Origin of the sequence: Acinetobacter sp. SM34 (assembly GCF_022012365.1) — a bacterium.
GTDB lineage: Bacteria > Pseudomonadota > Gammaproteobacteria > Pseudomonadales > Moraxellaceae > Acinetobacter.
The window spans coordinates 57,672-141,320 of sequence record NZ_JAKLTP010000009.1 but is presented as its reverse complement, the minus strand read 5'-3'; the positions used below and the strand labels follow the sequence as shown (position 1 = coordinate 141,320).

Here is an 83,649-nt window from a genome sequence, read left to right as displayed (position 1 = left end):
AAATGAGTTGAATTGTGTGTTTATTTTATAAACCACAAAATTTATAAATGATTGTTTTATATATTTAAATTATTTTAAGAAAAATGTTTATTATTTTCTTTCGAAATATTCAAAATTATCAAATTATTGATATTTATATATTTTTAATATTTAAAAACGTAAAAAGCAGAGTCTAAGCTCTGCTTTTTACATTAAGTCTAACCAACCGAATTAGAACTTCATACTCACCCGGGCCCAGTAGTTACGTCCCATATTGTTAAACTGTTCATTACTGTCAAAACCAAAGCCAGCACTGCCAGCTTTATTTAGATGCTCGGTATAGGTTTTATCAAAAACATTATCAATACCGACTGATACATCCACCCCATCACGCAAATGATAGGTGCCATTTAGGGACAAAGTTGTAAAACCTGCACTTTCTTTAAAGTCCTTACCTACGATATTACCTTGATTTTGACTAATGCGACTTTGATCATCCACCACTCTCCATAATGCACCGAGTGTATATTTATCCTGAATATAACGAAGATTTACTCGCCCTTCTAAAGGTGCAATTTGCGGTAAAGGTTTATCATCGGTGGTATTTTTACCCCAGGCATACATCGCACTGACATCAGCTTGCAGATGATCGGTAAATTGATAACCCATACCCGCTTCTGCACCTGCAATGGTAGCATCCACATTGCGTGAATCTGCCGCATTGACCATCATGCTTGGCATCTTGGCTGGATCATAAGTCATCAGGATAAAATCATTAATTAATCCTGCATAAGCTGATACCCATGAATTCAATGCACCATGCTGATGTTGATAGCCTAAATCTAGTTGTAAGGTCTTTTCTGTATCTAAACGTTTAAAGGTATGCATAGTACCTTCATAATCTGTTTTAAAAAGCTCCCAATAATCTGGCATACGCTCAACATAACCAAGTCCAAGATAACTTTTGACATTATGATCTGGATGCTGGCTTTCTATACGCAGAAAAGCGCTTGGTACGGTTTCGGTACGCTTCACCCCTTTTGCCAGTTTTTCCACACTCACATCATCAACTCGTACACCACCCAGCAATTTATGTTGCTCATTCAACCGATAACTTAATTCACCGAATGCACCATAGGAATTAAATTTCATATCGGTTGTCACTGGCATCTTCATCATGGCAGAGCTCATCCCGCCAGCATGATGGTTTTGCTGTGAATCCACACCCGATACAAGTTGAAACTTATCCCATTCACTGGTCATCGCAAAACGTGTATTAAGCGTACGGCGCGTCACATTCATGGATTTATCAGCCGCAGGAACGTCGCGTAAGCTATAATTATCCATGACATGATCGTTAAAGTTGTAATTGATTTGCCCTTCAACTTTTTTAATCACATCACTGATATTCTTTTTCTCAAATCGCAAGCCTAGACTTTCCCGGGCAAATTTAGAGCCATCCATATCACGGCCAGCATACACCGCTTCACCATCAGCTTTACCACCCGTCAGTTCTAGCCAGGTATTTTCATCCGGTGTCCAGCCAATCGCCAGATCAGTATTCCAGCGCTCCCATGCCGATGGAACGCTGTCCCCATTGCCATCTTGATAATCATCTGCCTCAGAGCGATTGGCATTCAGACGGATATATTTGGTTTCATCACCAATTGCAGTTTCCACATTCTGATCCAGCCGACCATAAGAACCGAGCAGCACACTTGCCTGACCACGATAATTTTTTTCAGCTGTTAATTCAGTTTCCGGGCCACGCTCAAAGATTACCGTCGCAGCCGAACCGGTATTGGCATATTGAACCGTTTGTGGTCCTTTAATGACCGAAATACGGTCATAGCTTTCTGGTGAAATATACGAAGTCGGTGAATCCATACGACTTGGACATGCCCCGAGGTTTTCTGTGCCATCAGTTAAAATTTTAATCCGCGAACCAAACATGCCACGGAAAGTAACATCCCCATTGGTACCTGCCCCGCTATTGACCGCACTAAAACCGACAATACTTTGTAAATAGTCAGCACCATCACTGGCTGGAATCGGCTGGATAGGTTGTTTTGGATCGGCATGCACAATCAAACCATTGGCATCATTACCCTGATGAGCTGTGGCCACAATGGGCGCTAAAGTTTGCACGATTGCTGTTTGCTGCTCAGCAAAGGCTGAAGCTGAATAACATGCAACACAAATCGCAGCCGTAAGCGGCTGTAAATAAAATTTAGGCTGAGCCATTTTTATCTCACTGAATTCATAAATTAAACACGGCCTAAGTCAATCAAGACCCAAGCAAAATCAATGTGGATTTATGCAAATAGTGGCGGGGCTCGCCCTTGGGGGATTAAAAAGAGTCGTTGTAAGACAAACCAGACATGACCAAAGGTCTTTTGGAAGGCCAGTAAACGCACTTGAATACGGTCTAAAACTTCCTTGACTTCAAGCTCAGGCGGCAACACCAGATTGCCATAGACTGTACAGTACTGACATTGATGATGGGCATCATGATGCTCATGTTCTGCATGCTGTGAGTGTTGATGATCTTGATGAAGCTGATGAGAATGTCCGGAAACAGAAAATGGGTAAGAAATTGGTTTTTGTAATAATGCACGGGTAATAGTTTCACAGACCGGAGCAATCTGATATTGCTTCGGTAATAAAGGCTGCAAAAACACAGCAATCTGTAAAAATACTGCTAGAAACGAGAATAGCAGCCCACCCCGCAGAACCATAGGCAAACCCTAGAATTTGTCGCAGGCAAGTATAACAAAGCCCAATTTGAATTGGGCTTTTTTTTGAACTCTTTAATCCAGAAGTCGTAAGGATTAGCGTTTCACTGCAACTTTTTCTTTTTGACGCTGACGCACCACTTTTTCTACTTTTTCACGTGCACGTTGACGTTTTAAAGGCGATAAATAATCGACAAATAATTTGCCATTTAAGTGATCCATTTCATGTTGAATGCAAACAGCGAGAAGTTCATCCACTTCCAGCTCAAATGATTGACCCTCAAGGTTAATTGCCTCGATTTTTACACGTGACGGACGCTCAACTTTATCGTATATTTGAGGCACTGACAGGCAGCCTTCTTCATAAGGCTGAGTTTCTTCAGTTAATGGCGTGACTTTGGGGTTAATAAAGACCATGGGTTGATCTTTGTTTTCAGATAAATCCATGACAATCAGCTGAATATGACGATCCACCTGTGTGGCAGCCAAACCAATACCTGGGGCTTCATACATGGTTTCAAACATATCGGCTGCGAGCTGACGAATTTCATCAGTGACTTCTTCGACTGGTTTAGCAATGGTACGAAGACGGGGATCCGGGAAACTTAAAATAGGTAATAAGGCCATACGGTGTCCTCACTTATGCCATTGATCAAAAAACAAAATGAAGGAATGCTTCATCAAAAAAATGTGTGTAATATCGTTATTATAACGCAACTACATACATAATTTTAGGAATTATGATAATGAAAAAGGTTTTGAAGGGCATGCCAACTTTTAGTGCCTTGGGGTTTAAAAAACAATTATTGGCACTTGCCGTATGTGTAAGTGTTGGGGCCGGAATGGTGAGCATTGCTGAAGCAGCACCTGCCCGTAACGTCAATCCACCCGCATTAAAAGCCGGAGCCCCGCAAGTTTATGTGGTGAAAAAAGGCGATACTTTATGGGATATTTCCAAAAGATTTTTGAAGAATCCAGTACGTTGGCCTGAAATCTGGGCCAGCAATAAACATGTGAAAAATCCACACTGGATTTTCCCGGGCGACCGCCTGCTCATGTGTACCTATAATGGCAAACCGATCATCGGTAAAGATGAAGGTGATGGCTGTGAAGGCATTATCCGTCGTTATACTGGTGGCACCAAGTTACAACCTCAGGTTCGGGTGGAATCACTCAACAATGCCATTCCTGTGATTCCACTGGAATACATCAAGCAATGGCTAGAACGCAGCACTATTGTGGCACCTGAGTCAGTTACAGGTACACCTTACATTGTAGGAACTGCTGACCAACGCGTTCTGGCGGCTCAAGGTCAAACCGTTTATGCACGTGGCAATGGCCTGGAAGTGGGTCAACGCTATGCCGTTTACCGTGAAGGTGAACCGTATATGTTTACCGATGCAAAAGGCAAAAAATATAATGCCGGTCTTGAATTGACTCAGGTTGCATCTGGAGTTGCAGTACGTGGTGAAAATGACATTACTACCCTTGAACTGACAGATACTTATAATTCTGAAGTTCGTCGTGGTGACCGTGTACTGCCTGAATATGATCCAATGCTGCCAACTGTGTTCTACCCGACCAATGCTGAAGATGTGGTTGCCGGTGGTCAAGTTGTTCGCGTGATGGGCTCAATTGGTACAGCTGCAAAACACAGTGTTGTTACCATTGACCGTGGTAGCTTGCAGGGTGTTCAAACCGGACAGGTATTGTCGGTGAACCAGAAAGGTGAAGTCGTTACTGATCCAAAAACCAAAGAACGCGTTCAGCTCCCTGGACAACGCATTGGTAATGTCATGGTATTCAAAAGCTTTGATAACTTAAGCTATGCTTATGTACTTGATAGCGAATTACCGATTAAAGTCGGTGCTGGCATTCAGCCGCCACTGATGGATGAATAATACCTAAATCTAAAAAATGAGGCTGAAATTCAGCCTCATTTTATTTTCAAATAATAAAAAGAAGACACAATTAAAGGTCTCGTTATGCTCAGTTCATTAAGCTCTTTGCAGCTGGATTACATTCGTCTATGGTTTCTGGTACAACACTCGATAACCAGCTTTTATAAAATCCAGGAATACTATACCCATCTGGCCGAAGCAACACAGCCTGATCAAATTGAAACGTGGCAAAAGCTTGGCATTCACAAAAACCATATTCAACGCCTGCGAGATTTTCATCTTTCTGAATCACAGCTGCAATTCCAGCATTGTGTTGCCCTGATTCAAAAAGATAGCGATTTCATTCTCACATTCGACCATCCTGACTACCCCACCCAGCTGCTGCCTTATTGCAACAAACCGCCGATCCTATTTGGTCAGGGAGATGCCCAAGCCCTGCTGCAACCACAAATTGCCATCGTCGGCAGTCGTAAACCCAGTAACCACGGACGCCAGGTCGCCTATGACTTTGCTTATTATCTTAGTGAACAAGGCTTTTATATTAATAGTGGCTTGGCGCAAGGCATTGATGAAGCCGCCCATCAGGGGGCTTTGCAGCACAATCACACCATTGCGGTGATGGGAACTGGACTAGACCAGACCTATCCCAGTCAACATCAGCAATTACGCCAACAGATCCTTGACCATTCAGGCACCATCATTAGCGAATTTTTACCCGGAACCGCGCCTTTGCAGCAACACTTTCCACGGCGCAACCGTATTGTCAGTGCTTTAAGCCTCGGCGTCATTGTTGCAGAAGCGGCACTGAAAAGTGGTTCTTTAATCACGGCGAAATGGGCAGCCGAACAGGGTAAATCTATCTTTGCCATTCCCGGTCATATTTATAGTGAGCACCATCAAGGCTGCCATCAGCTGATTCGTGAAGGTGCCATTTTAGTGGATCATCCTGAACAGGTGATTGAAGATCTGGCTCTACCGACTCAATGGCAAACTCAACAGCATAGCGAACAAACCAGTAAAATCGCACCTTTAAATATTCAACCCGTACTGCCAGCGCATTTAAGTATTTTGTATAACCAGTTGGACTGGATGGGACAACATCTGGATGAGCTGGTCATTCAGCAGCATTTAGACGTTGCCACACTGACCAGCCAACTGATGGAACTGGAGCTCCTTGGCTTGTGTACCCAACAGGCAGGCTTGTATCTACGTTGTCGTCCAGGCAAATAAGGTTCACAATAGCCCTTTAACAAATGTGAAGGGAAAAAAATCTGATGATTACCACCTCTGTTGCCGAAGCTGCTCAATGTTTAAAACAAGGACATGTTTTAGCATATCCCACAGAGGCAGTTTGGGGCTTAGGCTGTGATCCTTTTAATGAACAAGCGTTCCTGGAGATTTTACGTTTAAAGCAACGTCCAATTGAAAAAGGGGTTATTTTACTGGCAGCGCAAATTGCGCAGGTAGAACATCTGTTAGAACCACTGACTGCAGAAATGCGTCAAAAAGTGATTGATTCCTGGAGTCATCGCTCTCCGACTGAACGCGCAACCACCTGGTTGTTACCGGCAGGCGATCATATTCCTGCATGGATTAAAGGCAACCATCCCAAAGTGGCGGTACGAGTCACCACACACCCCTTATGCGTTGCACTATGCAATGCCTTTAACGGTTTTATTGTCTCAACCAGTGCCAATCCTGCCGGGGAAAATCCCGCCCGCTCTTTGCAAGAAGCCAGCCAATATTTTTCCAGTCAGGTCAATTATTTGAATGGTGATTTGGGTCTAAGCAAAGAACCCAGCCGTATTATTGATGCTGAAACAGGTGAAGTGATCCGCGCTTAATGCGGGTCATTGCTATGTAATAAATAAGGGACTGAGCTAATTTTCAGGCAAAAAAAAGCTCAACCATATAGGGACGGTTGAGCATAAAAAGGATGTGCATAAATCACATCCAGAGGGTATGTAAATCTGGTTGTGAAGGTTTAAAGATTGTTAAGAATAACTTAAACATTCACGATATAAATATTATGTAATAATTAATTTCTTTATACAAATATATTATTTATCTTAAAAGACAGCTAAAAACTATCAAATATTTATCATTTTTTATTAATAATTTAAATTATCTCACTATTTTTTAATTATCTTTTAGCTAAACATCCATTTTAAATACTTTTTTTAAAACTACGACTCAGACTTTATTTTCATAAAAATTAGTGATAAAACCAGTTTATTTGTCTGTTTTTTAATCGGTTGTTTTTGCGTTTAGGCATTTAATTTTGCTGTTGTTACCACTCGATCTTTCTTTTGAGCCAATAAAATACCCAATAAAATGATCATACCACCGATGCTGTGATACATGGTCCATGCTTCACCTAACCACAGATTGGCAATAATGGCGGTACAGACTGGCATTAAATTCATAAAAATACTGGTGCGATTCGGCCCGATCATCTGGACTGCCAGCATCCACAACAGTGGTGCAATCAAAGATGGGAAAATACCGGCATACAGCACACTGCCCAGATTCTGTGGATTAATGCCATCCAAGCCCAGCCATAACACAAAAGGCAAATGGTAAAGCAGGGCAAAAATAATCTGCACATAGAGGCTAATCAGCAAGGGAATCTGGAGCTGCCATTTTTTCAGGAAAACCCCATAAAACGCGTAAAAAAATACCGCCAGTACCATCATGACATCACCCAGATGTCCACCTGATTTCAGCAAATGACTAAAATTTCCCTGCGCCATGACATAGAGCAAACCTGCAAAAGACAGAATGCTACCTATAACAGCAAAGCGGTTTGGAATGTCCTTCAGCATAAACATGGACACAAAGATGGTAAACACCGGAATGAAGGCATTGATAATGCCCATGTTGGTGGCGGTGGTATAATGCGCTGCGCTATAACCCAGACCTTGATACAGTACCATTCCAAAAGCACCAAGAACGGCAAGCTGTTTCCAGTGCGCCAAAACCAGCTGCCGTTCACGCCAGACCTTGCTCAGCATAAACGGGGTTAAGACCACAAAAGCCACCAGCCAGCGATAGAAACTGATACTGACAGGTGAAATATAGTCCGCTACATAGCGGGTTACGGTAATGTTCATCGACCAAATTAAGACTGCCAGCAAGGGCAAAGCGATCGCCCACCCTACTGTCTTGTGTTGCTGTGTCATACCCTTTCCCGCGCCTGAATATCCCGTTTTCATTTTTACTGAAGTCTGAAATAATTAGAATATCGAATTTCAGACATCAGTATTGAGCTACAGACACTGACTGACCGGATTGTGGCTATTTAAATAACTTTCCAAGTCTTTCAATGATCACTCTACAAATAAAAAAATGAACACAAGGATATTCATATGCTGAAGCATATTGAGCACTATATAGAAGTGAATGACTTCTTTTATCAAAAAGATGAAATTGTGGCACCACACAGTTCTTTATGGGGTGATTTTAATTTTAGCCTGAACGGTATTTTGGAATATGAAATAGAAGGACAAAGATATCTGTCGCCTCCCAACTATGGTCTGTGGCTTCCTCCACAAACCGCACATGCCTCGATCGCACTGGATGAACAAATTACACATTATGTCTGTATTCGTGTGCATCCTTGTCTATGTGAGTATTTTGCTGCTTGCACCAAAACTTTAAGCATTCGCCCCTTTCTTCGGCATCTGGTACATGAAATCCTGGAACAAAAACATCAAGACATAAGCACGCTGCATTATCGTAATTTATTACAGGTGTTATTCGATCAACTAAAAACTGCACCTGCCTATGAACATTATTTACCGCAAAGCCATCATGTTTTGCTACAGCCACTATTACAGCAATTGGCCAATCCAGAACTATTTCAGAAAAGCTTGCAACAACTCATCAGAGACTCATCCATCAGCGAACGACATTTACTGCGTTTAAGCCAGCAGGAATTACAATTGAGTTTATCTGAATGGCGCAATCGGGCTAAAATTTTGTATGCGATCACACAGATTCGCCAAGGCAAAACAGTGAAAAAACTGGCCTATGAATTGGGGTATCAGCACAGTTCCAGTTTTATTGAATTCTTTAAGCGTTATACCGAACAAACCCCTGCACAACTGCGCGATATCTAATCCTTTATGTTATTAAATAAATAACTCTTTTTGCAATTTGCAGCAGCTTAACAACAAAAACGCCCTAGTCACCAGTCAACGTCCTATGCCATTTTGATCACAGCACTGTGTTGAATCGAGTCTAAACTATATTTTTAACGTTTTTAATGTTTGTTTTAATATTTAGATCTGATGTTTTCATTGGATCTATAAGGATGCGATATGAAAAAATCATTACTGGCTTCACTGTGTGTGGCTGCTCTGGCATTAACGGCCTGTGATAAAAAAACAAATGAGGCACCCGCATCATCAGCAACCACCTCAACCTCAACCACCACTCAACCGGTCACAGCTAGCCTCAGCTCGAATAATTCAGCTGATATTAAAAGTGATTTAGATCAAATCCAGATGCTCTCCAACAAGAACTCCCAAGAGGCTACGGATCTGCAAAATAAAGCTAATCAGGCAGTGCAAAAAGGTGACAAAGCTACTTTAACCAGTACTGTGGCACAGATGAAAACCTATATTAATAAATTTAATCAAGAACTTGATGCCTTAAAACTGAAAAGTAGCGAAGTGAATGTTGTTCGTGACAAAATCAGAGAATCCAATAACTTAGGCATAGTGCTGGCAGAAACCAGTCTTGAAAGCTCACCGAATAAGCAAAAAGTGACGGAATTACAGAACCGTGCCGCTCAATTGCAGAAAGAATTGATGACTGAAATGCAGGCACTGCAAAACCAGGTCAAAACTGCCCCAGCAAAAACAACCCCATAAGCTCTGCCGAATACCCAAAAACAGGTCGATTGACCTGTTTTTTAATTCAGCTATGAATGAATATTGATATCTTCATATCAATAAAGACTTGTCGGTATGCAGAATAAGCTTTAAAACAAAGCAGTAATTCACATTCAAATATTTAAGGACTTTCTCATGAGCCAATCTGTTTATGACATTCCCGTCAAAACCATTGCCGGACAAGACACCACGTTAAATCAATATGCAGGCAAAGTATTGCTCTTGGTGAATGTGGCATCTAAATGTGGTTTAACCCCGCAATATGAAGGCCTACAAAAGCTGTATAAAGAAAAGAAAGACCAAGGACTAGAGATTTTAGGCTTTCCTGCCAATAATTTCTTGGCCCAGGAACCGGGCTCAGATGCAGAAATCCAGGAGTTCTGCTCTTTAAATTATCAGGTCGATTTTCCGCTATTTTCTAAAATCTCAGTGGCGGGTGAAGATAAACACCCGCTTTACCAGACCTTGACTCAAGCCATTCCTGAACGTATTGGTGAAGGTCCCTGGTGGGAAGACTTGGTCGATTATGGCTTAACACCTAATCCTAAACCTGAAGTGCTGTGGAACTTTGAAAAATTCCTGATTAATAAAAAAGGTGAAGTGATTGCCCGCTTTGCGCCAGACATCAAGGCAGATGATCCGCGTATTGTTGAGGCGATTAATGCTGAACTCGGCAAGTAATTTGTAACAGTAATGTAAGCATCTACACAGCCTGTAGGTGCTTATATTTTTCATTTAAAAACAAAAGTTTAACTAATTAAAATAAAAAATTCTGCTCTTCATTTTTCTTTCATGATTTTAATCATTCAACAACAATCCATCCCATATTTATCAACAACTTAGAACTATGATCAACTCATAAACAAACCGCCATCATTAAAAGGTGAAGTATGAATACTCGAGTAAAAGCAATCGTTTTATCCTTATCTACTGCTTTGGTTGCTGCACCAGCAATGGATTAAAGTGAATGGCGACTATGTGTTAACCAACGTAATGAACCATAACATCATTAAAATCATTCGCGGTTAATGCTCAACAATCTCGGTGAAAAAAGAGTGCTTCGGCACTCTTTATGAATAGCTGAAAATAAATTTGTTATCGCTTTGCAACAATCAGTTTTTTCTACACATTTCAGCCTTATATTCATCTTTACTGAAATAAAGATCTGAATTGGTTATGAAAAAATTCATCCAAAATGTGGTTTCTCCTTTTGTGATGTTTAGTGCGGGCCTTATATTGATTGGTTGTGAGCAAGCCAATACTCCTGACTCAACAGAAACCCACACTTCACAATCAAGCGAAGTATCTGAACAGGACGCTCAGGAATTAAGCACCGAATCAACCGCAACGCCAAAAGCCGAACTGAAAAGTGGCAACATGTTTTATATCGTTCGTGATGTGGCCGATATGCAGTTGAAAGCGGGTGATTATGTCGAGCAGCTCAAACAAACCCAGACTGATTTACAAACAGCCATTGAGGATAAAGATCAGACACAGCTTCAAGACAGTGCCGATACCTTGAAACAGCAACTGACTGGATTTAATCAGGCACTGAGTAGCCTAAACTTAAAAAGTCAGGAAATTGAGTCCATTCGCCAAGATTTGCTGCAGGCCAACCAACAAGTACTCGCAACTCCCTTGCTCAATGGAGAAATCAACTTGGCTCAGGTCGATTTCAAGAAAATTGAAAAACAGATGGGTAATATCCAGCTGGAAATGGTCAAGCTTGCCAGCATGATGATTCCTGACAGTCAGGATAAAGATGCTCAAAAAAGCTAGTCTCTACCTAAAGATAGACGCATCAGAGACAGACCAATTCAGTTGTGCTGAAGTGGTCTGATTCTGTTGGCAGATTAAAGTTTCATATCAATCACAATACGACCGTCAATTTTGCCATGCTCCATCCGCTCAAAAATATCATTGATGTTTTCGAGGGGTTCGACATGAATATGGGCTTTGACTTTGCCACGAGCAGCAATATCCAGTGCTTCTTTCAAATCTAAACGTGTTCCGACGATAGAACCACGTACGGTAATACCTTCCAGCACCATATTAAAAATAGACAAGTCGAATGTTCCGGGTGGCAAACCGTTCAAGACCATGGTTCCGCCACGTCGGATGATGGCAACGGCTTGTTCAAATGCTTTCGGAGAGACGGCGGTGACTAAAACACCATGACAGCCCTCACCACCAGTGGCTTTCAATACTTGTTCTTTCACATCGACTTTAAGCGCATTTAATCCAACATCTGCACCCAAGCTTTTTGCCAAATCAAGTTTAGTGTCATCTACATCAATCGCCACCACATTAAAGCCCATAGTTTTGGCATATTGAACGGCTACATGCCCTAGGCCACCAATACCGGAAATGGCCATCCAATCACCGGTTTTGGCTTCAGTCATTTTCAAGCCTTTATATACCGTTACACCCGCGCATAGAATCGGGGCGATTTCCAGCAGATCGACACCTTCAGGAATCACCCCGACATAATCGCCATCTGCCAGACAATATTCGGCAAAACTTCCATTGACTGAATAACCTGAATTTTGTTGTTTCTTGCACAGGGTTTCCCAACCTGCATAACAATGATCACAATGCCCACAAGCTGAATACAGCCATGGAACACCGACAATATCACCAACCTTTAAGTGCTCAATGCCCTCACCTACTTCGATGACTTCACCTACACCTTCATGTCCAGGAATAAAAGGCAAAGTCGGTTTCACTGGCCAATCCCCATGCATGGCATGCAGATCGGTATGACAAACACCTGTGGCAATAATCTTCACCAGCACTTTGCCGGGACTAATTTTAGGAATTTCAACATCTTGTATTTGCAGCGGCTGACCAAATGCAGTCACCACTGCTGCTTTCATTGTTGTTGCCATATTTACTCTCTCCATATGACACATATTGAGATCGCTTTTTTAATAAGCTGGTTCTACTATAAAGAAGAATAAATAACTCCATAGTTGCTAATTTGTAGCAAATTCACTCATGTTGATGCATCTTACAGTTCAGCTATAGACCATTTTTCAACCCAGCTTCAAAGTCATCAAATAAGTTGCTTATTCATCTATTGCTCATAAAAACAAAAACTTGATTTAAGGATATCGCGCATGAACGACTTGTCCATACTCTCGATTGTTCCAGTTGAATTCCGTCTTGATCTGAAAGATCCGTTTATCGTTACTGCCCATCATATTGATCATTTTCCAGCAGCGAATGCCGAGATGAGGCCACAAACTGCGGCAAAAAATAAAGAGTTCAATATGTACTATGGCGATGTCGTGCCCGGTTTTTCGGAACATCCACATACCGGTTTTGAAACCATTACTCTGGTCGAGAAAAAGGCTATGTCGATCATTTCGACTCGCTGGGAAATGCTGGCCGTTATGCGGCCGGTGATGTGCAATGGCATTGAACACTGTGAAATGTTTCCTTTATTGGATGAACATCAAGAGAATCCTTTTGAGCTGTTTCAAATCTGGTTTAATTCCTCCCCCTGAACAAAAACAGCAAGATGCCCACTATAAAATGATGTGGCGTGAACATATCCCCCATGTGATTGAAAGCGATCTGGCAGGTCATAAATCAGATATTCGGGTCATTTCAGGAAGTTTTAAATCAACCAATGCGATTCCATGCCCGCCACATTCCTGGGCTACGGCCAATGAAAATAAGGTGAATATTTATTTGATGAGTTTAGAGCCACACGCAGAACTCACTATTCCTGCAAGCTCTGCGACAGCGACCCGGTTCGCCTATTTTTATCAGGGCAACAAACTATGGATTGAAGCTCAGGCAATTCAATTTAAACATCTGGTTGAGCTCAAACCGGATCAGGTAATTCAGTTAAAAGCAGGTAGACTGGAAGCACGGATTTTATGGCTGGAAGGTGAACCGATTGCTAAACCCGTTGCTATGCGTGGACCTTTTGTCCTCAACACGCCACAAGAACTGAATGATGCCTTCAAGCGCTATCGGGAAACCCATTTTGGCGACTGGCCTTGGGATAGTGCTGCCCCAGTGTTTAAACGGACACAGCCTCACTTTGCCAGTTATGAAAGCGGCAAGCGAGAAGAATATCCCGAAACGGACGATTTATGATTTAATAAAACCTGACTTCAAGATGTAGCGCGTATCATGCAACTGATTATTTTTACAGGGATTCAGGCTTCAGGTAAATCCAGCTTTTACCTGCTGAATCTGCACCATAGTCATTTGCGCATTAATCTGGATATGCTGAAAACCCGGCATCGGGAAAATATGATTTTTGAAGCAGGTCTTGCCTCTAAAACCAAGATGGTGATTGATAACACCAACCCGACTCAAGATGATCGTGCCCGATATATTCAGCGTGCCAAAGATGCTGGCTTTGAAGTGATTTGCTATTATTTTGAGACAGACTTGCACAGCACCTTAGAGCGGAATAGTTTGCGCGCAGGTAAAGCCAATATTCCTGAGGTGGGTGTACGTGCCACCCATAAAAAGCTTGAAGTACCCAATTTGAATGAAGGTTTTGACGAAATTTTTAAGATAAGAATTATCGGCAATGGTGAGTTTTCTATTCTCCCTCTTTCTGAATAAATCGCTTACTCTACTTTTTGACTATTCTGCCACGCTTTAAATGCTGCCTGCATGGCCTGACGCTCATAAGGTTTGGCCAGACGGCTTTCCATTGTAGAAAAATCACCTTTATAGGCCAAAGCAATCATCGACTTAACCAATTCTTGAATGCTCTCGCGACCGCGGTGTTCATAACCCTGTATTTCCTCTTGTGTTAAGACCAAGTCCCAACACGACACCACTGAACTCATATCGACCGCAATGCTGAGGTAATAATGAATATCGTCTTGGTAAAGTTCCCAAAAATGTGGTTCATGGGCAATGAGGTTCATAGGGTCTAAGCCAGCGAATGATTTGTTTTAGATTAAGAAAATGTGCGGATAAAATATATGCAACTTTAGATATTGTTGACTACCCATTTTCAAACATCCAAAAGTATTGAGAAGAAAAAGCCTTGTTTAAGCAAAACTTTCATTAAATTTTTAAGCTAAACATTCTAATTAATAGTGAGTTTTCCATTTTCATAAATATTTAATATTTTTATAGAAAAACATTAACCAGTTCTCATTTTTACGATAGGATGTACAAATAACAAATAAAGAGAACACATTTATATAATGAAAAAAATTGTTCTAGTGGTGGTCTGTTTAGCAACCCTGACATATGGCGCATTCCATTTCATCATGCCTGAAAAAGCTATCCCACGCTTAAATCAATTTTTTTCTCAACCCATAAAAGAGGTTCAACTGATTCAAGACTGGCTCAAATACCGCCAACAGCAGCAATTGTTATTGGTTGATGTTATTCAACCGGTTAGCCCCAAACAAACAAACCTCTATGTTGAATACATCAAACAACGAATTGAATTTAATCAACAAAATATTCAACGTATTAAGCTTAGTCACTATCGAAGCAAGGCATTTAAAGAAATTCAGCAACTTGAAATTCATGCTTTACAGCAATGGAATAGTGTCCATCAAAGCAATATTGTGGATGCTTTTGAACAGCAACAACGCTTTCTAGAGCTTCCTATTACAGAGTTGGAACAACTTGATACTGAAGCACGTTATGTGCTTCAACAAAAAGAAATTAACGTATTGCAACGACTTCAACAGTTGATCCAGCAAGACAGCGATTATGTTGCAGATATTGACCACAGCCTGCTTGGTGACTGGCTTGATTACCATTTGATGCAACATGAGCTGCATCCGATCATTGCCGAATGGCAAAATCCTTCCTCCACTGCCCCAGGTGATCGTTTAGAAGCGTTGCAAGATTTACAATTCTATAGACGTTTTCAGCCAGATACGGATGAATATAAATACATCATGGCGCTTTCAACTCAGCTTTGGCATGTCGAATATCCCGCTTCATCCAATCTGGTCACGGCAAACCCTCAACCTATTTCATATGCTGACCAATCTGGAGAAGAAATTATCGTTCCGGAAGACCCGCCAAAAGCTGAAAAATTAAAGCAACAGATTAAGATTCAAGATGACAAGGTGAGTGATCTGTTATTGGGTCAACTCAGACAGGCTTTCTTCAAAGATGATAAAAACTAGATTTTTGGTTTAGAAAATTAGGTTAAAAAGTTTTGATGAAATTTTTAATCAGGACATTATGAGTAATGGGTCAGCTCCAAATCCCAGCAGGATACCACTGAATTCATGTCGACCGCGATACTTAAGTAATAATGAGTGTCGTCTTGATAGAGTTCCCAGAAGTGGATTTCAAAATCGATTAGGTTCATAAGAATTTATTAGGCAGATGTTTTAGTACACCCTTTATTTGATAGGATGAAATTCCATTAAATAATTCATCCACAACCAAAGACTTACCATCCACAATAAAAAAGATAATATGCTTAAGGTAATTGTAAACTTTCTTTGAAGAAAAAAAACACTACAGATACCCAATGATAGGACTAAAGTTAACACACTCAAAAAAGTGAATAGCATTGTCTCATTCCATTGATTTTATGATTTTTCTGCAGGAAATGATCGCCACAAAGCAGCATAAGGCAACACTATATTCGCTAAAAAGTATAACCCAAGATGCGTTTTCATTAAGCTCATAACACTTAACATAGCTAGATTACCAACAAAATATAAAATACAGTAAAACCAATATGGTAGTGTTCTCACAGAAAATTTTTCTAAACCAATGTTATGTGAATATAGAGTAAAACCATAACCTATGAAGAAGTAAATAATATAGGTAAATAAGGGCAAATCATCCATATAAATATAATTTAGCATTTTGAATTTTTTACTAATTATTTGTTTTGAATATACATTATTTTATATATAAAAAAACCACCCTTTCGGGTGGTTTTTCAATCTCGAACCGTGTCTTATTGAGCGCGGTTTTTGATTTTGCGGATAGTTTCCAGCTGTGCAGCAGTTTCTGCAAGAGCAGCAAGCGCAGCAGCAGAGTCCAAGTCGCTCTTTTGATTCGCAAGCAATTGTTCAGCATTTTTACGTGCTTCAATAATTGCAGCTTCATCTAAGTTTTCTGCACGGACTGCAGTATCTGCAAGAACCGTAACAACATGCGGTTGAACTTCTAGAACACCACCAGATACATAGATTAATTCTTCTGTACCGTTTTCAAGCAGAACGCGGATTGCGCCCGGCTTGAGCAAAGTTACTAGCGGAGCATGGCCAGGCATAATACCCAACTCACCGCCAGCACCTTTAGCAATTAGCATAGTTACAGTGCCCGAGTACAAAGACTCTTTAACACTTACAACGTCACATTGCATAGTTGACATGAGAATCTCCTAAATTAGGTAACTAATTAAAGTTTCTCAGCTTTAGCAATAACTTCGTCAATACCACCAACCATGTAGAACGCTTGTTCTGGAATGTGGTCGTATTCACCAGCTAGAAGACCTTTAAAGCCACGAATTGTTTCTTTAAGCGGTACAAGTTTACCAGGAGCACCAGTAAACACTTCAGCTACGTGGAACGGTTGAGAGAAGAAACGTTGGATCTTACGTGCACGGTATACAGTAAGTTTGTCTTCTTCAGCTAACTCGTCCATACCAAGAATCGCGATGATGTCTTTCAATTCTTTATAACGTTGAAGAACGTTTTGAACTGAACGAGCAATCTCGTAATGCTCAGTACCCACTACTAATGGATCTAACTGACGTGAAGTAGAGTCAAGTGGATCGATCGCTGGGTAAATACCAGAAGATGCGATGTCACGGCTCAATACTACAGTTGCGTCCAAGTGAGCGAATGTAGTTGCAGGCGATGGATCTGTTAAGTCATCGGCAGGTACATATACCGCTTGGATAGATGTAATCGAACCAGACTTAGTAGAAGTAATACGTTCTTGAAGAACACCCATCTCTTCTGCAAGAGTCGGTTGGTAACCTACTGCAGATGGCATACGACCTAGAAGTGCAGATACTTCGGTACCAGCCAATGTGTAACGGTAAATGTTGTCTACGAACAACAATACGTCACGGCCTTTACCGTTTTCATCTTTTTCGTCACGGAAGTATTCAGCCATGGTCAAACCAGTTAACGCTACGCGTAAACGGTTACCCGGTGGCTCATTCATCTGACCGTAGACCATTGCTACTTTGTCAAGAACGTTAGAATCTTTCATCTCGTGATAGAAGTCGTTACCTTCACGAGTACGTTCACCAACACCAGCAAACACAGATAAACCTGAGTGAGCTTTAGCGATGTTGTTGATCAATTCCATCATGTTTACAGTTTTACCAACACCGGCACCACCGAACAGACCAACTTTACCACCTTTAGCAAACGGGCAAAGTAAGTCAATTACTTTAATACCAGTTTCTAAAAGGTCAGTAGAAGCTGCTTGTTCAGCATAAGAAGGTGCTTGACGGTGAATTGGCAAACGCGCTTCAGTCGCAACTGGACCAGCTTCGTCGATAGGGCGACCAAGAACGTCCATGATACGACCTAAACATGCTGTACCTACAGGTACAGAGATAGGCGCGCCAGTGTTAGTTACGTTAAGACCACGTTTAAGGCCTTCAGTAGAACCCATTGCGATGGTACGAACTACACCATCACCAAGTTGTTGCTGAACTTCTAAAGTAGTTTCAGTACCGTCAACTTGGAGAGCGTCATAGATCTTAGGAACGCTATTACGTTCAAACTCGACGTCGATAACCGCGCCGATGATCTGAATGATACGACCGCTACTCATTGCTGTCTCCTCAATTCAAACTAATAATGTTAAACGGCAGCGGCACCACCAACGATCTCAGAAATTTCCTGAGTAATCGCGGCTTGACGCAGCTTGTTATAAATAAGTTGTAGGCTCTTGATGAGGTCACCTGCGTTGTCAGTTGCAGCTTTCATTGCAACCATACGGGCAGACTGCTCACACGCGATGTTTTCAATCACGCCTTGATAAACCATAGACTCGATGTAACGAACCAATAAGCCATTTAACAGCTCTTCAGCTTCTGGCTCATAGATGTAGTCCCAACCGTATTGACGGTTTAGACCATCGTTTTCTTCAGCAGCTGCTAAAGGAACAAGTTGTTCGATCTTTTGATTTTGAGTCATGGCGTTAACAAAGCCATTTGACACTAGATAAATACGATCTAACTCGCCTTTATCATAAGCATCCAACATCACTTGCACAGAACCAGTTAACTGTTCAAGACTCGGCGCATCACCTACGTTTGTAGTCGCACCCAGCACTTTACCGCCGTAGTTTTTAAAAAACGAAACCGCTTTTTGACCAATCAAAGCAAATTGAACTTCAATTGACTGCTCTTGTTGCTGTTGAACGTGTTTTACCACTTTCTTGAACAGGTTAATGTTCAAACCACCAGCAAGGCCACGATCTGAAGACACAATGATATAGCCAACGCGCTTAACAGGACGTTCAACCATATAACGGTGTTTGTATTCAGGGTTCGCTTGTACCAAATGAGCAATTACACGGTGCATATTTTCGGCATACGGACGGCCTTGAGCCATGCGCTCTTGCGCACGACGCATCTTAGAAGCTGCTACCATTTGCATCGCGCGAGTAATCTTTTGCGTGCTCTTGATACTAGCTACTTTGGCGCGAATTTCTTTTAAATTTGCCATACGCTTAACCTAGTATTCGAAAGCTCTTTCGAGCTTCCGAAGGTTGATTCCGTGAACCAAACCAACACTAAATTCAACAAAGTTGAAACTTAGTAAGTTTGAGTCGCTTTAAAGCTTTCAATACCTGCTTTGAATGTTGCTTCGATATCTTTATCCCAAGCACCAGTCTCGTCAATTTTTTGCATTAACGCAGCTTGTTCTGAACGGAAGTAAGAAACTAACGCAGCATCAAATGCAACGATTTTCTTCACTTCTACGTCAGCCATGTAGCCTTCGTTAGATGCGTAAATTGAAACAGCTTGGTCAGCGATTGAATATGGAGCATATTGTTTTTGCTTCATTAATTCAGTTACGCGTTGACCGTGTTCAAGTTGCTTACGAGTTGCTTCATCAAGGTCAGAAGCAAACTGAGCGAACGCTGCAAGTTCACGATATTGAGCCAAAGCGGTACGGATACCACCAGACAATTTTTTGATGATCTTAGTTTGCGCAGAACCACCAACACGAGATACAGAGATACCCGCGTTCACAGCAGGACGAATACCCGCGTTGAACAATGATGTTTCAAGGAAGATCTGACCATCAGTAATCGAAATTACGTTGGTTGGTACGAATGCAGATACGTCACCCGCTTGAGTTTCAATAATCGGCAATGCAGTTAATGAACCAGTTTGGCCTTTAACTTCACCGTTAGTGAATTTCTCAACGTAGTCAGCAGATACACGAGAAGCACGTTCAAGTAGACGACTATGAAGATAGAATACGTCACCTGGATACGCTTCACGACCTGGTGGACGGCGTAAAAGCAATGAAATTTGACGATACGCAACAGCTTGTTTAGACAAGTCATCATAAATGATTAACGCGTCTTCACCGCGGTCACGGAAGTATTCGCCCATTGTACAGCCAGAGTACGGAGCTAGATACAGCATTGCTGCTGGATCAGCTGCAGCTGCTGCTACAACAGTTGTATACGCCATAGCGCCAGTTTCTTCTAGCTTGCGTACTACGTTAGCGATAGTCGATTGTTTTTGACCAATTGCTACGTATACACATTTAATGCCAGAGTTTTTCTGAGCGATGATCGCATCGATCGCCATTGCTGTTTTACCAGTTTGACGGTCACCAATGATCAACTCACGTTGACCACGGCCTACTGGGATCATTGTATCTACTGATTTATAACCAGTTTGTACAGGTTGATCCACTGATTGACGCCAAATTACACCTGGTGCTACTTTTTCAACAGCATCGGTTAATTTTGCATCAATAGGGCCTTTACCATCAATCGGGTTACCCAAAGCATCTACTACACGGCCTAAAAGTTCTGGACCAACCGGAACTTCTAATACACGACCTGTGCAACGAGCTTTTTGACCTTCTTGAAGGCTTAAGTAGTTACCTAAAACAACGACGCCCACTGAATCCTGTTCTAGGTTCAGTGCCATACCAAATAAGCCGCCGTCGAATTCGATCATTTCACCGTACATTGCATCAGCAAGGCCGTGAATACGCACAATACCGTCGGAAACCATAACAATGGTCCCTTCGTTCTTAGCGGTCGCGCTGGTGTCCAGATCGCCGATACGCTGTTTAATGAGCGCACTGATCTCGGATGGATTCAGTTGTTGCATTGCGCTATACCTCAATCTTTTTAAAGTTCAGTCTTCTTTTACGCAGTAATTTTTTATAAATAATTACGCAAGAAGACGAGTCCGCATTTTTTCAAGCTTGTTAAGCGCAGAATCATCTATCACTTGGTCGCCTGCACGAATAACTACACCAGCAATTAGTTCTGGTTTAACTTCTACAGAAACATTTACCGCAGCGTTAAAGCGTTTTTTCAACGCATCTGCAAGTACTTGTTCTTGTGTAGAAGACAATGGGAATGCAGATTCAATCACTACATCCACAGTGTTGTTATTCTGTGATTTGAGCTGTTCGTATTCTGTCGCAATTTCAGGAAGAAGTTCCAAACGGTTGTTTTCAGCAAGCAATGTCAAAAAGTTTGACACTGCTGCGGTTTGATCTTCACCTAAAACTTTGGCAAAAACACTTACCTGCTCTGCAGGAGTAAGCTCAGGGCGATTTAAGTAAGCTGAAAATGCTTCATCTTGCACCGCAGCACTGAGCAAATTCAATGCATTTGACCAAGAGTCAGTTGCACCTTGCTCAGAAGCGTAAGCAAATGCTGCTTTAGCGTATGGGCGTGCCAACGTCAAGAGTTCAGCCATAATCCGCCTCTCTTAAAGTTTAGCAGCCAGCTGAGTCAGCATGGCATTGTGAGCTTCTGCGTCAACTTGCTGGGTCAGAATTTTTTCTGCGCCAGTAACTGCAAGAGCAGCAACTTGTTGACGTAATTCTTCGCGGGCAGCATTGATTTCAGTATCAACAGCTTCTTTAGCCTGTTGACGAATACGCTCACCTTCAGCAGCTGCTTGAGTACGCGCTTCTTCTACCAATTGCGCACCGCGACGGTTCGCTTGTTCGATCAATTGAGCCGCTTGTGCTTTAGCTGCGTCTAATTCAGCTTTCACTTGAGCTTGCGCATCGGCAAGGTCAGCTTTCGCTTTTTCAGCAGCGTTTAAGCCATCAGCGATTTTACGCTGACGCTCACTAATCGCATTGATTAGTGGTGGCCATACAAACTTCATGCAGAATGCGACAAACATCGCAAATGCAATCGCTTGGCCAATCAATGTGAGGTTGATATTCATTGCTATTCCTCAATGGTTTAATTTAGGAATTAAGCTGATTAACCTACAAATGGATTAGCGAAGATGAAGAACAAGCCAATACCAACACCGATCATAGGCACAGCATCAAGAAGACCCGCGATTAAGAACATACGAGTTTGAAGTTGTGGAGCCAATTCTGGTTGACGAGCTACAGCTTCAAGGAAACGGCCGCCTAAAAGACCAAAACCAATCGCAGTACCTAAAGCACCAAAAGCGATCAAGATAGCAGATGCAATTGCAACTAGACCTAAAGTGAGTTCCATGATAATTCCTCAGAGGTTAGGTATATACCAAATTAAAGTAAAAAATTAAGCCCAACCATCGGTTGACAGTCAGGCAATACCATTAATGTTTTTCGCTAGCCATACTCAAGTATACGATAGTCAGCATCATAAAAATGAACGCTTGTAACGTAATAACAAGAATGTGGAAGATCGCCCAAGGCACAGACAACGCCCACTGGATCCAGAACGGTAATAACGCGATCAGGATGAAGATTAACTCACCTGCATACATGTTACCGAAAAGTCGTAGAGCCAATGAAACTGGACGTGCAAGGAATGTTACGAGTTCCAGAATCAAGTTCACTGGAATGAGCAACGCTTTTGCAACTGGGTTACTTGGGTTAAATGGGTTGAGTGCTAACTCGCCGACGAAACCGCCGATGCCCTTTTCACGAATGCTATAGAACAAGATAAGTACAAATACCGACAATGACATACCAAGGGTAACGTTAGGGTCAGTAGATGGAACGATCTTGAAGTAAACGTGGTGCGGGTCCATACCAAATACGTTTGAACCAATAATTCCTGCAAGATGCGGGATGAAATCTACTGGTAGTAAATCCATCGCGTTCATGAGGAAAATCCACACAAAAATTGTGAGGGCTAAAGGCGCAATTAAGCGTGATTTGCCATGGAAAGTGTCGCGGACACTTGAGTCAACAAACTCGATGATCATTTCGATTGCAGACTGGAACTTGGTAGGAACACCAGCATTTGCAGCTTTCGCTACTAACCAGAACAACAAACAGAAAACCACACCGAGAGTGATAGACCAACCCATTGAATCCAAGTGAATAGCAGTGAACCCCATCTGTTGAGCTTCATCAGCAGTCTCAGCCAATTTCCAAGAACCATCCGGCATTTTGCCATAGGTTAAATTGGTCAAGTGATGCTTGATGTACTCGGTCGAAGTAAGGGCATGTTCTTCAGCAGCCATAAATCACACCTGGTCAATGTCAAATACTAAATAGAGAGAACGAACATCGCGTGCTGCCTGATATCTCGTTCTTCTCCTAAAAAACTTTTCAATTTTTTGTTGTGTTTAAACTCATTTCTGGAGTCGTGACGCCCAAAAAGGTGCGACCCACGTCATCGTCTGAACAAGTATAAATCCACAAAACAATGCCACCGCTGACAACGGTTTAACATTGCTTAAAATTAAAATGAAACCAACAATCACAATTGCAAATTTGCCCATCAAGCCTCTATACATGTTCGAAAGAACCTGTTTTGAAGCTCGCGCACCTGCAGCTCGAAACGATTGCCAGGAAAAATAACAACTTGCAAGCCAACACACCAACGCACCAAGTGCGGCACTGTAAGCTGCAGTTGAGTCTTTCACGACCCACGCTATCAAGGCTGAAACAGGGATCATGCATGCTTGTAAGATGACTAAAGCTTTCGCTAATCGTCGGTCAATCATGCGACTAGTTCGGCTCATTATTTATTCACTCACAGCAATCATGCTTGACAAGTTTAGCTGATGATCGTTTTTAATCGCAGGCATTATAGAGTTACACCCCTGAACATGCAATCTTTTCCCGACCTAAGTCGGATTTTTTAATTACATAAATCGCTTTCGAACTCATCAATTGTTGCTTAATTTTTGCATCATTTCCGTGCATTTTGTACACATTTATATGTTTGATCGGCCAGTTTCTTCCACGCCAGCACAAAGTCCCCTTCCCTGCCCATGCTTTCATCGACCGCTTGGAAGGTAATCGGATTCAATTTTTGGTACTGGTTTTTGCTGGCATGACCTTCTGCCAAAAGGCACATATTGCGACTTGGTCGGCTGTCATTTAAATATTTAATTTGGGCCAGTGTAGGTGCCACATGGGGATCATCGGTCAATGCACCGGCAAACTTCAGGTTTAAAGCACGTTCCAGATACTGATACGCATCATGATATGACCAGTAAGGTTTGGCTGTAGTCTGGCTATTGTATTGTTGTGCACTCAGCAACATTTCTTGTGCAAAGCGTTTGGCATTGGCCCAGTAGGCATCTTTATGTTCAGGAAATTGTTGTGAACGCAAGGCTGCAATAAAAAAGCCGATGCGCACCGCATTGTTGGGATCGAGCCACACATGCGTATCGACCGTATTGTTCAACGCCACACCACGGGTAGTACGCTGAGGCAGCGTTTGCACAATACCAGAATCTAAAATCGCAATCGCTTTGGGATTATCAGACAACAGTTTATTCAATGGGGCTTCATGTGCCTTACCTAGCCAGATCACCAAAGAGGCATCCAGAATGGCTTTGCGATGTGCCGGAGTCAGGGTAATGTCATGTCCAGACTGATCTCCCAACAAAAGCACAGGCTTCTCTATACCTTGAGTCACTTCCTGAGCAATCAGATAAATTGGATGTGTAGAGACCACCAGATTTTGCGACCAGCCAAAGCTACTCAATAAGGCCAGGGCACAAAATGCAAAGAAACGGGACATGAAGAAGATCACCAAATGTTCAATAAGTGTTATAATATAACAAATCGACAAAAATACCTATGCCTGATCGAAACTGTAGGTGCTTCATGTTAAGATTTAATGTCCTTTGATTTTTATAAATTCCGTACTTGAGGTTTTGCTATGAGCTTATGTTCGCACGAACATCACAATGCATTACATGGCGTACATGACCATCATAATATAGCAACACGTCTTGCTGAAGCAGAAAGTCTCTGTACCTCTGCAGGTGCGCGTTTAACCCCATTACGTAAAGAAGTGCTGGAACTGATTTTAAATGCCACCGGCCCCATGGGTGCCTATGACTTGCTGGCCAAAATCAAGAGCGAGTCTGACCGTCCTGCTGCACCACCAACGGTGTATCGCACTTTGGACTTTTTACTGGAAAAAGGCTTAATCCATCGTTTAACTTCGATTAATGCCTATATACCCTGTTGTCATCCGCGCGAAGGACATCAAGCGGCATTTTTAATCTGTACTGCTTGCAAGAAAGTAAAAGAAGCCTCAGCTCAGGGTTTATTAACACAATTAGATGAACTTTCAGCCTCCGATCAATTTACTGCACATCACAGTATTATTGAAATTTCTGGGATATGTCAGCAGTGCCGCAACAAACAGTAACCACCAATCCCCTGATTGCTTTAGACAAAATCAGTGTTCGGATTGACGAACGTGACATCTTAAAGAATGTCGATTTCGCCTTGCATGAGCGAGAAATTGTCACGCTGATCGGTCCGAATGGTGCAGGCAAATCTACCCTGATTAAAGTGCTTTTGGGGATTGTGAAAGCCAATTCAGGCAAAATTCATAGCCATAAAAAACTCAAATTCTCTTATGTACCGCAAAAGTTTAATCCATCGCATAGCCTGCCTTTACGGGTGCAGGATTTACTGGCTTTAGAACATTGCGACGCCGATATCAAAGCAGAAATTATTCGCGATACCGGCATTACCAAATTGCAGGATTGTAAAGTTCAGCAGCTTTCAGGCGGTGAACGGCAACGAGTGTTACTGGCACGCGCTTTACTGCGCCAGCCCGATGTACTGGTACTGGATGAACCGATGCAAGGTCTGGACATTCAGTCTGAAGCTGAACTGTATGAATATGTCAGAAGCTTACCAATCAAGTATGACTGTGCCGTGTTGATGGTATCGCATGACTTGCAATGGGTCATGCAAGGCACGCATCGCGTGGTGTGCCTGAACAAGCACATCTGCTGTAGCGGCTTGCCGGAAAATGTTCAGCAGCATCCGGAATATCAGGCCATTTTTGGCACCAACCGTGTGTTCTATCAGCATCATCATGACCACTGTGCGCATGGTGATAGTGCGGCTCCATGTCAGCATGATTCTCGCCCTCATATTCACCCTGAACCGGAAGCTTAAGCCATGATGGAATGGTTACAACTCTTGTTACCTGCATGGACCATGGGAACCCTGTTGGTGTTTCTGACTGCTCCGCTGGGCTGTTTAATGTTATGGCGACGGATGTCATTTTTTGCCGACACCATGGCACATGGCACTTTACTGGGTGTGGCGATTGCCGGCGCTTTAAGCCTGCCTTTATGGTTGGGCGTGAGCTTTTTGGCTTTTCTATTGGTGGCTATTTTATGGGTACTGCATGACCCGCGCTTGCCCAACGATGCCTTGCTGGCACTCTGTTCCGCAACCCTGCTCTGCTCAGGCTTACTGTTTATACAGCATATTCCAAGCCTAAGACCGGAACTACTCAGTTACCTGTTTGGTGATCTGCTACAAATTTCCTGGTCAGACTTGCCAATGTTTGCCATCGTCATTATTGCGGCTTTAGCGGTGTTGTATAAAAACTGGAAAGCGCAGATTCAAATCGCGATTGATCCGGACATGGCAGTGAGTGAAGGTGTAAACGCAAAATGGCAACGCCTGGTGTTTATGCTGCTGCTGGCACTCTTTACCGTATTGGCTTTACGTGCAGTCGGTTCATTATTGATGGGTGCTCTACTGGTCATTCCTGCATTAACAGCACGACTCTTAGCAAACTCACCTAAACAGATGGTGGTGTGGGCTTTTGTGATTGCACAATTTGGCATTAGTGTTGGTCTATGGTCAAGCGCAGGTTTAGACACCTCTACTGGTTTAACCATTGTACTGACCATGGCGATATCGTTTGCCGTGATTTTTGCAGTGCAGAAAGTGAAGAAGATGACTTAGTTTTTCCTTTATATATGCATCATTTTTAAGATGATTTTTATTTTATAACATTCTCTCCTTTGCAAACTCAGAATATATTCTGAGGATTCTTACTTCTTTAAAGGAGAGGGAAACAATCCTTACTGATGCACCAAACTCAGTAATCCAGCTGCACAGCTAAACAACACGGCAAAAGTTCGGTTCATATATTTCTGCTGTTTCGGCGATTTTAGTAATCGTAAAACTTTGGCGGCCAAGCCGGTATAGCCCGCCATCACGATCAGATCAATGCTCACCATGGTGACTGCCATAATCAGATACTGAATCCATTGTGGTTTAGACAAATCCAGAAACTGTGGCAACACGGCAAGTAAAAACACAATCGCTTTCGGGTTGCTCATATTGACCAAGAAGCCATATAAGACCAGTTTAGGAATCGATTTATTCGGTTGTTCCTGTTGAATCTCAATGGACTGTGCAGGTGCTGTCCATTGCAGGTATGCCAAATACAAGAGATACACCACACCAAACCATTTCACCAGCAGAAAAGCCCAAGGTGTAGTCGCGAACAATACCCCTACCCCAGCAGCCACAATGCCAATTTGCACCAACAATGCCAGCTGTAAACCTAAAGCATTCCAATAGCCACGTCGAAAGCCATAATTTAAACCGCTCGACATCGAAGCAATTGCACCTGCTCCAGGAGAAATACTGATGACCCAGCATGCCAACATATAGGCAAGCCAAACTTGGTAAGACATAAAATACAAGGAGATAAAAAGACCGGCTCATTATATGACTTTTCACACTTATAAAGCGTTAAAAATCCACGATCAAAATAAAACTTTGAGCTATTCACCCAGGCAGTGATGAGGCACAATAAAGCCAGTCACATATTTTATAAAAATTGTTAGGAGCCCTGTATGACTGCCCAATCTGTAATTTTACCATTACCTTCAGATCATGCTCGGTTTATTATTTTACGTTTAAAAGACTTAACGATTGATGAGTTAAAAGAGAAATTTGCAGATTTATTTACCACACGTGATCGTTTAATCACCCAGCATCCTAACGCGCAAATTAAAACAGGTGTCGCTTTTGGTCCCGAACTTTGGGCAAAGCTCTATAATCAAATTCCTGCTGGCTTTAAACAATTAAAACCGATCCAAGGTTCATTTCAAATGCCTGTTGTTCCTGCTGATGTGCTGATTCATATTGCCAGTGCTCGTGCCGACATTTGCTTTGCCTTAAGCCAATCTTTCTTTGAAGGTATTCAAGATAAAGTTGAAGTGCTGGATGAACGGGTATGTTTCCGTTATTTCGATGGGCGTGACATTACAGGCTTTATCGATGGTACTGAAAATCCGCAATTCCCGGATGACCGTGCTGAAGTTGCCTTACTGGGTGAAGATGCTGGCATTTTTGCTGATGGCTCTTTTGTCTTTGCGCAGCGTTATGCACATAACCTGGAAAAATGGAAAAAATTAAAAGTAGATGCGCAAGAAAATGTGATGGGTCGAACCAAGTTAGAGTCTATTGAACTGGATGATGAGGTGAAACCTGAAAATGCCCACATTGCCCGTGTTGTGATTGAAGATGAGAAAGGCGAAGAAATGGAAATTTTACGTCATTCTCTTCCTTATGGTGATGGTAAAGGTGACCAAGGTTTATTCTTTATTGCTTATACCAAGAACTTAAACATTATCGACCATATGTTAGAACATATGTTTGGTACAGCTGGCGATGGTATTCATGACCGCTTGCTTCACTTTGTAACCCCAATGGATGGCGCATATTACTTCGCACCAAGTGAAGAGTTGTTGGAAGAAGTTTTGGAAGGGTAAATATAATAATTTATAAGAGCTTCAACTAATAATTGAAGCTCTTAACCAATATATCATCAACATTTTTAAATTTTAATTATTATCAGGATTTTAAATCCTTATTAAAAATAAATTATTGACTATATAAATATACACAATATCAGTAAATTATAAACAATTTACTCCTTTTAATTTTAGTTCATATTCTCTAGAAAATTCAGTTTTTTTCTTAGTTTTTAAATTATAATAAGTAGCGTAATATATTAAATAACCTTGTGACATAAATGTATATTTACCAGTAATCTTATTATTAATAATTTCATTCATTGTTCTATAAATTTCAGGATGAGCATTTTCTCCCATATCAACCTTATAGATTTGGATAGTTTTAGAAACCTTAATATCTTTTAAATAAGGATAATACTTAACTGTACTGAAGTCAGGATAATTCTTAGGAACCAATAGAATGGATTTATTACCATCTGTTAAACAAAAATAATCAGTGGTAGCGTGAGCTTGTATACTACATAAAATAATTAATATAAATATATGGTAAAATTTCATAGTTCTTCTAATCTCTTGTTTGCAAAAGCTTTAGCACGATCTGCAGAATAGCCATATCTTTTTCGACTAATTTTCTGTTTCTGCTTATTTAATTCATACCCAAATGGAAACTCAATGCCATTTGCTAGTTCTAAAAATCGTTTATATCCTTTTTTTGCTTGTGTCACATCATTTGTTTTCCCATCACTATCTCTTCCTTTTTTCTTTTTAATAGGACTAATAGGATCATTCCACAAGCCCCAACCAAAGCATTCCCCTACTTTATTTCTATAAATATAGCTGTTTTCAAAATCAGTATATTGATCCAATCTATCTATAATATTTTTATCTAAATTTTGGCATTCTTTAATATTAAAAGCTAAAACTGCTTTTTTATAATATCCTTCTCTTTCATTAAAACCATTATATCCACCGTTAATTAAAGCACAGGTAGCTATTAGATCATTTTTTAAAGCATGTGGAGTAAGATTTCCTGCTTTAGAATTCTGCCAATACCATATAGCTGAACCTACCGCATGCTGCTTCTCTTTTGCGATTCTATGTTTATTATTGCCTAAAAAACTCTGATTTATAGCATTTCCATATCCTTCATAATTCTTTTTATATGTTATTTGCATTAATCCACGCCCTTTATAACCATCATATACAGAGCTTTCAGGATTTCCACCTAACCCCTCTTCTAGTAAAGAGTAACCAGCAGTTTCGTGTAGTGTATGAGCTATAAAATGTGCTTTTTCTAAGCAATTATTCATATTCAATTTTTTAAATTGTTCATTTAAGTCTTTTAGAAAACTTGAGGCCATTGAACTGGATATAATTTTTTTAAATTCATCAGAAGTAATATCTCTATTACATGCACATATACCACTTTTTACTGATTTATTTATAATAGGTTCATTAATCTCAGTAATCCCATTAGTTACATCTACATCTAAATGCAACTTAACAGAACTTTCATTTATTCTTTTTGGTAAATAATCTACAAATTTTAGTGGAGTACCATCAGGTTTATATACTGTTATCTTGACCCATTTTCCAATATGACCACGAACCACAAGCTTTCCATTTGAAGTAGTGATGATATTTTTTTCTTTACTCTCTAGGTTCAATATTTCAACGTGTGTTCTTTCTACACTATATTTATTGTCATTTCTATCTAGCAAAGTGATCGTCGATAAACTTTTAAAATTATCGTAAGGTTCATCTAATTGAATAAGTGTTGGCTGTTGTGAACCACTGCCAGAATTTACAGATTTTTTTAAAACAAATGTATCACCCGATGTCAGAACTAAAATTTCGATGTCCCGATTTGGAGAAGATTCTATTTCTGCCAGTCCTTCTTCGTTGGTAGAACGTTCAAAAGATTTTTTCCCTTTAGGACGCGATTGTATAGGAAAGTTGCTCATCACTTTTCCATGACGATCAACCACCTTAAAAAAATTCTTTACGGTTTTACTATGAGGAATTTTTATGTTTTTTTGTCGATATTCTTCAATCGTTTTGGGTAAATAAACTTTTACCGGATGACTCGCAGATGAACTTACAGATGAATTCATCATTTTAAAAACTGTATACTCTTTAGCATTAGGTGGTTTAGCTAAAATTTCGATTGTTCTGTTAGAAGAAGCTTGAAAGATGAATAAACCCTTTTCATCTGTCTTTTGCAGGTTTTCTCTGGTTGATCCATGATAACGGGACTTTACATTTAGATTAATAATTCGTTGACCGGATTTATCATAAAATTTAGAAAAAATTGTGACTAGATGACTCATTAATCAAAATCCTCTTCTGTGTAAACTTCATCATCTTCTAAAATTTCTTCTTCTGTTTCTTCTATCAATTCATCACAATTATCGTTTGATATGTCCTGACTTAAATAAGTATTTAAAGAATTAAATCCCAATGCTGTAAATTCTGCTTGTTGTGGAGTATAGAATCTTAAGGAACTTATATTTTCATCGTTATCCAATTCATTCTTAATATTTTTAATTAATTTTCCATCTGATTTATCAACAATAAAAATTTCCTTTTCACCCATAGAAGGTCTGTTCCAAATATAATCAATTCGATTGCTGTAAGGGGTTTTAAGCATTGGTAAACTTACCTGAGGTGTCAGCACTTTAGCCCCTCCCACAAAACTATGCTGCCCCGCCTTACTCTCAAACTTACCACCGGTGGTAGTAAAAACACCTTCTGCATTGATCTTTAACTGTGAACCACCAGCAGTCAGTACAATCTCTTTAGGACTGCTAAGCTCAATTTTATCTTCAGTAGAAATCAGCTTAATAACCTTACGGGCTATGGCTTCAATGGCATCATCCTGTGCCTGCAACTCGACTTTGCCTTTCGCAGCATATGCACTAAAGCCCTGCTGCGCTGCAAACAGGCTGATCTTGTCTTGAGCATGGCTAATAAATGATTTTTGCGTGGAGAAATTAATCGCATCTCCAGCAGTTTGGCTGATCTGTCCATCTGCCGAGAGATGTAAATCTTCGTTCGTTACACAGGCGATGGAGTTTGGCGCTGCCACAATCATTAAAGCCTGTTTAAAAGCATTTGCTTTGGCTTCATCCTTATGTTCCATCTGTTCTAGAAAATGCTTTAAATTGTCTAAAACGGTGAGTGCATCCACTTGCTGATTTTTCGCTATGTCGTTGAGTGCTTTTGAATGATTGAAACTATTTTCAAGCTGACGTTTAGCCTGATTCACCTCTAAATGATGACCTGCCGCGCTATCTTGTTTATGTGTGGAAATGAGCAAACCTTCACCCGCCCGAACAGCACCCCAGTGATCTGTTCTTAGCTCAAAACCTTCACCACGTCCATCACTGGTCTCGGCAGCTTTGGGATGGCTGAGATGACCTAAATTCAGCTGACTTGCTCCATGGCTACTCTGCAATTGGGTACTAATTTGTCCAGTAGTATCATCAAAACGTAATTGGTTAAAACCCGAACCAGCCACTTCCTGTGAGCGAATACCACTGAGTTTTTTGGTCTCCGGTAACTGGCCTTGAATATCAAACATGGTTTGATGGCGTTCTGCTTCATGAATCCGCCCCACCACAAATGGACGGTCAACATCGCCTTCAAAGAAATCAATCACCACGGTTTCACCAATTCGCGGATGAAAACGTGCACCATAACCCTCACCGGCCCACGGAGTCAGTACATCAACCCAGGCTGAATCGGTATCGTTGTCATTGCTTCCGGCTCCGCCATCATGTCCATGATCCTCATTACGGGTAAACATAAAACGAACCTTAATCCGGCCCCACTGATCGACATAAATGCTTTCACCTTCAGGACCCACCACTTTTGCACGTTGCGGATAGGCCGCAGGCCGATGTATCAGGGGGTTGTATTCAGGAACCACAGCTATATTGCGTCGTACCAGATAAAGCTCATTCGCCTGTCGTTCATCTCCCTGATGTTGCCAACGGCTCAAGCTTAATAGAGTGTCTAACTGGCGCAGCATGTCTTTAGGTAAATTATTCTGGTTATAAAAAGATTTACCCAAAATCAGGAATTCTTTATCTGAACCTGAATGACGGTCAATTTCAGGATGATCAAGCAATTCAAACCAGTAGCCGACATGGGCGTCACGCACGCTACTCTGCGCAGTAAAGTATTTGGCCTGCAAGTCTTGGTACTGGCTCAGTTGCCGATTCAGTTTTTCCAGTTGCTGACTGTTTGAGACGGTACTTTGATCCGCCCCGCTTAAATCCGATGTCCATGCCGGGCTAATGCTCCATGCCTGTTCCAGACTTAAACTTGCATTGTCTTGCACATCACTATGCTGATGGTTGCTTAACTGGTAATTGGCCTGATCCTGAGATAGATAATGCGCTTGCCAACGCTGCACCTGAACGGCGGTCGACTGCAAAGAACGTTCGGCAATAAAACTGGTGATGCTATCAAACGCTTCTGTGGCATGACTGCGATGAAAGCGAACTGATCTTCTTTTTAAGGCATTAAATTGATGATTTTCATCAATTAAGCATAATTTTTGCGCTTGTATTGCTGCTGCAGGACTGGCAACGACATGCTCGGCTTCATCAATCAGCCAATTGATGCCTTCACTGCGCCACAGTCGGGTTAAAAATTCATAATCTGTTTCATTGGCCTGCATCACAAAAGGACGTACATCATAGTCTCTGTTTAGGCCTTGCATATTTAAACTGAGACTGGCGGCAAATAAGGTACTTTTCGTTTGCCATTCCTTAAACAGAATTTCGCTGATATCCCGCACACTTTTGTTGATAAACACACGGCTGTTACGGCGCTTGTGCCACAGTGCAGTTGCATCTTCAATGCTCAGTTTATATAGGGTGAATGCACCATCACTTTGGCCTTGACTGGCGGCAGTAATTACCCCAGTCATCCGAGACAAGTCGCCTGAATCCGTCACCTGATCTACAGCCACTTGCCCACCAATAAATTGTTTTAGAGGAATATGGGCATGCGTCGACAAGCACATCAGTTCGGCTTTTAAGCCCTGATTGATGCGATGTTGCCCTTCAATGCGTTGAATAAAGACCTGAGAATTTAGCAATTCATTGGAAAACTGGATGTGCAGGGCGCGCTTTTGCAAACTTAAGCCCATACTGTCCATCAGCGTATGGATATTTTTAAACATCATGATTTATTATTTTTATAGGATTATTTTAATTTGAGACGCATTCTAGAAAATGTTGTTTTTTTAGTCCAGTAGGTTTTTTGTTAATTTTATTCGTCAGCACAATTCAATTAAATGGATGAAATTAGATAAAAATGTGCAGAGCTTAAGTCCATCCTTTTATTCTGCTGTGCTGCGCTTGCTGCTACACTGAACAGCATAAGAATATTGAAGAGTTCGGGTCATGCTTGAGATTCATTCCAAACTACCGGCACAGGGTGTCACCATTTTCAGCGTGATGACCGCGATGGCACATCGCCTGAATGCCTTAAATCTTTCCCAAGGTTTTCCCGACTTTGCCGCGCCACCCGCGCTACTCAAAGCCTTAAGCCAGGCGACTCTAGATGGTTTTAACCAATATGCCCCCAGTGATGGTCTGATTTCACTGCGTGAACAGGTAGCCCAGCAATTTTTAAAACGCGATCAATTAGTAATTGATCCACTGACTGAAATCACCATTACGCCCGGGGCCACGATTGCCATTTTTGTTGCCATTCAAGCTCTGATTCATGCCGGTGATGAAGTCATCATTTTCGATCCCTGCTATGACAGTTATGGCCCCAGCGTGCAACTGGTCGGCGGAAAGGCCATTCATATTCCCCTGACTGCCCCACAATTTTCAGTGGACTGGAACCGAGTTAAAGATGCCATCAATGATAGAACCCGAATGATCATTGTAAATACGCCGCACAATCCAAGCGGGGCAATCTGGTCAGGTCAGGACTGGCTCACTTTAATTGAACTGATTCGGGATAAAAATATCGTTGTACTGTCCGACGAAGTTTATGAGCACCTGATTTATGACAGTCAAAAGCATTATTCAGCCTTGTCTTTTCCGGAGCTTCGCGACCGCAGCATAGTGATCGGTTCTTTTGGTAAAACTTTCCATGTCACCGGCTGGAAAACCGGATATTGCATTGCCTCACCTGAACTGATGAAAATATTCAGACAGGTCTATCAGTTCGCCAGTTTCTGCGGGGTAACACCAGTACAAATGGCACTGACCACTTTTATGCAGCAGCATCCTGAACATATTGAAGGGCTTGCAGACTTTTATCAAGATAAACGTGATCTGTTTAATTCAGGGCTGCGTAACTCGCGCTTTCATTTTACCCCTTCACAGGGCACCTATTTTCAAAACCTGAATTACAGTGCCATTCGTCCCGATCTGGATGATGTCGAGATGTGTAAATTCTTGGCCGAACAGCATGGCATTGTTGCGATTCCCATATCCGTGTTTTATCAGCAAGCACCGGAAAATTTACGTTTAATCCGCTTTTGTTTTGCCAAAAAAGATGAAACCTTGGAACAGGCCTCGGCTATTTTATCCGCAATTTAAATTCATGATTTATTCATAAAATTCAGCCTTAGTTACCTAACAACTAAGGCTTTTTTAAGCTAACTCGGGTAGGGTTAGCAATGAGAATCAAAAGATAAAAATAGTTACAGGACGTTCCATGCCTCCTCATCATCACTCCTTGCTCAACCAGCAAAAACTTTGGAAAACATTTCTGATTTTTCTGTGGCCGTTGATTGCGACCAATATTCTGCAAAACCTGTCGGGAACGATGAATGCCATTTTTGTTGGACAAATGATGGGAGTCAATGCGATTGCAGCAGTAGCAGTATTCTTTCCGATTTTGTTCTGCCTGCTGGCTTTTGTGATTGGACTTTCCGCAGGTGCTACGGTATTGGTTGGACAGGCCTGGGGGGCGCAAAACATTGAAAAAGTACGCTGTGTGGTGGGTTCTACCCTGTTTATGACCTTAATTGGCGGCAGTATTATCGCCTTGTTTGGCGTGCTTTTTTCTAAGCATATTTTACTGGCTCTGGGTACCACGCCAGATGTAATGCATCTGTCCCTGCCTTATGTACAGTGGATGCTGGCCGGTAGTCCCTTACTGTTTATTTATATTATTTATACTTCCATTTTACGTGGCGTGGGCGACAGCACCACACCGCTGATTGCTTCCGGCATGACCATTCTGATTGGTGTAGTAATTACCCCGGTACTGATTGCCGGCTATTTTGGCTTTCCCAAAATGGGCATTATTGCACCGGCTATTGCCACCGCTGTTGGTTACTTGGCAGTACTGGTGTTTTTGCTGGTGTATCTCAACAAGAAAGACCATCCCTTGAAGCTTGACCGTCATCTGCTCAACCATATTCGCCATCACCCTGAACTGAGTAAAATTATTCTGCGTTTGGGTATTCCTACCGGTGTGCAGATGGTCACCACATCTGTTGCCGGGCTGGTTATTGTCGGCCTGGTCAACCGTTATGGTTCACATGCCACTGCAGCCTATGGTGCAGTCAATCAGGTCTTGAATTACATCCAGTTTCCTGCCCTATCCATTTCAATTGCTGCCTCCATTTTTGCAGCACAGGCGATTGGTGCAGAAAAATCGGATCTGCTCAATAAAGTGACCCATACTGCACTCGCTATGAATATTGTGATTACCGGTGGATTAGTGGCTTTGGCTTATCTGTTCTCGAAATATCTGATGGCGCTGTTTATCACCGACCCGACGGTGGTGGTACTGGGACAGCAACTGTTATTTATTGTGCTATGGTCCATCCTGTTCTTTGGTGCCAGTGCAATTTTTGCTTCCATCATGCGTGCCAGCGGTACGGTAACGATCCCCATGCTAATTAACATCGGCACAATTTTATTGATTGAAGTGCCTTGTGCTTACCTGTTCAGTTACTGGTGGGGCTTGCAAGGCATTTGGTATGCCTATGCGCTGTCATTCGTCTGCTTGTGTATTTTGCAGGCACTTTATTATCAGTTGGTGTGGAAGAAAAAGACCATTAAGGCACTGGTGTAATATTCAGCCTTTAACAGCGAAATAAATCCAAGCAAAAAACTTGTGATTGGCGTATTTCCTGCTTAATCCATATTTTTTATATGGATTTAATTTTATCGTATTTTTAAGCCTGAAAATTCCTTGTTATAACCAGCTAACAACATAAAAAACACAAGGTTTTTCTCATGGCTGAACGTAAAATCCGTCTTGGTGCTTTTATTCCAACCACTTCTCAGCATGCTGCCGGCTGGCGTCATCCGCAGTCACGTCCGCAGAATCATTTAAATATTGACTATGCCATTGAGCTGGTCAAAACGGCAGAACGTGGTTTATTTGATGCCTACTTTTTGGCGGACACTTTAGCTGTACGCGGCGACTGGGGTTCCGCCACCAGCAAAGGCTGGGGTCTGGGCGATAAAGATACTGGCTTTGAACCAGTCACCCTATTCGCTGCCCTGTCTGCAGTGACGAAAAATATTGGTTTTGTCGCTACTGCATCGACCACCTATGAGCACCCATATACGCTGGCACGCAAATACGCCTCACTGGATCATATTTCCAAAGGACGTGCGGCATGGAATGTAGTCACCACAGCCTCTAAACAAGTCGCGCGCAATTTTGGCCTGTCCGAACATCCAGATGCCAAAAGCCGCTATGCACGTGCACATGAATTTATTGAGGTTACACAGAAACTCTGGGATTCTTGGGAAGATGATGCCTTTGTATATGACAAAGCCTCTGGACAGTTTTTCCAGCCAGAAAAATTTCATGAACCTCAGCACAAGGGCAAATATTTTGAAGTGCAAGGCGCATTAAACGTACCGCGCCCGCCACAGGGCTATCCGGTGATTGTACAGGCAGGTCAGTCGGAAGATGGCCGTGAGCTGGCTGGAAAATATGCCGAAGTGATTTTTACTGCACAGCAAAATTTAGCCGATGCACAGGAATTTTACCGTGATGTGAAAGGTCGTTTAGCTAAATATGGCCGTCATCCGGATGACCTGAAAATCATGCCGGGTGTTTCGATTTTTGTGGCAAAAACGGCAGAAGAAGCACAGGAAAAATACGATCTGTTAAACAGTCTTATTCATCCACAAGTCGGTCTGGGTCTGCTTTCCGGTTTGGCCGGCGGAATCGATCTGGAACAATATGACATCGATGAGCCTTTCCCTGAACTGGATGAAAGCTTGATCAATTTTGGCAGTCGCCAGCAGATGATGATTGATATTGCCCGCAAGCATAACTTTACCATCCGCCAACTGTATGAATATGTAGCCTCTGCACGTGGCCACTGGACGCTGGTGGGTACTCCTGAGCAGATTGTGAACCAGCTACAAGAATGGTTTGAAAATGAAGCTGCAGATGGCTTTAATATTCTGCCACCAAGCACGCCTGCCGGTTTAAATGATTTTATCGACCTGATTGTGCCAGAACTGCAGCGCCGTGGCCTGTTCCGTACCGAATATGAAGGCAGCACCCTTCGTGAAAACTTGGGACTGAAACGTCCGGAAAACCAGTACGTACTGGCGCAAAAACAAGCGCAGGCATCTTAATTCAAGAACCACCCAAATGCCCTTCGGGGCATTTTTTATGTATTTTGAAATTCAACTCATTTTAATCTTTCTCATCACTACTTTGCCCCAAAGTATTCTTTTTTGAAGATCGACCTTATTTCATATAAGCACTGCGTTTTTTCTACTGTCTGTTTTGAAACAAAAGCGCCTGATGAGTGCTGATTCTTCAACATATAAAAATAACACCCAAAATAAGATTATGTTTTTTATAAATTTTTAAATTGGCACAATGTTTGAAACAGCTGTTTTGATTATTGATTAAAATGTACAGGATATAACAATGTCAAAACGTCAAATTAAACTTGGTGCCTTTATTCCTACCACTTCACAGCACGTTGCCGGCTGGCGCCATCCTGAATCTCGTCCACAAGATCATCTCAACATTGACTATGTGATTGAACTTGCACAGACAGCTGAACGCGGCTTGTTTGATGCCTATTTTCTGGCAGATGGCTTATCGGTACGTTGGGGTTCTGCAATTGAAGGCGAAAAGGGTCTGGGCGATAAAGGTGTCGGCTTTGAACCGGTTACCCTATTTGCAGCACTTTCCACAGTGACCAAAAATATTGGTTTTATTGCCACCGCATCAACTACCTATGAAGATCCTTACATTTTGGCTCGTAAATTTGCGTCTTTAGATCATATTTCCAAAGGACGTGCAGCCTGGAACGTGGTGACTACGGCATCTGCCGACACTGCACGGAATTTCGGCCTAGAAAAGCATCCTGATGCCAAAGTCCGTTATGAACGTGCCGATGAGTTCATTGAAGTGACGCAAAAACTATGGGATTCCTGGGAAGATGACACCTTCATCTATAACAAGCAAGATGGTCAATTCTTCGATGCCAGCAAACTGCATGAGCCATTACATGCAGGAAAATACTTCAATGTACAAGGTGCGCTAAATGTCTCACGTCCACCGCAAGGCTATCCTGTGATTGTACAAGCTGGTCAGTCTGAAGATGGCCGTGAACTTGCGGGTAAATATGCCGAAGTGATCTTTACCGCACAGCAAAGCCTGGAAGATGCGCAAGAATTCTACCGTGATGTGAAAAGCCGCCTGTTGAAATATGGCCGTCATCCGGATGACCTGAAAATCATGCCGGGTGTGTCTATTTTCGTGGCCAAAACTGAACAGGAAGCTCAAGAGAAATATCAGCTACTGAATAGCCTGATTCATCCTGAAGTCGGTCTGAGCCTATTGTCCGGTCTGGCAGGCGGAATCAATCTAAAGAAATTTGATCTGGATGCGCCGTTCCCGAAACTGGAAGATACCGACATCAACTTCTCAAGCCGTCAGCAAATGATGATTGATATTGCCCGCCGTCATAACTTTACCATCCGTCAATTGTACGAATACATTGCCTCTGCACGTGGTCACTGGACCCTGATTGGTACGCCTGAACAGGTGGTGGATGAGCTGCAAACCTGGTTTGAAAATGAAGGTGCTGACGGCTTTAACGTGTTGCCACCGACCACCCCTGCTGGCTTGAATGACTTTGTTGATTTCATTGTGCCTGAACTGCAACGCCGTGGCTTGTTCCGTACTGAATACGAGGGTTCGACTTTGCGTGAGAACTTGGGGCTGAAACGTCCTGAAAATCAGCATGTCATCGCTCAACAAGCAAACAAGGCATCTTGATCACCTGAAAACACATGCTCCAGTTGGGGCATGTGTCTTATACCCATAAAAAAATTATGCCTTTTTCATCCTCAGCATATTCAATGCAAGTTTTAAACTGAACTCATGGCAACATAACAACAGTTAAGCTGTTGATATAACAACAATAAATTAAATTTAAATTACTAAGTATATGATTTTTATTATTTATTTTATTGGCATGCTCTTTGAACTATATAAAACCATAATCAACAACATCAAACAGGTTTTCATATGTCAAAACGTCAAATTCGCCTTGGTGCTTTTGTACCAGGCACTTCTCAGCACGTTGCAGGCTGGCGCCATCCGCAAGCTCGTCCACAAGACAGCCATAACTTAAATTACTTTATTGAACTGGCCAAAACGGCTGAACGTGGCTTATTTGATGCCTATTTCCTTGCTGACGTTCCAGTGACTGTTGATCCGGATACCACACCCAACTTGGGTTTAACCGGCGGTTTTTCTGCAGGACTTGAGCCTGTATCCCTGTTTTCTGCACTAGCAGCAGTGACCAAAAATATTGGCTTTATTGCCACTGCCTCAACCACTTATGAAGAGCCATACAGTCTGGCACGTAAATTTGCTTCACTGGATCATTTATCCGAAGGTCGTGCTGCCTGGAATGTGGTGACGACTGCGGGAGCACATGTGGCTAAAAACTTTGGTTTAAACGATGCTCCACATCCGAAAGAACGCTATGAACGTGCCGATGAGTTCATTGAAGTGGCACAAAAACTTTGGGATTCCTGGGAAGATGATGCCTTTGAATACAATAAGGAAACCGGACAATTCTTTGACGGTGACAAACTGCATCCACCGCGTTTTAAAGGCAAGCATTTAGCCGTACATGGTGGATTGAATGTGGCACGTTCACCGCAAGGCTATCCGGTGATAGTCCAAGCGGGTCAGTCTGAAGATGGCCGTGAACTGGCGGCAAAATTTGCCGAAGTGATTTTCACAGCCCAACAAAAACTGGAAGATGCCCAAGCCTTCTACCGTGATGTAAAAGGCCGTTTAGCCAAATATGGCCGTCATGCCGATGACCTGAAAATCATGCCAGGTGTATCCATTTTTGTTGGCAAGACAGAAGAAGAAGCGCGAGCCAAATATGATGAACTGAACAGCTATATTCATCCGACTTTGGGTCTGTCTTTAATCCAACAACTGGGCGGTTTTACCGAAGACCTGTCAAAATTTGATCTGGATCAACCCCTCCCTGAGCATATTGGACAAATAGAAAATGGCGCCAGCCGTAACCAATTGATTCTAGAGATTGCACGTAAAAACAATTTCACTATTCGCCAGCTTTATCAATGGGTGGCAAGTGCGCGTGGTCACTGGACCATTATTGGCACCCCAGAACAGGTGGTAGATGAACTCCAAGCCTGGTTTGAAAATGAAGCCGCGGATGGCTTTAATATCCTGCCGCCAACCACGCCTGCCAGCCTGGATGACTTTGTTGATTTAGTAGTACCTGAACTGCAACGTCGTGGCCTGTTCCGTACCGAGTATGAAGGTAAAACCTTACGTGAAAACTTAGGCTTAAAACGTCCTGAAAACCAGTATGTGCTGGAAAAGCGTCATACCGCTCAGGCATCTTAAGTAAAAGATTTGCCAAAAAAAATGCCCTGCGGGGGCATTTTTTTATGTTCTTAATTTTAGTTTTTAAAATTTTCAGGCATTAAAAAAGCCTTGTTTCCAAGGCTGTCGGTTTGAATCTGCGGATTACCAGGCAAATTGATAATCTGAAAACTTTGCTGCCGGTTTATTACGGTGTAACTGGTCTTTTAGCGGATCGCTAAAATCCGTCAAAATGTCATTTTTAATATTGTGCAAACGCACATCTTCACGTTTACGCGGATGGGCAACCGGGATATCAACAATACGTTTAATCCGACCCGGATGGGGTTGCATCACCACCACACGATCCCCTAAAAATACTGCTTCCTCAACGTCATGGGTCACAATCACCATGGTGATTTTTTCTGCCTGCCAAATACGCTGTAATTCGTCTTGCAGGTTCTGACGGGTTAAAGCATCAAGTGCGCCAAAAGGCTCATCCAGAAATAAAATTTCCGGACGATTGACCAAACTGCGTGCAATCGCCACACGCTGGTTCATGCCGCCTGAAAGCTGGGATGGATAGGCATTGGCAAAACTGGTCAGATTGACCAATTGCAAATGTTCATCAATCAGTTTGTCTTCCTCAGCCCGTGTCAGCTTACTCTGATGCAGTGCAATACGCACATTTTCACGCACGCTTAACCAAGGAAAAAGACGGTGGTCTTGAAATACGATCCCGCGTTGTAAACTGGTGCCAAAAATCTTTTTTCCATCCACCTGGATCTGGCCCTGATAGCTGTTTTCCAGTCCCACCAATAAGCGTAACAGTGTGGATTTACCACAGCCACTGCTACCGACAATACTGATAAATTCACCCGGCTGGATGTCTAAATTAATATCGTCCAGCACAGTTAAAACGTCATTGTTTTGTGTCGGATAGGTTTTGCTGAGTTGCTGAATAGATACATGGCCTGTTGCTTGCTGTGTCATCTCTCAATTCTCCTGTAAAGCTTGAGGCACTGGCGAATTAAAGCTTCGCCAGGGACACTTCCGTCGATTTGATCAACACCACCACTTCAGAACCGACTTTAAGGTCCAGGTCTTTCACTGAACGGGTACTGATAATTGAAGTGAACAGACCGGCTTTGGTTTCCACATTTATTTCTGAAACAACGTCACCTTCTAATACTTCTTGAATAATACCTTTAAACTGGTTACGTACATTTACTGAAGTAATTGCCATTTTAATTATGCCTTTTGTTATTTAGAGGTCTCTAATATAAAACAGATTATTGATTTACTTTATCTTGATTTATCCTTTAGTTATCCCTATTTTTTTTATCTTTTAAAAAGATAAATAATCCCAGCTTTAATTTATATCTGAAAGCGATAATCAAATACCGATATATTATTTATCATTCCATTTTAAATATTTCATGATGATCAACATTTTCAACAAGTATAAGAATCTCATGTCTATTTTAACCCACCCCAATGTACCCTCTGCCCTGAAGCATAAGCGTGCAACGGCGACGGTATTTGAAGATCCTTTATCACAGGCGCTGCTTGCCCGTATTGAACAGATTGCGCCAAGTGAAGCCAATGCGTTGATTATTGGTGACACTGGCACAGGCAAGGAACTGGTCGCCCGGCAAATTCATCAGCTCAGCCATCGTGCCAAAGGCCCGTTTGTGGCGGTGAACTGTGGTGCTTTCACCGAATCATTAGTCGAAAGTGAACTTTTTGGACATGAAAAAGGGGCTTTTACTGGTGCAATCCATACCCGTGTGGGCTGGTTTGAAGCTGCGCATAATGGCACCTTATTTTTAGATGAAATTGGCGATTTATCGCTGTCGATGCAGGTCAAATTACTGCGGATTTTACAGGAACGCGAGATCGTGCGTGTCGGTTCACTCAAGCCGATTCCAATCAATGTGCGCATTATTGCCGCGACCAATGTCGATCTGGAAAAAGCCGTGCAGGACGGTCGTTTCCGGGAAGATTTATTCTATCGCCTGCATGTGGCTTTACTCAAAATTCCAAAGCTTTCAGAGCGTCGCGATGATATTCTGCCACTGGCAAAACACTTTATTCAGGTCTACCAGACCGACCCGCATGCGACCCCATTGCGCCTCAGTCAACTGGCGCTCAAAAAGCTGACTTTGCACCCTTGGCCCGGCAATATCCGCGAGCTGGAAAACACTATTCATCATGCCGTTTTAGTCAGTAAAAATGGCGTGATTGAACCGGAAGATATTACTTTTTCCAGTATTCAATCGATTGCCCAGAAAGCTGAACCTTTTACCTTTGCTTCAACTGCTTCAGTGAATGGAACGATTAAGGATCATCAGGATGCAGGACAACTTTTAGAACAGACATTTCAGAGTATTTTTCAGTCTTCGGAACAGTTTAAACAGACCAATATCAATGAGCTGATAGAAGAAAAATTTATTCGCAGTGCCTATCAATACTGCCAGTACAACCAGGTACATACTGCAAAATTATTAGGCGTGACCCGTAATGTCATTCGCACACGGTTAATTAAATATGGTTTATTATAAATACCCACTCATTTATTTTATTATGCTTTTACTTTACTATTTAAATTTTAACCAGATAATAAAAAACCTCGATTTATCTATCGAGGTTTTTTATTTTAATGATTTTTATTTCTTATTATTCAATTGGATTACGTTTCCAGGCCGTAAAGTATTTTTCCAGACCAATTAAAATATAGTTAAACGATAATCCGACTAAGGTAATCACTAAAATTCCCACGAACATTTGCGGAATTTCAAAACTGAACTGTGAATACATAATCAGATAGCCCAGTCCTGCTTTGGCACCAAACATTTCTACTGCCACCAAAGCCAGGATCGAGATCGCTCCGGCCAAGCGGATGCCGACAAAAATAGTCGGTACAGAAGCAGGTAAAATCACTTTACGGAACAGTTGATAGGGTTTTAAGCCCATGGTACGTGCTGATTTAATTAATAGTGGATCAACCGTTTGTACACCGGTAATGGTATTTAAAAGAATCGGCCAGGTGCAGGCATAAACCAGTAAGCTGATTTTGGATGCTTCACCAATACCTAGGAACAGGATAAATAACGGCATTAAGGCTAAGGCGGTAGTATTACGGAACAGTTCCAGTAATGGATTGAGAGTTTCTGCCACCAGTTTGTACCAGCCAATCACCAAACCCAGTGGAATGGCAATGGCTAAGGCCAGAGCAAAACCAATGATTGAACGCTGAATACTGGCAAAGAAATGCGTACCCAATTGACCGCTTTGATAGAGCTGCCAGGCCGTTTCCAACACAGTGGATAATGGCGGTAAAAATGCCGGACTGACTACACCTGTTCGGGGTAAGGTTTCCCAAAGCAATAAAAATAATAAGATGGCGATACTACGTTTAAAAATAGTGTTCAGCCAGCTTAGTTCCAGGCGTGGTTTTGACGGGCTAAAGGCTTCGCTATGCGGAATCGCCTGTTGAGTCGATGACATGATGAATAATCCTCAATTTTATTTATGCGTGAGCAAGCTGTTTATCTTTTTCGAGTGCTTGTGCCTTAATCACTTCTTCGCTTAAAAGCGACCAAATTTGATGACGTAATTGACCGTATTCTGCAGTTGAGCGAATATCTTCGGCATTACTTTTTAGGCTGGGTGGAATCTCGATGACTTCCTTAATCCGTCCCGGTCTAGAGGTCATAATGGCCACGCGTTGGCTAAGGAAAATCGCTTCATCAATACTGTGGGTAATGAAAACAATGGTCTTTTTAGAGGACTGCCAAATCTTGATCAGCTCTTCTTGCAGGGTTTCACGGGTTTGTGCATCCAGTGCAGCAAAGGGTTCATCCATGAGTAGAATTTCAGGTTCATACGCCAGACTGCGTGCAATCGCGACACGCTGCTTCATTCCGCCTGAAAGTTCATTGGGATAATGTTTTTCAAAACCAGACAGCCCGACCAGTTGCAGATAATACTGGGCTTTCTCACGGCGGGTTTTCTTGTCGACACCCTTAGCCTCTAAACCAAATTCAATATTTTCTAAAGCGGTCAGCCAGGGATATAAGGCATATTGCTGAAATACAATGCCACGATCCAGACCGGGTTGGGTAATCTGTTTGCCACTGAGTAAAATCTGCCCCGAAGAGGGTTTGGTCAGGCCGGCAATCAGGTCCAGCAAGGTCGATTTACCGCAGCCGCTAGGACCCACGATGGAAACAAATTCACCTTGCTGAATATCTAAAGTGACATTTTCAACCGCCACGAATTCAGGTTTATAATTTTTGCTATTGGGATGATTTTGTGCAGGAAAAATTTTCCGCACATGATCTAAATTTAAAGCACTGGTCATAGTCATATTCCTTTTTTAATCTTAATTTTTTTGTGGTGCATAAGGATTAAATTCATTGCTGTACAACGTACTGACATTGAGCTGATGCGGTTTTAATTTCTGCTCTTGTACCAAAGCCTTGACCCAAGGCTCGAAGTCTTGATCTTTTTGTACCCCACCCACTGCATGTACACCAGTTCCGGTATAAAACGGGATCAGGACTTTGGTTTCGTTGCGCTGACGTTTATCAATAATGCTTTCCATACGCGCAATAATTTGTTCTTTCGGGGTGTCGTGTAACCACTCTTGTGCACGTGCCACACCATTGACGAAGGTTTTGGCCAGCTCCGGGTTTTGCTCAATAAAGTCACGGCGCATTGAATAACTGCCGGCAGTAAATGGTCCGTATAACTCAATATCTTTAAACACCGGACGTACACCACCGCTCTTTAATGCGCGTTTTTCCAAAATGCCCGAGAACACGGCAATATCAATTTGCCCATTGCGTAAGGCTTGCTCGGCACTGATTGGCGGCAAGACAATCAGCTCCACCTCACGGATTTCTTTTTCGGTTAAACCATGACGCAGTAAATAATCTTTCACGATAAATTCATAATGTGCGCCAAAGGCATTTACTGCGATTTTTTTGCCAATAAAATCGCGTGCGCTACGAATCGGGCTATTTTCCAGTACATAGAAACCCACGTTCATTTCCGCATCGCTACCATAAGATGCAACAACCGGTATAACATCCAGACCTGCAGCAATCACTTTCACCACTGCCCCATTAAAGGCGGAGGCAAAGTCGACATCGCCTGCAACCAGCGTGAGCAGGTCTTGTGGACCACCCTGTACCGTGCCGACGTAATCCAGTTTAATTTTGCCCAGGTAACCCAAGTCTTGTGCTAGTTCAGGCAAGGACACCAGACCGGGATAACTTTGGTAACGCAAATTCGTCACTGCAGCGGCAGGATTTTTTTCCAACTGTTGTGTGCTACAGCCTGCAACGACACTTGCACCGATCACGGCTGCCAAGACCGCTTTTTGCCAAAATTTTGGGAGTATTTTCATTATTATTTCTCCTAACTGCGCTGCTGCCAGCGCAGGACTTTTCGTTCTATACGGACAAGGATGCTGTTTAAAATCACCCCGACAAAACCAATGCTCAGCATGCCTAAAATAATCAAGGACACATTAAACTGCTCACGACCACGAATGACCAGATTACCCAGCCCAACGCCATAATTTGCCAGTAAAAATTCGGAACCCACGGTTGCCAGCCAGGCGAAAATTAACCCAAGTTGTAGACCGACAAAAATCTGTGGACTGGCGGCCGGTAAAATCAGCTTGCGGTAGGTATACAGTTTTGGAAACTGATAGACTTTTGCGACTTCACTGTATTTCGCACTGATGCTGCTCACGCCTTCGAGGCTATGCAGGGCCACGGGATAGAATACTGAAAGGCTGATAAACAGGACTTTTGCGCCGTTACCGTAGCCTAAAAAAGTCGAGATTAACGGTAACCAGGCAAACAGCGAGACCTGACGCAACACGTTAAAACCGGGTGCAAATAACCAGTTGATCCAGCGTGTAGTCCCTAAAGCCACACCAAAGGCAACACCAAGCGTTGCGCCAATGGCATAGCCCACAAAATTACGACTTAAGCTCGCCACAAAACCCTGCCAAAACTCGGCTTGGCTAAAGCTCTGGATTGCCCCGTTGAATACCGTCAAGGGTGATGGAATCAGTTTGGCATCCAGCCACTGTAAGGCTGATGCCACGGCCCAGAGTGCAATAAAGGCGAGAGGTAAAATCAAGGCTTGCAGCACTTTAATACTTTTTTCCACACCCGAATTTACACGGATGACCGATTTTTCAAGACTGAGTTCTGACATGATTAGCCCCCTACTCGCGTTGCATAAAAACGAGCAAGGCGTTCAAAGGCAGCCAAACCACTGTCTAGAACAAAGCCCGTGATGCCAATTAAAATGATGCCCATGAAAATAATATCCATCTGCATCAATTGACGTCCCCACACCATCAGGAAGCCAATGCCTTCACTGCTTGCCAGTAATTCTACAAACACCAAGGCCAACCAGGCCTGCATCACACCCTGACGCAAACCGCTAATAATCGCTGGCAGGCTTGCCGGCAAAATCACCTTGGAAAAAGTCTGGAATTTAGAAAACTGGTAGACCTGTGCCACTTCAATTAAACGGTTTGGTACTTGCTGAATGCCTTTAAAGGTTGCGATCAGCACCGGTGAAACCACGGCTAATGAGATCGCAACAATCTTCAAGGCTTCATCAATACCCAAGAAAATCATCAGCAGTGGAATCCAGCCAATAATCGGAAACTGGGTCAGGAGCTGAATCGTTGGCAAGACAAAACGCTGCGCGCGCTGTGATAACGCAAACCAGATCCCTAAACTTAAGCCTACGCTCACCCCTAAAACCACGCTCCAGAAAATACGTTTGGCGCTGGTGGCAAAGTGAAATTGCAAATCGCCAGACTGCCAAAGTTCAACGCTGGTACTCCACACCAATTGTGGTGCCGGTAAAATTTGCTCTGGCAACCACTGCTGCACGGTTGCCACATGCCACACCGCCAACAACAACACCGGTAGCAGCAGACCACAAGCCAATTGCAAGGTTACTTTCAGGTATTTCTTAAAAAATTCAAATGCACTACGGTAACTTTGCCACTGTACCGAATGTGCGGTTACATTCGTAAGGCTCATGATTCTTGTCCTTCTGCGACCTGTGCTGATACATCAGGTTTTAAAAATGAAATAAATGTCTGATCTCGTGAGATCAATAAAATTAGTGCTATAAACGCCAGACCAATTGGTAAAAACAGGTTTTGCAGACCCACGCTGGCACCAAATGCCGCACCGAGAAAGCCACCCAATAAGCCACCAGTAGGGCCAACCAAGGCTAGAATTGGAGAGATTTTTGCCATCGCAGTTTGTTCACCCACTTTGGCAAAGGACATGAAGTTTGCGATATGCAGCATGCCTAGACCGAGTCCCAACATCAGCGATGCGGGCCACATCCACAGCGTGACCGATGTAATTGCCAAAGTCAGTAAGGCACTACTGATCAGGCCCAATCCGATCAAGTAAAATTTCTGGTATCCCACCAGTTCCGCCAAGCCACCCATAGTAAAAAGTGAACCAACAAAAACCAGGCCTTGTGTCGTGAGCAGCATCACCGCCATAGATTCCGCTAAAGAGAAACTCTGGATCGCAATCACCACAATAAAAAAGCCAAAATAGTTATTCGCGACGCTACTTAAAAATTCCAAGGCGCAAATTACCCGTAATGGCGCATGGGTTTTCAGCAAGGCCAGTGGTGCAACCACATCTCGCCATTGAAAACTCGGCGTACTTTCGGTGTGTTGATGAACTTTTTGAAAGCAAAACGGGGCAAAAAATAAGGTACCCAGAAACAGCAATGCCACGCAGTAAAAACTGCCACCATAACCAAAATGCTCGATCAGCAATACACTTAAAGCAGGAGCAATCAGGAAGAATCCCATCATGTGTGAACCACGGAACCAGCCGGCTTTGGCAGGGCCTAATCGCTTCAGATTGCTCAAAAACACGGTATTAATGGAGACAAAGCGCATCGGCAAAAAGCAGCTCACCAGTGCGGTTAAAATCATCAGATACCAGGCATTGGCTTGTAAGGGGGTAAGGAAATACAACACGGCGCCCATCACACTGCCGATGCTGAATACCTTTAATGAACCTAAGCGCTGTACCAGGACACCAATCGGCAAGGCCATAAACAAAATGCCAATGTTTTGTGCTGCCGAGATCAAACCGAGTTGCAGTTCAGATGCGTTCAGGTGCACCGCATAAAGTGAAATCAGTACCCGTGCCACACCTACGCCCAAACCGGCAATAATCGTGAGTAGCACAAAGCTACTCATGAATTTTACGGTCAGTGGTGTGGTCACAACATTGGTTTCAATGGGATTCATAACCACGTTCCTGAATTATTTTGGCTGACCATTGGCATTAAATGCATGCCAGTAATTCTGTAAATTCAGTTCTTTTAATGCATTGTTCAGATACTTCGGCTCATACCAGGTTTTGGTATCCACATCACGACGAATCAAACGTGAGTCTTTGGCAATTTTTAAAGCACTGTCGACTTGTGAGCGATGGAATTCATCTAATAATGGGCTGTTACGATCTTTTAAATTCCAGCCATCCCAGGTTTTTTGATAATCCACCAATGGAATCCCGCTTTGTGCCCATAGTTTGTATTGGGTGACACGGTTGGCTTCTTCAGAACTCCATTTCGCTTGTTTAATTAACGTGGTGACCACGCGCTGAGTTACTTCTGGATATTGCTTTTCAAAGCTTTCGGTTACCCAGAAATGTGCCAATGGCGCCACTTTTGGATCCTTAATTTCAAGTAAAGTTTTTGCGACTCCACGTGAAACCAGACTAAAGGGTGAAGTAATCGCGGCATCAATATCCCCTGTTGCAAGTGCTGTACGTGCGGAATAACTATCTTGTGAAATCACCCGTAGATCACGTTCGGTAAAGCCATATTTAGCCAGGACACGGTTAAAAACGATTTGCTGGTTTGTACCCTTAAAGATTGAGAATTTTTTACCCTTGAGGTCAGCAAAAGACTTCGCATTAGAACTGGCTGGTACGGCTACATACACTGGTCCAAAATGCCCCGTGGAGAACAGTACTTTGGTTTTAAGTCCAGTAGAACGCCCCACCAATGAAGGTAAGTCACCATGTAAAGCAAAATCGACTTTACCGTTGGCTAAAGCTTCATTGGTTGCAGGGCCTGCACCCGGGAAGAATAACCACTTCACAGCAATGCCATCTTTTTTAAATTCTTGCTCGAGTACACCGCGTAAATGTGCTGAAGCCACAAAGCTCCCGCCTGTTTTTGGCTTACCGCCTTCACCAGCACCCGACATAGAAATGCGGATTTCTTTTGGATTGGCTGCATGGATGTGCAAACTTAAACCGAATGCGGAGAGTGCTAAAAATGTTGCCGCAATTTTTTTAGAAAAAAGTTTCATTAAATCTGTTCCTTAACAATCAAAATTAAAAGGTGTATTGGAATTGCGCCTGCAATTCATTGGTGTCTTTTTGGGTTGCTGTTTCTATGTCGTAGCTGTAATGATTGAGCTGCAACTGGAATTTGGTGGTTTGTGCAAAAAACAGGTTGAGACCCAGTGAGTGAATGTCATATTCACCAACACGACCACTGGCTGTATCGAGATAATCTTTCTGATTTTTATTGGGGTTATAGGTGTCGTAACGGTAGTAACCCTGGATCGATTTCGGCCAGAAGTCATCAAACTTGGCATTGGATTTAATACTGTTATAGAACTGGTCACCCAAGGTATAGAATGCAGTGACGGTATGGCCTTCAGCTTTGGCTTCTTTTACGGCAGGTACAGTACTATCAATGTAATCGGTCTTGCCTTGCAGATATTCATAAGTCACGCCAAACGGTGCATGGTTGTAATACACATCAAAACCCAGACGATCACGTTTTGCCTTGTTGTCGGTAATTCCCGATCCAGAAATTTTGGATTCACCTTTGATATAGGAAGCACCGAATTTCAACTCACGAAGCCAGCTGGCATAATCCACAGGCAAGGTAAACGCCACACGCCCGATATAATCTTTGCCGTTATTGTCATCGGTTTTGTTGCTGCCATTACCATTGGTCACCCCAAGCGCATATTCAAATAAGGGCGCACGATAGTTCGCGCCATAGTCCACAAATGGCTTGGCATCGCCACGCACAATGAAACCGTTTTGACGGGTAAACAGTCCCAAATAGGTAGGCGCAGTTGCAGTGCTGATGGTGGGGCGTAAATCTTCCGGAGATTGCACATCTAGACCAAATGGCAAGAGTTGTTGACCCAAAGTCAGGTTCAACCTGGGAACTTCTGCACCGCCATTGGTTGAAAATACGTGATAGCGTAGGTAGGCATCTAGCAGGTTAAAGTTACTGTTGTTAGTGCCATCATTACGTTTTGAATAGCCAAAAGAGGCTTGATAGTCGAGGTTTTTGCCTTCGTTATAATCTTTAAATAAATTACCGCGCACGCCCAGCAATGCCGTACCCACATCGAAGCTCGATTTTGGGGTATTGGGTGCAGTGTTATTGTCTTGCACATTGGCACGCAGTTGCACCGTACCGAATAAAGTCGTATCACGTGTCGACTTGACCGTTTGGCGTTCGTACTGACGCGACTGGTCATATTTATAGTTTTCAATATCGGCTCTTAAGCCTTCAATATCGTCGGATGTTGCAGGGGTCGCTTCAGCTGTTACGACTTCTTCGCCAGTTTCACTGTCTTGAACCGTCAGCACTTCGCTGTTATCTGTATTTACAGCTGCCGGAGCAACTGCTTTTTTTGTGCTTGGTGTGCTTTGCGTTTCAACGGCATTTAAACGCTGTTGTAAAACTTCAATCTGCTTTTTGAGTCCCTCCAATTGCTTGTTGAGAGTGGCATCCTGGGCAAAACTAAAACTCGATGTCGTCGTCAGAATAAATCCAATCGCAACAGTTAAACTCGTCTTTCTCATTGTTACATTCACTTCATCTATGATTAAAAAACAAAATTTCCCCTACCCCATGCCAGAGACATGAGGTTGTTTCAATTTCCTGAGTGGTTGGTTTTAAGCGGCCTGATTCTTTTTCAGCTTTTGTTCAACTTGGGTGCCTTTGAAGAATTCAGGATTGTTGCTGGTATAAAAACGGTATCAATCACCGGATAATCAAGCTGAGAACGCACTTGAGCAGCACGCGATTGTTTTGCCTTTAAATCTTTTAAAATTGTCATGAGGTTTACCTAATTTCTTATCATTACACCTCCCTGTTATTACAACAAGCGTGCCAACTATTTAAATTATTGTTTTAAATAAATTTATTACCATTATCCCAACCAAACATGTTGGTTTTAACGCGATATGTGTGTTGATAATTCAACACTTGCTTATTTAAATTCAGCTGGTTTTTGTCTTTTTATTTCTTATTTTTAGATATAAGAGCCCTTTTAAACTCAGCTCTACAGCTTCAATCGATAGCTTCAAAGCATATTTGAAACTTCATTTCCCCTATCATCAGACATAAAAAAACCCGCATGATGCGGGTTTTAAGGGGTAGGCTTTTAAGCGGATTTCTTGCCTTTATTGCCTAATTTTGTCGCCAATGCCATAACGCGCTGATAGCCGGTCGGCAAAATACGCTGCATCAAATCGATTGCCTTGGCATCGTTACCAATCAGCAAACGGCGCTTATCTTTTTGAACTGCCTCAATAATTTGACGTGCTGCTTCTTCAGGCGGACAACGTAATAATTTATTAAAAGATTTAGCTGATTTTTCAGGATGCATGCCCAAGGCGCGAATACTGTCATTCATTTTCGCTGCATTGGCAATATTGGTACGAATTCCACCCGGATGCACGCAGAGTGCACTCACGCCACAGTTTTCCAGATCCAGTTCCTGACGCAAGGCTTCCGTAAAGCCACGCACCGCAAACTTGGTCGCGTTATAGGCAGACTGGGTCGGCTGTGCGGTTAGACCAAACAGGCTGGAAATATTGATGATATGCCCTTCACCCGATTGCTTGATTAAAGGCAAGAACTCTTTGGTGCCATACACCACGCCCCAGAAATTAATATTCACAATCCATTCCAGTTCTTCGTAACTCGCCCCTTCCACGGTTGAACCCAATGCCACACCGGCATTGTTAAAAATCATGTTGACTGAACCATGATCTTTCACAGTTTCCGCAGCCCAGTCACGAACTTCTTCAACCTTGGCTACATTGACCTTTTTTGTCGTCACACGGACATGACTGTCTTTGACCAGTTCAACCGTTTTTGCCAAACCCTGTTCATTGACATCACTTAAGGACAAATGACAGCCTTGCTTCGCCAAAAGTACGGCCAATTGCTGTCCAATACCTGACCCTGCACCGGTAATTGCTGCGACTTTATTTTTAAAATTTTTCATGACCTATCCTTATTCAGTTTTCTGCCTCATCAGCCTAAACATCTCGATTGTTTTTCTGTCAGGATGATGTGCAGTTCATCCATCCAATATAATTTTGACAATAACCATTGTCAATATAATATGTAAGTTATCCATCCATACAGCAAAAGCCGCGGCTTTGTTTTACGCATAGGTATAGAGATAAATTATTGTTAATATAGAGCAAAATCTCGATTTCATTTGGCACACCACATTTATGACTGAACAGCACAAAAGTTTCGAAGAAAATCAAAAAAAAACGGCAAAAACCAAAGAACGTCAATTTAAAGGCATGTCCTTAACCGAACGTAAACAGGCACGGCGTGAAAAATTGATTGAGGCCGGGATTGAAGCCTATGGTACGCATGGTTTTTTTGCAGTTACTGTGAAAGATATTTGTAATGAAGCCAAGTTAACCGAACGCTATTTCTATGAATCCTTTAAGAAAAGTGAAGAACTTTTTCAAACCATTTTTTTAAAGTTAATTGACCAGTTGCAGCACAATGTCATGCAGGCCATTATGCAGGCCTCGACCGATCCAAAAAAAATGATCGAAGCGGGTCTCACGGCCCTGCTCACCACCTTAAAAGACAATCCACCTATGGCGCGGATTATTTATATTGATGCCATGCTGGTGCAAGAACTGCATAACCAGGCCACCATCCATGAAACCATGTTGCGGTTTGACCGTATGATTCATGCTTTTGTCATGCTGATGATGCCGAACATTAACCGCTCTGAACGTGAAATTTCGATGATTTCGACTGGTTTAAATGGCTATGTCACGCAAATCGCCATCCGCTGGGTGGTCAGTGATTTTAAACCCTCGCTGGAGGATGTCCTCTCTTCTTGCAGTATCGTTTTCTTATCGCTGCTGGAGACTTTTTCGGAAAAAGAAAAAATATGAGCAAAAGCAGCTGCTTTTACAAAGCTGTTAAAAAATATTCAACACCTTGAATTTAATATATTTATATAACTGATTTATTTTAAATTCTTCATTTTATGACATTAAAATTGTCACAATTTTTTGCGAAAATAGGCCGAACTGCCTTTTCTGCAATGATACTGTCATAATTAATCTTTGTAATAAGCCTGTCATAAATAAAAAACGGTTCACCGTTAACATCAAATAGGATATTGCGTTGTGAATGACTATATATTAATCGTCGATGACGAACTTCCCATTCGAGAGATGATTCATACTTCTTTAGATATGGCAGGCTTTCAGTGTTTACAAGCCGAAGATGCAAAACAAGCCCACCAGATGATTGTAGATCAACGTCCTGCGCTTGTTTTACTCGACTGGATGTTACCGGGTGGTGTCAGCGGTGTAGATCTGTGTCGCCGTTTAAAACGTGATGAAACCTTATCTGAAATTCCGGTGATCATGCTCACGGCCCGTGCTGAAGAAGACCATAAAGTGCAAGGTCTGGATGCCGGTGCCGATGACTACATGACCAAACCTTTTTCCACCCGTGAACTGGTTTCCCGCATTAAGGCCGTGTTACGTCGTGCCAATGCCCTAAGCGGCGAAAAAACCATTGATGCCAATGGTCTGATACTGGATCCGGTCAGTCAGCGTGTCAGTCATGGTCAAAATATTTTAGAGATGGGGCCAACCGAATACCGTTTGCTAGCCTTCTTCATGACCCATCCGGAACGGGCTTATACCCGGGCGCAATTGCTGGATCAGGTTTGGGGTGGTAACGTATATATTGAAGACCGTACCATTGATGTACATATCCGCCGTTTGCGTAAAGTGCTGGAACCATATGGTGCCGATCGTTATGTACAAACCGTTCGTGGTACAGGTTACCGTTTTTCTACCCGTGCAGATGTGGCTTTAGGCTAGTTATTTTCAGGTAAATCACTTTTTATGTATGAACCCTACCCCATCCCCGAACTTGCGCGAGAACATAAACAGTTCCGTTACAGCAGTTTATGGACCTTTGCCAAGCAAGATTTACGTCTGCTGGTCTTTTTATTGCTGATCTCAGGTTTAATCGGTGTAGGAATTGGGTACTTCTGGATTTTTATTTTAATCGCCTTTGCGGTGTTTTTTGCCTTGCAATTACGCTCGCTGTATCTGGTCAATGAGTGGATTTCCAATCGCCCTTATGATGTGCCACCCAATTTAAATGGCATCTGGGGTGCATTGCTGTTTAATGTCTACCGTTCGCAGCGTCAGGAACGTATTGTCCAGGCAGAAATGGTCGGCCTGATTGACCGGGCTCAATCTTCACTGGTAGCGCTGGCTGAAGCTGTGGTTTTAATTGATGAACTGCATCAAATTGAATGGTGGAATCCCGCTGCAGAAAAATTACTTGGTATTCAACCACTCGACCGTCGTCGCAATATTTTGACCATTCTGCGTCAGCCCAGTTTTATTGAATATTTCAATCATATAGATCAAGCGCCTGATGGCCTGAAAATGAAATCTTCTGCCTTTGAAGACCATTATGTGCAAGTCAAAATGACCCGTTTTGGTGGAGAAAGCCGCTTATTGGTGGCCTACGATGTCACCCGCATGCATAATCTGGAACAGATGCGCACAGATTTTGTCGACAATATTTCCCATGAATTACGTACACCGCTTACGGTACTCAGCGGTTATATTGAAACCTTTACCGATCAGGAAGATTTAAATCCGCGCTGGAAACGTGCCTTCGACCAGATGCAGGCGCAAACCAAGCGCATGAACGCCCTGGTGAATGATTTATTGCTATTGTCGCGTTTAGAAAATGACAAAAAAATCGCGAAAAACCAGATTATTGAAATGCCAAGTCTGATGAACCAGCTGTTTGATGATGCGCAGGCCTATAATGTCGACTATCACCATGCGCTCAATCTCGACATTGACAGCCATTGCGACCTGATCGGTTCCGAGACCGAGCTGGCCAGTGCCTTTAGTAACTTAATTACCAATGCCATTAAGTACACCCCTAAAGGCGGAACCATCACCATGGGTTGGCATGATGATGGTGAACACGGCATCTTTACCGTTCAAGATACCGGCATCGGGATTGACCCTAGACATTTGCCACGTTTAACCGAACGTTTCTATCGGGTCGATAGCGCCCGTAGCCGTCAAACTGGAGGAACCGGTTTAGGTCTGGCTATTGTAAAACATGTGCTGATGCAACACGGCGCACATCTGGAAATTGAATCCAAAGAGAATGAAGGCTCGACTTTTAAAGTCATTTTCCCTAAAGAACGCCTGTACAAACTCTGCTAGACCTGCCTGTATTAAGTCAGACCTTGTTCCTTAAACCTGGCTCGCTGAAAGGCAGGCCGTTCCTCAAGACGTTTCAGATACTGGGCGATATGCGGATATGAACCCGAGGCTCTGGATTGAATGGCATCAAGTGGAAACCACATCTGAATATCGGCAAAGGAAAATGATCCGGCAAAATATTCATGCTTGGATAAATAATCTTCCAAGTAAGCAATATGATCTTTTAAACGCGGGTGAATAAATCCCGCCTTCACGCCCGAAGTAATTTTGTGTGCAACCGGCTTAATCAGCCAAGGGACATGTTTGGGGACATTGTTCATCACCAGTTGCATCAGCAATAATGGCATTAACGAACCCTCGGCATAGTGCATCCAGTAGCGGTACTGTTGCTGATCCTTTTTGGCCTTCGGTTTAAATTTCTGCGCCATATCATAGCTTTCTTGCAGATGCTGCAAAATCACTGCCGATTCAACAATGGTCTGATCCTCATCGGTCAAGATCGGGGCTTTAGCCAAAGGATGAACCAGTTTTAATTCAGGCGGTGCGGCAAAGGTGGGTAACCGTTTATAAAACTTAACCTCGTAATCTTGAGCCAGTTCTTCTAAAGCCCATAAAATTCGAAAAGAGCGTGACTGATCTAAGTGGTGCAGTGTAATCATTATTTTTTGACCTCTATTTTTATATTTTGATCATAACTGATGGTCTTAAAAAATGATATTTTGCTTTGGACAAAATGTCATCGGTATCGGGTTGGATTTAAAGCAGAACCGTATTAATTTCCAGACTGCGCAACAATGTTTTGGTGACTGGTGTTTTACTGCTGATCTCTAAAACTTTTTGTTTCAGTTCATCCGATAATGGCTGGGCAAAAGACAAACGGCGCTCAATCCATTCTTTGCCTTCTTTATTGGCATTAAAATCGGCTTCCACAGAAAATTGACCTAATTCTATGCCTTTATGACTGGCATACATGCGCAAGGTAATCATGGTGCAAGAAATCAGGCCGGAACAAATCAGGTCATAAGGTGCAGGCCCTAAATCCTGCCCGCCAAAGGATTCCGGTTTATCGGTAATATACTGGTGTTTTCCGCTTTTCACTTCACCTGACCAGGGTTCAGCCAGGCTCTGTACTTCTGCATTTGCAATAATTGCCATATCCACAATCCTAAGTTTTATTGTTATTTTGAGGCACGCATTTTATCGGGAAATGCGGGTGCTTCCAGGCGGGGTCCCGGATAGTCAGGAATCGTACCAAAACGTTCATGCTGAGTAATCCAGTGGTCACGGGCTTGGCAAAGCTCTTCCTGAGTCCGCCCGACAAAATTCCACCACAGTAATATGGGTGACTCGAAAGGTTCGCCACCCAACAACAGTACACGACTGCCTTTGTGCAACCGGATTTCGATTTCAGTCATACCTGGCTCCAGCACCACCATGTTGTCTTCAGTCAGTTCATGACCATTGACTTCAGCAGCACCCTCCAGCGCCATAAAGCCATATTCAAATTTTGGATTCAATTGAATTCGGGTGGTGGTGGATTCCTGTGCGGTTAAATCCACACCCAGTAATTCGGTATGTACTTCGACCGGGGACCGGGTTTGTAAAAACTCACCTACCAATACAGTAAATTCAACCTGATCTTTTTCCACCACTGGCAGTTCCGGATAGTGATCAAAACGTGGAGCCATATTGATCTTGTCATCCGGCAAGGCAATCCAGAGCTGGGCAGCATGCATATGGGTTTCACTTTCCGGTGCCACTTCGGTATGGGAAATCCCATACCCTGCAGTCATTAAATTGACCTGTTTGGGACGAATCAGCTGTTTGCTACCCAAGCTGTCGGTATGCATCATGGTGCCTTCAATCATCCAGGTAAAAGTCTGCAAGCCAATATGCGGATGCGGCCCCACATCCAGACCATCGCCTTGAGGAAAAACCGCCGGACCCGCATGATCCAGAAAGCACCAGGCTCCAATTAAACGTTTATGCCGGCTTGGCAATGCGCGCTTAATTACGGTGCCCTGCCCAATTTCCGCACTACGTAAAGGAAATTCCTGAATAAACTGATTGATATATTTTTCACAATCGTCCGAATTGGAAAGCTCTGTATAGTTGCTATTGGTCATATTCCTATCCTGAATTTCATGAACGCGACTGTTGTTGTAAGTTCTCATCTATTGTCATAAATCATATAGATTCTTCGTCATTCAGCCTATAGTTAAGTTAATACGCTGAATACCATGTATAGGACAATGTTATTTTTGAAATTTTCTTCGAAAAACAAGGTTTAAGCGCTGTAAATTATTAACTATTTATAGCCTATTCATATGAATTTTATAGAAAAATAATTTTTTGTCACAATTATGGCTGTCACTCACTGTATCTTCTGTATACAGATATTTTTCCTCAGCATACTATTTCCCCCTGACCAATCTGCTATAAGAAGAGGATAATCATGTCCCAGGGACAGCAGGAAAAGTTTCATTACTCTGAAAATCAAGAATATAATCATATTGGGAACAATGAAGATAAATATTCAAATATCGGAACTGCCATTTTACCCAAGCGGCTGTGTACGCTCGCCAATCAAAAACAGATAGAACAACAACTAGAATATCCTAGCACCCGTATTCCGGAACAATTTCAACAATACTATCTGGACTATCAAAATAAGCACCAACGACAGTTTTTAAAATGCGTCAATTTTATTGGTCAGCTGACTTTTTTAGGCTATTTCTTTGTCGATTGGGTTTTATTACCGGACATTGGCATGCTGTCTGGTATTGCACGGCTCAGTCTTGTCATCTTGGCACTGTCGGTCAACTGGCTGGCTTTCCGCTACTGCAAGAATATTAAAATTCTGGATAGTCTGTTACCGGCTTCTGTTGCAGCTGCAGCAGCAATATGGCTTGAACTGCTGTATTTATCGCAGAGTCCCGTTGTGAATACGTATCTCTACGCCAGCATCATTTTTATTTTATTGGGCAATTTATGCATACAGGTATCTTTTCGTAATTCCATTTTTAGTTCCCTGCTGATTAGTGCTGTGATTTTTAATGGCGTATTCAGGTTAGTCAGCGTCCAGGAACTGATTTTATTTTCACTCATTTACGCGCCGGTTTTATTGCTCAGCATGTATATCAGCTGGAATAACACCTTAAATTCAAAACGTAATTTTTTGCGGGTGTTACTCAATGACTGGAACTATTACACCTTAACTGAAATGGCGCATACGGATGAACTGACCCAGCTGTATAACCGCCGACAATTTTTACAATTGGCCGAACAGAGCATACAGCAATGGCCCAAATATAATTTAACCTGTCTATTGATGTTTGATATCGACTTTTTTAAGAATATTAATGATACTTATGGCCATGATGTGGGAGATGAAGTGCTGCGGGTACTGGCTGATATTACGCGCCGGGAAATGCGTCATAGCGATGTACTGGCCCGTTTTGGGGGTGAAGAGTTTATTGCTTTGCTACCCGATACTACACTGGAAGATGCGATGAACATTGCCAACCGCTTATGTCGAAAAATTGAAAGCCATCAAATTTGTGTTAAAGATAAGTGCTTCTTTAATTTCAGTGTGTCGATTGGGGTATCCCAACTGCAGCCGAATCAAAGTGATTTAAACCTGCTGATTAAAAACGCCGATATTGCACTCTATCAAGCCAAGAAAAATGGACGCAATCAGGTGGCAATTTATACGCATGAATAATTAAAAATTATCTTCATCAAAACGGTCTTGGTCGATTTTATAAATATGAAAACTGCGCTCGACTTGCACACCCAAACCAAATTCAATCATCAGTGATGTGAGTTTGTCACCATCTATTAGAACAATTCCTGATTTCCTGGCGGATTCGATTGCTTCCTTACTGAAATTGGATGTGGTAATAAATACGCCTTTCTTGGCAACCTGATCAGCCAATGCACCTTTAAATTGCTGAATATCAGGACGACCAACTGTATTTTCCCAACGTTTGGCCTGAATATAAATTTTATCGAGTCCTAAACGGTCCTCGCTAATTATTCCATCAATACCACCATCATTCGTTTTACCAATGGCTTGTGCTGCATCTTGATGTGATCCTCCGTAACCCATTTCAACAAGTAAATCGACCACAAGCTTTTCAAAAAATGATGGGCTATTTTCTTTAACCAGCTTCAACAAGTCTGTTTTCAAATTTGATAAAAGTAATTCAGTGGTTGTTTGAATAATTTCTTCAGGTGTACTGTTCACCTTATTATTTTTATTTAGGTTTAATGCGACAAAACTCTTTTCTGTAGAGTGAATCATATCTAAATTTTCAGCTCGTCCTAATTTAAACTCAGAAAAACCATCAAACTGGGCTAAAAACTCATTCGTTATAGCGGATAAATTATTTAAATCTATTGTTTTACCTAAATCACTAATTTCACAAAATGCTCTTTGTGGCTGTCTAATTAGACCAGCTTTAACTAAATACGTTTTCGCCCAAGATACTCGATCTTTAAAAATATTTTTCCCACTTGGAAGTGACTTATTTAAATCTTCTTCAGATAACTTCGAACGTTGTGCAAGTAATTCAGCTGCTTCAGAAATTTTTATTGCCCTTTCCTGCTCTGCTAATAACTTCATAAGTGGCAGCATGAGTTGATCATAAGTAGGCAATGACATTCTAATTCTCTTTAAGCATTTAATTTTTAATAATTATATAAAAAAGAGCGCCTAAGCGCTCTTTTTTATATAATTTTCTTTAGAAAATTATTCCCACTCAATTGTCGCTGGTGGCTTAGATGACACGTCATATACTACACGTGAAACATCTTTAATTTCGTTCATGATACGCGTTGAAATCTTGTCTACCAATTCATATGGAAGATGCGCAAAACGTGCTGTCATGAAGTCAACAGTTTCAACGGCACGAAGTGCAATCACCCATGCATAACGACGACCATCACCCACGACACCAACCGATTTAACTGGTTGGAATACAGCGAAGGCTTGAGCCGTTTTGTCATACCAACCGCTAGCGCGAAGTTCTTGCATGAAGATGTCATCAGCCAGACGAAGAATGTCGGCATATTCTTTTTTCACTTCACCCAAAATACGCACGCCCAAACCTGGACCTGGGAACGGATGACGATAAAGCATTTCGTGCGGTAAACCTAAAGTGGTACCTAAACGGCGTACTTCATCTTTAAACAAGTCACGGATTGGCTCAACCAGTTCAAATGCTAAATCTTCCGGCAAACCGCCCACATTGTGGTGTGATTTAATTACGTGTGCCTTACCGTTTTTAGTTGCAGCAGATTCAATCACGTCCGGGTAAATCGTACCTTGAGCAAGGAAGTTTACGCCATCAAGCTTACGTGCCTCTTCAGCAAAGACTTCAATGAACTCACGACCAATGATTTTACGTTTTTTCTCAGGGTCAACTTCACCTGCGAGAGCAGACAAGAAACGGTTTTCAGCATCGGCACGAATCACACGGATACCCATGTTTTTCGCAAACATGTCCATCACTTGTTCACCTTCGTTCAAACGAAGCAAACCGTTATCTACAAATACGCAAGTCAATTGATCGCCAATGGCTTTATGAAGAAGCGCAGCAACTACAGATGAATCTACGCCACCTGAAAGACCAAGCAATACTTTTTGGTCGCCAATTTGTTCACGTAACTGTTCAACACGAAGGTCGATAATATTTTCAGAGTTCCAAAGATTACGGCAACCACAGATGCTGTGTACGAAGTTAGACAATAACTCGGCACCTTTAGCAGTATGGGTCACTTCCGGGTGGAACTGTACGCCATAGAAACGGCGTTTTTCATCGCTTACTGCTGCAAATGGACAGCTTGGTGTGCTGGCAGTAACAGAAAAACCTTCTGGAATTGCACTGACTTTATCGCCATGGCTCATCCAAACATTGAGTTTGTTGTCACCATCGTTTAAATCACCAAGAAGCTGGTCACGAACTAAAACGTCAACCGCAGCATAACCAAATTCATGTACTGTACCTGGCTCTACTTTACCGCCAAGCTGTTCAGACATGGTTTGTAAGCCATAGCAAATACCCAATACAGGTACACCCAAGTTAAATACAACTTCAGGTGCGCGTGGACTACCTTCTTCATGAACACTTTCCGGACCACCCGACAAGATGATACCGTTTGGTTTAAATGCGCGAATGTCTTCTTCAGACATGTCATAGGCATACATTTCAGAATATACGCCAGCTTCACGTACACGACGTGCAATCAGCTGACTGTATTGAGAACCGAAATCTAGGATCAGGATGCGGTCTTCAGTGATTTGAGTATTGGTAGTCATGACAAACAACTATGCAAGGCAAACGAAATAAGCGCTGCATTCTATCATTTTTCGGCGCATTAAGCACACTATTCGCACAAGGCTTTCAATTCGTTGATTGCATTATATTTCTGGCACAACAAAGCACCCCTGTGGATGCCTTGTTGTTTTAGCATTTTTCTATTTTCACGATTTGGATATCGTTCAATATCGTCCTGATAGATATTGGCCCACTCCATCAGTCTGATCTTGCCGTATGTTCTCTAAAACTTTGGTGATTAAGTAAAATTTTGCAGCTTAGTTTTGATTATACCAAAGCCATTGATCCTTACGATTTGCCAGTTTTTCTATTTTAACGACATCGATGTTGGTGGATTGGCCACTCTGGGTATCCACTTCACCCATCACTTTCACCTGATCATCGGCTTTTAAGCCCATCGGTTTCCAGAAATCATCATCTACCTCAATGTCAATTGAACCGGAACCATCTTTGAACTCAAAATGATCGCCCCGTATTCGTTTGACAATAACGCCGGATAAGGTCACTGCAGTTTCATCTGCCAGCTGTTTTGCTTCCGCAACCGTTACCATATTTTGGGTAGCTTCATTCACGATCATCTGATCACTTTTACCCGCCCAGGATGCTGTAGAAAACATTACACCAGAGATAAAAATTACCCATAACATTTGCTTCATGACTGACTCCACCTTGGTAGCTTCATCAAGCTTTATTGAAGCAAAGTTCTGGCAATTTGTACGCAGCTTTTATGTACTGTGCACAGCTTTTATGTAATTACAAAAAGGCCTGTACAAACTAGAATTAGCCTTCTATTTTCCTCAATTCTGGTGATGGTCTCTCTAGCATGTCATCTACACTGAATTTACCTGCACCGTGCAACATCAGGAACAATAGTCCACCAGTCATGGCAATATTTTTCATCAGGTGAATGGCATCATCCGGAGTCCCGGTGCCGTGGAAAATAAAGCCACAAATAAAGGTAAAAATGGCTAAGCCCAAGGCAGCCAGGCGGGCCTGGAAACCAAAAAGCAAGGCCAGACCACCGCCAGCGACGACCAGGATACTCAAAGGCAGCAGACTGGCCGGAACACCTTTAGACTCCATATACCCACCCGTTGCAGCATAAGCATTGATTTTCATCCAGCCCGAAGCCAGAAAAATATAAGCAATTAGCACACGCGCAACCAAGCTGGTAAAAGCATCGGTTTGTGAGCCTTGAAGTAAATTTTTTATTGTCATATTAGGATTAAACATGAGGTCACCTTTTGATTTTTGTTTTAATGACCTCTTCATCCTAAGCCTGTTTTTATCAGGGTCAATAAATAATTTGTAAGATAAATCGTTGCGAAAAAAGGGAAGGATGAAAATGCAATTAATTTTCTTTTTGGTACTGACTTTCATGCCCCAGACTGCTAGGATTTCAGCACATTTTTGCTGTCTGTAGCGCCATGGAACTGCTTGATTTTATCTTACACGTTGATGCCCATCTGCTCGAATTTATCACCGATTACGGCGTGTGGATTTATGCCATTCTCTTCTTGATTATTTTTGTGGAAACCGGTTTGGTGGTGATGCCATTCCTGCCGGGTGATAGCCTGCTGTTCGCTGCAGGGGCATTGGCGGCGTCTACAGGGGCAATGAATCCTTATGTACTGGTCATCTTGCTATTTGCTGCAGCAGTATTGGGCGATACCCTGAATTATCATATTGGTAAATTTATTGGGCCGCGTGTATTTGAAATTGAATCACGATTCATTAATAAAAAGCATTTAACCTATACGCAAAAATTCTTTGAAAAACACGGCGGTAAAACCATTATTTTTGCACGTTTTGTTCCTTTTGCCCGTACCTTTGCCCCATTTGTCGCCGGTGCAGGCCATATGAATTATAAATATTTCCTGAGTTTTAACGTGATTGGTGCCATTTGCTGGGTCGGTTCCTTTGTGACTCTGGGCTATCTATTTGGCAATATGCCAATTGTCAAAGACAATTTTACCCATCTGATTTTTGGCATCATTATTATTAGTGTCTTGCCGGGTATCATTGGTTTTATTCGCCAAAAGCTGAAAAAGACCGCTTAAACTCCTGTGTGGTATGTGAAATAAAAATTAAAAAAATCGAACCACTACAGGCAACATACACATAATGAGTAACATGGCCGATCCTTTATATAACAGATCGGCTTTTATTTGACTGGACTGACCTGCCAAAATTGCACGCCCAAAAGACATCCAGAACACTGCCGTAGGCAACAGCACCAAACTGAACGCCGCAAATACCAACACAAAATTAGTCGGATTGTTCCAGGTTTCAAGCGGTAGCACACCCGCAGCAAACAACAATGCTTTGGGATTTTTAAACGTTGAAAAGAACAGTTGCCGAGGTCGGATCGAATGATGACGTTGATTATGCTTTTCTAAATCTGAAGCTTTCCATAAATGAAAGGCCAGCCACACCACATAAATGGCGCTACAAAAATGCAGGATATGAATAAAGTTCGGCCAGACTGGACCACACAAATGAATGAGTAATGCCCACAAATTAATGGCATAAAAATAGCCAAGCAATTTTGCCGGAATAAACAGGCTGGTTTTGGCAATCCCTTGTTGATGTGCCGAGCTTGCAAGTAATGCATTGGTCGGACCCGGAATCATCAGCACCGCAATCACTGCCAATACAAAAAGCCAACTCTCGATCATAACTGCCTGATATCACCCTTAAACTGGGGCACACCTTATATGAAACCGATAAAAAGTGACAAGTATTTCTCGATAAAAAAACATCACCTGATGCGTTTAAAGATTACATTAAAAAATAACAACCAGTTGATATTAATAATATTTATATTGAAACATTTTGCTAATATTTTATCACCCTGCTGTCGGGTACAGTACCCCAACAGCGTGATAAATTGATGAATTATTGAACTTTCTTGCGAACAATAATAGGGCAATTTTTGAATTGCGCCGCCTGCACTACTGCTTCTTGCTCACCCAATAAACGTGCCAGTTCAGTATTTTTGGTATTTGAAGATTGTCCCATATTTACCGAAACACTCGGGCCAATTCCCCAACCGCCATGACTGCCCCAACCGCCGCCCACACCGACACCTACACCGACGCCAGTGCGTTTTGGTGCTTGCACACCATTGTCGATATATTGCTGAATACGGTTATATTCACTTTGCAATTGCTGGCAATTGAGTGCTTGATACTGGGTCGGAGAAACATAGCTCGGTTTCACCGTCGTTGCACAGGCACCCAATAAGACCGTACTTCCCAGAAGGAGGCTTAGATAAATCGTTTTCATGAGAAATCTCAATACTTATATATGCTCAATTTCATTGAACAACGATTGATAGGCTTGCGTCAATTTATGATCGGTTGCCAAATGGATTAAAGGCTGATTTTTCAGATGTGATTCTTTCATTAAGATGGAAGGCGGCAACATGCTATCTAACACCGGCAAGCTTTCATCTTTGAGCTGTTGCACCACTTCACGCGGTAATTTGGCCTGTGCCTGAAACTGGTTGACCACAATCCCTTCAATTTCCAGTCGGTCATTATGATCATCTTGAGTTTCAATGACATTTTCGATCAGGGTCTGCAAAGCGCGTTTGGAAAATACGTCACAATCAAAAGGAATCAGCACGCGACTGGCTGCAATCAGCGCCGATAGCGTGAAGAAGTTAAACGCAGGCGGAGTATCGATATAAACCCGGTCATACTGCCCTTCCAATTGTTGCAAGGCATCACGTAATTTATAAATCTTGTGTTTTGACTCTAAGGCATATGCCAGTGCACCCAAAGTGGGACTTGCAGGAATCACATCCAGATTTTTAAAAGGGGATTGGTGCACATAGCGCTCCAGACCTTTATCACGGCTCTTTAAAATAGAACCAATGGCATTGCCTAAAAGCCCCTTGCTTTGGGTCGTGCCCAGCACTTCTTCAAAATAGTTTTCAATATTCGGTTCCAGCGCCGGTTTATCTACCGTATAGGTCGCATCATCCCCCAATAGATATTGACTGGAATTGGCTTGTGGATCGAGATCAATCAGCAAGGTTTTCAAACCTTGATGTGCACTAATTGCCGCCAAATTCACTGCAATACTGGACTTGCCTACCCCACCTTTTTGATTAAAAACCACACGTATCAGCATTGGAATCCCCTATCATTTATAGTTATCTATGAATTGCAGTTTAACCTACACGCCTTGCGACTAGAATAATTATGTCTAACAATTAACCAAAATTCGGCTTAATCATCACCAGACTGATGAGGGCGATCAACGTAACCACCGCAATGGTCAAACCTGCGCGACGTTGTACCAATAAAATGCTGTCATCTTTTTTATAGGTTTTAATTAAAGATGACAGTAATACCAGGAACAACACAATTTTGGCATAGAACCAGGGCTGCACTTCAAAATGCTTAATTACCAAAGAAGTTAGCCCGGTCAAAATGATGACCGTCATAGCCAGATGCTGCCATGCCACCAAAAGTTTCCGTGCCACCGGATTCGGTTGATTACCCCGTACCCCAACAAATAAAGTCAAACCACGTGCAATGATTGCCCCAATTAACAGGGTCACGGCAATCATATGCACAATTTTAACGGTTAACTGCAAATCCATTGTTTAATCTTCCTTCTTATTCAACTTTTGGTGCATGCGCACATTCAGGACTGGGTGTTGCTTGTCCTTGCCATTCCGATGGCACAAAAGCATGAATTGCCAGTGCATGAATACGCTCGGGAGCTAGCAAGTCCCCAGCAGCCGCATAGATTTTTTGATGACGTTGTACTAAACGTAAGCCTTGGAAAATGTCACTGACCACAATCACCTTAAAATGTGATTCTTTACCGGGGAAATAGCCGCCATGACCCGATGATTCGTTCACCACCTCTAAATGCAGCGGCGACAAATCTTGCAGGCACTGAATCAGTTGCTGTTCTATATTCACAATAACACTCCCAAATAACTCAATCTTTGGCTTCAGTATAACGTGTTCCGATTCAATCTTCGTGCCCGTCACAGCAATCATTTATCCATTTCAAGCGAAAAGTCGGATTTCCAATCTCAATCTTGTTTAGAAAATCAGCAAACATGGACAAAATGGTTTTATTTTATGCAATTGATACAAGTTTTTTCACAAAGTTATTGACCCTATTTTTGCATAATGTATTATACACGGCATGCGGGAATAGCTCAGTTGGTAGAGCATAACCTTGCCAAGGTTGGGGTCGGGAGTTCGAGTCTCCTTTCCCGCTCAAAATTTTTTCATTTAGTTTTTTCACTTAAAAAACTTTATAGACTCCGCGGGAATAGCTCAGTTGGTAGAGCATAACCTTGCCAAGGTTGGGGTCGGGAGTTCGAGTCTCCTTTCCCGCTCCAGATTCAAAAAAGCCCTGATCGAAAGATTAGGGCTTTTTTTATACCGGTAGCGTACGTAACCCAACAAATCAGCATCATTTTGCATAAGCTTGTCATTATTTATGTATTTCAACTGCTTAAAGATTCAGCATAATCGCTGCTTTTTAAAATAAAGTCCCCTTTTCAACTGTTCAGGCACTGTGTATAACAATGAACCATGAATGGAAACCAATAAGCATAGGCAAACATCGTAAAAAAACGGTAGACTATGCAACAATCAATGTAAGCAAAATGTCGTTCAAGACAACAAGAAGGTGAAGATTGATGCCGCTCAATACAGTTGAAGAGCTTGTAGCAGATATCCGTGCAGGAAAAATGGTTATCCTGATGGATGATGAAGATCGTGAAAATGAAGGCGACCTGGTCATTGCTGCAACTCACGTACGTCCTGAAGACATCAATTTTATGATCACGCACGCCCGTGGTCTGGTTTGCCTGACCTTGAGTCGCGACCGTTGTCAGCAGCTCAACCTGCCTTTAATGGTTGATGCGAACGGTGCACAACACGGTACTAACTTCACGTTATCAATCGAAGCTGCAAAAGGCATTTCAACAGGTATTTCCCCTGCTGAACGTGCGCACACCATTCAAACTGCGGTTGCGGCACATGCAAAACCGGCAGATATCGTTCAGCCAGGCCATATCTTTCCATTAATGGCTCAGCCAGGTGGCGTATTGCATCGTGCTGGCCATACTGAAGCTGGCTGTGACTTATCTCGTCTTGCGGGTCTTGAACCTGCTTCTGTGATTTGTGAAATTATTAATGAAGACGGCAGCATGGCACGCCGTCCTGACCTTGAAGTTTTCGCAGAAAAACATGGTCTAAAAATCGGGACTATTGCGGATTTAATCCATTACCGCATGACCAATGAACAGACCGTTGAACGTCTGGATCAACAAACCTTAGATACTGAATATGGTACTTTTGAATTATTCCGTTACCGTGAAATTGGTAACCCAGATATTCATTTGGCCCTGGTAAAAGGCGAACCGAAACAAGGTGTGACCACTGTACGTGTGCATGGTTTTAGTCCGGCACGTGACTTGCTTAAAATCAACAAGCAAGATGGCGAACCTGCCTGGAATTTAGATAAAGCGCTGAAAACTATTGCAGATAGTGATCGCGGTGTATTGGTGTGGATTGGTCAACGCCATTTACAGGATCTAGGTCCTGCGCTGGAAAGTTTAAGTGCGCCAAAACCAACCAAATCAAATGCTGCGCTATCTCAGCAATACCAAACCATTGGTGTCGGCGCACAGATTTTACGTGATTTAGGCGTAGAGAAAATGAAGCTGCTCAGCTCACCTTTACGTTTTAATGCACTATCAGGTTTTAACTTAGAAGTGGTGGAATACATCACCGCAAATCAAACAACACAGAAATAATCGAGGTTGCTATGGCAATTCGCCGTATTGAAGGTATGTTACATCTCGCTAGCGAAGGCCGTTATGCGATTTTAGTGGGTCGTTTTAATAGTTTTGTTGTAGAACATCTATTAGAAGGTGCAATTGATACATTGAAACGTCATGGTGTATCAGAGGATAATATCACCGTTGTTCACGCACCTGGCGCCTGGGAACTTCCAGTAGTGGCTAAAAAACTTGCCGCTTCAGATCGTTTTGATGCAATTATTGCCCTTGGCGCAGTGATTCGTGGTAGCACGCCTCACTTCGATTTTGTTGCTGGTGAATGTGCCAAAGGTTTAGGCGTGGTTGGTCTGGACACTGGCTTACCAGTAATTAATGGTGTATTGACTACGGATAGTATTGAACAAGCGATTGAACGCTCGGGTACAAAAGCAGGTAATAAAGGTGGTGAAGCTGCCCTTACTGCAATTGAAATGGTTAACTTGTTAAAGGCTATTTAACGCTATGTCGCAAACACTTCAAGCAACTTATGCAGCAAAACGCAAAGCACGTCGTTTTGCTGTACAAGGAATTTATGAATGGCAGATGAGCCACAATCCGGTACATGAGATTGAAGCACGTACACGTGTGGAAAATGCCATGCACAAAGTGGATCTCGGCTATTATCATGAATTGTTGACTCAAGTGGTTGCCAATCATGAAGCATTGGATGCGCTCTTAATCCCTGTGCTTGACCGCGAAGTGAGCGCCCTTGATGGCGTTGAACTTGCAACCCTTCGTCTCGGTGCGTATGAACTCAAAGACCATCTTGAAGTTCCTTACCGTGTTGTTTTAGACGAAGCGATTGAGCTTGCTAAACACTTTGGCGGTGCAGACAGCCATAAATACATCAATGGTGTATTGGACCGTTTAGCAACCAGCTTACGTGCAGCAGAAAAGCAACAAGCCGACTAATTTTTCAGTAGATTTGTTGTATGGCTGAGTTCTCGATCATTGATACTTATTTTAATCGGCAGAACAATTCATCTGTCGATTTAGGTGTCGGTGACGACTCAGCCTTGCTCACCCCTCCTCCACAGCAACAATTGGTGATTTGTACCGATACTCTGGTTGCTGGACGACACTTCCCTCTCGATACCAATCCGCATGCCATTGGCTGGAAATCTGTCGCTGTCAATTTATCTGACATTGCCGCGATGGGTGCCAAACCGCAGAGCATTTTACTGGCATTGAGCCTAGCCCAAATTGATCATGACTGGCTCAAAGGCTTTAGTCAGGGCTTATATGATTGCTGCGATCAATTTGGGGTGAGTTTAATTGGTGGCGATACCACCCAAAGTCCTCATCTCACCATTTCTGTCACAGCACTTGGCTGGATAGAAACCGGCAAAGCCATCACACGCTCAGGCGCACAAGTCGGTGATTATGTCTGTGTCTCTGGCACAGTCGGTGATGCTGCATTTGCTTTGCACAATTTAGGACATCCGCTACAACAGCGTCTGGATTATCCAACGCCACGTTGTCAGCTCGGTCAAAAGTTAAAAGGCCTGGCATCCAGCATGATAGATGTGTCTGATGGATTAGCACAAGATTTGGGCCATATTTTAAAAGCATCAAAAGTCGGCGCCACGCTTGAATTAAATCAGCTACCAATCAGTCCAGATTTACAAAATTTAACTCAAGAACAGCAATGGCAATATGCTCTCGCGGGTGGCGATGACTATGAGTTATGCTTTACAATAAGCCCGCAAAATTACGAAAAGCTTTTGCAACAACAATTAGATGTCAACATTAGCAAAATTGGACAAATTGACCAAAAAACTGAGTTAACTTTTGTGCAGGATGGCGTAGATCATTCGCTGCAATTTCATGGATATCAACACTTTGCATAAACCTGCGATTCATTTTAAAGACATGTCCTGGTACAACCGCTTTATCGTTTTTTGCGGTGTTGGATTTGGTTCCGGGTTGTTACCCAAAGCGCCGGGCACTTTTGGTTCGGCCGTTGCATTGCTGTTTATTCCTGCCTGGCTTGCAATTGGCTTTACAGCCTCCATTATTGCCATGATTTTAATGTCATTTATTGGCATTTATATTTGTGGGCAAACTGCTAAAGTAATGGGCGTACATGACGATGGCCGTATTGTTTGGGATGAATTTGCAGGACAGTCGATTACCTTCCTGCCCCTGATTTACTTCGCAAAAATGAGCTGGCTTTGGGTGCTCGTCGGATTTGCCCTGTTCCGCTTATTCGATGTCTGGAAACCCTGGCCTATTCGTGTCATCGACCGTCAAGTCGGTGGCGGTTTCGGCATTATGTTTGACGATATTATTGCTGGCATTTGGGCCGCAATCTGTATTCTCGTGTACCTCAACATTTCAATGGCTTAAGCCAAGTTTTTAAGGTGTATTATGTCAACTTCTGTGATTATTCTTGCTGCCGGTAAAGGAACTCGAATGCGTTCGAGCTTACCCAAAGTATTGCAGCCGCTCGCAGGACGCCCTCTACTCGGTCATGTCATTGAAACTGCTAAAAAATTAAATGCCAAAAATATTATTACCATTTTTGGACACGGCGGTAATTTAGTTCAACAAGCCTTTGCACAGGAAAATGTTCAATGGGTAGAACAAGCCGAACAGCTGGGTACAGGTCATGCGGTTAAAGTCACTTTACCGGTTCTTCCTAGCGATGGCGTTTCACTGATTCTATCGGGTGATGTGCCTTGCATTACACAAGAAACATTAGAAAAGCTGTTAACTGTTTCACGTGAAACAGGAATTGGCCTGGTGACATTAACCCTGGCTGATGCTACCGGTTATGGCCGTATCGTACGTGAAAACAATAAAATTCAGGCCATTGTTGAACATAAAGACGCAAGTGATGCACAGCGTCAAATTAAAGAAATTAATACCGGAATTTACTGTGTCAGCAACGCCAAATTGCATCAATGGTTGCCAAAATTGAGCAATGAAAATGCCCAAGGTGAATATTACCTGACGGATATCGTGGCGATGGCCATTGCTGATGGCTTAGAAGTCGCATCGGTTGAACCAGAATTAGCTTTTGAAGTTGAAGGTGTAAACGACCGTATTCAGCTTGCCGCTCTAGAGCGTGAATTTCAAAATGATCAAGCTAAAAAACTTATGCAGCAAGGGGTGCATTTAATTGATCCTACCCGCTTCGACTTACGTGGCAATCTTACAGTCGGTCAAGATGTGCGGATTGACATCAATGTGATCATTGAAGGTGACTGCGAGTTGGGTGATCATGTAGAAATTGGTGCCGGCTGTGTGATTAAGAATACCAAGATTGCTTCAGGCACCAAGGTTCAACCCTACAGTATCTTCGATAATGCAATTGTTGGTGAAGATGCACAAATCGGTCCATTTGCACGCTTACGTCCAGGTGCCAAACTGGCGAATGAAGTGCATATTGGCAACTTTGTTGAAGTGAAAAATTCCACAATTGGCCTCGGCTCTAAAGCCAATCACTTTACCTATTTAGGTGATGCCGAAGTCGGTGCAGGTTCAAATATTGGTGCGGGTACCATTACCTGCAATTATGATGGGGCCAATAAATTTAAAACCATTATTGGTGATTCAGCCTTTATCGGCTCGAACAGCTCACTGGTTGCTCCAGTCAGTATTGGCAATGGTGCCACTGTGGGTGCTGGCTCAGTCATCACACGCGATGTCGCAGAAAATAGTTTGGCCTTTGAACGATCTAAACAAGTGACTAAAGAAAACTATCAACGCCCCCAAAAACTGAAAAAATAAGAGGATTATAAATATGTGCGGAATTGTCGGTGGCGTTGCAGAACGTAATATTAGCAATATTTTAATTGAAGGCCTGAAGCGCCTTGAATACCGTGGCTATGATTCAGCTGGGGTTGCGCTAATTAATGGTGGTCATGTCCTGCGCGAACGTCGTGTGGGTAAAGTGATTAACCTGGAACAAGCCGTGAGTGAATCGAATATTGAAGGTTCACTAGGTATTGCGCATACCCGTTGGGCAACGCATGGTAAACCGACTGAAAACAATGCCCATCCGCATGTTTCAGGTACCGTGGCTGTGGTTCACAACGGTATTATTGAAAACTATCAAGAACTGAAAGATGATCTTGAAGCATTGGGCTATGTGTTTACTTCACAAACGGATACCGAAGTTGTCGCGCATTTGGTCAATGATGCATTGAAATCAACCTCTAGCCTTTTAGAAGCGGTTCAACAGGTTGTTCCTCAGCTCAAAGGTGCATATGCGCTGGGAATCGTACATACCGATCATCCTGATGAACTGATTACTGTTCGTGAAGGTTCGCCACTTGTTATTGGTGTAGGAATTGGCGAAAACTTTATTAGTTCAGACCAACTGGCCCTGCTCCCAATTACCAACCGTTTCATTTACCTGGAAGAAGGTGATATTGCACGTTTAACACGCAATAGTATTGAAGTGTTTGTGAACGGGCAATTGGTGAATCGTCCAGTAAAAGAACTGGATGCAACAGTCAGCAATGCGTCTAAAGGTGAATATAAGCACTACATGCTCAAAGAAATTTATGAGCAACCTGAAGCGATTCAGCAGACCATTTCCCAAGCATTAAATGGCAACGATTTACGCGAAGACTTTTTAAAAAATTCGGTTGCTGATTTTGAAAAGATTCAACAAGTGCAAATTATTGCCTGTGGTACCAGCTACCATGCCGGCATGATTGCAAAATACTGGTTTGAGCAGCTGATTGACCTGCCTTGCCAGGTGGAAATTGCCAGCGAATTCCGTTACCGCACGCCTGTGATTGTCAATAACACACTGTATGTATGTATTTCTCAATCCGGTGAAACTGCCGATACCTTGGCTGCACTGCGTGATACTCAAAAACGCGCTGCTGCAAAAAATTTAAACATTAGCACCATGACCATTTGTAATGTGGCTACCTCTTCTATGGTGCGTGAAACCAATCATAGCCTGTTAACCTTGGCTGGACCTGAAATTGGCGTTGCTTCAACCAAAGCATTTACCACGCAACTTGCTGCACTTCTGCTGTTAGTTTTAAAAATTGGTCAAGTGAAGCAAAGTATCTCGGCTGAACAAATTACTGCCATTACCACTGATTTATGGCATACCCCTAAAGTCATTTTAGATACCTTACAACAAGATAAAGACATTTTGCGTTTATCTGAATTGTTTGTAGAAAAACAGCACTGCCTGTTTTTAGGTCGTGGTACCGAATTCCCGATTGCCTTGGAAGGTGCACTGAAACTGAAAGAGATTTCATATATTCATGCAGAAGGATATGCAGCAGGTGAACTGAAACATGGTCCATTGGCACTGGTGGACAATGACATGCCGGTGGTGATTCTTGCTCCACAAGACGACATGCTCGACAAACTTAAATCCAATATGGAAGAAGTTCAGGCCCGTGGTGGTGAACTGTTTGTCTTTGCCGATGAAAACAGTGGTATTAAAGGAAAAGACCGCCAACATGTAGTTCATGTGCCAAGTATCAGCCCGGTTCTTGCGCCTATTGTTTATAGTATTCCGGTGCAGCTCCTGTCTTACCATGTCGCAGTCTTACGTGGTACGGATGTCGATCAACCACGCAACCTGGCAAAATCGGTAACGGTTGAATAATAAATTTTGATATAAGGCTGGGTAACCAGCCTTTTTATTGTAAAGAAAAAGAGTAAAACAACATGCCCCTTACTTGCTTTAAAGCCTATGATATTCGTGGAAAATTAGGTGAAGAATTAAACGAAGACATAGCCTATAAAATTGGTCGAGCTTATGGGCAAATCTATCAACCTAAAACAGTGGTGATCGGTTGTGATATTCGCTTGAGCAGTGAAGATCTTAAACAAGCGACCATCAAGGGCTTAAATGATGCAGGTGTTAACGTACTCGATTTAGGTATGACTGGAACTGAAGAAGTTTATTTCGGGGCTTTCCACCTAGATGTTCAAGGTGGCATTGAAATTACGGCCAGTCATAATCCAATGGATTATAATGGCATGAAACTGGTACGTGAAAATGCACGTCCAATCAGTGCAGACACTGGTCTAAAAGACATTCAGGCATTGGCTGAAACCAATTCATTCGCAGATATTGCAGTCAAAGGTAGCACTGAAAAATACAACATTCTGGCTGAATTTGTAGATCATTTGATGACCTACATTAATCCTGCAAAAATTAAACCTTTAAAACTGGTTGTGAATGCAGGTAATGGGGCAGCAGGTCATGTGATTGATGTAATTGAAGAAAAATTCAAAGTACTCAATGTACCGGTAGAATTTATTAAAATTCATCATGAAGCTGACGGTACCTTCCCGAATGGTATCCCCAATCCACTGCTTGTTGAAAACCGTGACAGTACACGTGATGCCGTGATTGAGCATGCAGCAGACATGGGTTTGGCTTGGGATGGTGACTTCGACCGCTGCTTCCTGTTTGATGAAAAAGGTCAGTTTATTGAAGGTTATTACATCGTTGGTTTATTGGCACAAGCGTTCTTGCTTAAACAATCAGGTGAAAAAATTGTGCATGATCCACGCTTGGTATGGAACACCTTTGATGTGGTTGAACAATACAAAGGTGAAGCGATTCAATCCAAATCAGGTCACTCATTCATTAAAGAAAAAATGCGTGAACACAATGCGGTTTACGGCGGTGAAATGAGTGCTCATCACTATTTCCGTGATTTTGCTTATTGTGACAGCGGCATGATCCCATGGCTGTTGGCTATTTCTGTATTATCTGAAACAGGACAATCTTTATCTTCACTGGTTGAAGGCATGATTGCCAAATTTCCATGTTCGGGTGAAATCAACTTTAAAGTTGCAAACACGCAAGCCACCATTCAAAAGATTTTTGATCACTTCGCCGATCAAAATCCTGCCATTGATCATACGGACGGGGTCAGCCTGGATTTTGGTGCATGGCGTTTTAATGTCCGTGCTTCCAATACCGAACCTTTACTGCGTTTGAATATTGAAAGTCGCCGTGATCAAAAACCACGACCAATCCAAGATTATGTCAATGAGTTAACCCTGATGATTCAAGGTTAAAACTTCCAGATCAAGCGCCATAAAAATGGGAGCAATTTGCTCCCATTTTTATTCATGCAATTTTAAGCATTTTAGCGATAGCCATTCGGATTCTGCTTCTGCCAGTTCCAGCTGTCCTCCAGCATATCTTCCAGAGTATATTGCGGTTTCCAGCCTAACTCTTGCACAGCACGGGTATTGTCTGCAAATGAAGTCGCCACATCGCCTTCACGACGCGGCTCAATGCTATAGGCGACCAGCACATGATTGACCCCTTCAAATGTTTTCACCACTTCCAAAACCGAAGAACCCTGACCGGTTCCAATATTCCAGGCACGACAACCTTGAGTATTTAAACGATTATTCAAGGCACATAAATGCGCATTGGCCAAATCGACCACATGGATATAATCGCGCACTCCGGTGCCGTCAACGGTATCGTAATCATTGCCGAAAATACACAGTTTTTCACGACGGCCCACTGCAACCTGAGTAACAAAAGGCATCAAGTTATTCGGAATGCCTTGCGGATCTTCTCCAATACGACCACTTTTATGCGCACCGACCGGGTTGAAATAACGCAGTAAGGCAATCGACCAGCGTTCATCTGCCACGGATAATTTCTGTAAAAGCTGTTCAACAATCAGTTTGGTATAACCATAGTTATTACTTGGCATACCTGTAGGCATGTCTTCATTTAAAGGTGATACATTGGCCTCATCATACACTGTGGCCGATGAACTAAAGACTAAATTAAATACTGCTGCGCGCTCCATTGCCCGTACTAGTTGAATGGAGCCAGAAATATTATTATCAAAATAGGCAAGCGGAATTTGCTGACTTTCCCCTACGGCTTTTAAACCGGCAAAATGAATCACGGCATCAATTTGATACTGTTGAAAAACCTGATCTAAAACTTGTGCATCACGAATGTCACCTTGCACAAAAGTTAAAGTTTTCCCGCTGATCTGTTGCACTCGATTTAAAGATTCTTCCGAACTATTGCAAAGATTATCCAGAACAATGACATCATGCCCTGCATTTAATAATTCAACACAGGTGTGCGAACCAATATAGCCTGCACCGCCCGTCACTAAAATTTTAGCCATGTGTTTTTCCTAACAATATTTTTAATAAACCTTGGGTTGAGGCATCTAAATCTGAAATATTTTGGCGATCCCCGTTTAAAATGGGTAGTAGCTGATTGGCAATTTCTTTGCCCTTTTCAACGCCCCATTGATCAAAGGGATTAATATTCCACAGTACAGATTGCACGAATACTTTGTGCTCATACATTGCAATCAACATGCCTAAACTGTATGGATTTAACTCTTGCATCAAAATAGTTGTACTTGGCTGATTGCCTTCATATTGCTTATATTCCGGCAAAGATGCCAGTTCCTTTTGATCCAACGCTTGATTACCAAATGCCAGTAAGCGTGATTGAGCCAAGCAGTTTGATAATGCCAAATGATGCTGTTCGATCAATGCATCTGCATTATCGACATAGGTAAATTGATTTCCGTTATAACGTTTAACAGGTGCAATAAAATCACTACTTACAGATTGAGTCCCTTGATGAAGAAGTTGATAAAATGCATGCTGTGCATTCGGTCCCACTTCCCCCCAAACAATTGGGCAAGTATCCCATTCAACTTTTTCACCACTCCGTTGAATCGACTTACCGTTAGACTCCATTTCTAACTGTTGTAGATAAGCTGCAAAATATTTCAAACGACCATCGTAGGGCAATACTGCATGGGTTTGGATATCTAAAAAATTATTGTTCCATGCACCTAATAACCCCATAAGCACAGGAATATTTTTTGCAAATGGTGCAGTTTGGAAATGCTGATCGATTGCATAAGCACCGGCCAATAATTGTTTAAATCCATCTACCCCAATGGTTAAGGCAATCGGTAAGCCAATACATGACCAGAGTGAATAACGGCCACCGACCCAATCCCAAAGTAAGAATTGATTTTCAGGTGCAATTCCCCATTCGATCATTTTTTCAGGCTTAGTTGATACCCCAATAAAATGATGTTTCAGAATTTGCGATTCTTGACCTAAGAATTTTTCCAACCAAAGACGAACAGTTTGCGCATTTGATAATGTATCAATTGTGCCAAATGACTTAGATGAAATAATAAATAGCGTCGTTTCAGGACGCAGCTTATGCAATAAATCTGAAAGTTGGCTACCATCAATGGTCGATACAAAATGCGTATTTAATGGTCTTTGCGTTGTTTTTTTAAAATCAGACAAAGCGTGACTAACCATCAACGGTCCCAGGTCTGAACCACCGACCCCAATATTCACCACATCTTGAATCACTTCACCGGTCGCACCACGATATTGCCCCCCATGAATTTTATTGACCAGCTTAAACATCCGCTCTAATTGTTCATGAACTTGATCGGCAATTTCAGGATGTTGAGCTCCATGTTTAGGCAAACGTAGTGCCCAATGCATCGCTGCACGTTGTTCGGTATAGTTAATTTCTTCACAAGAAAATAAGCGTTTAATCCAGGGTGCCAGGTCTTGTGCATGTGCCCACTGAACCAAAGCTTTAATCACCTTGTGATCAACTCGATGTTTACTAAAATCGTAAACGATTGGCTCTAAAGCCACAGAAAAATGTTGAAAACGTGCCGTATCTTCTGCAAATAGTTCAGTTAAGTGTTTAGACTCAAATTCATCTTTCAATGTATTTAAGTAAGCAATGACTGAGTTTAAATCCTTTACAGAATAAGGATGAATCTGCCCGACCATTAACGCCCTACTCCCATATAAGTAAAGCCTTGGGCTTTAACATAGCGAGGGTCATAAATATTTCGACCATCCAAAATCAGGGGATGTTTCATTATTTTGAGTAAGTCTGAGTAATTCGGACTCCAATATTGCTTCCATGCTGTCAATAAACAAAGAGCATGTGCATCTTGAGCAGCCTCATACTGGTCTGTACAGTAAATTAAATCTGAACGGTGACTATATACCTTTTCAATTTCAGCCAGTGCTTGAGGATCATGTAGTTTGACCACTACACCTTGTGCCCAAAGTGCTTTTAACATGACATGAATGGGGGACTGCTGGATCCGTGCGGTATTCTCTTTAAATGCAGCCCCCCAAATTGCAACAGTTTTGCCTGCTAAATCACCATGGTAATAATTCCATAATTTACGGAATAAAAGCTCTTTTTGTTGCTCATTGATATCCCATACCTGAGAGAGCAATTGACTTTTAGTACCTGTATCTGACACAGTATTAGAAAGTGTCAGAATATCATGTGAAAAGTTCTCACCCCCAAAACCTGCACCAGGGTATAAATATGATGCACCGATACGGTTATCGGCTCCCATGCCCTGACGGACATGCTCAATATCAATACCTAGCTTTTCTGCAACTACAGCTAAATCATTGATATAACTAATACGTGTTGCCAACATGCCTGAAATGCTGAGTTTGGTGAATTCAGCATCAAGTACAGGCATAAATAAATATTGTTGTTCGCGTGGAAATAAGGGTCGTAATAATTCTTTGATTTTAATTTGGCTAGATTCAAGAACACAACCAACAATGAGCTGTTTGGCCTGAACTAAACTTTGTAAAGCATTGCCTTCTTGAATAATGTCAGGTAAATACACCCATTCATCCTGATTGAGAATTTTTTCAAATTTTTCTGTGCCATGTAAACCTAAAGTTGAGCCATTAATCATTAATTTAGGATGAATAATGGTGCGCTGTTTAATTTCTTTTAAAATCTCAATGCCTTGTGCTTCTTCAGTAGGATTAAAACTAAAGAGGTAAGCATCTATATCTAAAGGAATATCATTAAAGTTACAGTATCTTAAAAATCCATTTTGTTGCTGCTTATCAAGTAATTGCTTGACCGCTTCATCTTGGGTATAAGCCTGCTCTAAAGTTGGCTTTTTCAGTAGTTCACACCAAAAAACCTGATGACCACTTTCTGCTAATAAAGCAGCCAACACACCTGCGTAAAGGGTTTGTCCAAATATTGCAACTTTCATAGAAATTCCTAATTTTATAATTCTAGTTCTTTAATTAAGTCTTTAAATGTATTATCGAGTTTAGGATGGTCTACACCATAATGTAGTACTGCCCTTAAATAGCCAATCTTATTTCGACTGTCAAAAATCTGCCCTTTCATTCGATAAGCTTCTACAGTATCCATTTGCTGTAACATTACAATCCCATCTGTCAGCTGAATTTCATTACCGATATTTTATAATTCGAGTTCTTTAATGAAAGCTTTAAATGCATCACCAAGTTTGGGATGCTCCACCCCATAATGCAACACTGCTTTTAAATAGCCCAGCTTGCTACCACAGTCAAAAGTTTGCCCTTTCATTCGATAAACTTCCACAGTATCCGTTTGCTGTAGCATTGCAATCCCATCTGTCAGCTGGATTTCATTACCGGCACCACGTGGTGTCTTTTCTAAAAGCTGCATGATTTGTGCAGGCAACACATAACGCCCCACGACAGATAAATTAGACGGTGCTGTTCCAACTGCTGGCTTTTCTACAATACCTTGCATCACGGTACTTTGACCTTCATCTGGTGTCGCAGCGACATCGACAATGCCGTACTGATCAACCAAATGATCTGGTACGGCTTCCACCATAATCTGTGCCGCCTGGGTTCGATCAAAACGCTGGATCATCTGGGCTAAATCATTCTGTGCCGCATCATCTTTGACCAATACATCGGGTAACAGTACCGCAAAGGCTTCATCCCCGACAACGCTTTTGGCACATAATACTGCATGTCCCAAACCTAATGGCTGCGGCTGGCGCACACTGACCACACTCACATGTGGCGGTAAAATTTCGCTAATTTCTTTGAGCAAATCCCATTTTTGCTTTTGTTGTAACGTCATTTCCAATTCAAAATTACGGTCAAAATAATTTTCAATCGAGGCTTTAGAAGAATGCGTAACCAAAATAATTTGCTCGATCCCCGCGGCTACAGCCTCGCGCACCACGTATTCAATCGCAGGACGATCCACCACAGTGACCATTTCCTTGGGAATGGATTTACTGGCAGGTAAAAAACGCGTACCTAAACCGGCAACGGGTAAAATCGCTTTTTTAATCATAATGTTGACCTAATATTAACCAATCATCAATTGACTTTAATCTCTTTACCACGTTGATAACCATCGACATACTGTTCTAGACGCTGCAAGGCCCAATCAATATCTTCAGGAATCGCCGTTAAAATATTCAGGCGATCAAATACAGGAAGCAGCTCATCCAGTGCATAATGCTTTTCAAAAGACCGGAGAATACGGCTATGCTGGGTAATTTCAGTGTTTTCTTGATCGATCAGCAATTCTTCATAGAGCTTTTCACCTGGACGCAAACCAGAATATTGAATTTCAATATCACCATTTTGAGCACCAGTTTCGCGCACTTTTAAGCCACTTAAGGCAATCATCTGGCGCGCCAAGTCCTGAATACGCACTGGCTCCCCCATATCCAACAAAAATACATCCCCGCCCTGACCTAAGGCCCCGGCCTGAATCACCAGCTGGGAGGCTTCAGGAATGGTCATAAAGTAACGTGTAACATCTGGATGGGTGACGGTAATGGGTCCACCTTTGGCAATTTGCTGCTTAAACAACGGCACCACCGAACCCGACGAACCCAGCACATTACCAAAACGTACAATACTGATTTGAGTCCGGTCTTGTGCTTCTGCCATGGCCTGGCAATACAGCTCTGCCATACGTTTAGAGGCCCCCATGACATTGGTAGGACGTACTGCTTTGTCGGTTGAAATCAGTACAAAGGTTTCCACCCCTTTTTTCACTGCGGCATTTAAGCTAAATGCCGTACCAATGGCATTGTTTTTTAAACCCGCAATCGGGTTACATTCCACCAAAGGCACATGTTTATAGGCAGCAGCATGATAAACGGTTTGAATGCCATATTGCTCAATGATGCGTTCCAGTTTGGCCTGATCCAGCACCGTACCTAGAATAGGAATAATTTCAATATGGGTATTTAAGTTCAATTCTTTATCAATACTATACAGCGCAAACTCTGTCAGCTCATAAATCACCAGTTTTATAGGCTGATTTTTAATAATTTGTCGGCACAATTCTGAACCAATAGAGCCGCCCGCACCCGTCACCATGACCACTTTATTTTTAATATTTTTAGCCAATAATTCCTGAATTGGTGGAACGGGATCACGTCCCAATAAATCAATAATATCGACTTCCTGAATATCAGAAACCCGAATTTCACCATCGACCAGTCTGGTCAGCCCCGGAATTTCGGTAATCTTAAGATGTGCCGGTTCCAAGAATTTGACAATTTCACTTTTACGGATACGACTGACTGAAGG

The 83,649-nt window shown here is 42.4% G+C and carries 81 protein-coding genes, 2 tRNA genes and 2 pseudogenes (1 of these 85 cut by a window edge); 35 read left to right on the top strand and 50 right to left on the bottom strand.

Features of this window, described 5'->3' with window-relative positions:
* Window positions 1–210 precede the first annotated feature (210 nt).
* The 3 genes from LZZ98_RS09540 to def form a co-directional block, all read right to left on the bottom strand.
* Entirely contained in the window at window positions 211–2,223 is a 2,013-nt protein-coding gene (locus LZZ98_RS09540) for a TonB-dependent copper receptor (protein WP_237787641.1), read from the bottom strand.
* Window positions 2,224–2,294: 71 nt separating this feature from the next.
* Window positions 2,295–2,717 (bottom strand): DUF2946 family protein, encoded by a 423-nt coding sequence (locus LZZ98_RS09535; RefSeq protein ID WP_237787640.1) that lies wholly within the window; start codon window positions 2,715–2,717, stop codon window positions 2,295–2,297.
* Between the two features lie 93 nt (window positions 2,718–2,810).
* On the bottom strand, window positions 2,811–3,341 hold the full coding sequence (gene def / locus LZZ98_RS09530; RefSeq protein ID WP_237787639.1) for a peptide deformylase: 531 nt from the start codon (window positions 3,339–3,341) through the stop codon (window positions 2,811–2,813).
* Between the two features lie 119 nt (window positions 3,342–3,460).
* Between def and LZZ98_RS09525 the strand changes: the two genes are divergently transcribed.
* The 3 genes from LZZ98_RS09525 to LZZ98_RS09515 all read left to right on the top strand — a co-directional run bounded on the left by LZZ98_RS09525 (window position 3,461) and on the right by LZZ98_RS09515 (window position 6,459).
* A complete protein-coding gene (locus LZZ98_RS09525; RefSeq protein WP_237787638.1) occupies window positions 3,461–4,615 on the top strand; it encodes a LysM peptidoglycan-binding domain-containing protein in 1,155 nt (384 codons plus the stop codon).
* An 84-nt stretch (window positions 4,616–4,699) separates the two neighbouring features.
* On the top strand, window positions 4,700–5,845 hold the full coding sequence (gene dprA / locus LZZ98_RS09520; RefSeq protein ID WP_237787637.1) for a DNA-processing protein DprA: 1,146 nt from the start codon (window positions 4,700–4,702) through the stop codon (window positions 5,843–5,845).
* A 44-nt stretch (window positions 5,846–5,889) separates the two neighbouring features.
* Window positions 5,890–6,459, top strand: coding sequence for an L-threonylcarbamoyladenylate synthase (locus LZZ98_RS09515; protein WP_086176459.1), 570 nt, complete (start codon window positions 5,890–5,892; stop codon window positions 6,457–6,459).
* A gap of 423 nt (window positions 6,460–6,882) precedes the next feature.
* Here the strand turns inward: LZZ98_RS09515 and LZZ98_RS09510 are convergent, their stop codons facing one another.
* Complete coding sequence (locus LZZ98_RS09510) at window positions 6,883–7,797, bottom strand: DMT family transporter (RefSeq protein WP_237787636.1); 915 nt, start codon at window positions 7,795–7,797, stop codon at window positions 6,883–6,885.
* A gap of 186 nt (window positions 7,798–7,983) precedes the next feature.
* On the opposite strand from LZZ98_RS09510, the gene LZZ98_RS09505 reads away from it, so the two are divergent.
* From LZZ98_RS09505 to LZZ98_RS09490, 4 genes are all read left to right on the top strand, one after another.
* Window positions 7,984–8,736 carry a helix-turn-helix transcriptional regulator gene (locus LZZ98_RS09505; protein ID WP_237787635.1) on the top strand — a complete coding sequence of 251 codons (753 nt, stop codon included), beginning with the start codon at window positions 7,984–7,986 and terminating at the stop codon, window positions 8,734–8,736.
* Between the two features lie 201 nt (window positions 8,737–8,937).
* Entirely contained in the window at window positions 8,938–9,492 is a 555-nt protein-coding gene (locus LZZ98_RS09500) for a hypothetical protein (protein WP_237787634.1), read from the top strand.
* A 156-nt stretch (window positions 9,493–9,648) separates the two neighbouring features.
* Window positions 9,649–10,194, top strand: a complete 546-nt coding sequence (locus LZZ98_RS09495) for a glutathione peroxidase (protein ID WP_237787633.1) — start codon at window positions 9,649–9,651, stop codon at window positions 10,192–10,194.
* 495 nt (window positions 10,195–10,689) lie between these two features.
* Entirely contained in the window at window positions 10,690–11,292 is a 603-nt protein-coding gene (locus tag LZZ98_RS09490) for a hypothetical protein (protein WP_237787632.1), read from the top strand.
* Between the two features lie 74 nt (window positions 11,293–11,366).
* Here the strand turns inward: LZZ98_RS09490 and adhP are convergent, their stop codons facing one another.
* The gene (adhP, locus tag LZZ98_RS09485) at window positions 11,367–12,401 is read right to left on the bottom strand and encodes an alcohol dehydrogenase AdhP (RefSeq protein ID WP_237787631.1); all 1,035 of its coding nucleotides are present in this window, start codon (window positions 12,399–12,401) and stop codon (window positions 11,367–11,369) included.
* A 231-nt stretch (window positions 12,402–12,632) separates the two neighbouring features.
* Between adhP and LZZ98_RS09480 the strand changes: the two are divergent.
* Together LZZ98_RS09480 and LZZ98_RS09475 are read left to right on the top strand one after the other, a co-directional pair.
* Window positions 12,633–13,623, top strand: a pseudogene (locus tag LZZ98_RS09480) (pirin family protein).
* Window positions 13,624–13,659: 36 nt separating this feature from the next.
* A complete protein-coding gene (locus tag LZZ98_RS09475) occupies window positions 13,660–14,103 on the top strand; it encodes an AAA family ATPase (protein ID WP_237787630.1) in 444 nt (147 codons plus the stop codon).
* A gap of 5 nt (window positions 14,104–14,108) precedes the next feature.
* On the opposite strand, the gene LZZ98_RS09470 is transcribed toward LZZ98_RS09475, so the two are convergent.
* A complete protein-coding gene (locus LZZ98_RS09470; protein WP_237787629.1) occupies window positions 14,109–14,414 on the bottom strand; it encodes a hypothetical protein in 306 nt (101 codons plus the stop codon).
* 285 nt (window positions 14,415–14,699) lie between these two features.
* On the opposite strand from LZZ98_RS09470, the gene LZZ98_RS09465 reads away from it, so the two are divergent.
* Window positions 14,700–15,644 carry a hypothetical protein gene (locus LZZ98_RS09465; RefSeq protein ID WP_237787628.1) on the top strand — a complete coding sequence of 315 codons (945 nt, stop codon included), beginning with the start codon at window positions 14,700–14,702 and terminating at the stop codon, window positions 15,642–15,644.
* Window positions 15,645–16,435: 791 nt separating this feature from the next.
* On the opposite strand, the gene LZZ98_RS09460 is transcribed toward LZZ98_RS09465, so the two are convergent.
* The 10 genes from LZZ98_RS09460 to LZZ98_RS09415 form a co-directional block, all read right to left on the bottom strand.
* Window positions 16,436–16,855 (bottom strand): F0F1 ATP synthase subunit epsilon, encoded by a 420-nt coding sequence (locus tag LZZ98_RS09460; RefSeq protein WP_086176470.1) that lies wholly within the window; start codon window positions 16,853–16,855, stop codon window positions 16,436–16,438.
* A 26-nt stretch (window positions 16,856–16,881) separates the two neighbouring features.
* Window positions 16,882–18,276, bottom strand: a complete 1,395-nt coding sequence (gene atpD / locus LZZ98_RS09455; RefSeq protein WP_086176471.1) for a F0F1 ATP synthase subunit beta — start codon at window positions 18,274–18,276, stop codon at window positions 16,882–16,884.
* A gap of 29 nt (window positions 18,277–18,305) precedes the next feature.
* Window positions 18,306–19,175: a F0F1 ATP synthase subunit gamma gene (gene atpG / locus LZZ98_RS09450; RefSeq protein WP_086176472.1), complete on the bottom strand. Its 870-nt coding sequence runs from the start codon at window positions 19,173–19,175 to the stop codon at window positions 18,306–18,308.
* Window positions 19,176–19,264: 89 nt separating this feature from the next.
* Window positions 19,265–20,809, bottom strand: a complete 1,545-nt coding sequence (atpA, locus tag LZZ98_RS09445; protein ID WP_237787627.1) for a F0F1 ATP synthase subunit alpha — start codon at window positions 20,807–20,809, stop codon at window positions 19,265–19,267.
* A gap of 63 nt (window positions 20,810–20,872) precedes the next feature.
* Window positions 20,873–21,409, bottom strand: coding sequence for a F0F1 ATP synthase subunit delta (locus tag LZZ98_RS09440; protein ID WP_086176474.1), 537 nt, complete (start codon window positions 21,407–21,409; stop codon window positions 20,873–20,875).
* Between the two features lie 12 nt (window positions 21,410–21,421).
* Window positions 21,422–21,892, bottom strand: a complete 471-nt coding sequence (locus LZZ98_RS09435; protein WP_237787626.1) for a F0F1 ATP synthase subunit B — start codon at window positions 21,890–21,892, stop codon at window positions 21,422–21,424.
* A 38-nt stretch (window positions 21,893–21,930) separates the two neighbouring features.
* The gene (gene atpE / locus LZZ98_RS09430; RefSeq protein WP_000424060.1) at window positions 21,931–22,176 is read right to left on the bottom strand and encodes a F0F1 ATP synthase subunit C; all 246 of its coding nucleotides are present in this window, start codon (window positions 22,174–22,176) and stop codon (window positions 21,931–21,933) included.
* Between the two features lie 82 nt (window positions 22,177–22,258).
* On the bottom strand, window positions 22,259–23,134 hold the full coding sequence (gene atpB, locus LZZ98_RS09425; protein ID WP_086176476.1) for a F0F1 ATP synthase subunit A: 876 nt from the start codon (window positions 23,132–23,134) through the stop codon (window positions 22,259–22,261).
* A 111-nt stretch (window positions 23,135–23,245) separates the two neighbouring features.
* Window positions 23,246–23,638 carry an ATP synthase subunit I gene (locus LZZ98_RS09420; RefSeq protein WP_086176477.1) on the bottom strand — a complete coding sequence of 131 codons (393 nt, stop codon included), beginning with the start codon at window positions 23,636–23,638 and terminating at the stop codon, window positions 23,246–23,248.
* Between the two features lie 170 nt (window positions 23,639–23,808).
* Window positions 23,809–24,648, bottom strand: a complete 840-nt coding sequence (locus LZZ98_RS09415) for a metal ABC transporter solute-binding protein, Zn/Mn family (protein WP_086176478.1) — start codon at window positions 24,646–24,648, stop codon at window positions 23,809–23,811.
* A gap of 141 nt (window positions 24,649–24,789) precedes the next feature.
* Here LZZ98_RS09415 and LZZ98_RS09410 point away from each other — a divergent pair, with 141 nt between their 5' ends.
* The 3 genes from LZZ98_RS09410 to znuB are packed head-to-tail and all read left to right on the top strand — an operon-like array spanning window position 24,790 to window position 26,855.
* Window positions 24,790–25,287: a transcriptional repressor gene (locus tag LZZ98_RS09410; protein ID WP_086200325.1), complete on the top strand. Its 498-nt coding sequence runs from the start codon at window positions 24,790–24,792 to the stop codon at window positions 25,285–25,287.
* Entirely contained in the window at window positions 25,260–26,051 is a 792-nt protein-coding gene (gene znuC, locus LZZ98_RS09405) for a zinc ABC transporter ATP-binding protein ZnuC (RefSeq protein WP_237787625.1), read from the top strand. The genes LZZ98_RS09410 and znuC overlap by 28 nt, the downstream gene beginning before the upstream one ends.
* 3 nt (window positions 26,052–26,054) lie before the next feature.
* Entirely contained in the window at window positions 26,055–26,855 is an 801-nt protein-coding gene (znuB, locus tag LZZ98_RS09400) for a zinc ABC transporter permease subunit ZnuB (RefSeq protein ID WP_237787624.1), read from the top strand.
* A 119-nt stretch (window positions 26,856–26,974) separates the two neighbouring features.
* On the opposite strand, the gene LZZ98_RS09395 is transcribed toward znuB, so the two are convergent.
* Window positions 26,975–27,595: a LysE family transporter gene (locus LZZ98_RS09395; RefSeq protein ID WP_237787623.1), complete on the bottom strand. Its 621-nt coding sequence runs from the start codon at window positions 27,593–27,595 to the stop codon at window positions 26,975–26,977.
* Between the two features lie 162 nt (window positions 27,596–27,757).
* On the opposite strand from LZZ98_RS09395, the gene LZZ98_RS09390 reads away from it, so the two are divergent.
* Window positions 27,758–28,678, top strand: a complete 921-nt coding sequence (locus LZZ98_RS09390; RefSeq protein WP_237787622.1) for a Dyp-type peroxidase — start codon at window positions 27,758–27,760, stop codon at window positions 28,676–28,678.
* 147 nt (window positions 28,679–28,825) lie between these two features.
* On the opposite strand, the gene LZZ98_RS09385 is transcribed toward LZZ98_RS09390, so the two are convergent.
* Genes LZZ98_RS09385 through LZZ98_RS09375 form a run of 3 tightly spaced genes read right to left on the bottom strand, consistent with a single transcriptional unit; the run spans window position 28,826 to window position 33,857 of the window.
* Entirely contained in the window at window positions 28,826–29,221 is a 396-nt protein-coding gene (locus LZZ98_RS09385; RefSeq protein ID WP_237787621.1) for a hypothetical protein, read from the bottom strand.
* Window positions 29,218–30,993 (bottom strand): glycoside hydrolase family 19 protein, encoded by a 1,776-nt coding sequence (locus LZZ98_RS09380; RefSeq protein WP_237787620.1) that lies wholly within the window; start codon window positions 30,991–30,993, stop codon window positions 29,218–29,220. The genes LZZ98_RS09385 and LZZ98_RS09380 overlap by 4 nt, the downstream gene beginning before the upstream one ends.
* Entirely contained in the window at window positions 30,993–33,857 is a 2,865-nt protein-coding gene (locus LZZ98_RS09375) for a type VI secretion system Vgr family protein (protein ID WP_237787646.1), read from the bottom strand. The genes LZZ98_RS09380 and LZZ98_RS09375 overlap by 1 nt, the downstream gene beginning before the upstream one ends.
* A 223-nt stretch (window positions 33,858–34,080) precedes the next feature.
* Between LZZ98_RS09375 and LZZ98_RS09370 the strand changes: the two genes are divergently transcribed.
* The 5 genes from LZZ98_RS09370 to LZZ98_RS09350 all read left to right on the top strand — a co-directional run bounded on the left by LZZ98_RS09370 (window position 34,081) and on the right by LZZ98_RS09350 (window position 41,539).
* The gene (locus LZZ98_RS09370) at window positions 34,081–35,235 is read left to right on the top strand and encodes a methionine aminotransferase (protein ID WP_237787619.1); all 1,155 of its coding nucleotides are present in this window, start codon (window positions 34,081–34,083) and stop codon (window positions 35,233–35,235) included.
* Between the two features lie 118 nt (window positions 35,236–35,353).
* Window positions 35,354–36,724 (top strand): MATE family efflux transporter, encoded by a 1,371-nt coding sequence (locus tag LZZ98_RS09365; RefSeq protein ID WP_237787618.1) that lies wholly within the window; start codon window positions 35,354–35,356, stop codon window positions 36,722–36,724.
* Window positions 36,725–36,888: 164 nt separating this feature from the next.
* A complete protein-coding gene (locus LZZ98_RS09360; protein WP_237787617.1) occupies window positions 36,889–38,256 on the top strand; it encodes an LLM class flavin-dependent oxidoreductase in 1,368 nt (455 codons plus the stop codon).
* A 301-nt stretch (window positions 38,257–38,557) separates the two neighbouring features.
* Entirely contained in the window at window positions 38,558–39,919 is a 1,362-nt protein-coding gene (locus LZZ98_RS09355) for an LLM class flavin-dependent oxidoreductase (protein WP_237787616.1), read from the top strand.
* A 252-nt stretch (window positions 39,920–40,171) separates the two neighbouring features.
* Window positions 40,172–41,539: an LLM class flavin-dependent oxidoreductase gene (locus tag LZZ98_RS09350; RefSeq protein ID WP_237787615.1), complete on the top strand. Its 1,368-nt coding sequence runs from the start codon at window positions 40,172–40,174 to the stop codon at window positions 41,537–41,539.
* Window positions 41,540–41,662: 123 nt separating this feature from the next.
* Here the strand turns inward: LZZ98_RS09350 and LZZ98_RS09345 are convergent, their stop codons facing one another.
* Window positions 41,663–42,490 carry an ABC transporter ATP-binding protein gene (locus LZZ98_RS09345; RefSeq protein WP_237787614.1) on the bottom strand — a complete coding sequence of 276 codons (828 nt, stop codon included), beginning with the start codon at window positions 42,488–42,490 and terminating at the stop codon, window positions 41,663–41,665.
* Between the two features lie 37 nt (window positions 42,491–42,527).
* On the bottom strand, window positions 42,528–42,743 hold the full coding sequence (locus LZZ98_RS09340; RefSeq protein ID WP_086176493.1) for a TOBE domain-containing protein: 216 nt from the start codon (window positions 42,741–42,743) through the stop codon (window positions 42,528–42,530).
* Between the two features lie 229 nt (window positions 42,744–42,972).
* On the opposite strand from LZZ98_RS09340, the gene LZZ98_RS09335 reads away from it, so the two are divergent.
* Window positions 42,973–44,061, top strand: a complete 1,089-nt coding sequence (locus LZZ98_RS09335) for a sigma-54 interaction domain-containing protein (protein WP_237787613.1) — start codon at window positions 42,973–42,975, stop codon at window positions 44,059–44,061.
* A 115-nt stretch (window positions 44,062–44,176) separates the two neighbouring features.
* Here the strand turns inward: LZZ98_RS09335 and LZZ98_RS09330 are convergent, their stop codons facing one another.
* The 10 genes from LZZ98_RS09330 to LZZ98_RS09285 all read right to left on the bottom strand — a co-directional run bounded on the left by LZZ98_RS09330 (window position 44,177) and on the right by LZZ98_RS09285 (window position 53,858).
* The gene (locus tag LZZ98_RS09330; RefSeq protein WP_237787612.1) at window positions 44,177–45,007 is read right to left on the bottom strand and encodes an ABC transporter permease; all 831 of its coding nucleotides are present in this window, start codon (window positions 45,005–45,007) and stop codon (window positions 44,177–44,179) included.
* Between the two features lie 22 nt (window positions 45,008–45,029).
* Window positions 45,030–45,863, bottom strand: coding sequence for an ABC transporter ATP-binding protein (locus LZZ98_RS09325; RefSeq protein WP_237787611.1), 834 nt, complete (start codon window positions 45,861–45,863; stop codon window positions 45,030–45,032).
* 21 nt (window positions 45,864–45,884) lie between these two features.
* The gene (locus LZZ98_RS09320) at window positions 45,885–46,913 is read right to left on the bottom strand and encodes an ABC transporter substrate-binding protein (RefSeq protein ID WP_237787610.1); all 1,029 of its coding nucleotides are present in this window, start codon (window positions 46,911–46,913) and stop codon (window positions 45,885–45,887) included.
* Between the two features lie 11 nt (window positions 46,914–46,924).
* Entirely contained in the window at window positions 46,925–47,737 is an 813-nt protein-coding gene (locus LZZ98_RS09315; protein ID WP_237787609.1) for an ABC transporter permease, read from the bottom strand.
* A gap of 2 nt (window positions 47,738–47,739) precedes the next feature.
* Window positions 47,740–48,585 carry an ABC transporter permease gene (locus tag LZZ98_RS09310; RefSeq protein WP_442862706.1) on the bottom strand — a complete coding sequence of 282 codons (846 nt, stop codon included), beginning with the start codon at window positions 48,583–48,585 and terminating at the stop codon, window positions 47,740–47,742.
* The gene (locus tag LZZ98_RS09305; protein ID WP_237787607.1) at window positions 48,579–49,829 is read right to left on the bottom strand and encodes an MFS transporter; all 1,251 of its coding nucleotides are present in this window, start codon (window positions 49,827–49,829) and stop codon (window positions 48,579–48,581) included. Before LZZ98_RS09305 ends, LZZ98_RS09310 begins: the two co-directional genes overlap by 7 nt.
* A 15-nt stretch (window positions 49,830–49,844) precedes the next feature.
* Entirely contained in the window at window positions 49,845–50,900 is a 1,056-nt protein-coding gene (locus LZZ98_RS09300) for an ABC transporter substrate-binding protein (protein WP_086176501.1), read from the bottom strand.
* 25 nt (window positions 50,901–50,925) lie between these two features.
* Window positions 50,926–52,425, bottom strand: coding sequence for an OprO/OprP family phosphate-selective porin (locus tag LZZ98_RS09295; protein ID WP_237787606.1), 1,500 nt, complete (start codon window positions 52,423–52,425; stop codon window positions 50,926–50,928).
* A 113-nt stretch (window positions 52,426–52,538) separates the two neighbouring features.
* Window positions 52,539–52,682: a hypothetical protein gene (locus LZZ98_RS09290; protein WP_237787605.1), complete on the bottom strand. Its 144-nt coding sequence runs from the start codon at window positions 52,680–52,682 to the stop codon at window positions 52,539–52,541.
* A gap of 327 nt (window positions 52,683–53,009) precedes the next feature.
* Window positions 53,010–53,858, bottom strand: a complete 849-nt coding sequence (locus LZZ98_RS09285) for an SDR family NAD(P)-dependent oxidoreductase (protein WP_237787604.1) — start codon at window positions 53,856–53,858, stop codon at window positions 53,010–53,012.
* 235 nt (window positions 53,859–54,093) lie between these two features.
* On the opposite strand from LZZ98_RS09285, the gene LZZ98_RS09280 reads away from it, so the two are divergent.
* The 3 genes from LZZ98_RS09280 (at window position 54,094) to phoR (ending at window position 57,111) form a co-directional block, all read left to right on the top strand.
* On the top strand, window positions 54,094–54,783 hold the full coding sequence (locus LZZ98_RS09280; protein WP_237787603.1) for a TetR/AcrR family transcriptional regulator: 690 nt from the start codon (window positions 54,094–54,096) through the stop codon (window positions 54,781–54,783).
* 237 nt (window positions 54,784–55,020) lie between these two features.
* Window positions 55,021–55,728 carry a phosphate regulon transcriptional regulator PhoB gene (phoB, locus tag LZZ98_RS09275; protein ID WP_228146618.1) on the top strand — a complete coding sequence of 236 codons (708 nt, stop codon included), beginning with the start codon at window positions 55,021–55,023 and terminating at the stop codon, window positions 55,726–55,728.
* A 24-nt stretch (window positions 55,729–55,752) separates the two neighbouring features.
* Window positions 55,753–57,111 (top strand): phosphate regulon sensor histidine kinase PhoR, encoded by a 1,359-nt coding sequence (gene phoR / locus LZZ98_RS09270; protein WP_237787602.1) that lies wholly within the window; start codon window positions 55,753–55,755, stop codon window positions 57,109–57,111.
* A gap of 11 nt (window positions 57,112–57,122) precedes the next feature.
* On the opposite strand, the gene LZZ98_RS09265 is transcribed toward phoR, so the two are convergent.
* From LZZ98_RS09265 to LZZ98_RS09255, 3 genes are all read right to left on the bottom strand, one after another.
* Window positions 57,123–57,770, bottom strand: a complete 648-nt coding sequence (locus LZZ98_RS09265; protein ID WP_237787601.1) for a glutathione S-transferase — start codon at window positions 57,768–57,770, stop codon at window positions 57,123–57,125.
* Between the two features lie 97 nt (window positions 57,771–57,867).
* On the bottom strand, window positions 57,868–58,266 hold the full coding sequence (locus LZZ98_RS09260) for an OsmC family protein (RefSeq protein WP_237787600.1): 399 nt from the start codon (window positions 58,264–58,266) through the stop codon (window positions 57,868–57,870).
* Window positions 58,267–58,289: 23 nt separating this feature from the next.
* Window positions 58,290–59,237, bottom strand: coding sequence for a pirin family protein (locus LZZ98_RS09255; protein ID WP_237787599.1), 948 nt, complete (start codon window positions 59,235–59,237; stop codon window positions 58,290–58,292).
* A gap of 329 nt (window positions 59,238–59,566) precedes the next feature.
* Between LZZ98_RS09255 and LZZ98_RS09250 the strand changes: the two genes are divergently transcribed.
* Window positions 59,567–60,835, top strand: coding sequence for a GGDEF domain-containing protein (locus LZZ98_RS09250; RefSeq protein ID WP_131273496.1), 1,269 nt, complete (start codon window positions 59,567–59,569; stop codon window positions 60,833–60,835).
* On the opposite strand, the gene LZZ98_RS09245 is transcribed toward LZZ98_RS09250, so the two are convergent.
* The 4 genes from LZZ98_RS09245 to LZZ98_RS09230 all read right to left on the bottom strand — a co-directional run bounded on the left by LZZ98_RS09245 (window position 60,836) and on the right by LZZ98_RS09230 (window position 64,685).
* Window positions 60,836–61,777, bottom strand: coding sequence for a restriction endonuclease (locus tag LZZ98_RS09245; protein WP_237787598.1), 942 nt, complete (start codon window positions 61,775–61,777; stop codon window positions 60,836–60,838).
* An 87-nt stretch (window positions 61,778–61,864) separates the two neighbouring features.
* Window positions 61,865–63,433, bottom strand: a complete 1,569-nt coding sequence (gene guaA / locus LZZ98_RS09240; RefSeq protein WP_237787597.1) for a glutamine-hydrolyzing GMP synthase — start codon at window positions 63,431–63,433, stop codon at window positions 61,865–61,867.
* Window positions 63,434–63,709: 276 nt separating this feature from the next.
* Window positions 63,710–64,108, bottom strand: coding sequence for a NirD/YgiW/YdeI family stress tolerance protein (locus tag LZZ98_RS09235; RefSeq protein WP_237787596.1), 399 nt, complete (start codon window positions 64,106–64,108; stop codon window positions 63,710–63,712).
* 124 nt (window positions 64,109–64,232) lie between these two features.
* Window positions 64,233–64,685, bottom strand: coding sequence for a DoxX family protein (locus tag LZZ98_RS09230; RefSeq protein ID WP_237787595.1), 453 nt, complete (start codon window positions 64,683–64,685; stop codon window positions 64,233–64,235).
* 194 nt (window positions 64,686–64,879) lie between these two features.
* Between LZZ98_RS09230 and LZZ98_RS09225 the strand changes: the two genes are divergently transcribed.
* A complete protein-coding gene (locus tag LZZ98_RS09225) occupies window positions 64,880–65,512 on the top strand; it encodes a DedA family protein (RefSeq protein ID WP_237787594.1) in 633 nt (210 codons plus the stop codon).
* A 27-nt stretch (window positions 65,513–65,539) separates the two neighbouring features.
* On the opposite strand, the gene LZZ98_RS09220 is transcribed toward LZZ98_RS09225, so the two are convergent.
* From LZZ98_RS09220 to LZZ98_RS09200, 5 genes are all read right to left on the bottom strand, one after another.
* On the bottom strand, window positions 65,540–66,130 hold the full coding sequence (locus tag LZZ98_RS09220; RefSeq protein ID WP_086176514.1) for a LysE family translocator: 591 nt from the start codon (window positions 66,128–66,130) through the stop codon (window positions 65,540–65,542).
* Window positions 66,131–66,350: 220 nt separating this feature from the next.
* Window positions 66,351–66,740 carry a hypothetical protein gene (locus LZZ98_RS09215; protein WP_237787593.1) on the bottom strand — a complete coding sequence of 130 codons (390 nt, stop codon included), beginning with the start codon at window positions 66,738–66,740 and terminating at the stop codon, window positions 66,351–66,353.
* Window positions 66,741–66,755: 15 nt separating this feature from the next.
* Window positions 66,756–67,592, bottom strand: coding sequence for a ParA family protein (locus LZZ98_RS09210; protein WP_086176516.1), 837 nt, complete (start codon window positions 67,590–67,592; stop codon window positions 66,756–66,758).
* Window positions 67,593–67,674: 82 nt separating this feature from the next.
* Window positions 67,675–68,067, bottom strand: coding sequence for a SirB2 family protein (locus tag LZZ98_RS09205; RefSeq protein WP_237787592.1), 393 nt, complete (start codon window positions 68,065–68,067; stop codon window positions 67,675–67,677).
* Window positions 68,068–68,083: 16 nt separating this feature from the next.
* On the bottom strand, window positions 68,084–68,395 hold the full coding sequence (locus tag LZZ98_RS09200; protein WP_237787591.1) for a BolA family protein: 312 nt from the start codon (window positions 68,393–68,395) through the stop codon (window positions 68,084–68,086).
* Window positions 68,396–68,629: 234 nt separating this feature from the next.
* Here LZZ98_RS09200 and LZZ98_RS09195 point away from each other — a divergent pair.
* The 10 genes from LZZ98_RS09195 (at window position 68,630) to LZZ98_RS09150 (ending at window position 77,292) form a co-directional block, all read left to right on the top strand.
* Window positions 68,630–68,702 (top strand) — tRNA-Gly (locus LZZ98_RS09195).
* Between the two features lie 48 nt (window positions 68,703–68,750).
* A tRNA-Gly gene (locus LZZ98_RS09190) sits at window positions 68,751–68,826 on the top strand.
* 303 nt (window positions 68,827–69,129) lie between these two features.
* Window positions 69,130–70,251, top strand: a complete 1,122-nt coding sequence (gene ribBA / locus LZZ98_RS09185; protein ID WP_237787590.1) for a bifunctional 3,4-dihydroxy-2-butanone-4-phosphate synthase/GTP cyclohydrolase II — start codon at window positions 69,130–69,132, stop codon at window positions 70,249–70,251.
* 11 nt (window positions 70,252–70,262) lie between these two features.
* Entirely contained in the window at window positions 70,263–70,733 is a 471-nt protein-coding gene (gene ribH / locus LZZ98_RS09180) for a 6,7-dimethyl-8-ribityllumazine synthase (protein WP_237787589.1), read from the top strand.
* Between the two features lie 4 nt (window positions 70,734–70,737).
* Window positions 70,738–71,187 (top strand): transcription antitermination factor NusB, encoded by a 450-nt coding sequence (gene nusB, locus LZZ98_RS09175; RefSeq protein ID WP_086176520.1) that lies wholly within the window; start codon window positions 70,738–70,740, stop codon window positions 71,185–71,187.
* Between the two features lie 20 nt (window positions 71,188–71,207).
* Window positions 71,208–72,125, top strand: coding sequence for a thiamine-phosphate kinase (gene thiL, locus LZZ98_RS09170; protein ID WP_237787588.1), 918 nt, complete (start codon window positions 71,208–71,210; stop codon window positions 72,123–72,125).
* Complete coding sequence (locus LZZ98_RS09165) at window positions 72,103–72,624, top strand: phosphatidylglycerophosphatase A family protein (RefSeq protein WP_237787587.1); 522 nt, start codon at window positions 72,103–72,105, stop codon at window positions 72,622–72,624. The genes thiL and LZZ98_RS09165 overlap by 23 nt, the downstream gene beginning before the upstream one ends.
* A 21-nt stretch (window positions 72,625–72,645) precedes the next feature.
* Window positions 72,646–74,010, top strand: a complete 1,365-nt coding sequence (gene glmU / locus LZZ98_RS09160; protein WP_237787586.1) for a bifunctional UDP-N-acetylglucosamine diphosphorylase/glucosamine-1-phosphate N-acetyltransferase GlmU — start codon at window positions 72,646–72,648, stop codon at window positions 74,008–74,010.
* A gap of 13 nt (window positions 74,011–74,023) precedes the next feature.
* Window positions 74,024–75,862: a glutamine--fructose-6-phosphate transaminase (isomerizing) gene (gene glmS / locus LZZ98_RS09155; RefSeq protein ID WP_237787585.1), complete on the top strand. Its 1,839-nt coding sequence runs from the start codon at window positions 74,024–74,026 to the stop codon at window positions 75,860–75,862.
* A gap of 62 nt (window positions 75,863–75,924) precedes the next feature.
* The gene (locus LZZ98_RS09150) at window positions 75,925–77,292 is read left to right on the top strand and encodes a phosphomannomutase CpsG (protein WP_237787584.1); all 1,368 of its coding nucleotides are present in this window, start codon (window positions 75,925–75,927) and stop codon (window positions 77,290–77,292) included.
* A 71-nt stretch (window positions 77,293–77,363) separates the two neighbouring features.
* On the opposite strand, the gene galE is transcribed toward LZZ98_RS09150, so the two are convergent.
* The 6 genes and pseudogenes from galE to LZZ98_RS09120 form a co-directional block, all read right to left on the bottom strand.
* A complete protein-coding gene (gene galE, locus LZZ98_RS09145; protein ID WP_237787583.1) occupies window positions 77,364–78,380 on the bottom strand; it encodes a UDP-glucose 4-epimerase GalE in 1,017 nt (338 codons plus the stop codon).
* Window positions 78,373–80,046: a glucose-6-phosphate isomerase gene (gene pgi, locus LZZ98_RS09140; protein ID WP_237787582.1), complete on the bottom strand. Its 1,674-nt coding sequence runs from the start codon at window positions 80,044–80,046 to the stop codon at window positions 78,373–78,375. Before pgi ends, galE begins: the two co-directional genes overlap by 8 nt.
* Window positions 80,046–81,302: a nucleotide sugar dehydrogenase gene (locus LZZ98_RS09135; protein WP_237787581.1), complete on the bottom strand. Its 1,257-nt coding sequence runs from the start codon at window positions 81,300–81,302 to the stop codon at window positions 80,046–80,048. Before LZZ98_RS09135 ends, pgi begins: the two co-directional genes overlap by 1 nt.
* A gap of 14 nt (window positions 81,303–81,316) precedes the next feature.
* Window positions 81,317–81,511 (bottom strand): annotated as a pseudogene (locus tag LZZ98_RS09130) (UTP--glucose-1-phosphate uridylyltransferase); the annotation flags it as partial.
* 6 nt (window positions 81,512–81,517) lie between these two features.
* Entirely contained in the window at window positions 81,518–82,393 is an 876-nt protein-coding gene (galU, locus tag LZZ98_RS09125; protein WP_237787580.1) for a UTP--glucose-1-phosphate uridylyltransferase GalU, read from the bottom strand.
* A gap of 26 nt (window positions 82,394–82,419) precedes the next feature.
* Window positions 82,420–83,649: the 3' portion of a polysaccharide biosynthesis protein gene (locus LZZ98_RS09120; protein ID WP_237787579.1), read on the bottom strand. Its footprint extends 645 nt past the window's final position; 1,230 of the gene's 1,875 nt are visible here — the last part of the coding sequence; its start codon lies beyond the right edge, outside the window; the stop codon is at window positions 82,420–82,422.

Excerpts from the sequence above, each read along its gene's own strand:
- LZZ98_RS09540 (WP_237787641.1), bottom strand. The coding sequence starts at position 2,223 with ATGGCTCAGCCTAAATTTTATTTACAGCCGCTTACGGCTGCGATTTGT.
- LZZ98_RS09535 (WP_237787640.1), bottom strand. The coding sequence starts at position 2,717 with ATGGTTCTGCGGGGTGGGCTGCTATTCTCGTTTCTAGCAGTATTTTTA.
- def (WP_237787639.1), bottom strand. The coding sequence starts at position 3,341 with ATGGCCTTATTACCTATTTTAAGTTTCCCGGATCCCCGTCTTCGTACC.
- LZZ98_RS09525 (WP_237787638.1), top strand. The coding sequence starts at position 3,461 with ATGAAAAAGGTTTTGAAGGGCATGCCAACTTTTAGTGCCTTGGGGTTT.
- dprA (WP_237787637.1), top strand. The coding sequence starts at position 4,700 with ATGCTCAGTTCATTAAGCTCTTTGCAGCTGGATTACATTCGTCTATGG.
- LZZ98_RS09515 (WP_086176459.1), top strand. The coding sequence starts at position 5,890 with ATGATTACCACCTCTGTTGCCGAAGCTGCTCAATGTTTAAAACAAGGA.
- LZZ98_RS09510 (WP_237787636.1), bottom strand. The coding sequence starts at position 7,797 with ATGACACAGCAACACAAGACAGTAGGGTGGGCGATCGCTTTGCCCTTG.
- LZZ98_RS09505 (WP_237787635.1), top strand. The coding sequence starts at position 7,984 with ATGCTGAAGCATATTGAGCACTATATAGAAGTGAATGACTTCTTTTAT.
- LZZ98_RS09500 (WP_237787634.1), top strand. The coding sequence starts at position 8,938 with ATGAAAAAATCATTACTGGCTTCACTGTGTGTGGCTGCTCTGGCATTA.
- LZZ98_RS09495 (WP_237787633.1), top strand. The coding sequence starts at position 9,649 with ATGAGCCAATCTGTTTATGACATTCCCGTCAAAACCATTGCCGGACAA.
- LZZ98_RS09490 (WP_237787632.1), top strand. The coding sequence starts at position 10,690 with ATGAAAAAATTCATCCAAAATGTGGTTTCTCCTTTTGTGATGTTTAGT.
- adhP (WP_237787631.1), bottom strand. The coding sequence starts at position 12,401 with ATGGCAACAACAATGAAAGCAGCAGTGGTGACTGCATTTGGTCAGCCG.
- LZZ98_RS09475 (WP_237787630.1), top strand. The coding sequence starts at position 13,660 with ATGCAACTGATTATTTTTACAGGGATTCAGGCTTCAGGTAAATCCAGC.
- LZZ98_RS09470 (WP_237787629.1), bottom strand. The coding sequence starts at position 14,414 with ATGAACCTCATTGCCCATGAACCACATTTTTGGGAACTTTACCAAGAC.
- LZZ98_RS09465 (WP_237787628.1), top strand. The coding sequence starts at position 14,700 with ATGAAAAAAATTGTTCTAGTGGTGGTCTGTTTAGCAACCCTGACATAT.
- LZZ98_RS09460 (WP_086176470.1), bottom strand. The coding sequence starts at position 16,855 with ATGTCAACTATGCAATGTGACGTTGTAAGTGTTAAAGAGTCTTTGTAC.
- atpD (WP_086176471.1), bottom strand. The coding sequence starts at position 18,276 with ATGAGTAGCGGTCGTATCATTCAGATCATCGGCGCGGTTATCGACGTC.
- atpG (WP_086176472.1), bottom strand. The coding sequence starts at position 19,175 with ATGGCAAATTTAAAAGAAATTCGCGCCAAAGTAGCTAGTATCAAGAGC.
- atpA (WP_237787627.1), bottom strand. The coding sequence starts at position 20,809 with ATGCAACAACTGAATCCATCCGAGATCAGTGCGCTCATTAAACAGCGT.
- LZZ98_RS09440 (WP_086176474.1), bottom strand. The coding sequence starts at position 21,409 with ATGGCTGAACTCTTGACGTTGGCACGCCCATACGCTAAAGCAGCATTT.
- LZZ98_RS09435 (WP_237787626.1), bottom strand. The coding sequence starts at position 21,892 with ATGAATATCAACCTCACATTGATTGGCCAAGCGATTGCATTTGCGATG.
- atpE (WP_000424060.1), bottom strand. The coding sequence starts at position 22,176 with ATGGAACTCACTTTAGGTCTAGTTGCAATTGCATCTGCTATCTTGATC.
- atpB (WP_086176476.1), bottom strand. The coding sequence starts at position 23,134 with ATGGCTGCTGAAGAACATGCCCTTACTTCGACCGAGTACATCAAGCAT.
- LZZ98_RS09420 (WP_086176477.1), bottom strand. The coding sequence starts at position 23,638 with ATGAGCCGAACTAGTCGCATGATTGACCGACGATTAGCGAAAGCTTTA.
- LZZ98_RS09415 (WP_086176478.1), bottom strand. The coding sequence starts at position 24,648 with ATGTCCCGTTTCTTTGCATTTTGTGCCCTGGCCTTATTGAGTAGCTTT.
- LZZ98_RS09410 (WP_086200325.1), top strand. The coding sequence starts at position 24,790 with ATGAGCTTATGTTCGCACGAACATCACAATGCATTACATGGCGTACAT.
- znuC (WP_237787625.1), top strand. The coding sequence starts at position 25,260 with ATGTCAGCAGTGCCGCAACAAACAGTAACCACCAATCCCCTGATTGCT.
- znuB (WP_237787624.1), top strand. The coding sequence starts at position 26,055 with ATGATGGAATGGTTACAACTCTTGTTACCTGCATGGACCATGGGAACC.
- LZZ98_RS09395 (WP_237787623.1), bottom strand. The coding sequence starts at position 27,595 with ATGTCTTACCAAGTTTGGCTTGCCTATATGTTGGCATGCTGGGTCATC.
- LZZ98_RS09390 (WP_237787622.1), top strand. The coding sequence starts at position 27,758 with ATGACTGCCCAATCTGTAATTTTACCATTACCTTCAGATCATGCTCGG.
- LZZ98_RS09385 (WP_237787621.1), bottom strand. The coding sequence starts at position 29,221 with ATGAAATTTTACCATATATTTATATTAATTATTTTATGTAGTATACAA.
- LZZ98_RS09380 (WP_237787620.1), bottom strand. The coding sequence starts at position 30,993 with ATGAGTCATCTAGTCACAATTTTTTCTAAATTTTATGATAAATCCGGT.
- LZZ98_RS09375 (WP_237787646.1), bottom strand. The coding sequence starts at position 33,857 with ATGTTTAAAAATATCCATACGCTGATGGACAGTATGGGCTTAAGTTTG.
- LZZ98_RS09370 (WP_237787619.1), top strand. The coding sequence starts at position 34,081 with ATGCTTGAGATTCATTCCAAACTACCGGCACAGGGTGTCACCATTTTC.
- LZZ98_RS09365 (WP_237787618.1), top strand. The coding sequence starts at position 35,354 with ATGCCTCCTCATCATCACTCCTTGCTCAACCAGCAAAAACTTTGGAAA.
- LZZ98_RS09360 (WP_237787617.1), top strand. The coding sequence starts at position 36,889 with ATGGCTGAACGTAAAATCCGTCTTGGTGCTTTTATTCCAACCACTTCT.
- LZZ98_RS09355 (WP_237787616.1), top strand. The coding sequence starts at position 38,558 with ATGTCAAAACGTCAAATTAAACTTGGTGCCTTTATTCCTACCACTTCA.
- LZZ98_RS09350 (WP_237787615.1), top strand. The coding sequence starts at position 40,172 with ATGTCAAAACGTCAAATTCGCCTTGGTGCTTTTGTACCAGGCACTTCT.
- LZZ98_RS09345 (WP_237787614.1), bottom strand. The coding sequence starts at position 42,490 with ATGACACAGCAAGCAACAGGCCATGTATCTATTCAGCAACTCAGCAAA.
- LZZ98_RS09340 (WP_086176493.1), bottom strand. The coding sequence starts at position 42,743 with ATGGCAATTACTTCAGTAAATGTACGTAACCAGTTTAAAGGTATTATT.
- LZZ98_RS09335 (WP_237787613.1), top strand. The coding sequence starts at position 42,973 with ATGTCTATTTTAACCCACCCCAATGTACCCTCTGCCCTGAAGCATAAG.
- LZZ98_RS09330 (WP_237787612.1), bottom strand. The coding sequence starts at position 45,007 with ATGTCATCGACTCAACAGGCGATTCCGCATAGCGAAGCCTTTAGCCCG.
- LZZ98_RS09325 (WP_237787611.1), bottom strand. The coding sequence starts at position 45,863 with ATGACCAGTGCTTTAAATTTAGATCATGTGCGGAAAATTTTTCCTGCA.
- LZZ98_RS09320 (WP_237787610.1), bottom strand. The coding sequence starts at position 46,913 with ATGAAAATACTCCCAAAATTTTGGCAAAAAGCGGTCTTGGCAGCCGTG.
- LZZ98_RS09315 (WP_237787609.1), bottom strand. The coding sequence starts at position 47,737 with ATGTCAGAACTCAGTCTTGAAAAATCGGTCATCCGTGTAAATTCGGGT.
- LZZ98_RS09305 (WP_237787607.1), bottom strand. The coding sequence starts at position 49,829 with ATGAATCCCATTGAAACCAATGTTGTGACCACACCACTGACCGTAAAA.
- LZZ98_RS09300 (WP_086176501.1), bottom strand. The coding sequence starts at position 50,900 with ATGAAACTTTTTTCTAAAAAAATTGCGGCAACATTTTTAGCACTCTCC.
- LZZ98_RS09295 (WP_237787606.1), bottom strand. The coding sequence starts at position 52,425 with ATGAGAAAGACGAGTTTAACTGTTGCGATTGGATTTATTCTGACGACG.
- LZZ98_RS09290 (WP_237787605.1), bottom strand. The coding sequence starts at position 52,682 with ATGACAATTTTAAAAGATTTAAAGGCAAAACAATCGCGTGCTGCTCAA.
- LZZ98_RS09285 (WP_237787604.1), bottom strand. The coding sequence starts at position 53,858 with ATGAAAAATTTTAAAAATAAAGTCGCAGCAATTACCGGTGCAGGGTCA.
- LZZ98_RS09280 (WP_237787603.1), top strand. The coding sequence starts at position 54,094 with ATGACTGAACAGCACAAAAGTTTCGAAGAAAATCAAAAAAAAACGGCA.
- phoR (WP_237787602.1), top strand. The coding sequence starts at position 55,753 with ATGTATGAACCCTACCCCATCCCCGAACTTGCGCGAGAACATAAACAG.
- LZZ98_RS09265 (WP_237787601.1), bottom strand. The coding sequence starts at position 57,770 with ATGATTACACTGCACCACTTAGATCAGTCACGCTCTTTTCGAATTTTA.
- LZZ98_RS09260 (WP_237787600.1), bottom strand. The coding sequence starts at position 58,266 with ATGGCAATTATTGCAAATGCAGAAGTACAGAGCCTGGCTGAACCCTGG.
- LZZ98_RS09255 (WP_237787599.1), bottom strand. The coding sequence starts at position 59,237 with ATGACCAATAGCAACTATACAGAGCTTTCCAATTCGGACGATTGTGAA.
- LZZ98_RS09250 (WP_131273496.1), top strand. The coding sequence starts at position 59,567 with ATGTCCCAGGGACAGCAGGAAAAGTTTCATTACTCTGAAAATCAAGAA.
- LZZ98_RS09245 (WP_237787598.1), bottom strand. The coding sequence starts at position 61,777 with ATGTCATTGCCTACTTATGATCAACTCATGCTGCCACTTATGAAGTTA.
- guaA (WP_237787597.1), bottom strand. The coding sequence starts at position 63,433 with ATGACTACCAATACTCAAATCACTGAAGACCGCATCCTGATCCTAGAT.
- LZZ98_RS09235 (WP_237787596.1), bottom strand. The coding sequence starts at position 64,108 with ATGAAGCAAATGTTATGGGTAATTTTTATCTCTGGTGTAATGTTTTCT.
- LZZ98_RS09230 (WP_237787595.1), bottom strand. The coding sequence starts at position 64,685 with ATGTTTAATCCTAATATGACAATAAAAAATTTACTTCAAGGCTCACAA.
- LZZ98_RS09225 (WP_237787594.1), top strand. The coding sequence starts at position 64,880 with ATGGAACTGCTTGATTTTATCTTACACGTTGATGCCCATCTGCTCGAA.
- LZZ98_RS09220 (WP_086176514.1), bottom strand. The coding sequence starts at position 66,130 with ATGATCGAGAGTTGGCTTTTTGTATTGGCAGTGATTGCGGTGCTGATG.
- LZZ98_RS09215 (WP_237787593.1), bottom strand. The coding sequence starts at position 66,740 with ATGAAAACGATTTATCTAAGCCTCCTTCTGGGAAGTACGGTCTTATTG.
- LZZ98_RS09210 (WP_086176516.1), bottom strand. The coding sequence starts at position 67,592 with ATGCTGATACGTGTGGTTTTTAATCAAAAAGGTGGGGTAGGCAAGTCC.
- LZZ98_RS09205 (WP_237787592.1), bottom strand. The coding sequence starts at position 68,067 with ATGGATTTGCAGTTAACCGTTAAAATTGTGCATATGATTGCCGTGACC.
- ribBA (WP_237787590.1), top strand. The coding sequence starts at position 69,130 with ATGCCGCTCAATACAGTTGAAGAGCTTGTAGCAGATATCCGTGCAGGA.
- ribH (WP_237787589.1), top strand. The coding sequence starts at position 70,263 with ATGGCAATTCGCCGTATTGAAGGTATGTTACATCTCGCTAGCGAAGGC.
- nusB (WP_086176520.1), top strand. The coding sequence starts at position 70,738 with ATGTCGCAAACACTTCAAGCAACTTATGCAGCAAAACGCAAAGCACGT.
- thiL (WP_237787588.1), top strand. The coding sequence starts at position 71,208 with ATGGCTGAGTTCTCGATCATTGATACTTATTTTAATCGGCAGAACAAT.
- LZZ98_RS09165 (WP_237787587.1), top strand. The coding sequence starts at position 72,103 with ATGGATATCAACACTTTGCATAAACCTGCGATTCATTTTAAAGACATG.
- glmU (WP_237787586.1), top strand. The coding sequence starts at position 72,646 with ATGTCAACTTCTGTGATTATTCTTGCTGCCGGTAAAGGAACTCGAATG.
- glmS (WP_237787585.1), top strand. The coding sequence starts at position 74,024 with ATGTGCGGAATTGTCGGTGGCGTTGCAGAACGTAATATTAGCAATATT.
- LZZ98_RS09150 (WP_237787584.1), top strand. The coding sequence starts at position 75,925 with ATGCCCCTTACTTGCTTTAAAGCCTATGATATTCGTGGAAAATTAGGT.
- galE (WP_237787583.1), bottom strand. The coding sequence starts at position 78,380 with ATGGCTAAAATTTTAGTGACGGGCGGTGCAGGCTATATTGGTTCGCAC.
- pgi (WP_237787582.1), bottom strand. The coding sequence starts at position 80,046 with ATGGTCGGGCAGATTCATCCTTATTCTGTAAAGGATTTAAACTCAGTC.
- LZZ98_RS09135 (WP_237787581.1), bottom strand. The coding sequence starts at position 81,302 with ATGAAAGTTGCAATATTTGGACAAACCCTTTACGCAGGTGTGTTGGCT.
- galU (WP_237787580.1), bottom strand. The coding sequence starts at position 82,393 with ATGATTAAAAAAGCGATTTTACCCGTTGCCGGTTTAGGTACGCGTTTT.